This is a genomic window from Pseudohalioglobus sediminis (assembly GCF_008370495.1).
GTDB lineage: Bacteria > Pseudomonadota > Gammaproteobacteria > Pseudomonadales > Halieaceae > Halioglobus.
In genome coordinates this window covers 691,692-807,034 of the sequence record NZ_VTUX01000001.1, presented here as the reverse complement: position 1 = coordinate 807,034, position 115,343 = coordinate 691,692, and the positions used below count along the sequence as shown (strand labels likewise).

106 protein-coding genes and 1 other RNA gene (2 of these 107 cut by a window edge) are annotated in these 115,343 nt (G+C 60.9%); 74 read left to right on the top strand and 33 right to left on the bottom strand.

Annotation, left to right across the window (positions count from 1 at the left end):
* Both lpxB and rnhB read left to right on the top strand, forming a co-directional pair.
* A protein-coding gene (lpxB, locus tag F0M18_RS03500; protein ID WP_262500806.1) for a lipid-A-disaccharide synthase crosses the window boundary here: on the top strand, nt 1-359 show its 3' portion. It extends 811 nt beyond the left edge of the window; the window shows 359 of its 1,170 coding nt (coding positions 812-1,170); the start codon falls outside the window, past its left edge; it ends in the stop codon at nt 357-359.
* Nucleotides 352-954: a ribonuclease HII gene (rnhB, locus tag F0M18_RS03495; RefSeq protein WP_262500805.1), complete on the top strand. Its 603-nt coding sequence runs from the start codon at nt 352-354 to the stop codon at nt 952-954. The genes lpxB and rnhB overlap by 8 nt, the downstream gene beginning before the upstream one ends.
* Nucleotides 955-968: 14 nt before the next feature.
* On the opposite strand, the gene F0M18_RS03490 is transcribed toward rnhB, so the two are convergent.
* From F0M18_RS03490 to F0M18_RS03475, 4 genes are read right to left on the bottom strand one after another with little or no spacing between them, the layout of a single operon-like run.
* A complete protein-coding gene (locus F0M18_RS03490; RefSeq protein WP_149609972.1) occupies nt 969-1,547 on the bottom strand; it encodes a BON domain-containing protein in 579 nt (192 codons plus the stop codon).
* Nucleotides 1,548-1,552: 5 nt separating this feature from the next.
* Nucleotides 1,553-2,143: a D-sedoheptulose-7-phosphate isomerase gene (locus F0M18_RS03485; protein WP_149609971.1), complete on the bottom strand. Its 591-nt coding sequence runs from the start codon at nt 2,141-2,143 to the stop codon at nt 1,553-1,555.
* A gap of 17 nt (nt 2,144-2,160) precedes the next feature.
* Nucleotides 2,161-2,520, bottom strand: a complete 360-nt coding sequence (locus tag F0M18_RS03480; protein WP_149609970.1) for a YraN family protein — start codon at nt 2,518-2,520, stop codon at nt 2,161-2,163.
* 37 nt (nt 2,521-2,557) lie between these two features.
* The gene (locus F0M18_RS03475; RefSeq protein ID WP_149609969.1) at nt 2,558-4,360 is read right to left on the bottom strand and encodes a penicillin-binding protein activator; all 1,803 of its coding nucleotides are present in this window, start codon (nt 4,358-4,360) and stop codon (nt 2,558-2,560) included.
* 70 nt (nt 4,361-4,430) lie between these two features.
* On the opposite strand from F0M18_RS03475, the gene rsmI reads away from it, so the two are divergent.
* The 23 genes from rsmI (at nt 4,431) to mutT (ending at nt 30,831) form a co-directional block, all read left to right on the top strand.
* Complete coding sequence (rsmI, locus tag F0M18_RS03470) at nt 4,431-5,267, top strand: 16S rRNA (cytidine(1402)-2'-O)-methyltransferase (RefSeq protein ID WP_149609968.1); 837 nt, start codon at nt 4,431-4,433, stop codon at nt 5,265-5,267.
* 31 nt (nt 5,268-5,298) lie between these two features.
* Nucleotides 5,299-5,668, top strand: an RNA gene (gene rnpB / locus F0M18_RS03465) — RNase P RNA component class A.
* Between the two features lie 336 nt (nt 5,669-6,004).
* Nucleotides 6,005-6,460: a division/cell wall cluster transcriptional repressor MraZ gene (mraZ, locus tag F0M18_RS03460; protein ID WP_149609967.1), complete on the top strand. Its 456-nt coding sequence runs from the start codon at nt 6,005-6,007 to the stop codon at nt 6,458-6,460.
* 9 nt (nt 6,461-6,469) lie between these two features.
* Nucleotides 6,470-7,387 (top strand): 16S rRNA (cytosine(1402)-N(4))-methyltransferase RsmH, encoded by a 918-nt coding sequence (gene rsmH, locus F0M18_RS03455; protein ID WP_149609966.1) that lies wholly within the window; start codon nt 6,470-6,472, stop codon nt 7,385-7,387.
* Complete coding sequence (gene ftsL, locus F0M18_RS03450) at nt 7,384-7,716, top strand: cell division protein FtsL (protein WP_149609965.1); 333 nt, start codon at nt 7,384-7,386, stop codon at nt 7,714-7,716. Before rsmH ends, ftsL begins: the two co-directional genes overlap by 4 nt.
* Nucleotides 7,713-9,455 (top strand): peptidoglycan D,D-transpeptidase FtsI family protein, encoded by a 1,743-nt coding sequence (locus tag F0M18_RS03445; RefSeq protein WP_316838316.1) that lies wholly within the window; start codon nt 7,713-7,715, stop codon nt 9,453-9,455. The genes ftsL and F0M18_RS03445 overlap by 4 nt, the downstream gene beginning before the upstream one ends.
* A complete protein-coding gene (locus F0M18_RS03440; protein WP_223177892.1) occupies nt 9,455-10,921 on the top strand; it encodes a UDP-N-acetylmuramoyl-L-alanyl-D-glutamate--2,6-diaminopimelate ligase in 1,467 nt (488 codons plus the stop codon). The genes F0M18_RS03445 and F0M18_RS03440 overlap by 1 nt, the downstream gene beginning before the upstream one ends.
* Nucleotides 10,918-12,285, top strand: a complete 1,368-nt coding sequence (locus F0M18_RS03435) for a UDP-N-acetylmuramoyl-tripeptide--D-alanyl-D-alanine ligase (RefSeq protein ID WP_149609964.1) — start codon at nt 10,918-10,920, stop codon at nt 12,283-12,285. The genes F0M18_RS03440 and F0M18_RS03435 overlap by 4 nt, the downstream gene beginning before the upstream one ends.
* Before the next feature lies 1 nt (nt 12,286).
* Nucleotides 12,287-13,369 (top strand): phospho-N-acetylmuramoyl-pentapeptide-transferase, encoded by a 1,083-nt coding sequence (gene mraY, locus F0M18_RS03430; protein WP_149609963.1) that lies wholly within the window; start codon nt 12,287-12,289, stop codon nt 13,367-13,369.
* Nucleotides 13,370-13,397: 28 nt separating this feature from the next.
* Nucleotides 13,398-14,741, top strand: a complete 1,344-nt coding sequence (gene murD / locus F0M18_RS03425; RefSeq protein WP_316838314.1) for a UDP-N-acetylmuramoyl-L-alanine--D-glutamate ligase — start codon at nt 13,398-13,400, stop codon at nt 14,739-14,741.
* The gene (gene ftsW / locus F0M18_RS03420) at nt 14,738-15,880 is read left to right on the top strand and encodes a putative lipid II flippase FtsW (protein ID WP_188109571.1); all 1,143 of its coding nucleotides are present in this window, start codon (nt 14,738-14,740) and stop codon (nt 15,878-15,880) included. Before murD ends, ftsW begins: the two co-directional genes overlap by 4 nt.
* Complete coding sequence (murG, locus tag F0M18_RS03415; protein ID WP_149609961.1) at nt 15,877-16,977, top strand: undecaprenyldiphospho-muramoylpentapeptide beta-N-acetylglucosaminyltransferase; 1,101 nt, start codon at nt 15,877-15,879, stop codon at nt 16,975-16,977. The genes ftsW and murG overlap by 4 nt, the downstream gene beginning before the upstream one ends.
* Nucleotides 16,967-18,403, top strand: coding sequence for a UDP-N-acetylmuramate--L-alanine ligase (murC, locus tag F0M18_RS03410; RefSeq protein WP_149609960.1), 1,437 nt, complete (start codon nt 16,967-16,969; stop codon nt 18,401-18,403). The genes murG and murC overlap by 11 nt, the downstream gene beginning before the upstream one ends.
* Nucleotides 18,400-19,323, top strand: coding sequence for a D-alanine--D-alanine ligase (locus F0M18_RS03405; protein ID WP_149609959.1), 924 nt, complete (start codon nt 18,400-18,402; stop codon nt 19,321-19,323). Before murC ends, F0M18_RS03405 begins: the two co-directional genes overlap by 4 nt.
* Nucleotides 19,323-20,267 (top strand): cell division protein FtsQ/DivIB, encoded by a 945-nt coding sequence (locus F0M18_RS03400; RefSeq protein ID WP_149609958.1) that lies wholly within the window; start codon nt 19,323-19,325, stop codon nt 20,265-20,267. The genes F0M18_RS03405 and F0M18_RS03400 overlap by 1 nt, the downstream gene beginning before the upstream one ends.
* A 13-nt stretch (nt 20,268-20,280) precedes the next feature.
* The gene (ftsA, locus tag F0M18_RS03395; protein ID WP_149609957.1) at nt 20,281-21,519 is read left to right on the top strand and encodes a cell division protein FtsA; all 1,239 of its coding nucleotides are present in this window, start codon (nt 20,281-20,283) and stop codon (nt 21,517-21,519) included.
* Between the two features lie 55 nt (nt 21,520-21,574).
* A complete protein-coding gene (gene ftsZ, locus F0M18_RS03390; RefSeq protein ID WP_149609956.1) occupies nt 21,575-22,744 on the top strand; it encodes a cell division protein FtsZ in 1,170 nt (389 codons plus the stop codon).
* Between the two features lie 72 nt (nt 22,745-22,816).
* Complete coding sequence (lpxC, locus tag F0M18_RS03385; RefSeq protein WP_149609955.1) at nt 22,817-23,731, top strand: UDP-3-O-acyl-N-acetylglucosamine deacetylase; 915 nt, start codon at nt 22,817-22,819, stop codon at nt 23,729-23,731.
* Nucleotides 23,732-23,775: 44 nt separating this feature from the next.
* On the top strand, nt 23,776-25,290 hold the full coding sequence (locus F0M18_RS03380) for an FMN-binding glutamate synthase family protein (protein WP_149609954.1): 1,515 nt from the start codon (nt 23,776-23,778) through the stop codon (nt 25,288-25,290).
* Between the two features lie 148 nt (nt 25,291-25,438).
* Entirely contained in the window at nt 25,439-26,368 is a 930-nt protein-coding gene (locus F0M18_RS03375) for a M23 family metallopeptidase (RefSeq protein ID WP_149609953.1), read from the top strand.
* Between the two features lie 85 nt (nt 26,369-26,453).
* Complete coding sequence (secA, locus tag F0M18_RS03370; protein ID WP_149609952.1) at nt 26,454-29,165, top strand: preprotein translocase subunit SecA; 2,712 nt, start codon at nt 26,454-26,456, stop codon at nt 29,163-29,165.
* Between the two features lie 14 nt (nt 29,166-29,179).
* Nucleotides 29,180-30,406 carry a bifunctional glutamate N-acetyltransferase/amino-acid acetyltransferase ArgJ gene (gene argJ / locus F0M18_RS03365; protein ID WP_149609951.1) on the top strand — a complete coding sequence of 409 codons (1,227 nt, stop codon included), beginning with the start codon at nt 29,180-29,182 and terminating at the stop codon, nt 30,404-30,406.
* Nucleotides 30,403-30,831, top strand: coding sequence for an 8-oxo-dGTP diphosphatase MutT (mutT, locus tag F0M18_RS03360; RefSeq protein WP_149609950.1), 429 nt, complete (start codon nt 30,403-30,405; stop codon nt 30,829-30,831). Before argJ ends, mutT begins: the two co-directional genes overlap by 4 nt.
* A 26-nt stretch (nt 30,832-30,857) precedes the next feature.
* On the opposite strand, the gene coaE is transcribed toward mutT, so the two are convergent.
* The 4 genes from coaE to pilB are packed head-to-tail and all read right to left on the bottom strand — an operon-like array spanning nt 30,858 to nt 35,361.
* Nucleotides 30,858-31,475, bottom strand: a complete 618-nt coding sequence (gene coaE, locus F0M18_RS03355; protein ID WP_149609949.1) for a dephospho-CoA kinase — start codon at nt 31,473-31,475, stop codon at nt 30,858-30,860.
* Complete coding sequence (locus tag F0M18_RS03350; protein WP_149609948.1) at nt 31,475-32,341, bottom strand: prepilin peptidase; 867 nt, start codon at nt 32,339-32,341, stop codon at nt 31,475-31,477. Before F0M18_RS03350 ends, coaE begins: the two co-directional genes overlap by 1 nt.
* A 43-nt stretch (nt 32,342-32,384) precedes the next feature.
* Nucleotides 32,385-33,605: a type II secretion system F family protein gene (locus F0M18_RS03345; RefSeq protein WP_149609947.1), complete on the bottom strand. Its 1,221-nt coding sequence runs from the start codon at nt 33,603-33,605 to the stop codon at nt 32,385-32,387.
* Between the two features lie 40 nt (nt 33,606-33,645).
* Nucleotides 33,646-35,361 (bottom strand): type IV-A pilus assembly ATPase PilB, encoded by a 1,716-nt coding sequence (pilB, locus tag F0M18_RS03340; RefSeq protein WP_149609946.1) that lies wholly within the window; start codon nt 35,359-35,361, stop codon nt 33,646-33,648.
* 478 nt (nt 35,362-35,839) lie between these two features.
* Here pilB and F0M18_RS03335 point away from each other — a divergent pair, with 478 nt between their 5' ends.
* The 4 genes from F0M18_RS03335 to F0M18_RS03320 all read left to right on the top strand — a co-directional run bounded on the left by F0M18_RS03335 (nt 35,840) and on the right by F0M18_RS03320 (nt 41,130).
* Nucleotides 35,840-36,316 carry a pilin gene (locus tag F0M18_RS03335; RefSeq protein WP_149609945.1) on the top strand — a complete coding sequence of 159 codons (477 nt, stop codon included), beginning with the start codon at nt 35,840-35,842 and terminating at the stop codon, nt 36,314-36,316.
* Nucleotides 36,317-36,433: 117 nt separating this feature from the next.
* Nucleotides 36,434-38,353, top strand: coding sequence for a hypothetical protein (locus tag F0M18_RS03330; RefSeq protein WP_149609944.1), 1,920 nt, complete (start codon nt 36,434-36,436; stop codon nt 38,351-38,353).
* Nucleotides 38,350-40,260, top strand: coding sequence for a hypothetical protein (locus tag F0M18_RS03325; protein ID WP_149609943.1), 1,911 nt, complete (start codon nt 38,350-38,352; stop codon nt 40,258-40,260). The genes F0M18_RS03330 and F0M18_RS03325 overlap by 4 nt, the downstream gene beginning before the upstream one ends.
* Before the next feature lie 3 nt (nt 40,261-40,263).
* Nucleotides 40,264-41,130 (top strand): glycosyltransferase family 2 protein, encoded by an 867-nt coding sequence (locus tag F0M18_RS03320; protein ID WP_149609942.1) that lies wholly within the window; start codon nt 40,264-40,266, stop codon nt 41,128-41,130.
* Between the two features lie 39 nt (nt 41,131-41,169).
* On the opposite strand, the gene F0M18_RS03315 is transcribed toward F0M18_RS03320, so the two are convergent.
* Both F0M18_RS03315 and F0M18_RS03310 read right to left on the bottom strand, forming a co-directional pair.
* Nucleotides 41,170-43,353 carry a malate synthase G gene (locus tag F0M18_RS03315; RefSeq protein ID WP_149609941.1) on the bottom strand — a complete coding sequence of 728 codons (2,184 nt, stop codon included), beginning with the start codon at nt 43,351-43,353 and terminating at the stop codon, nt 41,170-41,172.
* A 123-nt stretch (nt 43,354-43,476) separates the two neighbouring features.
* On the bottom strand, nt 43,477-44,433 hold the full coding sequence (locus tag F0M18_RS03310) for a LysR family transcriptional regulator (protein ID WP_149609940.1): 957 nt from the start codon (nt 44,431-44,433) through the stop codon (nt 43,477-43,479).
* 162 nt (nt 44,434-44,595) lie between these two features.
* On the opposite strand from F0M18_RS03310, the gene F0M18_RS03305 reads away from it, so the two are divergent.
* Complete coding sequence (locus tag F0M18_RS03305) at nt 44,596-46,365, top strand: acyl-CoA dehydrogenase (protein ID WP_149609939.1); 1,770 nt, start codon at nt 44,596-44,598, stop codon at nt 46,363-46,365.
* A 3-nt stretch (nt 46,366-46,368) separates the two neighbouring features.
* A complete protein-coding gene (gene rraA, locus F0M18_RS03300) occupies nt 46,369-46,845 on the top strand; it encodes a ribonuclease E activity regulator RraA (RefSeq protein WP_149609938.1) in 477 nt (158 codons plus the stop codon).
* Here the strand turns inward: rraA and nadC are convergent.
* Nucleotides 46,840-47,688 carry a carboxylating nicotinate-nucleotide diphosphorylase gene (nadC, locus tag F0M18_RS03295; protein WP_149609937.1) on the bottom strand — a complete coding sequence of 283 codons (849 nt, stop codon included), beginning with the start codon at nt 47,686-47,688 and terminating at the stop codon, nt 46,840-46,842. The genes rraA and nadC overlap by 6 nt on opposite strands.
* 106 nt (nt 47,689-47,794) lie before the next feature.
* Here nadC and ampD point away from each other — a divergent pair, with 106 nt between their 5' ends.
* The 4 genes from ampD (at nt 47,795) to F0M18_RS03275 (ending at nt 52,237) form a co-directional block, all read left to right on the top strand.
* Nucleotides 47,795-48,379: a 1,6-anhydro-N-acetylmuramyl-L-alanine amidase AmpD gene (gene ampD, locus F0M18_RS03290; RefSeq protein WP_394349379.1), complete on the top strand. Its 585-nt coding sequence runs from the start codon at nt 47,795-47,797 to the stop codon at nt 48,377-48,379.
* Complete coding sequence (gene ampE / locus F0M18_RS03285; protein WP_149609935.1) at nt 48,376-49,215, top strand: regulatory signaling modulator protein AmpE; 840 nt, start codon at nt 48,376-48,378, stop codon at nt 49,213-49,215. The genes ampD and ampE overlap by 4 nt, the downstream gene beginning before the upstream one ends.
* A gap of 73 nt (nt 49,216-49,288) precedes the next feature.
* On the top strand, nt 49,289-50,830 hold the full coding sequence (locus F0M18_RS03280; RefSeq protein WP_149609934.1) for a sigma 54-interacting transcriptional regulator: 1,542 nt from the start codon (nt 49,289-49,291) through the stop codon (nt 50,828-50,830).
* 3 nt (nt 50,831-50,833) lie between these two features.
* Nucleotides 50,834-52,237 (top strand): serine/threonine protein kinase, encoded by a 1,404-nt coding sequence (locus tag F0M18_RS03275; RefSeq protein ID WP_149609933.1) that lies wholly within the window; start codon nt 50,834-50,836, stop codon nt 52,235-52,237.
* A gap of 1 nt (nt 52,238) precedes the next feature.
* Here F0M18_RS03275 and F0M18_RS03270 read toward each other — a convergent pair whose 3' ends face one another.
* Genes F0M18_RS03270 through F0M18_RS03255 form a run of 4 tightly spaced genes read right to left on the bottom strand, consistent with a single transcriptional unit; the run spans nt 52,239 to nt 54,975 of the window.
* The gene (locus F0M18_RS03270) at nt 52,239-52,904 is read right to left on the bottom strand and encodes a lysoplasmalogenase (protein WP_149609932.1); all 666 of its coding nucleotides are present in this window, start codon (nt 52,902-52,904) and stop codon (nt 52,239-52,241) included.
* Nucleotides 52,897-53,796 carry a ketopantoate reductase family protein gene (locus F0M18_RS03265; protein WP_188109570.1) on the bottom strand — a complete coding sequence of 300 codons (900 nt, stop codon included), beginning with the start codon at nt 53,794-53,796 and terminating at the stop codon, nt 52,897-52,899. Before F0M18_RS03265 ends, F0M18_RS03270 begins: the two co-directional genes overlap by 8 nt.
* Before the next feature lie 40 nt (nt 53,797-53,836).
* A complete protein-coding gene (locus tag F0M18_RS03260) occupies nt 53,837-54,724 on the bottom strand; it encodes a phosphotransferase (protein ID WP_188109569.1) in 888 nt (295 codons plus the stop codon).
* Entirely contained in the window at nt 54,721-54,975 is a 255-nt protein-coding gene (locus F0M18_RS03255) for a YkoF family thiamine/hydroxymethylpyrimidine-binding protein (RefSeq protein ID WP_149609929.1), read from the bottom strand. Before F0M18_RS03255 ends, F0M18_RS03260 begins: the two co-directional genes overlap by 4 nt.
* Nucleotides 54,976-55,124: 149 nt before the next feature.
* Here F0M18_RS03255 and F0M18_RS03250 point away from each other — a divergent pair, with 149 nt between their 5' ends.
* The 19 genes from F0M18_RS03250 (at nt 55,125) to F0M18_RS03160 (ending at nt 72,916) form a co-directional block, all read left to right on the top strand.
* Nucleotides 55,125-56,267, top strand: a complete 1,143-nt coding sequence (locus F0M18_RS03250) for a GGDEF domain-containing protein (protein ID WP_149609928.1) — start codon at nt 55,125-55,127, stop codon at nt 56,265-56,267.
* Nucleotides 56,268-56,280: 13 nt separating this feature from the next.
* On the top strand, nt 56,281-56,913 hold the full coding sequence (gene can / locus F0M18_RS03245; protein ID WP_223177905.1) for a carbonate dehydratase: 633 nt from the start codon (nt 56,281-56,283) through the stop codon (nt 56,911-56,913).
* 68 nt (nt 56,914-56,981) lie between these two features.
* The gene (gene trmH, locus F0M18_RS03240; RefSeq protein ID WP_149609926.1) at nt 56,982-57,683 is read left to right on the top strand and encodes a tRNA (guanosine(18)-2'-O)-methyltransferase TrmH; all 702 of its coding nucleotides are present in this window, start codon (nt 56,982-56,984) and stop codon (nt 57,681-57,683) included.
* On the top strand, nt 57,680-57,862 hold the full coding sequence (locus tag F0M18_RS03235; RefSeq protein ID WP_149609925.1) for a hypothetical protein: 183 nt from the start codon (nt 57,680-57,682) through the stop codon (nt 57,860-57,862). The genes trmH and F0M18_RS03235 overlap by 4 nt, the downstream gene beginning before the upstream one ends.
* A gap of 142 nt (nt 57,863-58,004) precedes the next feature.
* Nucleotides 58,005-59,051 carry a type II secretion system protein GspC gene (gene gspC, locus F0M18_RS03230; protein WP_262500804.1) on the top strand — a complete coding sequence of 349 codons (1,047 nt, stop codon included), beginning with the start codon at nt 58,005-58,007 and terminating at the stop codon, nt 59,049-59,051.
* Nucleotides 59,052-59,150: 99 nt separating this feature from the next.
* A complete protein-coding gene (gene gspD, locus F0M18_RS03225) occupies nt 59,151-61,118 on the top strand; it encodes a type II secretion system secretin GspD (protein ID WP_149610117.1) in 1,968 nt (655 codons plus the stop codon).
* Nucleotides 61,115-62,635 (top strand): type II secretion system ATPase GspE, encoded by a 1,521-nt coding sequence (gspE, locus tag F0M18_RS03220; protein ID WP_149609924.1) that lies wholly within the window; start codon nt 61,115-61,117, stop codon nt 62,633-62,635. The genes gspD and gspE overlap by 4 nt, the downstream gene beginning before the upstream one ends.
* Nucleotides 62,636-62,648: 13 nt before the next feature.
* The gene (gene gspF / locus F0M18_RS03215; RefSeq protein WP_149609923.1) at nt 62,649-63,869 is read left to right on the top strand and encodes a type II secretion system inner membrane protein GspF; all 1,221 of its coding nucleotides are present in this window, start codon (nt 62,649-62,651) and stop codon (nt 63,867-63,869) included.
* 4 nt (nt 63,870-63,873) lie between these two features.
* A complete protein-coding gene (gene gspG / locus F0M18_RS03210; RefSeq protein WP_149609922.1) occupies nt 63,874-64,311 on the top strand; it encodes a type II secretion system major pseudopilin GspG in 438 nt (145 codons plus the stop codon).
* Nucleotides 64,312-64,313: 2 nt separating this feature from the next.
* Complete coding sequence (locus tag F0M18_RS03205) at nt 64,314-64,880, top strand: GspH/FimT family pseudopilin (RefSeq protein ID WP_149609921.1); 567 nt, start codon at nt 64,314-64,316, stop codon at nt 64,878-64,880.
* Nucleotides 64,877-65,302 (top strand): type II secretion system minor pseudopilin GspI, encoded by a 426-nt coding sequence (gspI, locus tag F0M18_RS03200; RefSeq protein WP_149609920.1) that lies wholly within the window; start codon nt 64,877-64,879, stop codon nt 65,300-65,302. The genes F0M18_RS03205 and gspI overlap by 4 nt, the downstream gene beginning before the upstream one ends.
* A complete protein-coding gene (gene gspJ, locus F0M18_RS03195) occupies nt 65,292-65,945 on the top strand; it encodes a type II secretion system minor pseudopilin GspJ (RefSeq protein WP_262500803.1) in 654 nt (217 codons plus the stop codon). The genes gspI and gspJ overlap by 11 nt, the downstream gene beginning before the upstream one ends.
* Nucleotides 65,926-67,002: a type II secretion system minor pseudopilin GspK gene (gene gspK, locus F0M18_RS03190; RefSeq protein WP_188109568.1), complete on the top strand. Its 1,077-nt coding sequence runs from the start codon at nt 65,926-65,928 to the stop codon at nt 67,000-67,002. The genes gspJ and gspK overlap by 20 nt, the downstream gene beginning before the upstream one ends.
* Nucleotides 66,984-68,183, top strand: a complete 1,200-nt coding sequence (gene gspL, locus F0M18_RS03185) for a type II secretion system protein GspL (RefSeq protein ID WP_149609919.1) — start codon at nt 66,984-66,986, stop codon at nt 68,181-68,183. The genes gspK and gspL overlap by 19 nt, the downstream gene beginning before the upstream one ends.
* On the top strand, nt 68,180-68,656 hold the full coding sequence (gene gspM, locus F0M18_RS03180) for a type II secretion system protein GspM (protein WP_149609918.1): 477 nt from the start codon (nt 68,180-68,182) through the stop codon (nt 68,654-68,656). The genes gspL and gspM overlap by 4 nt, the downstream gene beginning before the upstream one ends.
* A complete protein-coding gene (locus F0M18_RS03175; RefSeq protein WP_149609917.1) occupies nt 68,656-69,402 on the top strand; it encodes a type II secretion system protein N in 747 nt (248 codons plus the stop codon). The genes gspM and F0M18_RS03175 overlap by 1 nt, the downstream gene beginning before the upstream one ends.
* Nucleotides 69,403-69,491: 89 nt before the next feature.
* Nucleotides 69,492-69,671, top strand: coding sequence for a rubredoxin (locus F0M18_RS03170; RefSeq protein ID WP_149609916.1), 180 nt, complete (start codon nt 69,492-69,494; stop codon nt 69,669-69,671).
* A 75-nt stretch (nt 69,672-69,746) separates the two neighbouring features.
* A complete protein-coding gene (locus F0M18_RS03165) occupies nt 69,747-71,528 on the top strand; it encodes an aminopeptidase P family protein (protein ID WP_149609915.1) in 1,782 nt (593 codons plus the stop codon).
* 38 nt (nt 71,529-71,566) lie between these two features.
* Entirely contained in the window at nt 71,567-72,916 is a 1,350-nt protein-coding gene (locus tag F0M18_RS03160) for a sodium-dependent transporter (protein ID WP_149609914.1), read from the top strand.
* Between the two features lie 5 nt (nt 72,917-72,921).
* Here the strand turns inward: F0M18_RS03160 and cls are convergent, their stop codons facing one another.
* Together cls and F0M18_RS03150 are read right to left on the bottom strand one after the other, a co-directional pair.
* The gene (cls, locus tag F0M18_RS03155; protein ID WP_149609913.1) at nt 72,922-74,361 is read right to left on the bottom strand and encodes a cardiolipin synthase; all 1,440 of its coding nucleotides are present in this window, start codon (nt 74,359-74,361) and stop codon (nt 72,922-72,924) included.
* Nucleotides 74,362-74,364: 3 nt separating this feature from the next.
* Nucleotides 74,365-75,264, bottom strand: coding sequence for a tyrosine-protein phosphatase (locus tag F0M18_RS03150; protein WP_188109567.1), 900 nt, complete (start codon nt 75,262-75,264; stop codon nt 74,365-74,367).
* Between the two features lie 124 nt (nt 75,265-75,388).
* On the opposite strand from F0M18_RS03150, the gene F0M18_RS03145 reads away from it, so the two are divergent.
* From F0M18_RS03145 to F0M18_RS03100, 10 genes are all read left to right on the top strand, one after another.
* The gene (locus F0M18_RS03145; RefSeq protein WP_188109566.1) at nt 75,389-77,950 is read left to right on the top strand and encodes a sigma 54-interacting transcriptional regulator; all 2,562 of its coding nucleotides are present in this window, start codon (nt 75,389-75,391) and stop codon (nt 77,948-77,950) included.
* Nucleotides 77,951-78,017: 67 nt separating this feature from the next.
* Entirely contained in the window at nt 78,018-78,593 is a 576-nt protein-coding gene (locus F0M18_RS03140; protein WP_149609910.1) for a hypothetical protein, read from the top strand.
* Between the two features lie 226 nt (nt 78,594-78,819).
* Nucleotides 78,820-79,230, top strand: a complete 411-nt coding sequence (locus F0M18_RS03135) for a response regulator (protein ID WP_076000463.1) — start codon at nt 78,820-78,822, stop codon at nt 79,228-79,230.
* Between the two features lie 4 nt (nt 79,231-79,234).
* Nucleotides 79,235-79,801: a chemotaxis protein CheW gene (locus tag F0M18_RS03130; protein ID WP_149609909.1), complete on the top strand. Its 567-nt coding sequence runs from the start codon at nt 79,235-79,237 to the stop codon at nt 79,799-79,801.
* Nucleotides 79,794-81,893: a methyl-accepting chemotaxis protein gene (locus F0M18_RS03125; RefSeq protein WP_188109565.1), complete on the top strand. Its 2,100-nt coding sequence runs from the start codon at nt 79,794-79,796 to the stop codon at nt 81,891-81,893. The genes F0M18_RS03130 and F0M18_RS03125 overlap by 8 nt, the downstream gene beginning before the upstream one ends.
* Before the next feature lie 62 nt (nt 81,894-81,955).
* Nucleotides 81,956-84,367, top strand: a complete 2,412-nt coding sequence (locus tag F0M18_RS03120; protein ID WP_149609907.1) for an Hpt domain-containing protein — start codon at nt 81,956-81,958, stop codon at nt 84,365-84,367.
* A 32-nt stretch (nt 84,368-84,399) separates the two neighbouring features.
* Nucleotides 84,400-88,956, top strand: a complete 4,557-nt coding sequence (locus tag F0M18_RS03115) for a hybrid sensor histidine kinase/response regulator (protein WP_149609906.1) — start codon at nt 84,400-84,402, stop codon at nt 88,954-88,956.
* A 4-nt stretch (nt 88,957-88,960) separates the two neighbouring features.
* Nucleotides 88,961-89,404 (top strand): hypothetical protein, encoded by a 444-nt coding sequence (locus F0M18_RS03110; protein ID WP_149609905.1) that lies wholly within the window; start codon nt 88,961-88,963, stop codon nt 89,402-89,404.
* Nucleotides 89,405-89,433: 29 nt separating this feature from the next.
* Nucleotides 89,434-89,835, top strand: coding sequence for a hypothetical protein (locus F0M18_RS03105; protein ID WP_149609904.1), 402 nt, complete (start codon nt 89,434-89,436; stop codon nt 89,833-89,835).
* 244 nt (nt 89,836-90,079) lie between these two features.
* Nucleotides 90,080-90,415: a hypothetical protein gene (locus F0M18_RS03100; protein WP_149609903.1), complete on the top strand. Its 336-nt coding sequence runs from the start codon at nt 90,080-90,082 to the stop codon at nt 90,413-90,415.
* Nucleotides 90,416-90,421: 6 nt separating this feature from the next.
* Here F0M18_RS03100 and F0M18_RS03095 read toward each other — a convergent pair whose 3' ends face one another.
* Nucleotides 90,422-90,949 carry a hypothetical protein gene (locus F0M18_RS03095; RefSeq protein WP_149609902.1) on the bottom strand — a complete coding sequence of 176 codons (528 nt, stop codon included), beginning with the start codon at nt 90,947-90,949 and terminating at the stop codon, nt 90,422-90,424.
* 174 nt (nt 90,950-91,123) lie between these two features.
* On the opposite strand from F0M18_RS03095, the gene F0M18_RS03090 reads away from it, so the two are divergent.
* Nucleotides 91,124-93,442: a putative bifunctional diguanylate cyclase/phosphodiesterase gene (locus F0M18_RS03090; protein ID WP_149609901.1), complete on the top strand. Its 2,319-nt coding sequence runs from the start codon at nt 91,124-91,126 to the stop codon at nt 93,440-93,442.
* A gap of 28 nt (nt 93,443-93,470) precedes the next feature.
* On the opposite strand, the gene F0M18_RS03085 is transcribed toward F0M18_RS03090, so the two are convergent.
* From F0M18_RS03085 to F0M18_RS03075, 3 genes are read right to left on the bottom strand one after another with little or no spacing between them, the layout of a single operon-like run.
* Nucleotides 93,471-93,809, bottom strand: coding sequence for a nuclear transport factor 2 family protein (locus F0M18_RS03085; protein WP_149609900.1), 339 nt, complete (start codon nt 93,807-93,809; stop codon nt 93,471-93,473).
* Between the two features lie 13 nt (nt 93,810-93,822).
* Nucleotides 93,823-94,962, bottom strand: a complete 1,140-nt coding sequence (locus tag F0M18_RS03080; protein WP_149609899.1) for an acyl-CoA dehydrogenase family protein — start codon at nt 94,960-94,962, stop codon at nt 93,823-93,825.
* A gap of 9 nt (nt 94,963-94,971) precedes the next feature.
* Nucleotides 94,972-96,186: an acyl-CoA dehydrogenase family protein gene (locus F0M18_RS03075; protein ID WP_223177891.1), complete on the bottom strand. Its 1,215-nt coding sequence runs from the start codon at nt 96,184-96,186 to the stop codon at nt 94,972-94,974.
* A 251-nt stretch (nt 96,187-96,437) separates the two neighbouring features.
* Between F0M18_RS03075 and F0M18_RS03070 the strand changes: the two genes are divergently transcribed.
* Nucleotides 96,438-97,187 (top strand): SDR family NAD(P)-dependent oxidoreductase, encoded by a 750-nt coding sequence (locus tag F0M18_RS03070; protein ID WP_149609898.1) that lies wholly within the window; start codon nt 96,438-96,440, stop codon nt 97,185-97,187.
* 12 nt (nt 97,188-97,199) lie between these two features.
* Here F0M18_RS03070 and F0M18_RS03065 read toward each other — a convergent pair whose 3' ends face one another.
* The gene (locus tag F0M18_RS03065; protein ID WP_149610113.1) at nt 97,200-98,204 is read right to left on the bottom strand and encodes a S1C family serine protease; all 1,005 of its coding nucleotides are present in this window, start codon (nt 98,202-98,204) and stop codon (nt 97,200-97,202) included.
* Nucleotides 98,205-98,262: 58 nt separating this feature from the next.
* Nucleotides 98,263-98,979, bottom strand: a complete 717-nt coding sequence (locus F0M18_RS03060) for a DUF1499 domain-containing protein (RefSeq protein WP_149609897.1) — start codon at nt 98,977-98,979, stop codon at nt 98,263-98,265.
* A gap of 130 nt (nt 98,980-99,109) precedes the next feature.
* On the opposite strand from F0M18_RS03060, the gene F0M18_RS03055 reads away from it, so the two are divergent.
* On the top strand, nt 99,110-99,823 hold the full coding sequence (locus F0M18_RS03055; protein ID WP_149609896.1) for an EthD domain-containing protein: 714 nt from the start codon (nt 99,110-99,112) through the stop codon (nt 99,821-99,823).
* On the opposite strand, the gene htpX is transcribed toward F0M18_RS03055, so the two are convergent.
* The 5 genes from htpX to F0M18_RS03030 form a co-directional block, all read right to left on the bottom strand.
* Nucleotides 99,824-100,705, bottom strand: coding sequence for a protease HtpX (gene htpX / locus F0M18_RS03050; protein ID WP_149609895.1), 882 nt, complete (start codon nt 100,703-100,705; stop codon nt 99,824-99,826).
* A 16-nt stretch (nt 100,706-100,721) separates the two neighbouring features.
* Nucleotides 100,722-101,030, bottom strand: coding sequence for a hypothetical protein (locus tag F0M18_RS03045; protein WP_149609894.1), 309 nt, complete (start codon nt 101,028-101,030; stop codon nt 100,722-100,724).
* A 72-nt stretch (nt 101,031-101,102) separates the two neighbouring features.
* Entirely contained in the window at nt 101,103-101,819 is a 717-nt protein-coding gene (locus F0M18_RS03040; protein WP_149609893.1) for a J domain-containing protein, read from the bottom strand.
* Nucleotides 101,820-101,827: 8 nt separating this feature from the next.
* Entirely contained in the window at nt 101,828-102,514 is a 687-nt protein-coding gene (locus F0M18_RS03035) for a VWA domain-containing protein (RefSeq protein WP_149609892.1), read from the bottom strand.
* Between the two features lie 33 nt (nt 102,515-102,547).
* Nucleotides 102,548-102,739 carry a hypothetical protein gene (locus F0M18_RS03030; RefSeq protein WP_149609891.1) on the bottom strand — a complete coding sequence of 64 codons (192 nt, stop codon included), beginning with the start codon at nt 102,737-102,739 and terminating at the stop codon, nt 102,548-102,550.
* A 206-nt stretch (nt 102,740-102,945) separates the two neighbouring features.
* On the opposite strand from F0M18_RS03030, the gene msrA reads away from it, so the two are divergent.
* Nucleotides 102,946-103,602, top strand: coding sequence for a peptide-methionine (S)-S-oxide reductase MsrA (gene msrA, locus F0M18_RS03025; protein WP_149609890.1), 657 nt, complete (start codon nt 102,946-102,948; stop codon nt 103,600-103,602).
* A 12-nt stretch (nt 103,603-103,614) separates the two neighbouring features.
* On the opposite strand, the gene F0M18_RS03020 is transcribed toward msrA, so the two are convergent.
* Nucleotides 103,615-104,088, bottom strand: a complete 474-nt coding sequence (locus F0M18_RS03020) for a CBS domain-containing protein (RefSeq protein WP_149609889.1) — start codon at nt 104,086-104,088, stop codon at nt 103,615-103,617.
* Nucleotides 104,089-104,279: 191 nt separating this feature from the next.
* Here F0M18_RS03020 and F0M18_RS03015 point away from each other — a divergent pair, with 191 nt between their 5' ends.
* Nucleotides 104,280-106,745, top strand: coding sequence for a TonB-dependent receptor (locus F0M18_RS03015; protein WP_149609888.1), 2,466 nt, complete (start codon nt 104,280-104,282; stop codon nt 106,743-106,745).
* Between the two features lie 61 nt (nt 106,746-106,806).
* Here F0M18_RS03015 and F0M18_RS03010 read toward each other — a convergent pair whose 3' ends face one another.
* Complete coding sequence (locus F0M18_RS03010; protein WP_149609887.1) at nt 106,807-107,514, bottom strand: 16S rRNA (uracil(1498)-N(3))-methyltransferase; 708 nt, start codon at nt 107,512-107,514, stop codon at nt 106,807-106,809.
* A 7-nt stretch (nt 107,515-107,521) separates the two neighbouring features.
* Nucleotides 107,522-108,847, bottom strand: a complete 1,326-nt coding sequence (gene rimO, locus F0M18_RS03005) for a 30S ribosomal protein S12 methylthiotransferase RimO (protein WP_149609886.1) — start codon at nt 108,845-108,847, stop codon at nt 107,522-107,524.
* A gap of 218 nt (nt 108,848-109,065) precedes the next feature.
* On the opposite strand from rimO, the gene F0M18_RS03000 reads away from it, so the two are divergent.
* Nucleotides 109,066-109,842 (top strand): crotonase/enoyl-CoA hydratase family protein, encoded by a 777-nt coding sequence (locus F0M18_RS03000; protein WP_149609885.1) that lies wholly within the window; start codon nt 109,066-109,068, stop codon nt 109,840-109,842.
* Nucleotides 109,843-109,862: 20 nt separating this feature from the next.
* On the opposite strand, the gene F0M18_RS02995 is transcribed toward F0M18_RS03000, so the two are convergent.
* Entirely contained in the window at nt 109,863-110,366 is a 504-nt protein-coding gene (locus F0M18_RS02995) for a DUF2244 domain-containing protein (RefSeq protein ID WP_149609884.1), read from the bottom strand.
* A 102-nt stretch (nt 110,367-110,468) separates the two neighbouring features.
* Here F0M18_RS02995 and F0M18_RS02990 point away from each other — a divergent pair, with 102 nt between their 5' ends.
* The 4 genes from F0M18_RS02990 to F0M18_RS02975 all read left to right on the top strand — a co-directional run bounded on the left by F0M18_RS02990 (nt 110,469) and on the right by F0M18_RS02975 (nt 114,711).
* Nucleotides 110,469-111,260 (top strand): sulfurtransferase, encoded by a 792-nt coding sequence (locus F0M18_RS02990; protein WP_149609883.1) that lies wholly within the window; start codon nt 110,469-110,471, stop codon nt 111,258-111,260.
* Between the two features lie 85 nt (nt 111,261-111,345).
* Nucleotides 111,346-112,444 (top strand): peptide chain release factor 2 gene (gene prfB / locus F0M18_RS02985; protein ID WP_149609882.1). Its coding sequence is split into 2 segments (ribosomal slippage): nt 111,346-111,420 and nt 111,422-112,444, totalling 1,098 coding nucleotides; the frame shifts between segments, so codons are not numbered across the junction.
* Nucleotides 112,445-112,546: 102 nt separating this feature from the next.
* Entirely contained in the window at nt 112,547-114,040 is a 1,494-nt protein-coding gene (gene lysS, locus F0M18_RS02980) for a lysine--tRNA ligase (protein WP_149609881.1), read from the top strand.
* Nucleotides 114,041-114,108: 68 nt separating this feature from the next.
* On the top strand, nt 114,109-114,711 hold the full coding sequence (locus F0M18_RS02975; RefSeq protein WP_149609880.1) for a hypothetical protein: 603 nt from the start codon (nt 114,109-114,111) through the stop codon (nt 114,709-114,711).
* Here the strand turns inward: F0M18_RS02975 and F0M18_RS02970 are convergent.
* On the bottom strand, nt 114,662-115,343 hold the 3' portion of the coding sequence (locus tag F0M18_RS02970) for a sensor histidine kinase (RefSeq protein WP_149609879.1). 848 nt of this gene lie beyond the right edge of the window; 682 of the gene's 1,530 nt are visible here — the last part of the coding sequence; its start codon lies beyond the right edge, outside the window; the stop codon is at nt 114,662-114,664. The genes F0M18_RS02975 and F0M18_RS02970 overlap by 50 nt on opposite strands.

The following is a 115,343-nucleotide window of genomic DNA, read 5'->3' as shown; positions in this document are numbered from 1 at the left end:
CCGTGCTGCTGGCATCCGGTACCGCCACGCTTGAGGCAGCGCTGCTGAAACGGCCGATGGTAGTCGCCTACCGGATGGGCGCGTTGTCCTGGTGGCTGATCACCCGCCTGGTGCACACGGAATACGCTGCCCTGCCCAATGTGCTCGCGGGTCGGGCGCTGGTGCCAGAATTGCTGCAGGATGCGGCCAGCCCGCAGGGACTGGCGGATGCCGTGGCACCCCTGCTCGGAGGCGGCAGCGACGCGGCTGAACAGCTGCAGGCTTTTGACGCCATGCACCGCGAGCTGGCGCGGGATTATGCCAGCATCTGCGCCGAGGCCTTGTTGGAGTTGCTCGGGAGTAGCGCCAACCGTGGATGATCTTTTCCAGCAGGCCTATGCCGGTGATGACATCGCCGGCGTCGATGAGGTAGGGCGCGGGCCGCTGGCAGGTGACGTGGTGGCCGCGGCCGTGATCCTCGATCCGCAACATCCGATTGCCGGTCTGCGCGACTCCAAGCGCCTTTCAGCGGCGCGGCGGGAGGAACTGGCGCTGGCCATTCGGGCACATGCGCTTGCCTGGTCGGTGGCGCGGGCAACGGTAGAGGAAATAGATCGCCTGAACATTCTGCAGGCGTCCCTGCTGGCGATGAAACGCGCGGTAGAGGCGCTGCAGCCACAACCAGGCTACGTGCTGGTTGATGGTAATCGCCTGCCGCAGTGGTCCTACGCGGCCGAGCCGGTGGTGAAAGGGGACAACCGGGTGCCGGCAATCGCAGCTGCATCGATACTGGCCAAGGTACAGCGGGACGCGGAACTGGTGGAACTTGAGGAGCGCTATCCCGGTTACGGTTTTGCTGCACACAAGGGTTACCCTACTGCAGCGCATCTGTCAGCACTGCGCGAGCTGGGTGTCACGCCGGCTCATCGCCGGAGTTTTGCCCCGGTGCGCGCGTTATTGGGTGAATCCGGCTAAAGCGTGCCTCTGCTTCACTGTTCGATCAGTTCAAACAGTTTCACGACTTTCTGCACGCCGGCGACATCCGCCGTCTCGGCGGCAATGCGATCCGCTTCCTCTCTTGTTGCCAGTCCCATCAGGTAGACGATACCGTTTTCAGTGAGGACCTTTACCCGGGTGCCTTCGATATCGAAGCTTCCCAGCAGCAGCGACTTGACCTTGGTGGTGATCCAGGTGTCGGATGTGCGCGTCATGGCCGAACTCGGCGCGGCAATTTCCAGTTCGTTGTAGATACGCCGCACCCCGCGGATCTCCTTGACGACCTGTGTTGCCTGCTGTTTGAGGGCTTCGCTGGATACCTGGCCCGCAAGCAGTACGTAGCCGTTGTAGCTCACCACGTTGAGATGGGCATTGTCGAAGGCCTCATTGGCGTCGTGAATGTTGACCATGGCTTTGGTCTCGATGTTCTCGTCCTCGATCATCCGACCCAGGGTGCGCTCACCCTGGTCTTCCTCGATGCTGTTCATTTCCATGGTGGCAAGCATGCTGCCGCAGCCACCGAGGCCGAACAGGCACAGGGCAAACAGTACAATTGAAAGACGTCGGAACATGGTGGTCAGTTCTCCTCGTGGTTGCCGAACAGCGTGTACTCAATAAGTTGTGCAAGCAGGTGTACGATCATGGTGTGCAGTTCCACCAGTGCCGGCCGGTTGTGGGCCGACACGGCAATATGCGCATCGCCCGCCCGCAGGCAAGCAGACAGTGCGCCGTCGGTCATATCCGTTACCGCGACCACGAGCATATCGCGTTCGCGGGCCGCGTTGACCGCTGCAGCCAGTGCGTGGCTGTCACCTCCGCTGTGAAGTACCAGCAGCAGGTCACCCTCCTGGCCCAGCGCCCGCAGTGGTCGGGCAAAAAGCTCCTGTGTGCCAGCCAGATCATCCAGGCCGTTGCTGTTGGCGCAAAGGTTGATGGCCGGCAGAGCCGGTCGATCCTGCTCCAGCTTGTCGAGCAGCGATGTGGTGAACAGCTGGCACAGGGCGGCATCAGGGCCACAGCCACAGCAGAAAATACGGCCCTCCTGCAGCAGCACCTGGGACATCAGCTCGCTGCCCTGGGCGATGGGATCGGCGACCGCGTCCACTGACATCGCTATGTCTTCCATGGTGCGCTGGAAGCGTCTGGCGATTATCTGGTAATGATCCACGGCGAGACCCCGGAAATTCAATTGATGAAGGCGCCGCGAATCCACTGCGGCGCATGTCTGGTTGCGGATTGTCGCGGCTGGAAGGTAACCACGTCAAATCGACAGGCCAGCTGTGCCAGCTGAGGGTGTTGCTGAAGGTAGTACTGCGCGGTGTTGACCAGTCGGCGACGTTTGCGCCGGTCAATGGACTCGGCAGCGGAGGCGAAGCCGGGGTGGCTGCGCGCGCGTACCTCAATGAATACCAGGTACGCCGCATCCCGGGCGATGATATCGAGTTCGCCGACACGACACCGGTAGTTGCGTTCGATGATGGTAAGGCCCTGGTCGCGTAACCAGGACGCGGCCTGTTCTTCGTAGTGATCGCCACGGGATTTCAAGGGCTGCGCTCCAGTGCATTGACTGGAGCGAGTTTAGCTACAGTGGCTTGAGCTGGTCGCCATCAAAAACCGCCGCCTGCGACTCTCTTTCGATCTGCAAGCGAGGATTCATGCTCAGCAGCCCTGTATTGCCGCGGATCAATGCATCCGGTCCGGCCTGCAGCTGCGCGAATCGCGACTGCAGCCGGTAGGCATCGGCGCCCAGTGCGTTGAGGCGGCGGTACTGAGTGCTGTTGCTGCTGGCCAGCGCCTGCTTTAGCTCGGCGTTGCTGCCGAGTAACCAGGGTAATTCGACGATGCGCGTGCCATCGAGGTCCCGGTCGCGCTTGTCATAGCGGCCACCGTACACACTTGATGTGGCGTACACGGGGAGCGCGCCCGCGTAGTGGAAGGCCAGCAGGGGTTTTAACGCCCGGGCTTCCTCCGGTGTGCGCCCCAGCATGAATATTGCATCGATGTCCTGGCGTCGCCGGGGTGTGAACTCGACATTGCTGGCCAGCATGTCACGTATGTCCCGGCGTCGCTGCTCGCTGGCATCGATGCCGAGCCCGGCTTTGACGCTCGCCGAGTATTCCTCCCTCGACGCGTAGCGGATGTTTCCGGCAATACTGCCACCCAGTGACTGCCAGCGGCTGACCAGCGCGCTCTCGATCTTGTCACCCCAGGCGCCGGCGGGCCGCAGGACCAGTGCGCGGCGGGCGCCCTGGCCAAACGCTGTCTCGGCCAGTTGCCGGGCTTCGTCCTCAGGCGCCAGCGACAGCTGGACCAGCGCTGTCTGTGCCGAGTTGGTAGCCTCGTCGATGCGGTTCAGGGCGATAACCGGTACCGGTCGCTGCGGCAGGATGGCGAGTTCAGTGGTGGAGGATTTGCTGAGCGGGCCGATGACCAGCCGAGCGCCCTGCGCTACAGCCTGATTGTAGGCCTCGCTGGCACTGCCAAAGCGATCGGAATCAATGACAATGACCTGGCTGGGGGCTTCTCCCGCACTGCGGGCGGCAAAGTAGCTGGCCAGGTAGCCCTCTCTCACGGCCTTGCCGGCGGGGGCCAGGCGCCCACTCAGCGGCAGCACCAGGGCGACAGTGTCGGGAGTCGGCGGTGGCGGTAACAGGTACTGCAGGCCGCCGGGCAGCGGTTGTGCTGCCGGGTGGTCAGGGAACTCGGCCTGCCAGCCGGCCAATTTCGCGCTCAGTGCAATGGTGCTGGTGTTATCGAGATGGGCCAGGGCCAGCCAGCCCCGCCAGGTTGCATCTTCCGCACTGGCCAGGGCCTGCTCAAGCTGCGCCGGGCTGCAGCGCTCCAGGTCGCGCCAGATACTGCGTTTTATCGCCGGTTTATCTGCCGTCATCGCCATGGCCATGACCTGCGTGCCCAGCCGGGCGCTTTCCAGGTACCTGCCCTCAATCTCCAGCAAGTGTCGCTGGAAGTTGCGCATGCGATAAATGACACCCGGGGTGAGACCAGTCGTGCCGACCGACGCCAGTCGCTGGTGGGCGGCGTCATGGTCGCCGCGCAGGTAATCAACGCGGGCGAGCATGTACTGCAGCATGGCCGCGTCGTCGGCATTGAGGTCCGCCTTTGCCATCGCTGACAGCGCGGTGAGTGCACTCATCCAGTCTCTGTCGGCGAGTGCGCTTTCGGCCGCGGCCAATTCCGCCTGGTAGGCCGAGGCGGGAAGCGCCAGGTTGGTAACGGACTCGACTATTTCCGGTTGTTCAGTCGCTATTGGTTCAACCGGGGCTGGTTTTTCAGTGGGTGCGCTGCCACAGGCCTGCAGCAACAGCAAGGCAAGCATGGCGGCCGGTATAGTGATGCCGTGTAAACGGTTTCGAATTGCCATCATGCTATGCTGCGTGCCTCATTTAATCGTTGCCATCCTCCGGACTGGAGGGTGCTCATTATAAAGGGAAATCTTGGACACAGGACTCTATATCGTCGCTACCCCTATCGGCAACCTGGGGGACATCACTGCACGTGCCGTCGAGGTGCTGGAACAGGTCGACCTGATCGCCGCCGAAGACACCCGGCACAGTCAAAGGCTGCTGCAGCACTTCGCTATTGATACGCGACTGGTTGCCTATCACGACCACAGCGATGCGCGCAGCCAGGAGCGCATTGCCAGCGTACTCGCAGAAGGCGGCAGTGTCGCCCTGATCTCTGACGCGGGTACGCCGCTCATTTCCGACCCGGGCTACCGCCTGGTCCGGGAGATGCAGTCCCGAGGATATGCTGTGCACCCGGTGCCAGGCCCCTGCGCTGCCGTGGCGGCGCTCAGTGTGTGTGGCCTGCCCACCGATCGCTTTCGCTTCGAGGGCTTTTTGCCGGCAAAACCCGGGGCGCGGAACGGGCGCCTGGTGGAACTGTCCGCCGAGACGGCGACCATGGTGTTCTACGAGGCTCCACACCGGATAGTAGATACCCTGGCGGCAATGACGGCAGCCTGGGGTGGGGATCGGGAGGCCGTGCTTGCGCGCGAAATCACCAAGACCTTTGAAACGATCAGGCGCGACAGCCTCGATGGTTTGCAGGCGTTTGTCGAGGCCGACACCAACCAGCGCAAGGGTGAAATTGTGTTGGTGGTGTCAGGCAGGTCGATAAGCGAGTCCGCGCTCGACGCAGATACCGCGCGGCTGCTGCGGCGCCTGGCCGAGGAACTGCCCGCCAAACGGGCCGCCGCGCTGGTGGCGGAGCACAGCGGCCTGCGCAAGAACACGCTGTACCAGTACCTGTTGTCAGTGAAAGAAGATTGAGCCCTTGCGCGCAGGCTGCTAGTCTTGCCCGCGAGTCGGTCAGGCGATCGCTCTTCGCCGCTTCTGGCTGCGAAGGGAGGAAAGTCCGGGCTCCACAGGGCAGGGTGCCAGGTAACGCCTGGGGGGCGAGAGCCCACGGAAAGTGCAACAGAAAGGAAACCGCCGCCACAGCGCTTGCTTGCAGGCCTCTGGCGGTAAGGGTGAAAAGGTGCGGTAAGAGCGCACCGCGCGGCTGGTAACAGGCGCGGCGATGGTAAACCCCACCCGGAGCAAGACCAAATAGGAACCCGTCAGCCGTGGCCCGCGGTGGGTTCGGGTAGGTCGCTTCAGGCAGCTGGCGACAGCTGTCGCAGATGAATGGTCGTCCACGACAGAACCCGGCTTATCGACCGACTCGACCTGAATACACCCTCAACCCCTGCCGGGGTTGGGGGTTTTCTTTGCCTCTTATTTCTTTTTTGACTAAAAAATCACCGCCTAAATGAAAATTTAGCCTGTAACTTAAAGTAAACCCTTAACAGATGGGGTTAGGGTTATGTTTTGTTGGGTTTTTTGGTTTGAAAAACTTGCCAAAACCCTGTCTAAAACCGCCGTAAAGGCCTGAATTTACAGTGTTTTTCCTAATCTGCGCCAGTTGACGCCCATGCTTGGCAGGCATATAGTGTCGAAAAGTGGGAATAAGTGGATAAATCTGTCTTTTTGTGGATTTCGAAGACAGGTGAGTGGGGATTTCTGGCGTGTTTCGCGGTGTACAGCACATCAATATGGATGCCAAAGGGCGGCTGGCGATACCAGCGCGCCAGCGCGAGCCATTGCTGTCACAGTGCGATGGGAAAATTGTCATAACCATTGATACCCAGTCGAAGTGCCTCTTAGTCTACCCCCTTCCCGAGTGGGAGCGTATCGAAAAGGATATCCAGGACCTGCCCGCGCTGGACCCTGCGATCAAGCGCTTCCAGCGGCTGGTTCTGGGTTATGCCACCGATATCGAGCTGGATGCGAACGGGCGCCTGTTGCTGCCCCAGTCGCAGCGGGATTACGCGCAGTTGGAGAAGAAGCTGGTCCTGGTAGGACAGGGCAAGAAGCTGGAAATCTGGTCAGAGGCCCTCTGGTTGGCCGAGCAGGAGCAGGCATTGTCGGACTCGGGATCCCATGCCGAGATGCCCCTCGAACTTCGCTCTCTCAAACTCTAGGTGACCGCCATGCACCAGACAGTACTATTACGAGAGGCAGTCGACGCTCTGGTAACGGCGCCCAGTGGGGTGTACGTGGACGGCACCTTCGGTCGCGGCGGCCACAGCAGGTTGATACTTGACTCCCTGGGGGCAGACGGTCGCCTGCTGGGTGTCGACAAGGATCCGGTGGCCGCTGCCCACGCCGGGGAGCTGGCGCGGGAGGATTCCCGTTTCACCTTCTATCACGGTTCTTTTGCCGATCTCCCCGCGCACCTGCAGCAGTCGGGTATCGGCCCTGTAGATGGCATCCTGCTGGACCTGGGCGTTTCCAGCCCCCAGCTTGACGAGGCCGGGCGTGGCTTCAGCTTCCAGCACGATGGCCCCCTGGATATGCGTATGGATACCACCCGCGGGGAGACCGCGGCGCAATGGTTGTCCCATGCCGATGAGAAAGATATCGCTGCGGTGCTCAAGGGCTATGGCGAGGAGCGCTTTGCCCGGCGTATTGCTGCGGCGATTGTCGCCGCCCGTGAGGAAGCGCCGCTGACCACAACGGCGCAGCTGGCAAAGGTCGTCAGCGAGGCCAATCCCCGGTGGGAGAAGCACAAGCACCCCGCGACCCGGGCCTTCCAGGCAATCCGCATCCAGGTGAACCGTGAGCTCGATGACCTGCGCGACCTGTTGCATGCCGCCCTGGACCTGTTGCGGGTGGGTGGGCGCCTGGTGGTGATCAGTTTCCATTCCCTGGAAGACCGTATGGTGAAGCGCTACATGCGCGACATGGCGCGTGGCGAGCAACTGCCTGCGGGTGTGCCGGTGACAGATGCCGCGCTCAATCGCCGGATGAAGCTGGTGGGCAAGCCGGTCAAGGCCTCCGCGGAAGAGCTTGGCAACAACGTGCGTGCGCGCAGCGCGGTAATGCGTGTGGCGGAGAAAATCGCATGAGCCGCCGCGCCGTGGCGGGCAAGACCATGGTGACTGCCGCAGTCAAGCCGGCTTCACCAGGCCGCACGCTGCTGTGGCTGAGCCTGTCGCTGCTGGTGACGGTGGTTGCATCGGCTTTTGCTGTCATTCATTCAACACATGCCTGCCGCGAGTTGTATGCGCAGTTGCAGGTGCTGGAGTCCATGCAGTGGAATCTGCAGGAGGACTATAGCCGTCTGTTGCTGGAAGAAAGTGTCTGGGCATCGCATCACCGCGTGGAAACCGTGGCGCGGCAGGAGCTGCTGATGTCGGAGCCAGACCTGGCGCGCTACCGGGTGGTGACACAGTGAAGGCGGTCTCTGCCCGGCAGAAAAAGAAACCGCAGGTGATGTGGCGCCTGTACCTGGTGGTGGGTCTGCTGCTGTCCATGCTGGCGCTGTTGGTGGGTCGCGTCCTGTCCCTGCAAATTCTGGAAACCGACCGGGGCTATTCGTTCCTGCAGGACCAGGGTGATGCGCGCTCACTGCGCAGTGCTGAAATCCCGGCTTACCGCGGCGTGATCACGGATCGGCGCGGTGAGCCCCTGGCGGTGAGTACGCCCGTTATTTCACTGTGGGCGGACCCCCGCCTGCTGGCTGATTCAGAGCGGCTGCCGGAGTTGGCCGACGCCCTCGAAATGCCCCGGTCCGAGCTTGAAGATCGCCTGCGCCGTTACCAGGGTAAGCGGTTCATGTATCTGCAGCGCCATCGCGTGCCGCACGAGGCGCGCGAGATCCTGGCCAGGCGCATCCCCGGTGTCTATGGCGAGCGGGAATACCGGCGTTTTTACCCCTCCGGCGAGGTCGCCGCGCAGTTGGTGGGTTTCACCAATGTCGACGACGAGGGTATTGATGGTATTGAGCTGGCCTATAACGACTGGCTCAAGGGCGTGCCCGGGAAAAAGCAGTACATCAAGAACCTCAAGGGCAAGATGGTGCGCGACATCGGAGTGGTGCAGCCCGCCCGCCCGGGCAAGGACCTGCGCCTGAGTATCGACCTGCGCCTGCAGACGTTGCAGCATCGCGAATTACGCAAGGCGGTGACGGCTGCCGGCGCCGCCTCGGGCAGCGTGGTCACGCTGGATGCAAAAACCGGTGAAGTGCTGGCGATGGTCAACTACCCGGTCTACAACCCGAACAGTCGCAAGGGGGTCAAGGCTTCACAGATGCGTAATCGCGCCATCACTGATACCTACGAGCCGGGTTCCACCATGAAAAGCCTGACCCTGGTGGCTGCGCTGGAAAGTGGGCGCTATACCACTGACACGCTTATCGATACGGCTCCGGGCTGGATCCGCGTGGGACCCAAGACCTACCCTGATCCGCGCAACTACGGAGAGATTACGCTGTCGCGGGTGATCGAGAAGTCCAGCCAGGTGGGTGTGACCAAGCTGGCGGTAGAGCTGGGGCATGAACCTATCTGGGAAGTATTTCGGCGTTTTGGTATCGGCCAGGCCATGAACACGGGCTTCCCGGGTGAGAGCAGTGGCATGCTGCCCAATCGCTCGCGCTGGTATTCGACCGAGCGTATAGCGCTGGCTTTCGGCTATGGCATTACCACCACGCCCTTGCAGCTGGCCAGGGCCTATGCCGTGTTCGCCAACGGTGGTGTGCAGCGCCCGGTTTCGCTGCTGGCGCTGGAAGATGAACTGCCCGAAGGCGTGCAGGTGGTGTCCCCGGACATTGCGGCGCAGGTTTTGGATGTGCTGCATGCGGTGACCGGTGAGCACGGCACCGCGAAAAAGGCCAGGGTCGATGGCTTCGATGTCGGTGGCAAGACCGGCACCGTGCACAAGGTGGGCCCGCAAGGTTATATCGAAGATTCTTACGTGGCACTGTTTGCCGGCGTGGCGCCGGTAGAGGATCCGCGCGTCGTCACCGTGGTGGTGATAAACGAACCCAAAGGTGAGGACTATGGCGGCGGCGCGGCGGCGGCGCCGGTGTTCTCCGCAGTGACCAGTGGCGCGCTGCGCCTGCTGGGTGTGACGCCCACCGAGTTTCCCGAGGAAGATGTGGCGCAAGCCGGGTCGTCGCAGGGAGGTGCTGCCTGATGGCTGCCATGAGGCTCGCAGACGTTCTGGCCATGCCCGATGTGGTGGCCGCCGACACGCTGGTCCACGGCATTCAGCTGGATAGCCGCAAGGTGTCCAGCGGCGACCTGTTCCTGGCTGTGCCTGGTGAGATTCACGACGGGCGCCAGTTTATAGAGCAGGCCGTGGCCAACGGTGCCGCCGCCGTGGCAGCCGAGCCCCCGGTAGACGGTTTCATCGATGCTGTTGCGGTGCCGGTGGTGGAATTGCCTGAATTGCAGCAGGAGGCGGGTTGGCTGGCGTCACGTTTTTACGGCGAGCCGAGTTCGGCACTGCACATGGTAGGCGTGACCGGTACCAACGGTAAGACCACCATCAGCCGCCTGCTGGCCCAACTGGTGCGCATGGGCGAGCGCTCCTGCGGCGTGATCGGAACGCTCGGCGCCACCCTGGAAGAAGATGTGCAGCAGGGCGGGAATACCACGCCTGATGCAGTGTCGCTGCAGCGAACCCTCGGGCGCTGGCGAGACCAGGGTGTATACGCCGTGAGCATGGAGGTGTCCTCTCATGCCCTGGTGCAGGGTCGTGTCAACGGTGTGCAGTTTGAAACCGCCGTGTTTTCCAACCTGTCGCACGATCACCTGGATTATCACGGCAGCATGGACGCCTACGGGCGTGCCAAGTTGCAATTGTTTGCGATGGAAGGCCTGCGCCACGTGCTGGTGAATGCTGATGACGCTTTTGCCGCGCAGGTGTGCGCGGTCGTGGAGCCGGGAGTGCAGGTGCTGACCTACTCCCTGCTGGACCCGGGTGCAGATATTTTCGTGGAGCGCGCGGAATTTGGCGCCGATGGCGTACAAGGCCTGTTGCGCACACCCTGGGGCACCGGTGCATTTAACAGCCCCCTGCCGGGTGACTTCAATCTCGCCAACCTGGCTGCGTCGGTGTCTGCGGCGGTGCTTTCGGGGCAGTCCCTGGACGAGGTGCTGGCCACCGTGCCGCGGCTGCGTTCGGTGCCGGGGCGTATGCAGTTGCTGCCAACTGATTGCGGGGTGCAAGTCATCATCGACTACGCCCACACGCCTGATGCGCTGGAGCAAGTGCTGGTATCCCTCAAGCCGCATGTAAGCGGGCGATTGATTGCGGTATTTGGCTGTGGCGGTGATCGTGATCGCAACAAGCGGCAGATTATGGGGCGGGTGGCGTGCCAGCTGGCTGATCACGTGGTGCTCACCAGCGACAACCCCCGCAGCGAGGATCCGCTGGCGATCCTGGCCGACATCGAAACCGGTTGCAGCGGCAGTTACGAGTTGCAGGTCGACAGGGCCGCCGCCATCGCCACGGCGGTGCAGGAAGCCCGCGTCGGTGACTGTGTGGTGATTGCAGGCAAGGGCCACGAGGACTACCAGGTGGTGGAGGGCGACTACCTCCACTTCAGTGATGAAGAACACGCCCGCGCCGCGCTGGCCGGGAGGGCGTCGTCATGATGCGCCCGATGCAACTCGGTGAGTTGGAGCAGGTCCTGCAGGGCACCCTGCATGGAGGGGATGCGGGCTTTGACAGGGTCTTCACCGACAGTCGCGATATGGCCCCGGGAGGGCTGTTTGTGGCCCTGGACGGCGAGCGCTTTGACGGCCATGACTATGTCGCCGACGTCGCCCGGGCCGGCGCTGCGGGAGCCCTGGTCAGCAGGGCGATAGATGTCGAGTTGCCGCAGCTGCGTGTCGCCGATACCGAAATAGCGCTGGGGAGGCTGGGTGCCTTTAATCGTAGTCTCTATGCAGGGCCGCTCGTCGCCATTACCGGCAGCTCCGGCAAGACCACGGTCAAGAACCTGATCAGCAGCGTACTGTCGCAGCGCGGCCAGACTCTGGCTACCCAGGGCAACCTGAATAACGAGATCGGCGTGCCGCTCACCCTGTTGCGCCTGAGCCAGCAGTGTGAATTCGCGGTGGTGGAAATGGGCGCGGGCAAGCCCGGGGATATCGCCTGGCTGTGTGAGCTCGCCAGGCCGGGAATTTCCGTGCTGCTGAATGTGATGCCAGCGCACCTGGAGCGCATGGGTAGCCTGCAGGGTATTGCAGACACCAAAGGGGCAATATTCGACGGTCTCGGGGCGGGTGATGTCGCGGTGATGAGTGCTGATGAGCCCTGGGCCGAGTCCTGGCGCTCGCGCGCGGGGGCGGCCCGCATTATCGATTTTTCCCTGCGTGGTGATGCGGTGGTGACGGCGGCGGATATTGTCAGTCGGGGCATCCTGGGTTCCGACTTTACCGCCCGGACGCCACTGGGGGAGACCCGGGTCGCGCTCAGGTTCCCCGGAGCGCATAACGTGGCCAATGCGCTGGCGGCTATCGCCGTGGGCATTGCCTGTGAGCTGAGCCTGGCTGAGATTACTGCCGGGTTAGAGGCGGCCGAGCCGGCGGCCGGTCGCCTGGCATTGGTAAAGAGTGAGCAGGGCGCGTTGCTGATTGACGATTGCTATAACGCCAACCCCGGTTCTGTGCGCGCCGCTATCGATACGCTGGCGGCAAGTGAGGGTCGGTGCACCCTGGTACTGGGCGCCATGCGTGAACTGGGCGAGGGCAGTGGTGCAATGCACGACGAGATTGGCAACTATGCGCGGGATGCGGGGCTCGACGCTTTCTGGGGCGTGGGCGAGGAACTGCGCGTTGCCGTGGCAAATTTTGGTGAAAACGGGCTCTGGTTCGCTGACTGTGACAGTGCTCTGCATGCGGCCAGGGGCGTCTTCACCAGCGCCGACATCGTGCTGGTTAAAGGCTCGCGGGGCGCCCGTATGGAGCGCTTCCTGAATGGGATGCGCGCAGACTCGACCGAGGGGGAGAGCTGATATGTTGCTGTTTCTCTCGGAATACCTGACCCAGTACATCGGTGCCTTCCAGGTTTTCCAGTATCTGACCCTGCGTGGCATCCTGGCCACAGGGACAGCACTGGCAATATCCCTGCTGGTCGGCCCCATGATGATTCGTCGGCTCAGCTTTCACCAGGTAGGCCAGTCCGTTCGCGATGACGGCCCCCAGAGCCACCTCAGCAAGGCGGGTACGCCGACCATGGGCGGTGCGCTGATCCTGGTGGCTATTGCTGTTTCTACCCTGCTGTGGGCGGATCTGCAGAATCCGTATATCTGGATAGTGCTGCTGGTGACAGCGGTGTTCGGCGCGGTGGGTTGGGTGGACGACTACCGCAAGGTGGTGGAAAAAGACTCTCGCGGCCTGCCTGCGCGCTGGAAATACCTGTGGCAGTCCCTGGCCGGCCTGGCTGCTGCCTGTTATCTCTACTTTGCCTTTGATACCCCGGTGACCACTGAACTTTACGTGCCGTTCTTCAAGGACTTTTCCTGGAGTATGGGGCCACTGTTCATCCTGCTTGCCTACTTCGTGATTGTCGGCTCCAGCAACGCGGTGAACCTTACCGATGGCCTCGATGGCCTGGCGATACTGCCGACGGTGATGGTGGGCGGTGCCCTGGGGATTTTTGCCTATCTCACCGGCCATGTGGATTTCGCCCGTTATCTGCATATTCCCTATGTGGCGGGCAGCGGTGAGTTGGTGGTGTTTTGCGGTGCAATCGGTGGCGCCGGCCTCGGCTTCCTCTGGTTCAACACCTACCCGGCCCAGGTGTTCATGGGAGACGTGGGTGCCCTGGCGCTCGGTGCGGCGCTGGGTACGGTAGCGGTGATCACCCGCCACGAGATCGTGTTCTTCATCATGGGCGGGATATTCGTCCTTGAAACCGTCTCGGTGATCCTGCAGGTCGCCTCATTCAAGCTGACCGGCAAGCGCATTTTCCGTATGGCGCCGATACACCATCACTATGAATTGAAAGGCTGGCCAGAGCCACGAGTCATCGTGCGCTTCTGGATAATCACGGTGATGCTGGTCCTGTTCGGGCTGGCCACCTTGAAGTTGCGTTGAGGAGATGAAGCAGGCTGTGGCACAGGACTTGATTGCAAGCAGTGTTAACCGGGTAGTCGTCGGTCTCGGCGTCACCGGTCTGTCCTGCGCGCGCCACCTGCATCGCCTGGGTCTGCCCTTTACCGTGGTGGATACCCGCGACCAGCCACCGGGCCTCGATGCGCTGCGCGCCGAGATGCCGGAGGTAACGGTATATGCGGGCGAGTACCCGGAAGCCGTGATTACTGAAGCAGCTGAACTCATTGTCAGTCCCGGCATTGCCATGGATGCACCGCTGGTGGCTACCGCGCGAGCGGCAGATGTGGCGGTAATCGGTGATATTGACCTGTTTGTGCGCGAGGCCAGGGCGCCGGTCATTGGTATTACCGGCTCCAACGCCAAGTCAACGGTGACCGAACTGGTCGGGGATATGGCCCGTCGAGCGCAATTACAGGTTGGCGTTGGCGGCAATCTGGGTACCCCGGCACTGGACCTGCTCTCAGACCAGCAGCAGCTCTACGTGCTGGAACTGTCCAGTTTCCAGTTGGAGCGTGCCGGTAAACTGGACCTGGCCGTGGCCACCGTGCTCAACATCAGCCCGGACCACCTTGATCGCCATGGCAATATGATTCATTACCACCAGGCCAAGCACCGCATCTTCCGCGGCTGCCGCAGTGCGGTGGTGCATACGGACGATCCCCTGACCATGCCCCTGCTGGAGGATCAGGTGCCGATCATCCCCTGGCGCCTCGGCGAGCCCGCACTCAATGGCTTCGGGCTGCGCAGGCAGGGAGACGGCGAATACATCGCGCATGGGCTTGAGCTGTTGATGCCGGTAGCGCATGTGCGCATGGCGGGTCGACATAATCTCGCCAATGCGCTGGCGGCATTGGCACTTGGCCACGCCGCGCAACTGCCCATGGAGCCGATGCTCGATGCCCTGCGCAGCTTTCCGGGTTTGCCGCATCGCTGTGAGGTGGTGGCAGATATCCGCGGCGTGCGCTACGTCAACGACTCCAAGGGCACCAACATTGGTGCCGCGCAGGCTGCGTTATCGGGCCTCGGCGGTGAGCGTGACATCGTGCTGATTGCCGGTGGCCAGGGTAAGGGTGCGGACTTTGTCGACTTGTTGCCCGCCGTCAAGCGCCACTGCCGCCACCTGGTGCTGATTGGCGAGGATGCCGATGCGTTGCAGCAGGCCCTGCACGGTGCTGCCCCCATTACCCGCGCCGATACCCTCGAAGACGCCGTGCTGCGTGCCACGGAAGCTGCCTCGGCTGGCGATACCGTGCTGTTATCGCCTGCCTGCGCCAGCTTCGACATGTTCTCCGGTTATGTGGCCAGGGGCGAGACTTTCGCCGCTTGCGTGCGTGCGCTGGAGGTGCAGCCATGAGCCGCGCTGCCGCCTTGCCCCCCACTGCATTGAAGCCGGATGCGATGCTGCTGACGCTGGCCTGCGCGCTGATACTCGTGGGCCTGCTGGCGATCAGTTCTGCATCCATCGAGTACGCGAAGATCAATTACAGCAACACCTGGTTTCATACCAGCCGGCATCTCATTTATATGCTTATTGCGGGCATTGGCGCGGTTGTGGTCTACCGCATGCCGCTGCGCTTTTGGGAAGACACCGGCTGGATCTGGCTGTTCCTCGCGCTCGGCCTGTTGATACTGGTGCTGGTGCCGGGCATAGGCCGTGAGGTCAATGGCAGCCAGCGCTGGTTGCCGCTGGGGCCGTTTACACTGCAGCCATCCGAATTCGCCAAGATGGCCATGATCATCTACCTGGCGGGTTACATGGTGCGCAGGGAGCACGAGGTACGCAACGAGTGGCAGGGCTTCCTGAAACCGATGGCGGTATTGTTCGCAGCCACCCTGTTATTGATGGTGGAGCCGGATTTCGGCGCCACGGTGATCGTTGCTGGCAGTGCGTTTGGCATGTTGTTTCTGGCCGGTGTGAAGCTCGGCCACTTCCTGCTGGTGCTGGCCGGTGCACTGGGCGCGCTGCTGGTGCTTGTGGTGAGTGAGCCTTACCGCGTGAAGCGGCTCACGGCCTACACAGACCCCTGGGCAGATCCCTACGACACCGGATTCCAGTTGACCCAGTCACTGATTGCCTTCGGCCGCGGCGAGTGGCTGGGGGTGGGGCTGGGCAACAGCGTGCAGAAGCTGTTTTACCTTCCCGAAGCGCATACCGATTTCGTGTTCTCCATCTGGGCGGAGGAAACAGGTTTCCTGGGGGCGCTTTGCGTCATCCTGCTGTACGCCGCCCTGATCGGCCGCATCTTCTGGGTGGGCCGGGCCGCACAACTGGCCGGCTATGCCTTCGGCGCCTATGTCTGTTACGGCGTGGCGCTGGTCTTTTCCGGGCAGGCATTTGTCAATATGGGTGTCAGCTCCGGGCTGCTGCCCACCAAGGGCCTGACCCTGCCTTTCGTCAGTTACGGTGGCACCAGTCTCATAGTCTGTTGCGCGATGCTGGCACTGGTATTGAAGATTGATGCGCAGGTACGCGCCCGGGGGTCGCGCCGATGAACAAGCCGCGACGGATTCTGGTGATGGCGGGTGGCACCGGTGGCCATGTCTATCCTGCGCTGGCTGTTGCCAGCGAACTGCGTGACCGTGGCTATCAGGTTGAATGGGTGGGCACGCGCAGGGGGCTTGAGCATCGTGTGGTGCCGGCGGCAGGGTTCCCGATCCATTACCTGTCTGTTCGCGGGGTGCGCGGCAAAGGCATCCTGGACCGGGTGCTGGGCGTTATCATGCTGCTGCTCGCGTCGCTGCAGGCACTGTGGTTGGTGATGCGTACCTGGCCGGCCTGTGTGGTTGGCATGGGCGGCTACGTGGCAGGCCCTGCGGGTATCGCGGCCTGGTTGTTGCGCCGTCCACTGCTGATACATGAGCAGAACGCGGTCGCCGGCACCACCAACCGGATGCTGTTGCCATTTGCCCGCAAAGTCGTCGCCGGCTTCCCGGGCGCCTTTGACAGTTCGGTAGAGGTCGAGGTCCTGGGTAATCCTGTTCGCGCCGACCTCGTACAGACAGCGGCTTCACTCCAGTACAGCTACGACGGCAGCCGCCCCCTTCGGCTGCTGATCCTCGGTGGCAGCCTCGGCGCTCGCCCAATCAATGAGCTGATGCCCGGTGTGGCCAGGCGCTGGTTGCGGGGTCCGGAAGGTGAGCACGGGGAGATCTGGCACCAGGCAGGAAATGATCATGCCCGGCTTGTCACCGAGCAGTACGGCGACTTGATAGGGGAAAAAGTTCGCGTCGCGCCTTTCATAGAAGATATGGCTGCCGCATATGCCTGGTCGGATCTGGTGATCTGCCGGGCTGGTGCCCTGACCGTATCTGAGTTGGCTGTGATGGGCCGGCCGGCGATACTGGTGCCGCTGCCTCACGCCATCGATGATCACCAGACTGCCAATGCACGCTGCCTTGCCGAAGCAGGGGGGGCGATGTTGTTGCGCCAGTCCGATATGAACGAGCAGGTCGTTCTTAACGCGCTGAACTCGTACACCACTTACCCGGGTCGTCTGCGCACCATGGCTGAAGCAGCACGTGACGTGGCGACACCGGATGCGGCACAGCAGGTGGCGGACCGGGTGGAGGAGCTGGCCAATGCAGCCTGACAAAAGCGTCTACTCCGTACCTGAAATGCGCCGTATCCGCCGTATCCACATGATCGGCGTAGGCGGCACGGGTATGAGCGGAATCGCCGAGGTGCTGGTAAACCTCGGCTATACGGTTTCCGGCTCTGACCTGCGCGCCTCTGCGGTAACTGCCCGCCTGCAACAGCGTGGTGTCGAAGTGCTCATCGGTCATCGCCAGGAGAATGTCGGAGATGCCGATGTGGTGGTGACCTCCAGTGCGGTTGACGACAGTAACCCGGAAGTTGCCGCCGCCCGCGCCGCGCGGGTGCCGGTGGTCCCGCGCGCAGAAATGCTGGCGGAGCTGATGCGTTACCGCCACGGTATAGCGGTAGCCGGCACTCACGGCAAAACCACAACCACCAGCCTGATCGCCGCCATTTTCGGGGAAGCGGGGCTGGATCCGACATTTGTTATCGGCGGCCTGGTGAACAGCGTGGGCAGTAACGCGCAGCTGGGCGCGAGCCGTTTCCTGATCGCGGAAGCGGACGAGAGCGATGCCTCCTTCCTGCATCTGCAGCCGATGGTTGCCGTGGTGACCAATATCGAAGCAGATCATATGGACACTTACGGCGGCGACTTCGCGGTACTGCGCCGGACCTTTGTCGAATTCCTGCACAACCTGCCGTTCTATGGTGTCGCCGTACTGTGCGTGGACGATCCGGTGGTTCGCGAGCTGTTGCCCGAAGCGGCTCGGCAGGTGATCACCTACGGTTTTGCGGAGGACGCTGATTACCGAATTACCGACATGCGCCGGCAGGGCCTGAAGACGGAGTTCACCGTTTGCCGGCCGCAGGCCGAGCCGCTCGAGGTGACCCTGAATATGCCGGGTGAGCACAATGTGCTCAACGCCACTGCCGCGGTTGCAGTCGCCGGCGACGAGGGCCTCGACGATGGCGCGGTGCAGCGTGGGCTGGCCGCTTTTGCCGGTGTTGGCAGGCGCTTCACGCGCATGGGAGCGCTGCAGCTTCCCGCGGGCGAGGCGGTGCTGGTTGATGACTACGGTCATCACCCCACCGAGGTGAGGGCGACACTGGATTCGGCGCGACAGGCGTGGCCCGAACGTCGCGTGGTGATGATCTATCAACCGCATCGCTATACCCGCACCCGGGATCTCTACGAGGATTTTGTTGCCGTGCTGTCGCGCTGTGATGTGCTGGTGTTGCTGGAAGTGTATGCCGCCGGCGAGGAGCCGATTGCCGGTGCGGATAGCCGCAGCCTGACGCGCAGTATCCGCCAGCGCGGTCAGCTGGAGCCGATCTTTGCCGAGCGCATAGAGGATGTGCCGCAAATTCTGCGTTCGGTGGCAGAACCGGGAGACGTAATTATCACCCAGGGGGCCGGTGACATTGGCGGCCTGGCCAGGGAACTGGCGGACATGGACTTAATGCAGGTGGCGACACGGTGAGCGCAGGATTATTGACACAGGGCATTGTCGCGGTGCTGCGGGGCGGTGATTCCGCCGAGCGTGAGGTGTCGCTCAAGAGCGGGCGCACGGTTGCCGACGCGTTGCAGGCCCAGGGGTACAGGGTGCGCGAAGTGGATCCGGCGGACGCCGGGTGGCTACAGCAGCTGGAGGGCGTCGCCTTTGCTTTCAATGCGCTGCATGGTCCCGGCGGAGAGGACGGCTGTATGCAGGGCTTGCTGCAGGCTCTGGATCTGCCTTACACCGGTTCAGGCGTGCTCGGTTCAGCCCTGGCGATGGACAAGCAGCGCAGCAAGCAGCTGTGGCGCGGCATCGGTGTTGCCACCGGCGGTTTTGAAATGCTGCACGACGGCAGTGACTGGCAGCAGGTGATAGACCGCCTGGGCAAGGTTTTTGTGAAGCCTGCCTGCGAGGGCTCTTCCATCGGCATGGCGCCGGCCGCGACAGCAGCGGAACTGGAGCAGGCCTACCGGACGGCTGCCGCCTACAGCGGTGGCGTGCTGGCCGAGCAGTTTATCGATGGCCCGGAGTACACCGTGGCGATACTGGGCGATCGCGCCCTGCCGTCCATTCGCCTGCAGACTGAAAACGAATTCTACGACTACGAGGCCAAGTACCTTTCTGACGACACCAGCTATCACTGCCCCAGCGGGCTTGACGAGGCCCTCGAGGAGGAACTCGCGGCGCTGGCGCTGGCTGCATTTACTTCACTGGGTTGCACAGGTTGGGGGCGCGTGGACGCGATGCGTGACAGCGATGGCCGCTTCTACGTGCTGGAGGTCAATACCATCCCCGGTATGACATCGCACAGCCTGGTGCCGATGGCGGCGCGTGCTGCCGGCATGGAGATCACCGACCTGGTGAGACAAATAATGCAGCTGGGCATGGAGGCGCAGCGCTGATGGGTGTCGCAATCAAATTTCGCTGGCCGGGTGCGCGTGACGAAGAGAAGGGGCACCGTAAGCGCAGGGTCCGTGCTTCCGCGGGCCAGAAAACGGCGCCAGCAAAACGGGCTCCGAAGCAGAAGCAGGCTGTCGAGGCGCGGCGCAAACCGCGGAGCCAGCAGGCCAAGGGTGCCACCCGTAAAGTGGAAGTCACCCGGCAGAAGCAGCCGAGGAACTTCCAGTGGCTGAATCGCATTCTGATCCTGGTCGGCGCGGGTGTGGTGCTGATCGCCGCCACCCAGGCATACATCACCCTGCAGGCGATTCCGGTCGAGCGCATCACCGTGAAGGGTGAACTGGAGCACACCCAGACGGAGGTGATACAGGACATGGTTTACCCGGCGCTCAGTGGTGGTTTCCTCTGGGCTGACCTGGCGCAGGTCCGCAGCCAGCTGGAAGCGCTGCCCTGGATTCACGAGGCGAGCGTGCGCCGGGTCTGGCCCAACGCGCTGGAAATTGACGTGGTGGAGCAGCTGCCAATCGCTCGCTGGGGCGAGGGCGCTTTTCTCAATCACGAGGGCGAGGTGTTTCGACCGCGCCAGAAGGAAGCCTGGCAAACACTGCCCAGGCTGAGTGGGCCTGAGGGTTCGGCGCAGTCGCTGATGCTGGCCTACCAGCGTCTGGTCGACCTGTTGAGCCCGCTCGGTCTCAGCCTGTCACAGCTGGTCATTGACGACCGCGGGCAGATGGAGGCGACGCTGGCGGGTGGGCAGAGACTGGTTATCGGTGGCGCCGATTTCCTTGAGCGCATGCAGCGCTTCAAGATCGTTTACCGCGCTGAACTGGCGGCGGACATGGACAGGGTGATGAGCATAGACCTGCGCTATGAGCGTGGGGTGGCGGTGGGCTTTGTAGAGCCTGTCGAACAAACAGCAGTAAGCAGCGAAAAGAAGCAGGCGTAAGGGAGACACTGCCATGGGCAGCGCGCAGGACAAACGAATGATCGTCGGATTGGATATCGGTACCTCCAAGGTGGTGGCGATCGTTGGTGAGGTAGGTCTGGACGGCGAGATTGAAATAGTCGGTATCGGCTCACATCCGTCCAAAGGGATGAAGAAGGGCGTGGTAGTGAATATCGAGTCCACGGTGCAATCGATACAGCGCGCAGTGGAGGAGGCGGAATTGATGGCGGGCTGCCAGATACATTCCGTCTACGTGGGTATCGCGGGTAGTCACATCCGCAGTCTCAATTCCCACGGCATTGTCGCCATCAAGGACAAAGAAGTATTCCACCACGACCTGGAGCGGGTAATCGATGCCGCACAGGCTGTAGCGATACCCGCGGACCAGAAGGTGCTGCACATCCTGCCCCAGGAGTACGTGATTGATAACCAGGAGGGGATCAAGGAGCCACTGGGAATGTCCGGCGTGCGCCTGGAGGCCAAGGTGCACCTGGTGACCTGCGCGGTGAATGCGTCCCAGAATATTGAAAAATGTATCCGCCGCTGTGGTCTGGAAGTAGAGGAGATCATCCTCGAGCAATTGGCCTCCAGTTATTCCATTCTCACTGAAGACGAGCGCGAACTGGGTGTCTGCCTCGTCGATATCGGTGGTGGCACCACGGACATCGCAATCTTCACCGAAGGCTCCATTCGCCATACCGGGGTCATTCCTATTGCCGGAGACCAGGTCACCAATGACATCGCCATGGCGCTGCGCACGCCGACGCAGCACGCGGAAGAAATCAAGATCAAGTACGCCTGCGCGCTCACCCAACTGGCGGGGGCAGACGAGACTATCAAGGTGCCCAGCGTCGGTGATCGCCCGCCGCGGGACCTGTCACGCCAATCCCTGGCCGAGGTTGTCGAGCCGCGCTATGACGAGCTGTTCACCCTGGTGCAGGCCGAGCTGCGTCGCTCCGGTTACGAGGACATGGTGCCCGCAGGCATCGTGCTCACCGGCGGTACCTCGAAGATGGAGGGGGTGGTGGAGCTGGCAGAGGAAATATTCCACATGCCGGTGCGAGTGGGCTACCCGCAAACAGTACAGGGACTCAACGATATTGTGCGCAACCCGATCTACGCCACCAGCGTGGGCCTGTTGCAGTACGGCGTGGACCATATGGAAGAAGCGGGCCAGGTGGCCTCGCGGCCTTCCGGCTCCACAGAGAATTGGTTAACCCGGGCCCGTGCCTGGATTTCCAGCAACTTTTAAGTGCTAAACCGTCGCACGCGTGTGCGGCTTTTTTATACAAAGGGGAGATACAACCATGTTTGAACTAATCGATAACGTACCATCCAACGCGGTGATCAAGGTGATCGGCATAGGCGGAGGCGGCGGCAACGCGGTCAAGCATATGATCGAAAACTCTGTGGAGGGCGTGGATTTCATTTGCGCCAATACCGACGCCCAGGCACTTTCGGACATCGAGTCCAAGACGGTGCTGCAGTTGGGCGGCGACATTACCAAGGGGCTCGGCGCCGGCGCCAACCCGGAGATCGGCCGTGCCGCCGCCATGGAGGATCGCGAACGCATAGCTGAATCCCTGCGTGGGGCGGACATGGTGTTCATCACCGCGGGTATGGGTGGCGGTACCGGTACCGGTGGCGCTCCGGTGGTCGCTGAAGTGGCGCGCGAGCTGGGCATTCTCACGGTTGCCGTGGTCACGCGGCCGTTCCCGTTTGAGGGCAAGAAACGGCTGAAAATCGCCCAGGAAGGCGTGGCCGAATTGCAGCAACATGTGGACTCGCTGATCACGATTCCGAACGAAAAATTGCTCGAAGTGCTAGGTAAAAATACCAGTCTGCTCGATGCCTTTAAGGAGGCAAATGATGTATTGTTGGGCGCAGTTCAGGGGATCGCCGATCTGATTATCCGTCCCGGCATGATCAACGTGGATTTCGCCGACGTGCGGACCGTGATGTCAGAGATGGGTATGGCGATGATGGGAACCGGCAGTTCCAAGGGTGAAGATCGTGCCCGTGAGGCTGCCGAGCGCGCTATCAACAGCCCCCTCCTGGACGACATTGATTTACAGGGTGCCCGCGGAATCCTGGTGAATATCACCGCCGGCCTTGATCTCGCTCTCGGTGAATTCGCCGAAGTTGGCGACACGATCGAGGAATTTGCATCCGAAGAAGCGACAGTTGTGGTAGGTACGGTTATTGATCCGGATATGACCGACGAGCTCAAGGTTACTGTAGTTGCCACCGGGCTGGGTGCCGAGGCTGCGAAAGCACCTCTGCAGGTAGTAGATACCGCTCCCAAACCGGCTGTAGCACAGACCGATAGCGACGAGGCGCCGGATTACCGTGACCTGGACCGCCCGGCGGTGCAGCGCAGGCAACGCGCAGCAGCAACCCAGGCAACCGCTGTCGCAGCCGACGCAGACGAGGAATATTTCGATATTCCCGCATTTCTGCGTCGTCAGGCGGACTAGCAGGCAGCGACGGGCAGTAAACCCGTCGGGCCCCGCAGCCGCAAGACACGACAGGCTACGGTTGGAGTGATTATGATTCGACAACGCACACTGAGAAACGCGATCAAGGCGACTGGCGTCGGCTTGCATACGGGCGAGAAGGTCTACCTGACCCTGGCCCCGGCGCCGGTCAATACCGGCATCGTCTTTCGCAGGGTTGATCTCGACCCGGTGGTGGAAATCCCCGGTCGGGCAGACAACGTTGCCGACACCACACTTTCAACCGGCCTGGTGGCAAACGGCGCCAAGGTCTCGACGGTAGAGCACCTCATGGCGGCAATGGCAGGCCTGGGCATTGACAATGCCTATGTCGATGTCAGCTCCCCTGAAGTGCCGATCATGGACGGCAGTGCGGCCCCATTCGTGTTTCTCATCCAGTCAGCTGGCATAGAGGAGCAGAATGCGGCCAAGAAATTTATTCGCGTCAAACGCAAGGTCACGGTCGAGGATGGCGACAAGGTAGCCAGCTTCCTCCCCTTTGATGGCTTCAAGGTCGCCTTCACCATTGATTTTGACCACCCCGTTTTTCGCGATCGCACTGCCCATGCCGATGTGGACTTTTCGACCACGTCGTTCGTCAAGGAGATCAGTCGCGCCCGCACCTTTGGCTTCATGCACGAAATCGAGTACCTGCGCTCCAAGGGCCTGGCCCGAGGCGGCAGCGTGGACAACGCCATCGTGGTGGATGAATACCGCATCCTCAACCAGGATGGCCTGCGCTACGACGACGAGTTCGTGCGTCACAAGGTGCTGGACGCGATTGGCGATCTCTACCTGTTGGGCAACAGCCTGATCGGTGAATTCCGCGCCTACAAATCCGGACATGCCCTGAACAACGCGACCCTGCGCGCCCTGATTGCGCAGCCGGATGCCTGGGAGGTGGTGACCTTTGAAGACGAGGCTACTGCACCCATTTCCTATTCCCTGAGTCCGGTGGCCGCCGCCTAGCCAGAGCGCATCGACCGACTCCCTCCTGACGGCGTGCATTAGCTATGCAGGAACTGGCCCAGTCCATTATCCAATGGGGCGCCATCACCATAGCCTGCCTGTTCGGCCTGGGCATTGTGGCCGTGCTGATCATGTATCTGGTGGACAAGACCCAGACTCGCCATACGATACGGCGCAACTATCCGGTCTTCGGGCGGTTTCGTTACCTGTTCGAACACCTCGGCGAGTTCTTTCGCCAGTATTTCTTTGCCATGGACCGCGAGGAACTGCCTTTCAACAGGGCTGAGCGGACCTGGGTTTACCGGGCGGCAAAAGACGCCGATACCACCGTTGCCTTTGGCTCCACACGCCCGCTCACCATAGATGGAGACGTCTATTTCCTGAACAGTGCATTTCCGACGCTGGACGAAGATGCGGTGAGCCCCCGACCGGTCACTCTCGGCGAGGGCTACTGCCGTTTTCCCTACACCACTGCCTCCATCCTGCATGTTTCCGCAATGAGTTTCGGCGCTATTTCTGAGCCGGCGGTCAGGGCCCTCTCTGCCGGGGCAAAAGCCGCCGGGATCTGGATGAATACCGGCGAGGGCGGTTTGTCGCCCTACCACCTTGAATCCGGTGCTGACCTGGTTTTCCAGATCGGTACCGCCAAGTACGGGGTGCGCGATGCCCAGGGCTTGCTCAGCGATGCCCGGCTCGAGGCGATCGCGGCGCACGAACAGGTGCGGATGTTTGAAATCAAGATGAGCCAGGGTGCCAAGCCCGGTAAAGGCGGTATTCTGCCCGGACGCAAGGTGACCGCGGAAGTGGCAGAAATCCGCGGTATCGACGAGGGGGTGGATTCGATCAGCCCGAATGGCCACCCGGATATTCACTGCGCCGATGACCTGCTGGATATGGTCGAGCGTGTGCGTCGGGTTACCGGCAAACCCGTGGGCTTCAAGATAGTGGTGGGGCAGGTCGGATTCTTCCACGACCTGTTCCGCGCCATCCATGCGCGTGGCCCCGCCTCGGCACCGGACTTCATTACCATAGATAGCGCCGATGGCGGCACCGGTGCAGCACCACAGCCGCTGATCGACTACATGGGCATGCCACTGCAGGAGAGCCTGCCGATGGTGGTGGACCTGTTGCAGGAGTATGGCCTGCGCGAAAGGATCAGGGTGATTGCCTCCGGGAAATTGATTGGCCCGGCCAAAGTCGCCTGGGCGCTGGCCGTCGGAGCAGATTTCTGCGTGTCGGCGCGAGGGTTTATGTTTGCGCTCGGCTGTGTGCAGGCCTTGCAGTGCAATCGCAATACCTGCCCCACGGGCATCACCACCCATGACCGGGATCTGCAGCGAGGGCTGGTGCCGGCGGAGAAAAGCCTGCGTGTCGCCGCCTACTCACGCCAGCTGGACTACAGCGTGGGTATCATTGCCCACTCCTGTGGCGTTAGCGAACCCCGGGGTCTGCAGCGCGAGCATGTGCGCGTGATTGAGTCCACCGGTGCCTCCCGCAGCATGGCTGAGCTACACCCTACGCCTTCGGTAAAGCCGGAATATTTGGGTTTTAACGAGTAACGGGTGCAGGGCCCGTGGCCCGCTATCCCCGCCATCCCCATCCGCCGAAGCTATTGACCGAAACTGGGTACTGTGTCACGCCCTGCGCGTGGCATTCCGCCGGTCTTTGTGGCATAGTTTGCGACCATTTTGCCTCGTGTCCGCGTGAATGAAAGTTATTCTCATTAACGGCAAGCATGGGGGCTCCCGCTCCATTGAACTGGGGCGCTTGTCTCTCGCCCTGCTTTCGCTGTGCTGCCTCGGCCTACCCCTCGGCCTGGTTGCCGGCGGCTACCTGCTGGGCCAGGAAAACGAAGCCAATTCCATGCGCGGCCTGGCACTGGATGGATTGCAGGAAGAACTGGAGCAACAGGAAGACGAGTTTTCTGAACTGCAGCAGCGCGCAGAACGCAAATTGCAGGCGATGACGGCCAGCCTGGCGCAGTTGCAGGCAAGAATGACCCGGCTCGATGCGCTGGGCCAGCACCTGACCGCCATGGCGGATCTCGAAGAGGGTGAGTTCGATTTCAGCCAGCCCCCGGCGATGGGTGGCCCCCTGGCTGGCGAGTTTAATGTGGAATACGACACCGGCGGCCTGGCCGCTGAGTTGGCGCTGTTCCAGGAGCAATTGAACGATCGCGAACAGCAGCTGGATATCCTCGAAACGCTGCTGACCAATCGCAAGCTGGAGGAGCAAAGCTGGCTCTCCGGGCACCCGGTGGAGAAGGGCTGGATATCCTCCCACTATGGCAAGCGAACTGATCCCTTTACCGGCAAGCCGGCATTCCACCACGGCATCGATTTCGCCGGCAAGGAAGGCTCCCGGGTTATTGCGGTCGCCTCCGGTGTAGTGACCTGGACAGGCAGCAAATCCGGCTATGGCGAGACCGTTGAAATCTCACACGGGGACGGCTTTGTTACCCGTTACTCGCACAACAAGGAAGCCCTGGTCAAAGCGGGCGACGTGGTGCGCAAGGGCCAGCCCATTGCCCTGATGGGCTCAACCGGCCGCTCTACCGGCGCCCACGTGCACTATGAAGTGTACAAACATGGGCGTTCTGTCGATCCCCTGAGTTACGTGCGCCGCACGCGCCGCTGAAGTCCCGCTCCCACTCCTGTAGAATGCCTCCCGCCCTGCCCACGGTTCGGCGGGCCTTTACGTATCCAGCACAAGTTGAAAACTGATGATAAGCAAATTCCTGAGAATGATGTTTGGTTCCCGCAACGACCGGGAACTGAAGCGCATGGGCAAAGTAGTCAAGAAGATCAATGCCCTGGCGGAGGAGACCGCAGCGCTGTCCGATGAGCAGTTGGCTGCCAAAACAGGTGAGTTCAGGCAGCGCCTGGCGGATGGACAAAGCCTTGACGATATTCTGCCCGAGGCCTTTGCAGTGGTGCGTGAAGCTGGCGAGCGAGTCCTGGGCATGCGCCACTTTGATGTGCAGTTGATAGGCGGCATGGCACTGCACGAGGGCAAGATCCCGGAGATGCGTACCGGTGAAGGTAAGACGCTGGTGGCCACGCTGCCTGCCTACCTCAATGCCCTGACCGGCAACGGGGTGCACCTGATTACGGTGAACGATTACCTGGCCAGTCGCGACGCTGCCTGGATGGGTCCGCTGTATGAGTTTCTCGGTATGTCGGTGGGGGTGATTCATTCCGGGCAGATGCAGGACCAGAAGCGAGAGGCCTACAGCTCAGATGTGATCTATGGCACCAACAACGAATTCGGCTTTGATTACCTGCGCGACAACATGGCGTTTACCCTCGAGGATCGCATGCAGGGCAAGCTGTCGTTTGCCATCGTCGACGAGGTGGATTCCATCCTTATCGACGAGGCGCGCACGCCGCTGATCATTTCCGGTGCGGCCGAGGACAGTTCCGAACTGTACAAGACCATCAACCGGCTGATCCCGTTATTGAAACCGGACCTTGAGGGCCAGCCAGGCCACTTTACGGTAGATGAAAAACAGCGCCAGGTTGAACTTACCGAGGAAGGCCACGAGTTTATCGAAGAAACCCTGATCCGGGAAAACCTGCTGGAGGAGGGCGATAGCCTGTACGCGGCCACCAATCTCAACCTGTTGCATCATGTTTACTCGGGCCTGCGTGCCCACGTGATGTTCAACAAGGACGTGGAGTACATTGTCCAGGACGGCCAGGTCGTGCTCATTGACGAGCACACCGGGCGCACCATGCCCGGGCGCCGCCTGTCAGAGGGCCTGCACCAGGCTATCGAGGCAAAGGAAGGGGTGGCCATCCAGAGTGAAAGCCAGACGCTGGCCTCCACCACCTTCCAGAACTACTTCCGCCTGTACGACAAGCTGGCCGGTATGACCGGCACCGCTGACACGGAAGCGTTCGAGTTCCGCCAGATTTACGGACTCGAGGTACTGGTGGTTCCCACCAACGTGCCGCAGAAACGCAAGGACCTCAATGACCTCGTCTACCTGACCCGGGAAGAGAAGTTCGATGCCATTGTCGCGGATGTGAAAGACTGCATGGAAAACAATGCCCCTGTGCTGGTGGGTACGGCGTCAGTGGAAACCTCGGAAGAACTGTCGGCACGCTTTCGCAAGGCGAAGATCCAGCACAAGGTGCTGAATGCCAAGTACCATGAGCAGGAGGCAGAAATTATTGCCCAGGCGGGTCGCCCCGGCGTGGTGACCATCGCCACCAATATGGCGGGCCGCGGAACCGACATTGTGCTCGGTGGCAACCTGGAAGCGGAGATAGCCGCTGCCGGTGAGATCAGCGCTGAACGCAAAGCTGAGCTCAAGGCCGCCTGGGAGCAGCGCCACCAGCAGGTAATCGAAGCCGGTGGTTTGCATATCCTGGGCACCGAACGGCATGAGTCCAGGCGTATCGACAACCAGCTGCGGGGTCGCGCAGGGCGCCAGGGTGACCCGGGGGTATCGCGGTTCTACCTGTCTCTTGAGGACAGCCTGATGCGGATTTTTGCCTCCGACAGGGTGAAAAACTTCATGCAGGCGCTGGGTATGGAGAAAGGCGAGGCCATAGAGCATCGCATGGTCACCAACGCGATCGAGAAAGCCCAGCGCAAGGTGGAAGGGCGCAACTTCGATATCCGCAAACAGCTGCTGGAGTACGATGATGTCGCCAATGACCAGCGCCAGATCATCTACCAGCAGCGTATGGACCTGCTGACCGAGTCGGATATATCCGAGACCATCAATGCGATTCGTCTTGACGTGGTCAATGAGGCCATCGACAGCTATATCCCGCCGATGAGTGTCGAGGAGCAGTGGGACGTGCCCGGGCTCGAGCGGGCACTGGAGGCGGAGTTTGCCGTCTCGCTGCCCCTCCAGCAATGGCTGGATGAGGATGACAAACTGCACGAGGAAGCGCTGCGTGAGCGTATTGCCGAGGCGGTGCAGTCAGCCTACGAAGCCAAGTGCGAGGCGGTTGGCCCTGATATGCGCAAGATTGAAAAGCAGATCATGCTGCAGGTGCTGGATACGCTGTGGAAGGAGCACCTGGCAACCATGGACCATTTGCGCCAGGGTATCCACCTGCGCGCCTACGCCCAGAAGAACCCCAAGCAGGAGTACAAGCGGGAGTCCTTTGAGCTGTTCCAGCAATTGCTGAGTAACCTCAAATCGGAAGTGGTCAAGTTCCTGAGCCACGTGCAGATTCAGCGCCAGGATGAGGCCGAGTTGATAGAGCAGCAGCGGCGTGAAGCAGCCGAGCGGGAAAAACTGGCATTCGAACATGCCCAGGCTTCGGCTATGGCACCACAGGCGGAAGCAGGGCAGGAAGCGGAACAGCCCGCGATACCCACGCCTTTCGTCAGGGATCAACCCAAGGTGGGCCGCAACGACCCCTGCCCCTGCGGCAGCGGCAAGAAGTACAAGCAGTGTCACGGCAAACTCTGAGCGGAGACTGGTAGATGGCTGTTGGGGCAGGGAAATTGCCGCCGCTGCAACCGGTGCCCGGCGTGCGCCTGGGCACCGCCTGTGCCGGCATCAAGAAACCGGGGCGCAAGGATCTGGTGCTGATGGAGCTGGCGCCGGGCAGTAACTGCGCAGGCGTGTTCACGCGCAACGCATTCTGCGCGGCTCCGGTCACGGTAGCCAGGGAGCACCTTGCCGCTTGTGAACATGCTCCGCGTTATTTGTTGATCAATACCGGGAATGCCAATGCCGGTACCGGTGAGCAGGGCTTGCGTGATGCGCGGTCCTGTTGCGATGCGGTGGCGTCAGCCACGGGTGTCGCTGCCGAGGCGGTGCTGCCATTCTCCACGGGTGTCATCGGTGAGCCGCTTCCCGTCGCCGTGATTGCCGAGGCCATACCCGCGGCCGCAGCGGCCCTGGACTCCTCTGGCTGGGCTGCAGCAGCAGAGGGAATTCTCACCACCGATACCCGTCCCAAGGGTGTCTCCGTCTCCTTTGAGGATGCGGGTCGCCGTTACGTGGTAACCGGCATCGCCAAGGGCGCGGGTATGATCCGGCCCAATATGGCGACCATGCTGGCCTACCTGGCAACAGATGCTGCGGTAGAGACAGCCGTTCTGCAGCGCATATTGAGCGATGCCGCAGATATGTCGTTCAATCGCATCACCGTGGATGGCGATACGTCCACCAATGATGCCTGTGTCCTGATTGCTACCGGCGCTGCGAACAACGAGCCTCTCAGCAACCCGCAGTCAGCCTTGTATGCGGCACTGGCGGACGCGGTGCAGGAGGTGTGTGTGACCCTGGCACAGGGCTTGGTTCGCGATGGTGAAGGCGCAAGCAAGTTCGTCACCATAGCCGTGGACGGCGGCAGGACAGAGCAGGAGTGTCTGGACGTTGGCTTTACCATCGCGCATTCGCCGCTGGTGAAGACCGCACTGTTTGCATCCGATCCCAACTGGGGGCGTTTGCTCGCGGCTATTGGCCGTGCTGGCCTGGATGAGCTGGACGTGAACCAGGTGTCTGTGTTCCTCAATGATGTGCTGATTGCCGAGCAGGGTTGCCGTGCCGCCACCTATACCGAGGAGCAGGGCGTGGCGGCGATGAGCCCCGAAGAGATTGTGATCCGGGTGGCGTTACACCGTGGTGACGCCAGCGCATCTGTCTGGACCACCGATTTTTCCTACGATTATGTGCGCATCAATGCGGAGTACCGTACTTGACCGTACATGTTGCGGTGGGCGTCATTGTCGATGCCGGACACCGGGTATTGCTGACACGCCGGCCCGAGCACGTGCACCAGGGCGGGCTCTGGGAATTTCCCGGCGGCAAGGTGGAAGCGGGAGAAACACTTGCCACAGCGCTGGCGCGTGAGCTGCAGGAGGAACTCGGCATCACACCGCTGCGCGTGTCACCGCTGCTGGAAATCAGTCACGACTACGGCGACAAACACGTTTTGCTCGACGTGCACATGGTCTGGGAATTTGCGGGTGAACCTTCTGCCCTGGAGGGGCAGCCCATGGCCTGGGTGGCGGCAGAGGCGCTTGGCGAATACGATTTTCCCGAGGCCAACGACCCCATTGTCGATGCGGTTGCAGTCTTGTTGCACGGGCAGTCGGCCCGGGGCGCCGTCCAGGCCAACGAGTAAGCGCAGCAGCAAGCGCCCGGTCAGCGCTAGTCGCCCTGGGGCGATACCATCTCCGCGCGCGCCAGGAACTCCCGGTGTAACTCGCTAACGGTGTCATCCAGTGCGGACAGTGGCCCGGTATTGTCGATGACGATATCTGCGCTGGCCAGGCGCTGGTCCCTTGGCATCTGTGCAGCCATGATGCGCCGTACCTGCGCCTCTTCATTGTCGTCCCGGGCCATGGTGCGCTCAAGCTGTATCGCTTCCGGCACGTCCACGACCACGACCACGTCTGCCAGTTCGACCTGGCTGGTTTCCAGCAACAGTGGTGAGGCGAGAATCACATACGGTGACGTTGCGGCTTCCAGCTGGCGACGTATCTCCTGGCCGATGAGCGGATGTGTGAGCTGCTCCAGCCAGCGACGTTCATCAGCGTCAGCAAAGACCTTCTGCCTGAGTGCAGCGCGATCGAGCTGGCCGTTGGCGAGCAGTATCTCCTGCCCGAAATGCGCGGCGATCGCATCCAGCGCCGGGCCGCCGGGTTCAACGACAACCCTGGCGGCGACGTCTGCATCCACGACTTCGATGCCGTGTTGTTGAAAGCGGCCGGTGACTGCAGACTTGCCGCTGCCTATGCCACCGGTCACACCGATTACCAGGCTCATCAGGGCAGGCCCACAGCGTTGAGGTAGAAACGGGTGATGGTATCGCCCCACATCATGGCAATCCAGCCGGCTGCCGCCAGGTAGGGGCCGAATGGTATGGGCACGTCTCGCCCCCTGCGCTGCAGCAGCATCAGCAGGCCGCCGATAACGGCACCAACCAGCGATGAGAGCAGGATGATCAGCGGCAAAGCCTGCCAGCCCAGCCAGGCGCCCAGTGCTGCCAGCAGCTTGAAATCGCCATAGCCCATGCCTTCTTTGCCGGTCAGCAGTTTGAACAGCCAGTAAATGCCCCACAGGAACAGATACCCGCACATGGCACCCAGTACTGCCTCAGAGAGGCTGACGTAGGTGGCATTGAGGTTGAGGGCCAGCCCCAGCCAGAGCAGGGGCAGGGTGATGTCATCCGGCAGTAACTGATGGTCCACGTCGATCATGGTCAGGGCAATCAGCGCCCAGGTGAATAGCATCGCGCCGAGCAGGGCCAGGGAGAAAGGAAATTGCCACATCAGAGCCAGGGTAAGCAGGCCTGTAGCCAGTTCCACCAGCGGGTAGCGCGGCGAAATCTTCGCTTTGCAATTGGCGCACTTGCCACCCAGCAGCAGGTAACTCACCACCGGAATGTTTTGCCAGGGGCGAATCGCCGCCTTGCAGTGAGGGCAATGGGAGTTGGGCGTGGACAGTGTCAGCCGATCGCCTTCTGGCTGTGTTTCCAGTTCCAGCAATTCACAGCAATCGCTGCGCCAGCGCGACTGCATCATGATGGGCAGGCGATGGATCACCACGTTGAGAAAACTGCCTACAATCAGGCCGAATGACAACAGGGCGATGGCCAGCAGCCAGCCATGCTGGTTAAACACTTCAGACATGTACAGCCTTCCGCCTTCGGGGACCCGATGGGCCGTTGCCGGCCTAGATCACCGATCCAAGCATGAATATCGGCAGGTACATGGCAATCATCAGCCCGCCTACCATGACGCCCAGAATGGACATGATCAAGGGTTCCAGCAGCGAGCTCAGGTTGTCCACGGCATCGTCCACCGCTGATTCGTAGTGATCCGCCACTTTACCCAGCATGTCGTCGAGTGCGCCCGACTCCTCACCGATGGAGACCATCTGCAGCAGCATGTTCGGGAACAGCCCCGTGGTCTTTATGGAATTGTAGAGCGTGGAGCCCGTCGTTACGTCGTCCTTGATCTGCCGGATCGCCTTGGCATAAACCGAGTTGCCGGCAGCGCCCGCGGTGGATTCCAGTGCATCAACCAGCGGCACCCCCGCCGCAAAGGTGGTGGACAGGGTGCGTGAGAAACGGGCGATGACCGCGTCGTGCACGATGCCGCCAACGATGGGGGTTTTCAGAAACGCCTTGTCCAGCCACTCCGAGAAACGTACCGAGCGGAACTTGGCCTCCCTGAAGGCAAAGATGATGGCAATGATGCCGACAATACAGACAAACCAGTACGACTGTACGAACTCCGACATGTTCAGGACCATCTGCGTGAATGCAGGCAGGTCGGAGCCGAAGCTCTGGAAAGTCTCGGCGAAAACGGGGATTACCTTGATCATCAGGATCAGGGTCACGATGACGCCAACCGCAATTACCGCCAGCGGATAGGTCATGGCCTTCTTGATCTTGGCTTTCAGGGCCTCGGTCTTCTCCTTGTACGTGGCCACGCGATCGAGCATCACTTCCAGGGTACCCGACTCCTCGCCGGAGGCGATCAGGCTGCAAAACAGTTCGTCGAAGTGTCGCGGATGCTTGGCCAGCGACGGCGCCAGGCCGGTGCCCGCTGCGACATCGTTCTTGATGTCGTTGACCAGTTGCCTCATGCGCGGTTTGTCCTGCCCGTCGGCAACAATTTCGAAGCTCTGTACCAGAGGTACGCCAGCCTTCATCATGGTTGCCATCTGGCGGGTGAATACCGCGATATCTGCCGGCTTGATCGCCTTGCCCTGGCCGGAACCGAATAAGGGCTTGGCCTTCTTCTTGACGGTGCGGGGGGATATCCCCTGTCGGCGCAACTGCGCCTTGGCCATGGCGCTGCTCGCAGCGGAGATCTCGCCCTTGGTGGCGCGGCCGTTCTTGTCCTTACCGCTCCAGGTAAATACGTCGTTACCGGTTGCTGTTGCCATAGTCTCTACCGCCCCTGTTTCCGTCCCTTATGGGTTGTTATCAATCTACTGTTATTCTGTTGGCTTCTTCCAGTGTGGTGACGCCCTGGGTCACCTTGCGCAGCGCCGATTTGCGCAGCGTACTGAAACCCTCTGCGTTGGCCGCTTCCTGAATCTGGATAGAGTTGCCTTCTTCCATGATCAGCGAGGCGATCTTCGGAGTGATCCTGACCACCTCGTAGACACCCACACGTCCTTTATAGCCTTCATTGCACAGGCTGCAGCCCACCGCTTTCATCAACTTGGCCCCTTCCAGCTGCTCATCGCTAAACCCTTCCTGTATCAGGGTTTCGTGAGGTATTTCAGCGGGTACCGCGCATTCCTTGCACAGCCTTCTTGCCAGTCGCTGGGCAATGATCAGGTCCACCGAGGTCGCCAGGTTGAAGGCAGGTACGCCCATGTTGAGCATGCGGGTGATGGTTTCCGCGGCGCTGTTGGTGTGCAGGGTGGACAAGACCAGGTGACCGGTCTGTGCCGCCTTGATGGCGATTTCGGCAGTCTCCAGGTCACGAATCTCACCCACCATGATCACGTCCGGGTCCTGGCGCAGGAATGAGCGCAGGGCCTCGGCAAAGTTGAGGCCGACCTTGGGGTTCACGTGTACCTGGTTGATACCGGCGAGGTTGATTTCTACCGGGTCCTCCGCGGTGGAAATATTGCGCTCGGGCGTGTTCAGTATATTCAGGCCGGTGTAAAGGGAGACCGTTTTACCGGAACCGGTCGGGCCCGTGACCAGGATCATGCCCTGGGGCTGGTTCAGGGCCTTCATGTACATCTCTTTCTGGTCTTCCTCGTAACCCAGGGCATCGATACCCAGTTGGGCACTGGTCGGGTCGAGAATACGCAGGACGATTTTCTCGCCGAACAGTGTTGGCAGAGTGTTGACACGAAAGTCGATGGCGCGGTTGCGCGAGAGCTTCATCTGTATGCGACCGTCCTGCGGCACACGGCGTTCGGAGATGTCCATCTGGGACATGACCTTCAGGCGCGCGGCGAGGCGGCTGGACAGGTTGCGTGGCGGCTTGACCATTTCCCGCAGCACACCGTCGGTGCGAAAACGCACGCGGTAGTCGTGCTCGTAGGGTTCGAAGTGGATGTCCGAGGCGCCCTGCTTGATAGCGTCAATCAGTACCTTGTTGACGAAGCGCACGATAGGCGTTTCGTCGATGGCGTCAGTGCCATCGTCGCTGTCCGTGGCTTCGCCAGTAGACACGTCGATACTTTCGAGGTCCTCTGAGTCCAGGTCGCCCAGGCCATCGCTGAGGTTATCCTGGTTGTCTACCCAGCTGGATATCATCGCCGCCAGCGCGCGCTCTTCGAGCAGTACCGCGTCCGTATTGACGCCGGTATGGAACTTTATCTCGTCAAGTGCGGCCAGGTTGGTGGGGTCCGATACCCCGATGAAGAGGCGGTTGCCGCGGCGGTACAGGGGCAGGGCGTGGTGCTTGATCACCAGCTCCACCTCGACCAACCCGTTGGGGATGTTACTGAGATCGAAACAGGACGCGTCAAACTGGGGAACACCGAATTCCTGCGACGCCACCGTGGCGAGACGGAGGCTGTCGACGTTCTTCTGGTTGACCAGATAGGTCACCAGGGGCGTCTGTTCCATAGACGCTTCGCGCTGGGCTTCCACGGCCGCTTCGGCGGAGATCAACCCCTCCGCCACCAAGCGGCCAGCGAGACCGCTCAGTTGACCTATTCCCTTATCATTCATCTCCGTTGATGCCCCGGTGCGGTGTCAGATTCGTAGCTTCTCTATATGCATCAGCATGTTGTCCAAGAAGTATAAACACTGTCTGCAGGGGGGCATAGCGTTTGCACAGTAGAGAATAGGGAAATGTGGAGTTTTTCCGTTCACAGCACTTGATCTAGCCTGCATGTATGCAGCACCAGGGGCTTCAAAGCCAGAAACGTTTGCGATGCGTCTTGCGCTGAAAAACAGATTCAGGACGCGCAGTCCAAAAGTGACAAAATTTGTCAGTATGCGACGCGTTGCTTGCCCCTGGGCTGTTGAGCGCGCGGCGCCAGGTCTCCCTGTTTATATCTATAAGTAATTGATAATTAAAGAGAATAAAATTATTTGCGAAAGTTGGCCCGCAATCTGCATTACTCAAGTGGCACATGGCAGGCTGTGCTACTAATCAGGTAGCGCAGCCCCAAAACAAGTAATCATTCTCAATGGAGTAGGGAATATGAACATTCAAAAAACAGCTCAAAAGGGTTTCACCCTGATCGAACTGATGATCGTTATCGCGATCGTCGGTATTCTGGCGGCTATTGCACTGCCCGCTTACCAGGACTACATCGTGCGTTCCAAGATGTCTGAGCCTGCTGCGGCGCTGGCGGAAGCCAAGACTTCGGTATCCGAGTTCTACGCCACCAACAACGCTATGCCTGAAGATGCGAACCAGGCTGGCATCCTGACCAACCCTGACAAGCCCATCGTGGTTTCCCTGCTGTACTCATCAACTGAAACAGCTGGACTGCCGCTGCTGACTGCTGTTGTGCGTGACGGTGTGATTCCTGGTGGTACTGACCCGCAGGGCTTCTCACTGTCTGGTGTGACTGGCGCTGGCAACACCCTGTCCTGGGTATGTAAAGGCACTGTGACTGTAGGTTCTGTAAACACTATCGAGTCCAAGTACCTGCCTTCAAACTGTCGTAACTAAGTCACGGCATTATCATCGAAGCCCGGTCCTTGACCGGGCTTTTTTTTGGTAGATTAGAACCTTCCTGACTGACAGAACGCGTTTATGCTCCGCCGTCCCAATCTGAGGCAGGCCTTATTGTTGCCTGGTCTGCTGGCTATTACAGCGGCGCTCTACTGGTCCGGCCTGTCCGGGCCATTCCTGTTTGATGATGGGCCCGCGCTTACCGGTAATGCGTACCTGACATTTGATGCCGGTGTCTTCGACCAGTGGCGCCTGGCCACATTCAGCTCCGATTCCGGCCCCCTGCAGCGCCCACTTGCCATGTGGAGCTTCGCTGTCAACAGTGTACTGGCAGGAGGCTGGGACGCGTTCCAGGTCAAACTGGGCAACCTGCTGATTCACCTCGCCTGCGGCTGCCTGGTTTACCTGTTTGCCGGGGTGGTTGTCTCTCGCGCCACCAATAATCTGGACCGGGCGGGCTGCAACAGGGTTGCGCTGTTGGCGGCGGCCCTCTGGTTACTCGCGCCCTTGCATGTGTCCACGGTTCTCTACGCGGTGCAGCGTATGGCGCAGCTGGCGACGCTGTTCACCCTCGCGGGACTGGTGTTGTTCGTGTTGCGACGGGAGCGTTGGGCGGAGCGCGGAGCGAGCACTGGCGAGCTGGTCGCCACCTCGATGTGGCTCGGCCTGTTGTTGTTACTGGCTGCCTTTTCAAAAGAGAACGGCGTACTGCTGCTATGGCTGCTGCCGGTTGTGGAGGTGACCCTGTATCGCGGCCGCTGGGCCGGCGGACACAGTCGCGTTGTGCACATGCTGGGCTGGGCTGGTGTGCTGGTCCCCGTTGTGTTGCTGGTGGCCGCCACCTGGCTGGTGCCGGAATTCGTACAGAACCGCTATGCCTGGCGCGAGTTTACTTTGCAGGAACGCCTGCTGACGCAGTTGCGGCTGCTATGGCAATACCTCTACTGGCTGGTGTTTCCTGATATCAACGCCATGGGCTTCCAGCACGACGACATAGCCCTGTCCCGGTCCTGGTCTGACCCGTGGACGACATGGCTCGCCGCTCTGGCCTGGTTGTGCGCTGCGCTGCTGGCTTGGCTGGCACGCCATCACTTTCCGCTGCTGGGTTTCGCGCTGCTGTTTTATCTCGTCGGGCACGCCATGGAGTCAAGTGTCTGGCCGCTGGAGATGGTCTACGAGCACAGAAGCTATCTGCCCAGTGTGGGTGTGTTTATTGCGCTTGCTGTCCTGTTGCACACACTGCTATCGAGGCAGCAGCTGGTGCGGCCAGGGCTGGTAAGTATTGTGGTGGTCTTGGTGGTTGCCACGCTGTTGTTCCTGCGTGTGCAGGTCTGGAGCGAGCCCTTGCGCTTGAGCGCCGTCAACGTGGCCAACCACCCGGACTCTTCACGCTCACGTTACTTCCTGGCGGAGTCTTACCTTAAACGCTACCGCAAGCTGTCTGCCAGTGAGCCGCCTGCAGAAGACGCCGGGCAATACCTGGTTGCGGCAAGGCACGAGTTTGAAGTGATGTACCAGAAAAACCCCCGGGACTTCGCCGCCCTGGTGATGCTGTACTACCTGGACAGCTATCATTTTCGGGAATTGCAGGCCTACAATGACTGGTTTTCCAAACTGCAGGATGTGGCAGCAACACGGGCGTTGCAGGCCTCTGATCGGGTGGCGTTGGATGTCTTGCTCGATTGTTTTGAGGAAAAAGCCTGTGACGCCAGCCCGCAGCAGGTAGGCTCGCTGCTCGATTTATTGCAGTCCCGCTATCCGGGTAATGTCGGCCTGACCTTGCTGCGTTATCGCTACCTGCGGTCTGTCGATGCCCCCGTTCAACAGCGCCAGACCCTGCTCAGCGATGCGCATAGAGCCAGGCCGGGTAATCTCGAAGTTTATCCCTACTATCTCGGCGAACTGGCCGCAGTGGGTGATGTCTCCGGCGTCTACGAGGGCATCAGGCAATGGTTGCAGTACGACCGCAAGCAGCGCCATCTCGGTGTGATCAGCGGTGTGTTCGCCGAGCCCGTCGGGGAGGCTTCGGAATGAGGGCCCAGGCGGTATGGCCAGGGCTCGCGCAGGGCTTGTTGCTGGTCGCGGTGCTGGGCCTTGTTTACTGGATCTACGCACCCGGCGCCGCCGGGCCGCTGCTACTGGATGACCGCTCCAGCCTCGGCAAGTTGGAAAACCTGGGCGGCAGCTCCGCGCAGGCGCTGGATTACGTTCTCGGTAATAATTCCGGGCCACTGGGTCGGCCGGTGTCGATGGCCAGTTTTGTGCTCGAAAAGCTCTACGGCGACGGCAGCGTCGCTACTGCCAAAACCGTGAACATCGCACTGCACTTGATTACCGGAGCCGTGGTCGCCTGGCTGTTCACGCTGTTGCTTCAGGCCGTGCGCGCGCCCCTGGCGGGCGCTGCTGGTGTGCTGTTCGCGGCGGTGTGGATGCTGGCGCCTATGCACGTCAGCACCGTGCTGTATGTGGTGCAGCGTATGGCGATGCTGGCCACCCTGTTTTCCCTGTTGGCTCTTGTTGGATATCTCTACTGGCGGCGCAGCGTTAGCGCCGGGCGGCCCCAGCACTGGCGCTTGCTGCCGGTTGTCGCGGCGATCGCGCTGGCGGTGTTTTCCAAGGAAAACGGTATTCTGGTCATCCCCCTGATACTGTTAACGGAAGTAATCTGGCTGCAATGCTGTGATGACAACGGCAGTGTGCTCAAGGGACTGCGCAAGTGGGCAGGGCTGGCCATCACGGCGGGCTTGGTGGCGACCCTGTTACTGCTCCTGGTGTATTGGGGGGCACTGGACGCGCGACACCATTTCCGTGAGTTCAACCTGGCGGAGCGCCTGTTCACCCAGTCCAGGGTGCTTTGGGATTATGTCAGCCAGTTTTACCTGCCCGATCCCCGCCACCTGGGCATTTATCACGATGACTTTGCTGTGTCACAGTCGCTGCTGCAGCCCGGGGCGACGCTCTATGCTGTACTGGGCTGGGCACTGGTGCTGGCTTTGCTGCCGCTACTCTGGCGCTGGCCCTGGTGGCGTCGTGTCATGCTCGGTCCGGTGTTCTTCCTGGCCGCGCATGCGATGGAGTCGACGGTGTGGCCACTGGAGCTCTATTTCGAGCACCGCAACTACCTGCCCAGCGTTGGCCTGGTGTTGTTGCCGCTGTCCGGCTTTGCGCTGCTGGCCAGCAGGTGGCCGCAGGTAGCCAGGCCACTGCTGGCGTGGTGCGGTGTAGCGATAGTCGTGTTGACTGTGCAGACCAGTCCTTTGGTAACGATCTGGTCAAGCGGGCCACTGTTGACCATGCATCATGTCAATGGTCACCCCGAGTCAGCGCGGGCGAACCGCGATTACGCCACGCTACTGGCCCGGGCTGGTGCTGCCGACGCTGCCCTGCGCTATTCCGAGGCAGCGTACCATTCGGCGCAGAAATATGCGGCTGCGAATGACGAGCACCACGGCGATTTCGTGCTGCGCAATATCGCGCTGGCGTGCATGGCCCGCGCGCCGCTAGCGCCGGCGGAGTACACGGAGCTGGGTAGCCAGAACCCCGATAGACCGCTGGGGCAGGTGTTTACCATGAGCACGGTGATCAAACTCCGGCAGCAGGACGCCTGCCCCGGATTCGACTGGGACGGGTTCATGGAGCATCTTGCCGGGCTATACCTGCAGCGATTCGATACCCGCCTGGCGTCCACCCACATGTTCGCTGCACTGGCGATGCTGGCCAACGCGCACGGACACTGGGAATATGCGCACGCCTATACGCAGCGTTACCTGGAGCGTGCTCCCGGCAGCGTGCGGGCAATGCTGATGCAACTGCACTTCGCCACCGCCCTGGGCAGGTCAGAAGAGGCGCAGGGCTATATTGATCGCTTGCAAGAACTGCAGCGAGCAGGGAAACTGAGCACCGACCAGCAATCCACACTGTCTTTGTACCTGGAGAACTAGAATTTGAAGCTGTCAATCGTCATACCCGCGAAGGATGAGGAACAGGGCTTGGCCCTGACCCTGCCCAAGCTCTCGGCGGCCTATCCGGAGGCCGAGATACTGGTGGTCAATGACGGCTCCAGCGATGGCACTGCCGAGGTCTGCAGGCAGCACGGGGTGCAGGTGGTGGAGCATCCCTACAGCAAGGGCAATGGCGCTGCCATCAAGTCCGGCGCCCGGGCCGCCAGCGGTGAGTACATTGTATTCATGGACGGAGACGGCCAGCACGACCCCGCCGACATAGCAAAACTGCTGTACAAGGTCGAGGAGGGCTATGACATGGTCGTCGGTGCCCGCAGCAGTCGCGATGACCAGGCCAGCCTGGCGCGCTGGAGTGCCAACAGCCTCTACAACTGGTTGGCCAGCTGGATGGTCAATCGCAAGATCGATGATCTCACCTCGGGTTTCCGCATCGTCAGGCGCAGCAAGTTTCTGAATTTTCTCTACCTGCTGCCCAACGGATTCAGTTACCCAACCACCTCCACCATGGCCTTTTTTCGCGCCGGCTATTCAGTGGGATTTGTGCCGATCAGCGTGTCCAAGCGCCTCGGCAAAAGCCATATCAACGTCCTGCGCGATGGCGTGCGTTTTTTCCTCATAATTTTCAAAATCGGCACCCTGTACTCACCACTGAAAGTGTATTTTCCCGTAGCGGTGATGGTGGCCGGGCTGGGCGTGGCGAATTACGTGATTGCCAATATCTCATCCGGCACCCTGCGTTTTACCAACATGAGTACGCTGTTAATCCTCAGCGGCATGATTATTTTCCTAATTGGCCTGCTCTCCGAGCAGCTGACCAATCTGCAGTACAAGGATTCGGAAGAAGAATAAAAAAGGCCGGCAATTGCCGGCCTTTTCGAGTGGGTTTGCCTACTGGCAACCATACCTCGCCTTGGCCTCACGGCGGCGGGCATGCAGCACGGGCTCGGTGTAACCGCTGGGCTGTTCCCGGCCGAGAAATACCAGGTCACATGCCGCCTGGAAAGCGACGCTTTCGTTGAAGTCGGGTGCCATGTTGCGATAGTCCGGGTCGCCCGCATTCTGTGCATCAACCACTACCGCCATGCGCTCCAGTGTTTCCCGAACCTGCGCTTCGGAACACACTCCGTGGTGCAGCCAGTTGGCCAGGTGCTGGCTGGAAATGCGCAGGGTGGCGCGGTCTTCCATCAGGCCGACATGGTTGATGTCGGGTACTTTCGAGCAGCCGACCCCGTGGTCGATCCAGCGCACCACGTAACCCAGGATTCCCTGTGCGTTGTTGTCGAGTTCGCGCTGGATGTCCTCTTCTGAAAGGCCTGCCGCACCCTTGAGGGGAATAGTCAGGATGTCATCCAGTGACGCGGTTTCCCGGCTCTTCAGCTGTTCCTGTCGCTCGGCAACGTTGACGTCGTGATAGTGCATCGCGTGCAGCGTGGCGGCGGTCGGGGAGGGTACCCATGCAGTGCTGGCGCCGGCCATTGGGTGTCCAATCTTGGTGGCGACCATCTCGGCCATCAGGTCGGGCATGGCCCACATGCCTTTGCCGATTTGTGCCTTGCCCTGCAGGCCGCAGGACAGGCCGACATCGACGTTCCAGTCCTCGTAGGCGTTGATCCATGGTTCCTGCTTCATTGCGCCCTTGGGCGTCATTGCGCCAGCTTCCATGCTGGTGGCGATTTCGTCGCCGGTGCGGTCGAGGAAGCCGGTGTTGATGAAAACCAATCGCTCCCGGGCTTCGCGGATACAGGCTTTCAGGTTCACCGTGGTACGGCGTTCTTCGTCCATAATGCCGACCTTGAGCGTGTGGCGCGCCAGTCCCAGCGCGTCCTCTATGCGGTCGAAGAGTTTGCAGGTGAATGCGACTTCATCCGGCCCGTGCATCTTGGGCTTCACAATGTAGACGCTGCCTTCTCGCGAATTGCGCGCTGCGTCAGCGCCCTTGTTGAGATCGTGTTTGGCGATCAGGGCGGTGAACATGCCATCCATGATGCCCTCGGGGATCTCATTGCCGTCGCTATCGAGGATCGCCTCGTTGGTCATCAGGTGACCCACGTTGCGCACGAACATCAGGCTGCGGCCCGGGAGCACGAGGCGCGAGCCATCGGCGGCGGTGAATTCACGGTCCGCGTGCAGCGTGCGTGTCGTGCGCTCGCCACCTTTGAGGAAACTGTCCTCGAGGTCACCACGCATCAGCCCCAGCCAGTTGCGGTACACGACGACCTTGTCTTCGGCATCCACTGCCGCGACTGAGTCCTCGCAGTCCTGGATAGTGGTCAGGGCGGCTTCCAGCACCAGGTCAGCTACGCCTGCCTTGTCCGTGGCGCCTACAGGGCTGGAGGGGTCGATCAGTATTTCGATGTGCAGGCCATTGTGGCGCAGCAGGATGCTGTCCGGGTTGTCGGCCTGGCCGCGATAGCCGACAAACTGCTCCGGCGTTGCCAGCGTGCTGGCCTGGCCGTCTTCCAGCGCCACCTGCAGTGCGCCATCGGCAACACGGTAAGCTGACGCCTGGGTGTGATCTCCCACGGCCAGTGGACAGTGCTTGTTGAGGAAGTCGCGGGCAAAGGCGATTACCTTGTCACCCCGCACGGGGTTGTAGGCGCCGGCGCGAGTGGCGCCGTCTTCTTCGGAAATCACGTCGGTGCCGTAAAGTGCGTCATAGAGGCTGCCCCAGCGCGCATTGGCGGCATTCAGTGCATAGCGCGCGTTCTTGACGGGCACTACCAATTGCGGTCCGGCCAGCGTTGCTACCTCGGGATCCACGTTCTCTGTCGTGATGGCAAAGTCTTCGCCTGCGGGCAACAGGTAGCCGATCTCCTCAAGGAAGGCCTTGTAGGCGGCGCGATCGTAATCTGCACCGGGGTTGGCCTGGTGCCAGGCACTGACTTTCTCCTGCATGTCTGCGCGGACCTGCAACAGCGCGCGGTTCTCAGGCGCCATCTCGGTGACGATTTCCTCCAATGCAGACCAGAACTCTGCCGGCTGGACGCCGGTGCCCGGCGCGATCTCGGTTTCGAGCAATTGGTGGAGAACGGTGGCGACCTGAAGGCCACCCTGCTGGATGCGATCTGTCATGGTGTCTTCCTTAATTTTGGCACGAGCTAGAGCTGTAACGCCCATTATCGGGACGATTCTAGGATCGGGGGTAAGATTTAGCTAATTTATAGTTTTTATCGCCGCCATTCCGGCGCTGAATCCTTAAAGCGTCGGTTCCAGGCCATCCAGTTCCCTTGCCGTATCTGCGATCAGCTTGCGCAGCCAGCGGTTGGCGGGATTGTGCTGCAGAAGGGGGCTCCAGGCCATTTTCAGCTCCAGCGGTGGAATCTCGAGCGGCGGGTCGCGCAGCACCACCCGGGGGTTGTCGCGCTTGAGCAGGGCGGCCCGGGTAGGCAGGGTGACGATCAGGTCGTTCTGCTCCGCGAGCGTCATCGCCGCCTGGTAATGCCGGGTAAAAACCCGTATCTGGCGTTTTTTGCCGAGTTTATTCAGCGCCACATCCACCCAGCCGAGGCGTTGTACATCATCCGGGTTGACTCCCACACCCACACCCATGCCGGTCTTGCTGACCCAGACGTGATCTGCATCGAGGTAGTTTTCCAGCGTAAAGTCCTCCAGCATGGGGTGTTCGACGTTGAGAATGCAGGAGAAGGTGTCGTCCCAGAGGTGAATCTGGTGAAAGGACTGTGGCATGGAGTCGAAACGGTTGATGACCATATCCACCTTGCCGCGCTCCACATCGAGAAAGCTCACGTCAGAGGGCGTCATGATATCGAGGGTAATACCGGGAGCCAGGTTGCGCAGTTTGGCCAGTACTGCCGGGAACAGGGTAGCCTCGGCGTAGTCGCTGGCCATGATGCGGAAGACCCGCTGTGCCTGGTCGGGTTCGAATTCGGCGCGTGGCTGTACCGCACGGTCAATAGTGGTCAGCACCTCCCGCACTACCGGTTCCAGTTCCAGCGCGCGTTCGGTTGGGGTCATGCCATCGCTGGTGCGCACCAGCAGGGGGTCGTCAAACAACTCCCTCAGCCGGCGCAGGCCGTTACTCATCGCGGGTTGGCTGAGATTGAGCTGGTTGGCCGCCTGGGTAACATTGCGCTCGCGCAGCAGCGCGTCCAGGTAGACCAGCAGGTTGAGGTCGATTCGATTGACGTTCACTGCGACTCCGCATTCACTTTGTGAATGTTGAAAATACCGGGCATTGCTTTGGGGAATTATACCCGCGGCGTTAAAATTACCAAAGCTTTTGCGACGCTGAATTCGTCACCGTTTGCTCTATACTCTGCCCACTTTTCTTCGCCTGAACAGCCAGGAGTCACCATGGATACCTATCGCGCCCCCGTTGAAGATATGCGCTTTCTCATTGATGAGGTGCTGGAAGCCGAGAACGTACTCGGTTCACTGCCTGACTTTGCCGAACTGGGGGTGGGCCCGGACCTGACCGTGGCCCTGCTCGACGAGGCGGCCAAGTTGGCTGGTGACGCCCTGGCGCCATTGCGCCGCGTCGGCGATGAACAACCGGCCACCTGCGAAGCCGGTGCTGTGACCTGTTCCCCGGGCCACGAGGATGCCCTGAACCAGATGGGCGCGGGCGGCTGGATCGGCATCTCCAGCGACCCCAACTACGGTGGCCAGGGCCTGCCCGAGATCTACAGCACTGTCGGCCACGAGATGTGGAATGGCGCCAACATGGCGCTCGCCCTGGCGCCCATGCTGAGCAGCGGCGCCGCCCTGGCGATTCATGCACACGGTACCGAGGAGCAGAAGCGCACCTACCTGGAGAAAATGCACACCGGTGAGTGGATGGGTACCATGAACCTGACCGAGTCTGGCGCCGGGTCCGACCTGGGTGTGATGAAAGCGCGGGCGGTGCCTGAAGGTGACCATTACCGAATTACCGGACAGAAGATTTTCATCACCTGGGGCGATCACGAGGCCACTGACAACATTGTCCACCTGGTGCTCGCGAAACTGCCCGGTGCACCGGAAGGCAGCCGCGGCATTTCGCTGTTCATCGTACCGAAGTTCCTGGTCAATGAAGACGGCAGTCTGGGCGAGCGTAACGATGTGTATCCCGTGTCGGTAGAGCACAAGCTCGGTATTCACGGCAGTCCCACCTGTGTGATGGCCTTTGGCGACAACGGCGGTGCCATTGGCTACCTGCTGGGTGAAGAGAACCGCGGCCTGGCCTGCATGTTCACCATGATGAACGAGGCCCGTCTCAAGGTCGGTATCCAGGGGCTTGGTGCGTCGGAAGGCGCGTTGCAGAAAGCCACTGCCTACGCGCGGGAGCGCGTGCAGGGCGGGGTGCCGATAATTGAGCACGCTGACGTCAAGCGCATGCTGTTGACCATGAAATCGCTGTGTGAAGCCATGCGTGCCCTGGCCTATGCCGAGGCCGTCACCATGGACCTCGCCCACCGTGGTCCACAGGACCAGCGCGGCCAGCAGCAGTCGCGTATCGACCTGATGATACCCGTGATCAAAGGCTGGATGACCGAGGTCGGCCAGGAGGTCACCTCACTGGGTGTGCAGGTACACGGCGGCATGGGCTATGTCGAGGAAACCGGCGCCGCGCAGTATTTCCGCGATGTGCGCATTACGCCAATCTACGAGGGTACCAACGGTATCCAGGCGGCGGATTTGGTATCGCGCAAACTCGGCCGTGATGGTGGCGCCGCCATGGAAAGTGTTCTGCAGGACATTCGCGCCACCTGCGAGGGTTTGGCCGCCTCCGGCGATGCGCGCCTGGCCGGAATTGGCAGTGCCATGGAAGGGGCTCTCGCGGAGCAGGAGGCGTCAACACAGTGGGTGCTGCAGGCGCTGAAACAGGACGCAGCCGCGGCCATGGGGGCCTCTTTCGAGTACATGATGCAAACCGGGTACCTGTTTGGCGGCTGGCATCTGGCGCGGGCGGCACAGGTCGCGTTCGAACGGCTGCAGGCGGGTAGTGACAATCCTTTCTACGAAGCGAAACTGGCCACAGCGTTGTACTATGCCGAGCAGATCCTGCCTCGCTGCGCCGCGCATGCCGGCGCCGTGGCCAGGGCGGATGGCGCCCTGCAATCCTATCCCCTGGAGTGGATTTAAGGCATGACAATTTCAACGCCGGACCTCACGGATGCAGCGCCGCAGGCGCGTGCCATAGAGTTGCAGTTCACCAATTATGGTGCGCTAAGCCAGTTTGCGGGTGCCGCGGTAACCATCAAGTGTCATGAGGACAACTCGCTGGTGAAGGCCTGTGTGGGCGAGCCTGGAGAGGGCAGGGTGATCGTGGTCGATGGCGGCGGCTCCTTACGCCGAGCGCTGCTTGGCGACATGCTGGCGGAGAAAGCGGTGGAAAATGGCTGGGCAGGCCTGGTCATCCACGGCGCGATTCGTGATGTCGACGAAATCGGCAAGACCCGTCTCGGTGTTCAGGCACTGGGCACCACACCCCTGAAAACCGAGAAGTTGGGTATGGGGCAGCGTGATGTGCCGGTGTCATTCGGTGGCGTTACCATTCACCCGGGGGACTATATCTATGCCGACAATAACGGCGTTATTGTGAGCGGCGAACCCCTGTTATAGCAGCCGCATTGACAGGTCGAGGGCTTTGCAGTCTTTGGTCAGTGCGCCGATGGAGATGTAATCCACGCCGGTTTCCGCGATAGGCCTCAGGGTCTTGTCGGTGACGTTGCCGGACGCTTCCAGTTCAGCCCGGCCCCCGGTCAGGGCAACGGCAGCGCGCATCGCTTCCAGTGAAAAATTATCCAGCATGACACGGTCCGCACCCGCGGACAGAGCCGCTTCCAGTTCGGCGCTGTTTTCCACTTCGACTTCCACCGGTTTTCCCGGTGCCCTGGCTTTGGCCGTGGCCACTGCGGCATCGATGCCACCGCAGGCCTTGATGTGATTCTCCTTTATGAGATACGCATCATAGAGCCCCACCCTGTGGTTATGGCAACCGCCACAGTGTACGGCGTATTTCTGGGCTATGCGTAATCCGGGAATGGTCTTGCGAGTATCCAGCAGTTTGACGCCGGTGTCGGCAACCAGCGCGGCGTAGCGCTGACACAGCGTTGCGGTGCCGGAGAGCAGTTGCAGGAAATTCAGCGCCGTGCGCTCGGCCGTCAGCAGTCCTCGCGCGGGGCCGCTGAAACTGAACAGTATGTCGTTTTCCTGTAGTGAATCGCCGTCGCGTTTGTGCCACTCGATTGCTATAGCGGCGTCCACTTCCCGGAATACGGCATCGACCCAGGCACTGCCGCATAGTACACCGGCCTCGCGGGTGATGACCCTGCCCTGGCCGGTTTCTGTCGAGGGGATGAGTCCTGCAGTGATATCGCCACTGCCGATATCTTCTTTCAGGGCGGCGACAACGTTTTCGTGAATCTGTTCCGGCGTCGGTTGAATCTTGGGAGGCTGATGCATGGCAAGGTTGCGGGAAAAATGAGCGCAGATTGTAGCAGGCGCCTCTGCTGCGGGCGACCACTTGCACGTTGAGGGTGGGCCCCGGCTACCTTATGATGCAGGGATGGTGGATTCAGCACGACAATATCAAGTGGTTTCAGGCTGGCTGTCTGGCGCGCGCCGGGTACCTTCAGCCAACTTTGAACCACGTCCCCCCGGTGCCGAGCCCGAATTACTGGTTATCCACAATATCTCCCTGCCCCCCGGCCAGTTCGATGGCGATTGTATAGAGCAGTTCTTCACCAATGAACTCAACTGGGATGCGCACCCGTTTTTCGACGAGATCCGCGGTGTTCGTGTATCCGCCCACTTGCTCATTCGCCGTGAGGGCGAGGTGGTGCAATTCGTCAGCTTTGAAGATCGTGCCTGGCACGCCGGGGTATCCAGCTATTGTGGAAGAGACAACTGCAACGATTTCAGTATCGGCATTGAGTTGGAGGGGACTGACCAGTTGCCCTACACCGATGATCAGTACGCGGTGCTGCAGCGCGTGACGGCAGCCTTGCTCGCAGCCTACCCGCGACTGTGTGCTGAACACATCGTTGGCCATTGCGACATTGCACCCGGGCGGAAAACCGACCCGGGCTCCGCATTCGATTGGCAGCGCTACCGCTCCGGTTTGAGCGCGTTCGCCGAGGACATGTCGGCATGACGTTCCTGGCCCTGATGCTGGCACTGGTGCTGGACCGGCTTTCCCGGCTGGAGGATTGGCTGCACCGGGATCGCTGGTTTCATGCCCTGTCGCGGCAGCTGGGGGCAGTAGGGCTTGGCGGCAGCGTTCTGGTTGCGGTCAGTGTGCTGATACCCTGTTTATTTGCTCACTGGGTCCTGCAGGGACTGCAGCCCGTGTTGTTTGGCCTTGCCTGGATAGCTGCATCGGTGGTGCTGCTGTTGTACGCGTTCGGTCGCGGCAGCCAGGGGGCAGACCAGGAACGCTATCGCAGCCAGTGCCGTCGGGACGACTTTGAGAGCGCGCTCAATGATGCGGCGACGCGCTATAACTGGTTGTCTGGTGAAGAAGAGCTGGATGCGCAGCGTACTCATGCTGTGATGCAAAGAGGGTTCCTGTATCTCGGCTACCAGCGCTGGTTTGCCGTGCTGTTTTACTTCCTGTTGCTGGGCCCCGTCGGTGCCCTGGCTTACCGACTGTTGCAGCTCGCCTGCGCCGAGCAGGACGCGGGCAGGCAATTGCTGTTCTATGCTGACTGGGTGCCCAGTCGTTGCCTTGCCGTCACCTTTACACTGGCCGGCAATTTTGTAGCCAGTGCGGACACGCTGTGGGACAGCTTGCGGTCGACTGCGTTGGCGCCGGATGCAATGCTCTATCAGGTAGCGGTGGCCGCCAGTGATGAGGCGCTGGTGGCACCTGCGGACGCGCCATTCACTGGCCAGCAGGCCGCATTGCAAAATGAGAGCCTGTCCGCGTTGATGCGTCGTGCGAGTGTGTGCTGGGTGGCCATTATTGCCCTGTTGGTGGTGCTCCTGTAAGCGGCAACTTTTGCAACAGCTGCTAAGCTTGGGGTAACCGGCGCCATCGGCGTCTTTGTGGCGGCTGCGGAACATGTCCCATACTCACTACAGCGAAACTACCCTGCCTACACTTGGCGATGCCGTCGCCGAGGCCGGCCTTGCCCCGTGTTTACACTGCACTATCCTCTTCCACCCGGATGTCGAGCGTATTGGTGAGCAGGCCGTGCTCGACAGCGCGGATTCGAGCTGGATGCTCGGCCGCCACGCACCGCTGTTTGCTGCCCCCGGCGCTGTGGAAGAAGCTGCGCTTGAAGATCCCTACCTCAGCCGGCGGGCACTGCGGTTGTCGGTGGAAGCGGGCGGCGTCAGGTTGTCCCGGCCGCAGCAGGCCAGCCGTTGCCGGGTGGGCGCCAGCGAAGTGGATGAGTTGTTTGTCACCGACGCTGAACTGCAGCAGGGCGTGCCGTTGTTGCTTGCGCATGCTGTTGTACTGTTGTTGCGCCGGTGCGTTCCCGTTACGCCCTCCAAGCAGGCCATTCCCGGTTTCGTTGGCGAAAGTCCGCTCATGCAGCACTTGCGGGGGCAGCTGGCACGGGCCGCCGCCAGCGATCAGGATGTGTTGATACGCGGTGAAACCGGGGTCGGTAAGGAAATGGCTGCGCGTGCAATATGCGCAGGTAGCGTTCGTGCAGGCGCCCCTATGGTCACGGTCAACATGGCGGCGATACCGGCTTCACTCGCCACCGCGCTGTTGTTCGGCAATACGCGAGGGGCGTTTTCCGGCGCCGACAGGGCGCGGCGCGGTTTTTTCCGGGAGGCGGACGGCGGCACGCTGTTTCTTGATGAGGTAGGGGACACCGCTGTCGAGGTCCAGCCACAGCTTCTGCGCGCCCTGCAGCAGAGGGAAGTGCAGGTGGTGGGTGGGGCAGTCGAAACAGTGGATGTGCGGGTCATCTCGGCGACCGATGCGGCGCTGGATGAGGGTGATTGCGACTTTAAATCGGCACTCAGGTATCGCCTGGGCGCGCTGGAAGTCGAGATCCCGCCGCTGCGTGAGCATCCCGAGGATATCGGCACCCTGCTGCTGCATTTCCTGCGTCACGCCTGCGAACGCGAACACCGGTCCGCGTTGCTGCCACAGCCGGACAGTTCGCCAATGCATCTCGCCCGCTGGGCCAGGCTATTCTTTGTGTTTGCCCGCTATGCGTGGCCTGGCAACGTCCGCCAGTTACAGAACTACGCCACGCAGGTGGTCGTCGCCAGTGAAACAGCGCCTGTTATACCCGCAGTGCTGCTGGAGGAGCCGGCCCCGGTCGAAGCAGACGCGCCGGCGAAGACTGCGCCACGCAGGATGCGCGAGATCAGCGAGGCCGAGTTCGCCGCCGCGATGACCCGGCATCGCTGGGAGATTACACCGGTAGCCGCCTTCCTCGGTGTCAGTCGCCAATCGGTGTACCGTCGTATTGATCAGTCGGAGCTTTACCGCCGTGCCCGCGACATCCCGGCGGCCACGCTGGAGGCAGCGCTGGCCCGTAATGGCGGTGATATTGACGCGGTATCGGCAGAGCTGCAAGTGTCCGCGTCCGCGCTCAGGGCGCGACTGCGCGCTGTCGGGCCTCACCACGGGAGCTGACCGGTGGCGGAGAATCGTATTGGCCCCTACACCATCGTACGGCTCATCAAGGAGGGCGGACAGGGCAAGGTATATCTTGGCTACGATAACCGCCTGCGACGCAAGGTCGCTATCAAGATTGACCGGCTCCCCGCCGGCGTTGCGGCGCGGCGACGAGCCCTCGCCGAGGCGCGCAAGGCGGCGCATATCAATTCGCCTTACGTGGTGCAGGTATATGACCTGATCAAGTCCGCCGGGCACATTGCCCTGGTGATGGAATACGTCCCCGGCGTTGATCTGGAATCCCTGTTGCAGCGTCGCAAGCTGAGTCTGTCCAGCATACTGGCCGTCGGGGCCGATTTGTCCGCGGCCCTGAGCGCGCTGCGGCAGCAGCGCCTGGTGCATGGCGATCTCAAGGCGGGCAATGTGTTAATAACCCTGGACGGTTCTGTGAAACTGACGGATTTTGGCGTTGCCAGGCACCTGCAGGATGATCAGCCCGGGACTTCGACGAGCACTGCCGCACTCACGCCGGAGCACCTGGCCGGTGTGCCGCTTGACCTGCGCAGTGACCTGTTTGCGCTGGGTGCCTTGCTGTACCGATTGCTCACGGGAGAGCACCTGCTTTTGCGCGAACTCAATGCAGATCCCGGCTCACTTACGCGGCGGGAGGTCGATATCCGGCCCCGGCTGCCGGTCGATACTGATGTGCCTGAGGCTCTGCTGGTATTGATCAACTCGCTGCTTCGGCTTGATCCGGGCCAGCGCCCACAAAACACCCATCCCGTGCGTGGCACATTGCGCACACTGCAGCGCCAGCAGCCCCTGCATTGCCTGCAGAGCCTGCAGCGCGAGGCGGCGCCCTATTTCCGCCCGGAGTCAGCTGTGGATGTGCCGTTGGACATCCCGCGTCCGTTGCGGCGCAGGGGCCGGTCGAGCCTGGAGTATTCAGTGGCTGGTCGTCTCTGGCAGCAACTGCGTCGTCTACGTGTATCAACGCGGTTCGCGCTAGCAGGCCTGGTTGTGGCCGGAGTCGGCGTACCGCTGGCATTGGCATTGGAGGAGCGGCCTGTGCGCGTGCACTTCGAAGCCGCGCAGGTGCGGCTGTTGTCGCATCAGGACATACCCGGCCAAATAGACAGCGAATGGTTGATGGATTTGGTCTATGCCGCGGTAGAGAGTGAGCTCGGGCCGTTACATGTCAGCGGTTCGGTGCGTCCTCGCGCCTATTACGCCTCTCTTGCCGGTGTGGAGCCAAGGCATGTCATAAACACCGCACTGCGCTGCGACGAGGTGATCTGTGCATTCTCTGTCACCCGGGACGGTACCGATGGCTTCGATTATCGTCAGGCCACCTTTGTGCCCGGGCTGCCAGAGAGCGCCTGGGCGGCCGTCGTCAGCGAGAACAGTCGCGATCTGTTTCGCTGAATCAGGCGGCGTAAAATGCCACTGACGCGGCCAGCAGCATCTGCGAGCCGAAATACAGCGGTGTGCCGAGCAGCTTGTTCCATGGGTCCGTGCTAACGAACTGGCGGCGTGCCACGAACAGGTCCGAGATCGCAAAACCCCATGCCCCGGTAATGATTAACCAGGTACCCGGCTGGCCCCAGCTGCCACCGGCAAGCACCAGCATCGTGCCGATCACGAAGATATAGGCAGGTACCGCAAAACGCATTGGGCCGAGCAGGTGCTTGCGCAACCAGAAATGGGTGCCGATAAGCAGCGTCAGCGCGGGTACCAGCGAGATGGCCAGTGCACTGGCGTGTTGTGGCAACTGGAGAAATGCCAGCGCGTACAGCACATGGCCGCATAAAAATGCGACCAGCCCTGACATGAAGGCCGCATTGGATTCAAACATCAGGAAGATGTCGCCTGCCGCGGCGAGCAGCAGTCCTACTAGCAGTAATTGCCCGTAGCTGCTGTCCATCGCCCCGAGTAGCAGCGCCAGCCAGATGAATGCCAGTGACGCCAGGGGTTTGCAAACGAAGCGCCCCGGCAGAATATCGTGATAGTCGCTGGCCATCAGGCCGGTGACGCTGACCAGGGCCAACAGCACCGGTGCGATGATAAAAGTGGTCGTGTTTATCTCAGCCATGCAGTGCACTTACCTCTGATAAAAGCTCGCGGTTGAGGGGCGTATTTACGCCCAGTCGTTTTGCCTCCCGGACCAGGTAGCCGGTAATGTAATCGATTTCCGTGACCCTGCCTGCGGCCACATCCTGCAGCATGGATGAGCGATTGTTCGCAGTTGCTGCGATAACCGCCTGAACCCTTGTGCGCAGGGCCTCCGCGGTTTCGCTTCGCCCACGGGCTATGCTGACCTCTGCTATTTCATCACAAAGCACTGCTACTTTACGGCGCAGTATCGGTGAGCTGCCGAGTTCGCCATTGCGGCACTGGTGCAGAGCTGTCAGTGGATTGATGGCGCAGTTCACGGTGAGTTTATCCCATGCGGCGATGTCGACGTGCGCATCCCACAGACATTGCTGCAGTTCTCCTCCCGGCCAGTCGGCAAACCATGATGGCTGTGCCAGTCCGTCGACGCTTCCCAGCCGCGTGACTCCGCGACCCGCATGGCAGACATGCAAGGGCGCCAGCCGGTGGGCGCCCTCAGTGGTGATGCAAAGGTACAGTCGCTTGCCTGGCAGCATGTCCTTTAATTGCTCGACAAAGCCCATGCCATTGGCCGCCAGGACAATATCTGTTTCTGCGTCGATACGATGCTCGATCGACGCCAGCGCGCCGGCGATATCGGGTGCCTTGGTGGCAACCAGAAGCTGCGCGGCGCGCCCCCGGTCGGCTCCCGGCGCAACGGCAACCTCGGCCTCCCGGGTGACGCCGTTTTCCTGTATCCGGATGCGGGCGCAGGGGCTCTGCGGTTGCCCTCTCGTCAACAGCGTCACGGCGCAGCCCGCCGAGGCGAGGTGTTGGCTGAACAGGCAGCCAATGGCACCTGCGCCGAGTACATGCCAGTGATGCTTACTCACCAACCGGATACCAGCGCGTCATTGTGAACAGGATCTGGCATTAAGGTGAGGGTACCTCTCCCTCGAATTGCGGCAGGCGCTGTTCCAGCAAAGACGCGGCCTCCTCGGGGTCAGTGACGAGATGCCAGACCAGTGACATGTAGGCCGCTAATGCCCCGTAGATGCGCAGCAGTTCGCTATCCTGTGGTGTTGGAGGCCGGCGTAGATAGCTCTCCAGTAACTGGTGCCGACCTTGTTCGTCCAGGCCCTGGCCGAAACTGGCCACTGCCAGGTCAAACCAGGGAGTGCCCATGCCGCAGTACTCCCAGTCCAGGGCCAGCCAGTTGCCGGATTGCCGGCAGCAAAGCAGGTTGGCGGGCAACAGGTCGTTGTGCGTGAGAACGGGCGCCGTCTGGTCAAGTTCCCGGCTTTGTGTCAGCAGCGCGTCCAGGCGCTTGCGGTGGTCGGCGGGCAGGCCGGGGGTGCCACCGCGCTGCACCTGGTGGAGGTAGTTTTGAAAGCGATCTCCCAGGTCGACACGGTGGCGCCGGGGTGGCAAGGCGTGAATATTGCGCAGCAGCCTGCTGAGCTCCTGCACAGAGGGTTCGCGGGCAAGCTCCGCTTCATGGAAGTCGGTTACCAGGGCGCCGAGCTCCGGATTGAAGTAGCGTGGCATCGGCGCGATGCCGGCACTGGCTGCGCTTTGCAGGGCAAGCCATTCCGCCTGCCTGCTGAGGCCATGGCTGGCGGGGTTCACGCCGTCCAGCCGGATAACCAGTTTCTGCGCCCCGGCTTGTACCAGATAGTTGTAGTTGCTGAGTCCTCCCTGCAGGGGGTGCAGCAGGTGGGGTGCCCCGGGCAGCGGTGGATCACAGCGCCATTGGCGCCACTGCGCCAGTGTTTGTTGCAGGCGTAAGCCCGTGTTTTGCTCTGTGTGAGATAAAATCATCCCTCGATGTCGAGTGCACCGGGAATGAATTTGCATACCAGCACCTGTTTGCCGAAACGATCAGCACTCGCCTGCAGCGTAGCGCTGACCGCGGAGAATACCGCGTCCCATTCACCGCGCAGCTGGGTACTCATCGCGTTGGTAATGACGGTAATATCGGCTTGCGCAGCTGCCTCCTCGATAAAGGCCTTGATAACGGGAATGTAGTCTTCCCGCAGTGGATACAGGCTCAATTCTGCTGTCAGCATCATGCTTGTCCCTCCAGTTGTGCGTGCTCGGGGCGGCGTGAGCCGGATCCGGGGTGTGTCGTTGCATCGGGATTATAGGGGGCTTACACTGACTGGCCAATAACAATGCGTTCGGGCTTTAAGTCCGGCTGTTCACGTGGTGCGGTGGATCGATGGTTGAAAATCAGGGTAATGGGGGTGTTCAGGGAGAGGAGATCCAGGGCGCGCCACCGGTTGCATCCCGGGCGGAATTGCGCGAGCGACGCCTGGTAGAGACCATCAAGCTCAATCGCTATCTCTATTTCCAGACCCAGCAGCTGGAACACATGCTGCTCGACGCAGAAGACCTGCATGCGCTGCTGGAAGTGCTTATCGTGAGCCTGCCGCGGCATTTCTCTTTCCGGGTGTCTGAACTCTGGCTGCACGATCCTGATGACGCGCTGTCGGGGCTTATAGTGGGCGGGGCAAGATACGGCCGCTACCTGCAATTACAGTCAGATGCGTTTGACATGCAGGAGCTCTATGGGGCGGAGCCCGATATCGAACTGATCGACGCGACGGATTCGCGCATGTTCGAGGTGCTGAAGTCCGAGCACGGTATCGACTATGCGCTGCTGTTGCCGTTGACCGATGCGGGCCGGCTTATCGGTAGCCTGCACGTCGGTATTGGCGAAGACAGCATTAACCTGGGTGACGCGGAAGAGGGCTTGCTGGCGCATTTGGCGGCGATAATCTCCCGTTGCCTGGTGCAGGCAATCGCGCACCAGCGGATATCCCAGCTAACCATGGTTGATGCACTCACGCATGCCAGTAATGCGCTTGGCTTTGAACGCGACATAGACCGTGAAATAGCGCGCGCCAGGCGGGCCAACAAACCGCTCAGTCTGCTGATGATGGAGATTGACGAGTACGCGGACCTGTTCAAGCACTACGGCGAGGAGCGTGGCCAACTGGTACTGAAAAAAGTCGCGCAACGCATATCCTCGGACCTGCGCGCCACGGACATGATGGCCCGGCTGGAGGAGGCGCATCTCGCGGTGCTGATACCGGGTAGCGATGAATCCCTTGGCAGTGATATCGCCGAGAGGATGCGGCGGGACATAGACGAGTTCTCAATTGATGATGGTCGCGGGGCGGTGTTGCAAACCACGATAAGTATTGGGCTGGTGACCTGGGAGCCGCGACAATACCCGGCCGTGGACATGAAGCAGTTGGCCGTGCAGATGCGCTCGGCAGGAACCAAGGCGCTGGAAGACGCCCGCGCCAGGGGCGGAAATACGATAGTGCTTTCTCGACTGGCGACGCTGTTGGTGTAAGGAAATAGCTTTGATTGATGACGTAAAAAAACTGTTCGACAACAACCGGTCATGGGCGGAACAAGTCAAGACCGAGGATCCCGGATTCTTCGAAAAACTGGCGGCGCAACAAAGCCCTGAGTACCTTTGGATTGGTTGCTCTGACAGCCGGGTACCCGCCAACCAGATCATCGGATTGCTGCCCGGCGAAGTGTTCGTGCACCGGAATGTCGCCAATATCGTGGTGCACACAGACCTGAACTGCCTTACCGTGCTGCAGTACGCGGTAGAGGTGCTGAAAGTGAAACACGTCATAGTGGTGGGGCACTATGGGTGTGGCGGCATCCGCGCTGCCTACGAGAATCGCGACAATGGCCTTGCAGACAACTGGTTGCGCAATATTCGTGACGTGCATCAGCAGTATCGTGAGGAACTGGACGCGATCCCCGACGAAGAGCAGCGATTGTCGCGCCTCTGTGAGTTGAACGTGATGACCCAGGTGGCGCATGTTTGCCACACCAGTATCACCCAGCAGGCCTGGGCGCGTGGCCAGGAGCTGGCGGTGCATGGCTGGGTGTACTCCCTGCGCGATGGGCTGGTGAAGGATCTTGAGTGTTCTGTCAGCAGTCTCGACCAGTTGCCCGAGGCGTACCTGGTTGTGGGCTGACTGGGCATGGCTCTGCCGTGTTCATCGATTGCGACTGCAAACCTGGCGCTGAAACAGGCTGATTTATTGTGACCCCGCAGCGTATTGCGAAATTGCGCAGCGTGCTGGACCGTCGCCAGCCCGATCTCACTGTGGTAACCGACTTCGTCAACAAGCAACGCAATCTGTCCGCCATTGTGCGCAGCTGCGATGCCGTTGGGGTGCAGGACCTGCACGCGGTGATTGGAGACGAGGACTACGTCGCTTTTCGCGGTACCGCCATGGGCTCTCATGACTGGGTCACCGTGCGCAATTACCGCCAGCCGGCCCAGGCACTGACTCCACTGCAGCAGCGCGGGTTCCAGCTACTGGCTGCCCACCTCGAACCTGGCGCCATGGATTACCGAGACGTGGATTACACCTTGCCAACCGCGATTGTCCTGGGGGCTGAGCGTCGCGGTATCAGTGCCGGGGTGCTAGCCCATGTCGATCAATGCATTACCATTCCGATGATGGGTATGGTCGCCTCCTACAATGTCTCGGTGGCGGCTGGCATTATTCTCGCCGAGGCCCAGAGCCAGCGCGAGCGCGCGGGTTATTATGAGCGGCCACGGCTGGATGCTGCTGCCTACGAGCGGCTGCTGTTTGAGTGGGGGCACCCCGCAGTGAGGGATTTTTGCAGGCAGCGCGGGCTCGCCTATCCGCCGCTCAATGCGCAGGGGGAGATCGATAACCCTTCGCGCTGGTATGAACAGGTCAGGCGCGGTCAGGCGCCCATGGAGACGAAATGAGCAACCTCGTGATGGTATTGATTGCCATTTTTGGTGGTCTCGCGCTGCTGGTGGTGATTCTGGAGCGCACTGCAAAGCCAATGGAGCCAGAGCAAATGCAGCGTATAAGCCGCTGGATCCTGCCCCTGGTGGGGCTGTCACTGCTGCTGGGCGCATTGCGCCACTTCTGGCAGGGCTGAGGGCCTCCGAAACTCGTTTGCGGAATGTGTAATATAGCGCCGCAGCGCGGTTTTAACTTTGAACTTCCCCCCCTATAATCAAGTCACAAGAACATACCGGCGACTGTCCGGCCCATTTTTCCCGTAAACGAGTGAGAATCCCTTGCCAGCCCAATGGCTCAGTCAGTCTGGAGATGTCGGTGCACGCGCGAGCGCCTCGCTGGAGTCAGCGCTGCGCGGCCTGGCGCAGCCCGAGCGCGCGCGACGGCTGCGCCAGGTGCTGATGGCGCTGCTGGGGCTGTGGCTGGTGGTCTCTGCGGTGCAACTGGTCTGGGCGCTGCTGCCGGCAAAAGAATCGACGGTACCTGAGCGAATGCAGATCATGAATCCGCTCACCGAGGCGCCAAAGGGTGCTGACCGGCCGCCGGTCGATATAGAGCAATTACGTGGCAGGCACCTGTTTGGCGAAGCCGTCTCGGCCGAGGCATTGCCTGCGGTCGCGGAAGCGGAGCCGGCGTCGGATGAGTCCCGGGACGGCATCGAGAAGAATGCCCGCGAGACCCGCCTGCAACTGGTGCTGCGTGGTGTGATCGCTTCCACCGAGGATGGCCTTGGCCATGCCATTATCGAACATCGCAAGAAACAGGCCGTTTATGCCGTTGACGACAGCCTGCCAGTCTCCGGCAACGTGGTGCTGGCCAAGGTGATGCCCCGCCAGGTGGTGCTGGATAACAATGGCAACTACGAGTTGTTGACACTATTCGAGGACACGGAGCTTGCTGTCGAGGCAGAGCGGCAGCCGCGCACGCCTGTGCGCACCAATATCAATGCACCGGCAAATCGTGGCGCCCCCGATGTTATCGACAAGCGCGACGAGCAGGCGGCGACGGATCTGGCTCGCGGCTACCGCGACAGGCTTTATGAAAACCCGCAGTCGCTGGCCGATGTGGTGAACATCAGCGCCGTACGCGAGGGCGACGCGTTGATGGGGTATCGCATCGCCCCGGGCCGGGACCAGGAGCAGTTTACGCGGCTCGGGTTCAAGCCGGGTGACCTGGTTACCCGTGTCAATGGCATAGCCCTGAACGACCCCGCCAATACCATGCGTCTCTACCAGACCATGCGCAGTGCCACCGAGGCGGTCTTTGAGCTGCAGCGCGGCGGCCAGGAAGTTTCCGTTAGCGTCAGTCTCGCGGCGGAGGGGGAATAGGCCGTGGCCGCACCTGATTTTTACAGAGGAAACACATTAGTGAACGCATTCCAGCGCCGCGCACGCGCCACCTGCCTTGTCACGCTACTGGCGCTGGCGATGCCATCGGCTCCCCTGTTCGCGCAGGATTACACCGTCAACCTGAAAGAGACCGATATTCAGGAGCTGATCCAGTTTGTCTCCGAGGTGACCGGAACCACCATCGTTGTCGACCCGGCTGTGAAGGGCAAGGTCAAGGTGGTATCCAGCAAGCCGGTCTCGAAAGACGAGCTATACGACCTGTTCCTCTCAATTCTGGATGTGCACGGCTATGCAGCCGTGCGCTCTGGCGGCGTGGTGCGGGTAATCCAGAGCAAGGACGCGCGCTCTGCACCGGTGTCGGTGGCGGACGAAAACCAGCGCTCCAGCGATGAATACGTGACCCAGGTCATACGCCTGGAAAATATCTCCGCTGCCAAGCTCATCCCGGTGTTGCGGCCCCTGGTGCCGCAGCAGGCGCACATGGCCGCCTATGCGCCCAGCAACGCCATCATCATTTCCGATGTGGCAGCCAACATCGAGCGTATCCGCGAGATCATCGAGCGCATGGACCAGTCCGCGGTGCAGAAGACCGATATCATCCGCCTGCGCTACGCGGTGGCCGAAGACGTGGTGGGCATGCTGGACCAACTCAAGAAATCCGAGGCCAAGCAGAGCGGTGGCGCCGAACCCGAGGTGCTGCTGGTGCCAGATTCGCGCACCAACAGTGTCCTGGTCAGTGGCGACGAGATGGAACGCGCGCGCATGGCCAAGCTGATTCGCCACCTCGATACGCCCCTGGAGCAGAGCGGTAACGTCAAGGTGGTCTACCTCGAGTATGCCCAGGCCAAGGAAATCGCCGAGGTGTTGACCAAGGTGATGCAGAATATGGAGCGCCTGGAGAGTGCGGAGGGCAAGAAGGTAGCGCGTTCATCCTCCAATACCTCGACTATCGAGGCCGATGAAGGTACCAACGCACTGATTATCACCGCCGATGCCGACGAGATGGCGGCAATCGAAGCCGTGATTCATCGCCTGGACATCCGTCGCGCACAGGTGCTGGTGGAAGCCATTATCGTGGAAATGACCGCCGGAGACGCCCAGGAGCTCGGCCTGCAATGGCTGTTTGCCAATGACGAGGGTTTCTACGGTAGCAATATCAACAGCCAGAGCACCGCCGAGCGGCTTGCCGGGGCTATCGGGCCGCCGGATGACGATGATGACGGTGACAATGACGGTGAGTTCGGCGCCCAGGAGCTCGCTGGCGCACTGGCCGGCATTCCCGGGCTCTCGCTGGGCTGGGGCAGTGTCGACGATGACCTGACCATGACCGTGATTCTCAACGCGCTGAAGACCCAGGGTAACGCCAATATCCTGTCCACACCCAGCCTGCTCACGCTGGACAATCAGGAGGCCTACATCACCGTGGGCCAGAATGTCCCGTTCATCACGGGTTCGTTCACCAATACGGGATCGAGTGAGGGTGCGACCAACCCCTTCCAGACCATAGAACGCGAGAATGTAGGCATAACGCTCGCAGTAACGCCGCGGATCAACGAGGGTGATTCCGTGGTGCTGGAGATCGAGCAGGAGGTATCCAATGTCATCGTCGGCGCGTCACAGATATCTGACGCCGCCGACCTGATTACCAGCGAGCGCAAGATCCAGACCAAGGTGCTGGCACAGGACAACCAGGTAGTCGTACTCGGTGGCCTCATAGAGGACCAGGTCCAGGATGGCCAGCAGAAAGTGCCCATTCTCGGTGACATCCCCTTCCTGGGGCGCCTGTTCCGCAGCGACAGTGTCGAGGTGAATAAAACCAACCTGCTGATTTTTATCCGTCCTACCATTATCCGCGACAGCCAGGAGCTCGACGGCGCGACCGCTGATAAATACCGGTATATCCGCGAGCAGCAGCTGTTGCGTCGCGAACGCGGGCTGCAGTTCCTGGACGACGGTAACCTGCCGGTACTGCCGGAGTGGGAAGATCAGGTGCAGCAGCTTGAGGAGATAAAGCAGGATGCCGAAACCGGGGCGGCGCCTCAGTGACGCCGGTTGAAGAAATCGTCGCGCCGCCACTGGAAGACCAGCCAGTGGGGCGGCGCAGTCTGCCCTTCGCGTTTGCGCAGCAAAAGGGTGTGCTGTTGCTGGATAGCAGCGATGGACCCAGAGTGTTGTCACAGGGGCAGCCTGACCTGCAGGTGCTGCTTGAGTTACGGCGCTTCCTCGGCGACGCCTTTGCCCTGGAAGAGGTCGATGCGAACGAGTTTCAGCGTCGCCTGACCCTGGCTTACCAGCGCGACAACAACGAGGCAGTGCAGATGGCAGAAGACATCGGCGCCGATGTCGACCTGTCCCGGCTGGCCGAGGAAATTCCCGCATCCGGTGACCTCATGGAAGCGGAAGATGACGCGCCCATAATTCGCCTGATCAACGCCATCATCTCCCAGGCGGTGCGGGAGCAGGCCTCCGACATACACATAGAAACTTTCGAAGACCGCCTCAGTGTCCGCTATCGCATCGATGGCGTGCTCGCCGAGGTGCTGTCTCCCAAGCGCGCGCTGGCGCCGCTGCTGGTGTCCCGCCTGAAAGTGATGGCCAAGTTGGACATTGCGGAAAAACGGGTGCCGCAGGACGGCCGCATCTCAGTGCGTATTGCCGGCCACTCCGTGGATATCCGCATGTCCACGATTCCCTCGGCGCACGGCGAGCGCGTGGTGTTGCGCCTTCTGGATACCGCTGCGGGGCAATTGAAGCTGCAGCAGCTGAACATGAACGAACAGGTTCTCGAGGCCTATCAGCGCCACCTGCACAGCCCGCACGGTATCATCCTGGTTACCGGTCCTACCGGTTCGGGTAAAACCACCACCCTGTACGCCGGCCTCGCCCACATCAACCAGACCTCACGCAATATCCTCACCATTGAGGATCCGGTGGAGTATATGTTGCCCGGGGTGGGGCAGACCCAGGTCAATGCCAAGGTCGACATGACCTTTGCGCGCGGCCTGCGCGCCATCTTGCGCCAGGACCCGGACGTGGTCATGGTCGGTGAGATCCGCGACCTGGAAACCGGTGAGATCGCGGTGCAGGCGTCGTTAACCGGTCACCTGGTGCTGTCGACGCTGCATACCAACACCGCGATCGGCGCCATCACCCGCCTGAAGGATATGGGCATCGAGCCTTTCCTTGTCTCTTCCAGCCTGCTTGCGGTGATGTCACAGCGACTGGTGCGCCTGCTGTGCCAGGAATGCCGTGAAGGCGAGGTGGCCACGGAAGCGGAGCGGGAACTGTTGCAGGTGGACGCCGGCGGCGAGGCGATCACCCTGTACCAAGCCAAGGGCTGCAAACGCTGCAATTACACGGGCTATCGCGGGCGTACCGGCATCTATGAGCTGATTGAAGTGGATGACACACTGCGCACCCTGATCTACGAGGGCGCCAGCGAGCAGGACATGCTGGCTCACGCCCGGCAGCTCTACCCCTCCATTCAGGCCGACGGGCGTCGACGCATACTCGCGGGTGAAACCAGCCTTGCTGAAGTGATGCGCGTGACCTCGGTGAGCTGATCGGAGTCAGGCCGTGACCGCTTATCGCTATCGTGCACTCGATACCCGGGGCAAACTGGTCAAGGGTTTTCTCGAGGGTGACTCCGAGCGCCAGGTTCGCGGGCAGTTGCGGTCCCGTCAGCTGCGCCCGGTGGAAGTATCGGAGGCCAATCGCAGCGCCGCCAACAGCCCGGCATGGCGGCCCCGCTTCCTGCAGCCGCGTATTTCCGTCAGCGACCTGGCGATGGTGACACGGCAATTGTCGACGCTGGTGCAGTCCAACCTGCCTTTGGACGAGGCGCTGCAGGCCGCGGCGCAGCAGAATCGCAGCGCCCGAATCAAGGCGTTATTACTGCAGGTGCGCTCGCGTGTTTCCGAGGGCTACACGCTCGCTTACGCCATGGCGGAGTTCCCGCAGGTGTTCAACGAAATGTATCGTGCCATGGTCACCGCGGGTGAGCATGCGGGCTTCCTCGGTCCGGTGCTCGAGCAGTTGGCTGACTACACCGAGCAGCGCCAGTACACCAGCCAGAAGCTGAAGATGGCGATGATTTACCCCTTCATACTCGTTGGCGTGGCGATCGCCGTGGTAGTAGCGCTGATGATCTTTGTAGTCCCTGAACTGGTGGGTATTTTCGCGCACTCCAGTCGGGAGCTGCCATGGTTGACGCGGGTGCTGATTGCCAGCAGCGACTTTTTCCGCGCCTGGGGTGGTTGGGTGTTGCTCGGCCTGGTGGCCTCCCTGCTTTTGGCACGCCGCTACCTGCGGAAAGAGTCCCGGCGCCGCCGATGGCACCGCTTTCTGCTGAAGGTGCCCGGGCTGTCGCGATTGATTATTGCCCTGGATACGGCCCGTTTTGCTTCCACGCTGAGTATCCTGATGGCCAGTGGCGTGCCCCTGCTGGATGCATTGCGTATTGCCGGGCAGGTGTTGACCAACCTGGTGTTGCGCGATGACAGTATTGCCGTGGCGGAACTTGTCGCCGAGGGCAGTAGTCTCAACCGGGCGCTGCAACAAAGCGGGCGCTTCCCGCCGATGATGGTGCACATGGTTGCCAGCGGGGAGGCCAGCGGTGACCTCGAGACCATGCTGGAACGCTCGGCGAGCAACCAGGAACGTGAATTGGAAATGACCCTGGGCACGATGATGGCCCTGTTTGAGCCACTGATGGTGGTGGTGATGGGAGGAATGGTCCTGCTGATTGTGCTGGCGATTCTCCTGCCTATATTTGATCTGAATACAATGGTGAATTAACGATATGAAAGCTTACAGGAATGGTGGCTTCTCGCTGGTGGAAATCCTCGTGGTGCTGGTCATCATGGGGCTGCTCATCAGCGTGGTGGCGCCCACGGTGCTCAACCGGGCCGATGAGGCACGAGTGCAGAAAGTTCAGGCGGATTTCAAGCAGATAGAGACGGCGCTGAAGATCTACCGTCTCGATAACTACGTCTATCCGACTACCGAGCAGGGCCTGGAAGCGCTGGTGGAGCCCAGTTCGCTGGATCCGGTGCCGCGCAATTTCAAGAAGGGTGGTTACCTTCCGGAAGTGCCCCTGGATCCCTGGGGCAGGCCTTACCTCTACCTCAGCCCGGGGGAAAACGGCGAGGTGGATATCTACAGTCTCGGTGCTGACGGTCTGTCCGGCGGCGAGGACCAGAATGCCGATATCGGTAACTGGAAAAATACGGAACAGTAAGCGTGCGTTGCCGCCGGCAGCAGGGTTTCAGCCTGCTGGAATTGCTGGTTACCCTGTTCGTAATCGTGATGGTTACCTCACTGGTCACGCTTAATATCGGTTCCGGCGACCGCGACATACTGCTCAAGGCGGCGGTTGAGGGGCTGGCAGACAGCGCCAATTACGCACTTGATGAAGCCCAGTTTACCGGCATCAACCACGGTCTCCGGCTGCGCATGGAGGACGAGGCCGGCGAGTGGCGCTATCACGCCGACTGGTATGCCGAGGGGCCGACCGGATGGCGTAGCCCCGACGATGGCAGGGAAGTGTTCGCATCATCCACGTTGCCGCCCGGATTGGAAGTTCAACTTGAGATCGATGGCGTGATCCAGGAGCCGGAGTCCCTGGTCCCGGTCTCGGAAAACCCCACCCCGCAGATAGTGTTCTATTCCAGTGGCGAAACCGTTCCCGGCATCTTGGATATTCGCGATGCGCAAACCGGTGAGTTGCTGTGGCGCATGGAGTGGGACCTGCTTGGCAATTTCCGGCTGTTGCGTCGCGGCCAGCTGGATGACGAGGTGCTGCCGTGAGTGGGCGTAAAACTGCAGGCTTCACCCTGGTTGAAGTGATGGTGGCACTGGCCATTGTGGCCCTGGCGCTGCCCGCGCTGATGGTGGCGCTCAGCCGCCAGGTGGATGCCACCGGGTATCTGCGTGACAAGTCCATGGCGCACGCCGTGGCGGCCAATAAACTCGCCGAACTCCGCATCCTGGCCTACGCGCGCCGGGACCTGCTGCGCGGCCGCGACAGCGGTGTCGCAAGCATGGCTGAGCGGGACTGGTACTGGTGGGTGGAGAGCTCCCTCACCGAGGTGCCACTTTTCTACCGCGTGGAAATCGACGTCGCCCTGGATGAGGGCGATGCGGAGCAGCCACTGTATACACTGGTTGCCTTCCTGCCCGCCGACCTGAAGGTGGAGTCTGCAACGGAGGCGGCCCCGGATGATGGTTGATACGGAAAAAGGCTTCACGCTGGTAGAGGTGCTGATTGCCCTGGCGATCACCGCAGTAGTCTCGACGATTGCCTATACCAGTTTCACCACCGTGCTCAACGGCGTGGAAAATACCCAGGCCACGGCGGAGCGGGTGTATGAGATCAATCGGGCATGGATGATGATTTCCCGGGATCTTGACCAGTTTGTGCCGCGGCCTGTGCGCGACGAATTCGGCGACGTGGAACCCGCGTTGCAGGGCGGTATGGCAGCGCGGTTCCCGCTCAGCCTGACCCGCGCCGGCTGGCACAACCCGCTCGGGCATGCCCGCCCGGAGTTGCAGCGTGTCAACTATCGCCTGGAAGAGGAGACACTGTGGCGCGACAGTTACCCGGTGCTGGACCGCGCCGGGGAGACCGAGCCGCTTTCTGCGGAGCTGTTGCAAGGGGTGGAGGAAATCCGGGTGTTGTTTCTGGACAGCCCGGAAAATGCGCGCAGTCTCGGTACCGGCACCGAGCTGGATACCCGCAACTGGCCGGAGAACTGGGTAGCCGACAGCTCCCGCCCCGGCGCCGGTGTCAGCGCGCCCATGGCGGTGGAGGTCAGGTTGGTGCTCAGCGACTGGGGTGAGATGAGGCGTATCTATGCGTTACCCCCGCTCTAGCAGTCGCGGCAGGCAGCAGGGCGCAGCGCTGGTCGCCGCCATGCTCATCTTTGCGCTCTGTGCGGCACTGGTGGTGGCCATGGAGAGCGACTTCTCCCGCCTCTACCAGCGCGGTTCAAACCTGTTTATCGCCGAGCAGTCCCGGGCCTATCTGCGCGGCGCCGAGGGTCTTGCCACCCTGGCCCTGCTCGCAGATTACGACGCTGATGCCAAGGCCGATGCGCCGCAGGATACGCTGCAGGACGTGTGGGCTCGGGAAGAGGTGCCGTACCCGCTGGAAGAGGGCGGCTGGCTGGCTGGCGAACTTGAGGACCTGCAGGGTCGCTTCAACCTGAACCTGCTGGCAGAGCCGCGGGAAGGTGGCTCGGGCGCGCCCCGTTTCACTGTAGCCCAGGCCCAGTTTATTCGACTGTTACAGGCGGTTGCCGGCCCGGAAATTGACCAGCAGCAGGCCATTGCCATTACCCAGGCCGTGAGCGACTGGGTGGATGCCGACACGCAACCACGTCAGGAAGGTGCCGAAGACGACATCTACGCCGGCCTGACCCCCGCCTACCGGGTAGCCAATCGTCCCATGTCCAGTATCAGTGAATTGCGCGCCGTGCAGGGTATGACTGAAGAACTCTACCAGGCCCTGCAGCCCTGGGTGACGGTTTGGCCACAGTCGGGCGGGAAGCTCAATATCCATACTGCGCCATCTGTGGTGTTACGCTCCATCGCGCCGCGGGACGAACTGGCCCCCCTGAGTGTGGACCAGGGCCTGGCGCTGGTCGATTACCGCTGTGAGAATGGTTTTGCCGATCTGGATGATTTCCTTTCCCATCCGGTGCTGGCCGACAACAAAGAGGCGCTGCAGACGCAGATGGCCGGACTTCTGGGCCAGCAATCGGCGTATTTTTTGCTGCGGGCACGGGTTGAAGTTGCCGGCAGGAACCAGCGCTTGTACAGTGTGCTGCAGCGCAAGGACCGGCAGGTAAGCGTGCTCAGTCGTATCGCCGACGCGCGTGTGTCGCTCCCCCAACCGAAGAGAGAAGAAGCTTGCGAGAAGTCGCTGTAATCCGTTTGCTGCAAGGGCGCCTGGCCTGGTATCCACCGGGCGCCAGTGACGGCCCCCAGTGGCTGGATAGCGAACAGGCAAGGGAGTCGCTGCGCAACCAACTGGCGCAGCGCAGCCTGCAGCCCGTGTTTGCCGTTCCGGCGGCAGAAGTGCGGCTGTTATCGTTGCAGATCGCCCCGGAAGAGCGCCGCCACCTCGATAAATCCCTCCCCTTCACCCTGGAAGAAGAACTGGCTGAAGATATTGGCGAGCTGCACTTTGCCCATTGTGCGCTCGGTGAACTGGACTACGCCGTGGCGGTGTGCAGGCAGGCCTCCATGGAGGCTTTTACAGCGAAGCTTGCGCCTTACCAGGGTGTCAACCAGTGGCTGCCGGAGCCGTTGCTGTTGCCCTGGCAGCCTGGCGAATGGTGTGTCGTGCTCGAGGATCACAACGCCATTGTGCGCAGCGGTCCCTGCGCCGGCTTTGGCGCCGAGCGCGAGATGATGCCGCTGTTGCTGCAGGCGCTGGAACAGGCCGGCCCGGCTCCGGAAAAAATCGTGCTGTATGGCCAGGACCAGCAGGCGGACACGCAACTGCTGCCAGCAGACTTGCGGGATCGCGTGCAGTGGCGCCGCGGGGACCTCTACGCCGCCATGCTCATTGCCGAACTGCCCGAGCCGACGCTGAACCTGCGCCAGGGTGACTGGGCGGTGCGACTGCCACTGCGGCGCTGGTGGCAGGACTGGCGCAAGGTGGCGGTGTTGTTCGCGGTCGCTGTGGGCGTGCACATGTTGTCCACCTACATGGAGTACCGACAGCTGCGGGCAGAGAACCTGGCCTTGCGTACGGCGGTACAGGAAACCTATCGCAAGGCCATGCCCCGGGGAGCGGTGGTCGATGCGGAGAAACAGCTTCGCCGACAACTCGACACGCTGAGCGGCAGCTCGGGTAGCAGTGGTTTTGTCAGTATGATGGCGCGCGTGGGCAATGTCGTTGCCGAGGGCAAGGGCAGCATTGTGAGTATCAACTATAACGACAAGGCACAGGAGATGCGCCTGAATCTGCTGGCCGCCAATTACGAATCAGTGGAGCGCATCCGCGCAGGTTTCGCTGCCAACGGCTTGCAGGCGACGCTGGAGAACAGCAGCGCCCAGGGCGATCAGGTGCGTGCGCGCCTGCGTGTGGGGGAGGGCTCATGAAACAGTGGTTTGCCGGCCTGACCCAGCGAGAACAGCTGAGCCTGCTGCTGATGGCGTTGGCGGTTGGCGTATATCTATTGTTCATGGTGCTGGTGGCGCCATTGGACAGGGCAAAAGACCAGATGGCGCAGCAGAACCAGGGTGTAGCCGAGTCGCTGCAGCGCGTGGATATGCTGGTTTCACAGATACTGCAGGCGCGCGAAACAGGCGCCGGCAGTGGCGCAGCCCGACGTAACCTGACCAGCCTGATAAACCGCTCCACCGGCAGCTTCAGCCTGCAGGTCAACCGATTACAGCCCAACAGTCGAGGTGAAGTGCAGGTGCGCCTAGAAAATGCCGCCTTTGATGACCTGGTCGCCTGGTTGCACCAGATGGAGTACCGTGAGGGCCTGCTTGTTCGCGAGGCGTCCATCACCCAGGCCGGGAGCCCCGGCCGTGTAAACGCCACTGTCCGTCTGGCACAGGCAGGCTGATGGTTTCACGGCGTTGGTATTGGCTGCTGGTCGGCCTGGCATTGGTTGTCGTGTTGCTGGCTACAGCGCCGGCCAGGCTGGTGTTGCAGGTGCTGCCCGCTGATCGGGTGTTGTTGCAGGGCGTCAGCGGCACGCTGTGGCGGGGTACGGCGGCTCGCGCCCTGGTTGCCTCAGGCGACGAGTGGCTGCACCTGGGGCAGCTGCACTGGCAGCTGTCGCCAATGTCCCTGTTCGTCTTCAGTCCCCGCCTGACGCTGGACAGCCAGTGGGGTCGGCAAACCCTGCGCGCCCGGGTGACGCTCAGTGGTGCCGAGGATGTAACACTCGAAGACGTCGATGCGGTTTTTGACGCCGGTGTGCTGCGCCGCTACCTGCCGGTTTCGCTGGCCGGATCTGTGAATTTGCAGTTGCCTTTGCTGGTGATCCGACAGGGTCTGCCTGAGGAAGCGGATGGTCGAGTGGTCTGGCAGAATGCTGGTTGGTTGACCCCGCAGGGGCGCCGACCGCTGGGAAGCTATGCCGCGGACTTGAGTACACCGGAGGCGGGGCTCCTCAATGCCGGCATTATCACGCTATCGGGCGATGTGCAGGCCGAGGGGGCGGCTTCACTGGATGGAGCCGAATACCGGCTCGATATGCAGCTGTCTGGCCCCGGGCTCGATGACCCGCAGTTGCGCCAGGCCCTGCAACTGCTTGCGCGACCGGATGGCGATAACTACAGGCTGCAGCTCGAAGGCAGTCTTTGAGCCCTGCCGCATCCGGCCCGTATTACTGGAAGGCGCGAGCGGTATGGCATGGCCGGTAAACCGGTTTTTTTTACATGGAGAGGCATTGAATGAGTGACGGCGATTTTAAGAAGTATGAATGTGTCATCTGTGGCTTTATCTATGACGAAGCCGAGGGACTGCCTGAAGATGGCATCGCTCCCGGGACACGCTGGGAGGATATCCCGGAGGATTGGGAATGCCCGGACTGCGGTATTTCCAAAGCCGACTTCGATCTCTACGAGGAGTGAACACCACTCGACACGCTGCCGGAACCGGCAATTTCGGGTAGAATCTGGCGCTTCTTCGCTTTTGGATACGCCCATATGAACACTATTGCCGAGCGTCTTGCGGCTGTGCGTGCGCTGATGGCCGACGCAGGCTATGCCGCCCTCATCGTGCCGCGTGCCGATGAATACCTGGGGGAGTATATCCCTGCCCACAACGAACGCTTGCGCTGGATCTCGGGTTTCACCGGCTCCGCCGGTGCCGTTGTCGTGCTGCCGGATCGCGCCGCCATCTTCGTCGATGGTCGCTACACCGTGCAGGTGCGTAACGAGGTCTCTGCGGAACTGTTCGAATACCACCACCTGATTCAGGAACCCTACGCCCGCTGGCTGACACAGCAGTTGCAGGATGGTGACAGGGTGGTCTGTGATCCGCGCATGCACAGCCTCAGTTGGTTCAGGGAGACCGGAAGCACGCTGGAATCCGCAGGACTGTCGCTGGTGCCCGACACCGACAACCTGGTAGACAGGTGCTGGCATGACCGTCCCGAACCCCTGGTGCAGCCAGCCCTGCTGCTTGGTGAAGCCTTCAGTGGCAGCAATTCCGCGGCGAAGCGCGCGCAAATTGCTGCGAGTATCAGCGAGCAGGGTGCTGACGCGGCCCTGGTTTTTGCACCGGATTCCGTGAGTTGGCTGCTGGATGTGCGCGGCACCGATATTCCCTGTCTGCCGATCCTGCAGAGCTTTGCCCTGCTGGAATGCAATGGCGATGTGACCGTGTTTGTTGATCCCGGTCGTATCCCCCCGGGATTTGACCGGCACGTCGGTGAGGGTGTTCGCTTGCTGCCGGAAAGCGCGGCTGAGGACACGCTCAGGAGTTATTCAGGCAAACGCGTGCTGGCGGATGCAGAAGCTGCGAACGCCTGGACGCAACTGACCCTGCAGGCCGGTGGCGCCACCCTGGTGGCGGGTACGGACCCCGTGTTGCTGCCCAAGGCGTGCAAGAATGCGACCGAGGTCGAGGGTGCGCGTCAGGCGCATCGCCGCGACGCGGCGGCGGAAATTCGCTTCCTCGCCTGGCTGGACGCAGAGGTCGACGCAGGTCGGCTGCACGATGAAGCGGCGTTGTCGGATCAATTGGCGCGCTTCCGCGAAGGCGGCGAACACTACCAGGGCCCCTCTTTTGACACCATCTCCGCTGCCGGCGGCAACGCGGCGATGTGTCACTACAACCACCGCAATGTGCCGCAGCCCGGCCAACTGACGCTGGGCTCGGTGTACCTGGTCGACAGCGGTGGCCAGTATCTCGACGGCACCACCGATATTACCCGCACCGTGGCGATCGGCGACCCGGGAGAGGAAGTCAGGCGCATGTTTACCCTGGTGCTGAAAGGGCACATCGCACTGGATCAGGCCCGTTTTCCCGAGGGCACCACGGGAACGCAACTGGATGCGCTCGCGAGGCAGTTCCTGTGGCAGCAGGGCTACGACTACGACCATGGCACGGGTCACGGTGTCGGCGCTTTTCTCAGCGTGCACGAAGGTCCGCAACGTATCGCCAAGGCTGGTAACGCCTGGGCCTTGCAGCCGGGAATGATCGTGAGCAATGAGCCGGGCTATTACAAAGATGACTGTTACGGTATTCGTTGTGAAAACCTGGTGGTAGTGCGGGAGTCTGCGGTTGAGGGCGACGTGCCGGTGTATGAGTTCGAAGCGCTGACGCTGGTGCCTTTCGACCGGCGCTTGCTGGATACCTCGCTGCTCACTGATGCGGAGACCGCGTGGCTCAACGGCTATCACCAGCGGGTGCTGGAGGAAATCGGGCCGTTGCTCCCCGAGGCGGACCGCCACTGGCTGGAACAGGCCACCCGTCCCCTGTAGACTCCGCCCCATAACAATCACAACAGGAGAGAATCGCCATGGCTGCACCGGGCGCTGAGCACTGGTCCTCCCGCTTTGCATTTTTGATGGCCTCGGTCGGCTTCGCCGTTGGTCTGGGTAATATCTGGCGTTTTCCCTACGTGGCCGGGGAAAACGGCGGTGCGGCCTTTGTCATCATCTACCTGGCCTGCGCGTTTTTCATCGGTGTGCCGATCCTCATGGCAGAGTTGATGATCGGACGCCGGGGGCAGGGCAGCCCGCCTAACGCCATGGCCGCGGTCGCGCGTGAAAACCAGCGCTCCGAGGGCTGGAAGATCGTCGGCGGCATGGGCCTGCTTGCCGCGTACACTATCGAGGTCGTTTATGCCGGGGTGGTAGGCTGGGTGCTCTGGTACCTCTACAAAGCCATTACAACCGGGTTTGTCGGTGTTGACGCGCAGGCGGCCGAGGTCGCGTTTGGCGGCGTGTTGCAGGATAACCTTGGCATGTTGTTCTGGACGCTGGTGGGCCTGGCCATTACCGGGTTGATCATTTACTCCGGCGTCAAGGACGGCATCGAGCGCGCAGTGCGGGTGATGATGCCGGCGATGTTCCTGCTGTTGATTGGCCTGGCGACCTACAACGTTTTTGCCGGTGGCTTCAGTGAGGCGATCGCCTGGCTGTTTACGCCGGACTTCAGCAAGATAGGCCCGACCACAGTGCTCGCCGCGATCGGCCAGGCTTTCTTTTCCATCGGTGTGGCGATGGGCGGGATGATGACCTACGGCTCTTACCTGCCCCGCAGCATCTCCATTTCACAATCGGTATTGATCATCGTTGTCGCTGACACCGCAGTGGCACTGCTGGCCGGGTTGGTGATTTTTCCGGCCGTATTCAACTACGGCCTGGACCCGGCGGCCGGCGCCGGCCTGATTTTCCAGACGCTGCCCGTGGCCTTCGCGCAGATGCCCGGTGGTTGGGTGTTCAGTGTGCTCTTCTTTGTCATGCTCTCCGTTGCCGGGATTACTTCAATGGTAGGCCTGGTGGAGTCGGTGAACGCCTGGGTGGAGGAACGTTTTGGCATCGCCCGTCACAAGAGCGCACTGCTCGTAGTCGGTTCTGTCGGCGTGCTCAGTATTATCAGCCTGATGTCTTACAACGTTATCGGCGATCTCGGTATGGGTGGGCGCAATTTCAACGACATCATGGATTACTTCTCCAACCAGATACTGTTGCCGCTCGGTGGTTTGTTTATCGCGGTATTTGCCGGCTGGATGATGAGCCGTGAATCATCGCGTGACGAACTGCCTACGCTGGGCGCGGCAGGCCACAGTCTCTGGTATTTCCTTATCCGGTTTGTGGTGCCACCGGCGCTGTTGGTTATCTTTGTGGTCGGGGTGACCGGGTAGAGGAATCAGAGCACCGGTGCAAACAGGCGTGCGATGGCCATTCCCAATGGAAACCAGACCGGTTTGCTGTCGAATTCTTCCAGCCCTACCTGGCGGCTGCGTTGGAGATCCTGCTCCAGCATGGTTTCTACCTGAGCCGCGAATGTCGGGTCATTCACCAGCAGCGTGATTTCAAAATTGAGACGGAAGGACCGGTTGTCGAAATTGGCGGTGCCCACGCCGGCGAGCTGGTCATCCATCAATAACACTTTCTGGTGCATGAACCCCCCCTGGTAACGGTAAACCTTGCCGCCACACGCCAGTAGCTCCCGGGTAAAGGCCCAGTTGGCCAGTGCCACCACCGGGCCATCCGGTTCATCGGGAATCATGATCCGCACGTCCACGCCGCGCAGGGCAGCCAGTTGCAGTGCCGACATGATGCCGCGGTCCGGCACGAAATAGGGGCTGGCAATCCAGATACGCTCGGTCGCGGCGACAATGCTCTGGTGAAACATCAGTCCGGCTTCCTCGTACTCGCTGGCGGGGTCCGAGGGGAACACCAGAACGGTGCTGTCCCCCGGAGCGCCGCGACTGAAGTTCCAGTCCACCTGCATGTGGCTGCGTGTCGCCCACAGCCAGTCTGTGGCGAAGGCGAGCTCCGCCCCGAGTACCGCTGGCCCTTCCACGCGCGCGTGGGTGTCGCGCCAGTGCCCGATGCGCTTGTTCATACCGAGGTATTCATCCCCCACGTTGTGGCCGCCGATCCAGGCCTGCTTGCCGTCCACGACGACAACCTTGCGGTGGTTTCTGAAATTCAGCTGGAAACGATTGCGCCGTCCCTGCCGGGTATTAAACGGTGCAACCTCGACGCCGGCAGTGCGCAGCTGTTTCAACAACCGCGATTTTTCGAACTGGCGACTGCCGATCTCGTCGTAAAGCAGGTATACCTTGATGCCGTCGCGCGCCTTGTCGGCCAGGACGCGGCCCAGTCGCCTGCCAAGCTGGTCGTCGCGGATGATATAGAACTGAAACAGTATGTAGCGCTGCGCTGCCCGCATTCCGCGAGCAATGTCATCGAAGGTAGCCTCGCCATCTATCAGCAACTGCAGGCGATTGCCCCTCGTGGCGGGCATACGCGCGAGGTTGAACAAGCTGGCATACATGGGACTGTCCGCATTGACTGGTACCAGGTGTTCCTCGATATTGTCGCTGGTGCGCTGGATCAGGCGCAGTGATTCACGCTCTATCTCGTTGCGCTTTTCCAGATAACCGTCGAAGCGGTTGCGCCCGAAAATCAGGTACATCGGCAGTGCGACCAGCGGGAAGGTCAGCAGTGATATAGTCCATGCAATCGCACCCTGGGGAGTCCGGGCCTTCAGTATGGCCTCGAGCGCGCTGATCACTGCAGCGGCATACATGACCAGCAGGCCGATACCCACCGCTTGTGCGATCAGTTCGAGATTCATGGCTTATTCCAGTAAGTGCGCTCTCAGGGTGGCCACGTCCGCTGTGCTCAATTGCAGGCCCGCAGAGACGTAGCTGTCAAAGTCACCCCAGCGTGCGTCGATTTCATCGAAAGCGGCCTGCAGCCAGGCCTCTTCGACGCCCAGCAGCGTGGAAACCTTTTCGGCGACTGCATCGCCCTTGAACAACTTCAGCAGCATCAGTTCACGCCGGTGTGATTGCAGGCTGTAGTCCCTGCTTAAAACGTAGTCCTGCAGCACCAACTCCTGTGGTACGCCAAGGACACGCAGCAGAATGGCCGCCGCGAAGCCGGCGCGATCCTTGCCGGCTGTGCAATGCCATAAGACGGGTTCCCCTCGCGCCTGCACCACGATCTGCATGAACTCGGTAAACTGGGGGGTGAATTCATCAGCAAACTGCCGGTTAGCTGCCAGCATAAACCCCTCGGCGTCGAAAGCTTCGATGGTTCCATCTTCTATGCGCGCGGTGATTTCGTCCGCAAGGCCCTCGGCGCCGCCGTCCAGTACCGGTATCTCCACGACCTTGAAGCCTGTCGGCTGCGGCAGCCTGTCAGGTTCCTCTGTGCGTTCCGCCTGCGAGCGCAGGTCAACCAGCGCATGCAGGTCCATGTCCGCAAGTACCTGCAGGTCGGCGCGACTGGCCTCGCTGAGATTGGCGGAGCGATAGAGACTGCCCCATTTCACCTGTTTGCCATCGGCCGTGCGATAGCCGCCGAGATCGCGAAAGTTATGGATACCCTCGAATGCCAGCAGGCGATTTGCCGCCCGCTGTTCCGGCGGCAACTGCGCGGGTATGTGCACCGGCGCTGAGGGGATAAACTGGATCAGAGCCATTGCCGTGACGACCAGCACAAACAGCGTCCAGTAAACTGCCTTTTTGTTCAAAATTACCTCCAATTGCAGCAGGTCATGCTTTAGCCTTGAGGACACGAGCATAGCACCGCCGGCGTTGCGACGCATGGCGGCTAACCGTGTAACACCATTGCGATACTTAACCTATACTGGCGCAGTGAATACTCTGGAACAACACTACCGCAGCATTGGCAGCTGCCTCCTGGTTATCTCCCGCGATAGCGGCACGGTATTGTGCAGCTATGGCGAGCTGCCCTTTGTCACGCCGGAGGGTCTGGAGGGGCGCGACTGGCGTGATGCGCTGGCAGTGGCCGGGGACAGTACCGCGGTAGTAGACCGCGCGCTTGCCGCCGGGGTGGCGGCTTTTCTGCCGCCACTCGTGGTTGGGGCCGGTGCCGACGGGGATTACCTGATGGGTGGCATGATGGTGCCGCAACAGTGGGGCGGTGTTCCTGCCGGGCTCCTGTTTCTGCGACCGCTATCGTTGCCATGGGGTTTGTCGGTGGATGAGCATATTGGCTATGACGACGTGGTCGCGGTGCTCGGTGTCGACCGTCTGGAGTTCAGCCCTACCTGGGGCATGCCGGAGATGGAAGGCCTGATGATGGAGTTGCGCTGTGGCCTGGAACAGTTGCTCCGGGAGGGCGACTGGCTGGGGCTGCCGGAAGGCGCGACACTGACGGTAATCCTGCGCGGGCTTGAGCCCGAGGCCGCGCTGGACGTGTGCAGGGCACTGCTGTCACACCTGCACCAGGGGCTTGCCGGACTGGAGGGCGGCGCGCAATGCGCCCGGGCCTGTATCGGGTTGTCACAGCGCCTGCGTGAGCAGCCCGCCCTCACTGCCCTGGTTGGCGCCAACACCGCGTTGCTGCAGGCCCAGGCGGGAGGTGATGAACGCATACGTTTTTCCAGCCCCTGGGATCCCCTGGGCCAGGCTGCGCGCGCACTGACTGCAACCGGCGTATTTCGCGATGCCGAAGTCGATGCGGGCGCGCGCCGCTACCTTACCGAACTGCTCACCCTGCAGGACAGTATCCGCCGGCTGGAAGAGTACAGCGAGCGTGCGCTGGAGTTGACCCTGTCCCAGGGCGGCCTGGCGCTGGCGGCCTTACTGCGCGTGGGCAGTGGCGATAGCCTCGATTTACTGTGTGCGGTTGCGGTCGACGACGGCGGCACCAGTGTGCTGGCGGAGAGACGTTTGCCAAAAGACCTCAAGGCAGCCCTGCGGGCACTGCAGACGTCCGCACTGGACGGGCGTGAACGGCCCCTGGGCGAAAATTGCGTGGCCTTGCCACTGCGCAGCAGGGGCCGGTTACAGGGCTGCCTGGTTTTGCAGGACAGCCAGAACACAGGCCCCGGGTTTCGGCCCGGGACCAGTGCCCTGCAGCAATTGGGCGAAAAAATCGCCGCCACCCGGCACAGCGGTGGCCCGCTGGCCGAGCCAGGCCCGGTGATGCCCGTGGCGCGCGAAATGGAGAAAGGCATTGAAGGCTACGTGCTGGATAACATGGAAGGAGCGATCGACCAGGCCGTGTTCCTGTCGCGGGTTGATCTGCCGGTTGCGGTAGTGGGGGAGCGCGGCACCGGGAAGATGTACGTGGCGCAGGTGATCCATTCGGAGGCCGGTGGTGCGCCCGATGACATGGTGCGCCTCGATTGCCGCAGTTTCCGCAATCGGCGCGAGGCGTGGTCGCGAATCAGCAAGGAGCTGCATCGCGGTAGCGGACGCACGCTGGTGTTTAAATCACCGCAGCTCCTGCACCCTGAAATCCAGGCCAGGCTCGCCCGGCAGTTGGCTTCACGCACCGCCACGGAAGAGGGTGAAAGCCGCTACCTGGCGCCGAATCGTTATGTGGCGTTGTTGCCGGAGAGCCCGCAGCGACTGGCCGCTAAGGGCGATCTGGATGCGCGTTTGGCGAGCGTATTCGCCGGATATCCGATTCCGGTGCCTCCCCTGCGGGAGCGGCCACGCGCAGTATTGCGCTGGGCGCACAAAATTCTCGAGCAGGAAAGCGCGCAGTCGGACCGGCGCGTGCTGGGCTTCACGCCGGACGCGGAGCAGGCGCTGCTCAAGCACAAGTGGCCCGGCAATATCAGCGAGATGCGCACCGTGATCCAGGAGGCGCTGGCACGCACGGATAAAGACTGGGTGACACCGGTGGATCTCGGCCTGTTCGTCGGTATTTCCGCTGACGGGCAGGCGCTGGCGCGCACCGACCGTTCCTTCCTGGAAGCGCGCAGTGAGACCACCGAGGTCGAAACTGAATACCTGCCATCAGCCGAGGAAGCGCTGCGACTGGCGCTCGGCCAGGCTCTGGCGGCAATGCTGGAAACCGAGGCATTGCGACCAATCGGTAGCTGGCTGGATGATGAAATTATTGAAGCCGCGCTCGAGCGCAGTGGCGGCGATGCGCGCGGGGCGGCGGAATTCCTGCAGACGCGCACACGCAACATCGGTCGCTGGCTGCCCAAGATCAGGGAGCGCGATGCAGAGCGCGAAACCAGCCTGCTGTGGCAGTCGGCTCGCGAACTGGTCAGCCAATGGGTTATGGAACTGGCGCCTGGCGAAAGCCCGCCGCAGCAGATCGCCGAATCCATGCTGATGACACTGATCGCGCAGCAGTGTTCGGGCCTGACCATGGCAGAAAAGGCCAGGGTTATGGGGGTGTCTACACCGACATTCCAGAAACGCCTCAAGCAACAGTTGCAGGAAAGCTAGCGCGTGTCCACACTATGCGCGAATGCTGCCCTTCGCGTGCAGCCGGGACCCGGGAGTCACAGTGACCATGGCTGAAGACAGGAACAGCAAGAATCTCGAGGATTGCGCGCAGGAATATGCTGCGCTGGCGGAAGACAAACTGCCGCCCAGCCTCGGTTTCTCGGCGCGCCTCAACATGCTCTGGGACCTGGCCGGCGTGGCACCCTCGCAATTTGAGGGGCGCGTTCTGGGAGTGTTGGCGATCAACAGCGGTTGGCGCGAGGCCGATATTCGCAAATGGCTGCAGAAAGATGTGCTGCCGCCACGGGAGGACCTGCGCAATATGGTGCGCTTCCTGGTTGCGCAGCTGGATGAAGGCCAGGACGTGGAGCGCTGGGAGGCGTTCCTGATTTATGGGTCGCCTGTCGTGTCTTCGCCGGTCAACCACGCCATGTATCGCAAGGACCAGGCCAGGCGTGAAATTGCCTCGCTGATCTTTGCCCAGGTAACAGAAGAGTACGGTATCCCCCCTTCGAGCTACGATGCAGACAAGGCCTTCCAGCGCTGCCTAGGCCTGATGCACAAATTCAATATCTACGAGGCCCAGGACTTCCAGCCGGGCCATCTGGAACCCTTCAGGAACTACATGTTCCCCAGCGATTGAGCGGCTTTTTGCCGCTTTTCCTGGCCCCCGCCAACCGGCGAAAACACCTGAATTATTCACAAGTTGCGCGTTCCGGGCGCCTTTTTGTGGCGTACGTCACGAAAAGCCGGCGCTTTCTGGAGAAAACTCCAGTTTTTGGTTGCTGAGGCTACCCAGTCATCGAAATACTGTGCTGGCAATAACCCATGTGACCTGACTCACAATACTGACTCGAAGTGAGGGCAAAATGAACGAACAACTCGAAGAGATGGACATCAGCGGCGTAAAGATAGCCATCGTTGACGACGCCAAGACCATCAGGATGATGATGTCGCACACGCTCAAAGGCATGGGCTGCGAAGTCGAATGTGCCGAGGATGGCTACAAGGCGCTGGGCATGCTCCGCCGCTTCAAGCCCGACCTGATATTCCTGGATATCACCATGCCGGAACTCGACGGCTACCAGACCTGCACCCTGATCCGTAATGCTGAAGATACGCGTGATACCCCGGTGGTGATGCTTTCGTCTTCGGACGGCATCTTTGATATCGCCAAAGGGCAGGCCCGCGGTGCCACTGCCCACGTGACCAAGATTCCGCCCGAGAGCGTCCTGCGCCAGTTGATTTTCAATCACACCAAGCAGCGTCGGGCTGCCTGATTCGATGGCTAACCTCGCCCTACAGGCTCTTGACCAGCTCGAGCTTCGCTATCGCAACGAGGCGGTGGAAGCGCCGGTGAAACTGCTCGACAGCATGCAGTGGTTTGGCACCTGCCTGAGCATCGCCGGCGTGCCGCTGCTGATCGGCGAGGGCGAGCTCGAAGAGATTATTGAAACACCCAACGTTATGGCGATTCCGGGCACCAAGCCCTGGGTACTGGGTGTCGGCTCGCACATGGGCGGCCTGATTCCGATTATCAGTGGCGACGTCTTTTTTCGACAGCGCCCCTACTCCGGGCGAGCCCGGGATTACTGCATGGTGCTGCGCCGCCCCGGATTCTACTTTGGTATCACCCTGAGTGGGCTCGAGCGCGACATGAAGTTCCCGGTTGAGCAACGCGACATGGCTATCCCGGTGGATCCCGATTTTGCCGAGTACACGCTCGGCGGATTTGCCGACCAGGATCGATTCCTGGCGGTACTTGATATTGACAAACTGATTGCGGACGAAGACCTGTCAAACGCCGCAGCTAATGACCCTTATTCACGCGAGGAACAAAGCAATGATTAAGAGCGACAGATTAAGCGCCGGTAAAATGCGCACCCTGTTGATGGGGGTCGGCATAGTGGCCTGCCTGTGTGGGGTAGCCTACAGCTTCTTCGTCATCCAGAAGGAGTCGGGTAAAGAAGGGCAATATACCGCGGCGGCCGATGAGCTGGCCACGTTGGCCCGGCAGGTTGCAATCAGCGCACAGGATACGCGGTCCGGTCAGGAGCAGGCATTTGCACGGCTGTCTGAGCGAGTGGCCCAGTTTGAAACGCAATTGGCCGTGTTTGATGCGCCTGAGCTGAACGACGAAATCAGCATGGTGGATCTCAGCTGGCAGCCCATCAAGCGGGCTTCCCAGACGCTGGTGGATGCTTCCCCCAGGGTCGTGTTTGTCCAGGGTGTGGCCACAGAGCTGGAGAAAAATGTCAAACCCATGCAGCGGGAACTGACCTCGGTGGTGACGGTATTGCAGCGACAGAATGTGTCCACCGAGACACTGATAGCCGCGCAAAAAGCGCCCTGGTTGCTTGAACGCATGCTCAGGAACGTGGATCGTACGCTTGAAGGTGGCAGCAACAGCCAGGTGGCAGCCGACGAGTTCAGCTCCGATGCGGCAGATTTCTTCCGCATCATCGAGGGCCTGACCCGGGGCGACGAACTGATTGGTATCAACAAGGTGACCAACACCTCTGCCATCGAGGCACTGAGCAACGCATTCCGTATGTTCTCTGGCGTATCCACTTCGGTCGACCGCATTACCGGCGCGTCTACTGAGCTGCGCCAGGCAGCACTGGCACGGCAAGCCATTGCCGAAAACAGTATCGCACTCAACGATGCAATTGCGGCACTGCAGCCGGCAGTGTCCAACCTGGCAGTTGGCCGGCTCTACGGCGCCGGTAACCTGCTGGTACTGTTCGTAGCGCCGGGGCTGCTGGCACTTGGTCTGCTGATCGTACTGTTGGTTGGCCAGCGTCGTCGCGAAGTTTATACCGCGCGTGGCGTCGCTGAAGTGAATACCGTACTCGAGCAGGTCTCCAAGGGTGACCTCACGGTGACTGCGACAGAACAAAACTCGGTCACCAGTGGTATTGCCCAGGGCCTGAACAAGGCTGTGCAAAACCAGTGCGCGCTGATCCGCGACATCCGCATGCCTTTCGAGGCCGCCGTGGATGCGATTGACAGTATTGGCGCCAGCGCGCAGGCACAGGTCGAGAAGGGGCGTGAGCTGACCCGTTCAGTTGTGGAGTCCACGGAAACTGCCACTGAGATGGTGCGCACCAGTGAAGAGATCAAGCAGTCGACAGCGGAAGCATCCGAGACTTCGGAGCGCAACTGTAAGACCGTTGCACGCGGCTATGAACTCACGCAGGACATGTCCAAGGCCTCAGCGGACGTGCGGGAGTCAGTGCAGGAGACGTCCAAGTCTGCCAAGCGCCAGGGTGAACTGATTCAGTCCGTTACCGCCGCCGCGGAATATATCCAGGCCCTGAACACCAAGATATCGGTTGTTGCGATCAATACCCGTATCGAGGCGGAGAAGGCAGGCGAATATGGCCGTCCTTTCCTGGGCATTGCCGAGTCTATTGCAGACCTGCTGCGCGAAGCCGAGGAAGAGGGTCGCAAGATTATTTCCGAGGTGCGCATGCTGCAGAACATGTCTGCCGATAACCTCGCGAGTATGGAAAACACGGTGGGTACGGTTGTCACCATTCTCGAGTATATCGACCGTCTCGATACCTCCCTTGAGGAAATCAACGCCGGCTCGGACGCCATCAGCGAGATTATCCGCAACGTGGATGATGCCGCCGGACAGTCTGCGGTGAACGCGCTGCATATGAGCAGTTCCATGGCAGAGATCCGTGAGCGTAACCTGGAAATCAGCGAGCTCAACGAAACAGCGCAAAAAGGCGTCAATTCGCTGCAGCGTTCAATGCGTGAAGCGGCACAGAATCTTGGCCAGTTCCGCATCGATGGTAACAGTGCGTACCAGGCAGCGGTCGAGTCTGAAGGGGATGTGAACGAACTGGAGAGCATACGCGCTGCGACCCAGGTCTATCGCGAAGAAGAAATGAGTGCGCTTGAAAGCGCCGAGAAAGCACGAGCTTCTCTATAAGAGCTGGGGATTGATCGGGTCCATGCCCCGTCCCTGTGCATACTAGAACCGGAGGTTTAGTAGTGGCCAGTAAAACTGACATCGTCGCCCTGAAATGGGTAGTGGGACTGATGAACCGGCAGGCCGAAAATGCCGAGGCATCACTGGTGGAATACAGTAATGATCCCAACCAGAAGCGCCCGCTCCTGCAATGCATGTGGGCCGTACACCAGATCACCTCGACCCTCAGGGCCCTGGGTATGCGCAAGGGTGAGATGCTCACCCTGGAAATGGAGCGCAGCCTCAACTACCTGTACAAGGACAAGGTGGTTGGCGAACGCCGCAAATTGACCATGGGTGGCCTGATGCAGGCACTGAAGGTGCTCCCGGCTTACCTGGCGCATGCGCAGAATGCGCGCGCAGATACCGGACAGGGCCTTGAGCAGCATGTGAATGACCTGCGTCGCTGGATAGGTGAGAGGCCGCGTCCGCGTGCGTTCTTCTTCCACATGGATATCCCGGAGGGTCAGGGCATAACGGCCGGTGCCGCGCCTGCGGATGACGAGGAAGTACGCAATCGCGCGAATGTGATGCTGGCGTTGTACCTGGAAATGGCCAAGATGGGCCTGCGCCGCAAGAACATGGTCGAGAGCATGAAAACAGTGGCCCGTATCTCGCGCCGGATGCAGACCATGTTCTCTGGCACACAGCCCGAGCGCTTCTGGTTCACCATGGTCGGTATCTGCGAAGGTATGGCGGGTGGCCTGATTGTGCCTGACGAGTGTATCGCGCAGATATTCAAGTCGGGCGCCTTCATGATCAAGTACGCGCGAGAGAATGGTGCGCGTGTCGATGAATCGGTTGACTACGACAGCCTGCAGCAACAGATGCTGTTTTATATAGCCAGTTGCAAAGCCAAGCCCCTGCACATCTCGAAAATACGCGAGGTGTTTGCGGTCGATGACAGCACGCTGGAAGAGGCTAATCGCGGCCTGATCCACGTGGATGCCCTGGTCACTGCCCTGAGCTCGGCTCTGGATCAACTCAATGGCGTGGTGGATTACCTTAATTCGCAGGACCTGGCAGCAGCGGCACGCACCGGTGACGTGGCTATGGCCGCGCAGGCGCTGGATGGCATCGAGGCCACCGGCTACCGCCTGGAAGCCGCTGGCCAGATGGCGCACGCGGATTCGCTGCAATCGGTAGCCAGCCGGCTGGAGAAGCTTTACCGCGGTGTGTACAACGAGTCGCCGATGCAGTTGAACCAGATGATTAACGAAATCATTCGCGGCATTGTCGACGTTAAGCTGGATATCGAGCACAAACTCGAGCATGGCTTGTCCAGTTCTTTTTCCAGTCGCGACTTTGAATTGCGTGAAAGCGTGGTCAACGCCACCTTCAGTCACATGGGCCTGGTTGAGAACTACATGCACCAGATCCTGCGCCGCAAGGAACTTGCCAGCGCATTGGCCCGCAAGCCCAATGATGAGCAGAGCACACTGCGCCTGACGGTGGCGCTGAATCGCTACCTGAATAAAACCGACCAGGGCCATGAAGACCTGCGCAGCGCCGTACGCGATGCTGATGCGGGCAAGCCTGACCTGGATCACCTCTTCGATCTCGCCAAAGTTTTCCTGAACGAGCAGGAGACCATCGCTGATCGCAAGGCGATCGATATGTCCCTGGAGCTGCTCGCGGAAATATCCGGCGCGCTGGGCTTTGCCGGAATGGAACGTGAAGCGCAGATTATCGAGCATTGCCAGCGCTGGCTGTCCGCCGCCAGCAAAGCGGGTGAGGTACGCGAGGATGATGCGTTCCGCTGCTTCGCCGAGGCCTTCGCGCAGTTGGAGCTGCACCTGCAGCGTTCTGTGATCGACCCGCTGGATGACACCTCGCACATGCTCGCCATTGCCGAGCAACGCGCAGCCGAGCTGGATGAATACGCCAGCGGCCTGTCTGCCGGCGCCGAGGTGTCGACAGCAAGCTGGACCGAGCCTAAGCACTATGTCGAGGATGCCGAGGTACCGGCAGAGTTTCGCGAGGTGTTCTTCGAAGAGTCAGAAGAGATCGTCGACGAAATCAGCCGCCTGACTCCGGCCTGGCTCGAGGATATTGAAAACAACCAGCTGCTGCGTGACATTCGTCGCCACTTCCACACCTTCAAGGGTAATGGCCGCGCTGTTGGCGCCAATATCCTTGGTGAGCTTGGCTGGGCGATGCAGGACCTGTTGGACAGGGTTCTGGATGGTGACCTGGAAGCATCCGGCGCCGTGCAGGCTTTGCTACAGGACGTGGTGCGAGAGTTACCCGCACTGATCGCATCCTACAAAGATGCAGGTAGCTGGGATGCTGCGCCGGTGCGCACGCTCACAGATCGCGCTTTCCGCATGGCGGAAGGTGCCGGCGAGGATCTCGCCGACGGCATGCCCGAAGTGGATGACCAAGTACACGGTGGCGCGGCTGGTGCGCCTGTCTCCGAAAACCTGGGCCAGTAAGCGACCCAGACAAAAAATAATGGAGAGCAAACGTGCATTCTGACAAAGAAAATCCCGTAACTTCGGCAGAACCGTTGGCCGATACACTCGAGAGCTCCAAAGAGAGCACGCTCACGTGGTTGATGGAAATGGACCGCGACGAGCCCGAAGAGAACCTGTTCAAAATCGACGGCAAGGTCACTGAAACAACGCTCAGTGCCTATGAAGCCGAAGTGGCCGCAAGACCCATGACCCGGGGCAGGGCCGGTGCAGATGACCTCGATACATATATTGCCGAGGAAATTGTGCTGTCAGAGGAAGGCGACAGCAGCGCGCCAGGTGCCGGCGCTGATGCAGAGGATGAACAGGCCGCTTTCGACGGTCTGATGGCCATCGAGTTTTCCCGTCATACGGATGAAAACGGAGAACCGGCCATCGCGGCCGTGGATGACGGTAGCGACATACTTGGCTTGGCCGACGAAGATGATATCGGTGATGCCTATCTGGTCGTCAAGCGCGTGGTGCGAGAGGAACCCGTTGCGGCGGCACCCGAGTCAGGGCCCGACCTGGCGCCCACGACAGAAGAGACGGCTTCCGTATCAGAGACTGTCGAGCACACAGAGGCTGTTGCCACCGGAGCAGATGAGAGCGAAGAGGAGGCACCACTGGAGCCTGATGCGCTGGTTGCGGCAGCTGATGAGCCGATGCTGCCGATACAGGATGCCGGCACGGAAGAGGCGGAAAATGACGACCTGTTCGCCCAGGCGGCCAGGCTTTCTGCTAGCGCTCAGGAAGAGAGTGCGCAGGAAGAGATGGCGCAGGAGCTGGATCAGCTGGTGGCAGAAGACGCTGTCGCGGCCTATCCGCAGGAGCCTGAGGCGGCAGCGCTGGACGACGATGCCCTGTCGTTGAGTTGCGAAGACAGTATCGAGATCGAATCCGGCCTTGAGCAGCCGGGTGACAGCGAAGACCGGGAGATTGCAGCCATTGAGCAACCCCTGGCCGATGACGAACTGCTGGCCGACCTGCCGGTTGCAGACGTGCAGTCATACGTCGCCAGCGTGGACGCGCCTCAGGGCGAAGAGGCCTTCGATGACTACCTGATCGCCGGCAGCGATCTGGCAGCGGGCGACCTGGAACTGGAAGAGTTGTCGCTTGAACTGGAGGCACCGGTATTCTCGGTCGATCCTGAACTGGAGAGCGATCTCGACCTCCACGAAGACTTCGTTGCCATGGAGGGCTTCGACGACGACCTGATGGTTGCGATCACGCCACGTGTGACGAATTTCATGGAAGAAGTAAATGCGGCAGTCAGTGCCCGCCTGGTGTCTCTGGGTCGCCCCGGTAACGCCGTTGTGGCAGACGTATCGATCGCCACAGACAGCGATACACGCGCGGCGGCCGCTGCACAGGGTTATGAGCCCGTGGTTGCCATCTGCGGCAGCATACCGGCCGCGCTCGAAGGCTTGGACACGGCCCAGCTGGACGCGGTGATGCTGCGCCTGGCTGATGCCGAGACTGGTGAGACCTGTAATCGCCTGTTCCTCGATGAGCCCGTTACAGAAGCTGATTCAGCTTCCACGCCGCCGGTGCTCAGCGTGGTTGAACCCGCTGGTTTCGGCGAGGATATTTTCGGGGAAGATCTGGACGTCGCTTCGACAGCGGAAGCCTGGTCGCCTGAGAATGATGAAATAGACGCCATTTTCGATGATTTCGGCAGCGACGACTTTGCTGTGGAACTTGAAGACGTGCTTGTGGATGAAGGCGCAATCAGCTTCGACACCGACACATCGCTGGAGACACTGGAAGTCGTCAGCAGCGCGGACGAACTGGTGCTGCCGGTTGACGAGTTATCTCTGGATGAGCAGGCGGCAGGGGATCTGCCACTGGCTGCCGCAGCTACGGATGCCGCGGATACGAGCGCAGAGGACGACAGTGTTCTGCTGCAGGTATTCGAGGAGGATATCTTCGAAGCAGAGCTTTCCGAAGAGGAAGAGTTGCAGGGTGCTTCTGCTGAGGATATCGACAAACTGATTGAGGACCTCGGTTCTGAGGTTGAGTTGCCGGGTGAGATATGTGGCGTTGAAGTTGAAGCCTTTGTCGATACATCCGCCAACGAAGAGCTGGTTGCTGCAGAAGCAGAAAGCACAGAGCCGGCAGACGTTGCCATACCGAAAGTCGCCGAGACCGCTGAAGATATGTCCTGGTGTATTCCGCAGGGTATTGAGTTCCACTACAGCAGCCCCGGTAGCGGCGAGATATTCGCGGAATTCCTTGACGCTTTCATAGAGGAGGGCTCCTCTGAACTTGAGAAGCTGGAAGATGCTGTCAGTGCCTGGGAAGCCAGCCCGGCCGATGAGCAGAGTTACACGCAGGTAACGCGCATCCTGCATACCATCAAGGGAATCGCCAAAGGTGTCGGATTGCACTTCTACGGCACCCTCATCCACAACTTCGAGACCTTGCTGGAGCGCATGCCGCGTGCCGCATCCGGTGAGGAGCACAACTACTTCCGCATCGTTAATGCATGGCTTGATGCCGCGGTACGCGGCATGGACTTCGTACAGGACCAGCGTAGGGATATCCTCAGTGAGTTCCCCGGCCATGAAGCGGAAGTGCCGGCGCAGGAAGATGACATTCAGGAAGCGGATGCTGCGGCCGAGGTGACTTCTGCCGAGGCGGCGCAGCCCGAACCCGCGCCGGTACAGCCGGCTCCTGTGGCCCGCCCGGAAAAGGATCAGCGGCGCAGGGAAGAAGACAAGCGCCTGGCGGACGAAGGTGCCAGGGCACTGGCTGCACAGCAGTCGGTTCGCATCACCTCGGAAAAACTGGATCTGTTGCTGAACCTCAGCAACCAGGCCCAGCAACTGGGTGTGCGCACTGCGCAAAGCACCAATCGCAACAAGCGCGCGACCGCAGAGTTGATGGGGCGCCTTTCTTCTGTGCGCGCCCACATTGCCGATATCGCCGATCGTACGCTGTTCAACGCCGGGGCCAAGGGCGCTTCCCGGGCCAGCGATCTGGATGCACTGGAGATGGATCAGTACTCCGAACTCCAGGAAGCGGCCAATATCCTGCGCGAGGGTGTCGAGGATCTCGCCGATCTGATCGAAGTGGCGAGCCGACACAATGCCCAGGCGGAGGCGCTGCTCAAGCAGCAGTCCTCGGTTATCGGCTCGATAGGCTCTACCATCCGCGCCGCACGAGTGGTGCCGGTATCGCGACTGATGCCGGGGCTTCGACGCCTGGTGCGCACCGTGAGTAATGATCTGGGTAAGGATGTTGCCTTCCGTGTGGCCAACGAGGTCGGTACCCTGGACCGCGATGACTATGCACGCTGCCAAACCATACTGGAGCACATGGTACGTAACGCCCTGGACCATGGTATTGAAACAACAGAGGAGCGCACTGCGCAGGGTAAACCTTCGGTGGGGCAGATTACCGTGGACGTGCGCATGTCCGGCGCTGACTCGGTTATCGTGCTCTCGGACGACGGCCGCGGCATCGACCCCGATGCCATGCGCGAGTCTGCCATTCGCAAGGGGCTGGATGTGGACGCCTACTCACTGAGCGACGACGAGGCGCGCAACCTGATTTTCCACAAGGGTTTCTCCACTGCGCAGACCTTGAGCCAGATATCCGGGCGCGGAGTCGGAATGGATATCGTTATGAGCGAGTTGCAGCAAATGGGCGGCGACATACGCATCGAATCCGAGGTCGGCAAGGGCACCTCCTTCCATATCCGAGTCCCGGCCAACGTCACCGTCAATGGTGCGCTGCTGGTAACTGCCAGTGACAACTCCTATGCCATTCCCCTGGGCGGGCTGGTAGCGGTGGATGAAGTATCCGTCGATGACTTTTTCAACGCCGTCGAGAACGGTGACAAGCTGCTCATGTCTGGCATGGAATGTGAGCCCGCATACCTGGGCACGCTGTGCCAGAGTGGCAACCTGCCGGACCGCGCCTCCTGGCGTCACAATGTGCCGGTCATCATTGCCGGCTCGGACGCGCGCTACATGGCAATTGCCATTGACGACGTAGAGGAAGCACTGGAACTGGTTATCCGTTCGCTTGGCGCACAGTTCGCCTCTGTTCCTGGCGTCGCCGGTGCTGCCACCACCGCAGATGGTGAGGCGGTTGTCGCCTTGGACCTGAACGTGCTGGTGAGTTGTTTCGCTGACGGCCAGGGCACCCTGGTGGCTGTCGATCAGCCCGAGGAAGAGAAGTTCCTCGCGCTGGTGGTCGATGATTCGCGCACCCAGCGCATGGTGGCGACCAGCCAGTTGGAAACAGTGGGTATAGAGACCGCTACGGCCGAGAACGGGGCGGTGGCGATCGATTGGCTCAATACCACGGAGCATCTGCCCGATGTAATCCTGCTCGACGTTGAGATGCCGGTGAAAGATGGCATTCAGACCCTGCGCGAGATCCGCAAGTCGGCGCGCTACAGCCACATTCCGGTGATCATGGTGACCTCGCGCACCGGGATCAAGCACCGTACTATGGCTGAAGAGGCGGGCTGCAATGGATACATGGGCAAGCCCTTCAATTTCCGCATGCTGATTGGCCAGATCAACGAATTGACTGGCCATCGGCTGGAACTGAGCTAGGGTCATGAAAGAACGTATGTGTGTGTTGTTGCCCTGCGCGCCCAACAGGCGTTGGGCGATTCCGCAGAACTGCCTGGGTGAAATCCTGACCCTGCCTGCCGATGGCGGCAAGCCCCCGGGCGAGGTCAGGTGGCGTGATGTTGATATCCCTGTGCTGGACTTCGGCGCTGACGGCGAGGCACCCTGGGTGGACGCCCAGAGCGGTACCGGGCTGGTAGCTGTGATCCTTGGTGTCAGTGGGCCGGGCTACGACTACTGGGGTGTGGCCCTGCGCGGTCGCGGTCTGGCCATGCGTGACCTGCAGGAATCAGACTGCCAGGACCGGCCGGACGCCGTCCAGGAGCATTGCCTGGCAGCATTTGAACTCGAAGGCCAGACCTACCAGGTGCCGGATCTACCGGCACTGCAACGTCTGGCTGTTAATATTGATAGCGCCGCGTCAGCCTGAGTCGCGCCGATCCTCCGGGAGTAAAATACTTGAGACTGGATAAACTGGTAGAACAGATCGATACCGCATTTGGTGAAACACCGCCTTTCACTTCTGTGGATCTCGACGAAAACGATCGGGATGTGCTGATGCGTGTGTTCGGGGACGATGGCTACCAGGTGTATCTCCAGGACCAGGTCAATCGCCAGATCATCCGGGATTACCTGACCAACGCGGTCATGCTGGGCTACCTGCCCCAGCAGGATGTGTCAGGATTTGTCGAGATGCTCGGTAGCCGTGAAGCCAGGGCGTCGCTCTCGCTGCATATGTTGATGAGTTCCGTGGAGCAGGCCGCCGAGTTACTCGCCAGCGGTGTGCCCGCGCGCCTCAAATTGCTGGAGCCCAGCGCCGATTCCCCTCCCCATATCCACATTATCAGTAGCCAAAGCTAACAAAATTTGGCACAGCGGCGGCGATTTCGCCGCTAATTTCCCTGCGTCTTAAAAAAATATGGCCATTTTTTGCCTTGTTTCTATCATTGGTTAAAAATTTGGCCGATATGCCGTTGTCGCACCCCTGATTCCCCCTTATAACTGATCACACACGAGGCAAATGCCTCAGTGAGGTGGGTTCAGGCTTCGCGCCAGGGGACGCCCACATTTAGAGGGAATGGGATAAAAAGTCAGGGAGTCAGCCATGTTGACAATTACACCTACAGCAGTCTTGGAACAAAGCACCGATGGTGAACTGGAAGTGTTCGCCGTTATCGACGGTAAGAAAGTCTACCTACCTGAAGATGCCAACTACATCATGCAGGACCGACGCGGCCTGTGGTACTACAGCTCGCGCAAGCCGCGCCCGAAAGAGGGTGACTGGACCCCCAACAAGACCAGCATTTCCTGCAAGGGTGAAGGCGGTTTTGTACGTGCATTGAAAACAGATACCGTCATGCCGTGGCTGGATACCTGCCAGCGTACCGTGCGTATGGTAACGGGTAAGTCGGCAGCGGAGCGCCGCCCGGCTGATTCCTGAGTTCGCTTATACGGCGACGGCGTGGTCGATTTCCGGCTCCGCCGTTGCCAGCCAGGTATCGATCGCTTCAACTTCTTCGCTCAGCACGTCCACCATCGCCTGCTCCAGCTGGCGGTAGCTTTCCTGCCAGGTCTCAACGTTCATCAGCATGCTGCAGCGCTGGCGCAGGGGCATGCTGGCAGGCAGGTGAAGCGGATCCAGCTGGCGATTGCGGAAACCGGCATTCAGCACTTCCGCCACCACTTCATTGTCGCGATTGTCGCGCAACTCACCCTCGAAGCGTCGCAGGTGCATCAGCATCCGCTGGCGGCCGGGGAATCCATGATCTGTAATGACATTGTGCACCCAGATAGGGAGTTGTCGTGCGAACTGTGCGCGCAACTCGGCCTGGTCCATATGCTGCATCAGCACTGCACCGGGCTCGGGCAGCGCACGGCGCATGGTCAGCTCACTGCGGCTGTGGAAGCCCAGTGGTTGAAAGCTCTGGATGCGCGCACCAACCAGGGCCACATGTGTCATCTGGAATTCTGACATGTGTCTAACACGCCTTGTTTTTCTGTTGACGATGATTGAATCACAGGGTGTTTTACGCAACCAGCAATATTGGGCAAAAAGTGCAGTTATGCAGGCTTGGGGTTTTATGCCCAATCGCTGATACTGTGCTCTGGGACGTGACAAGAACAGCAAACGAGGTTGCCGGGAATTGTGGTGACGATAGCTGCAAAAATAAATGCACTGGTCATTGCCATCGTGATCAGTATGAGCCTCTTGGTAAGTGGTTTCGCCAGCATTCGGGAGTATCGCCTGGAGCGCGATCGCCTGCTCACGCAACTGGTAGACGAGGCAACCGGCAGGCCGGATGTCGCCCTGTACCTGTTTTTCGACGCACGGGATGCGCTGGCTTCCTCGCTCGGCGGCCTGCTCGAGCATCCCGCGGTCCATTACGGTCTGGTCTATAACACAGAGGGCGAAATCCTGGTGTCCCGACCACCCGGGCCAGCGGATTCTGTGCTGCCACTCTCCCGCCTGCGCGAAGGTCTGTCGTTGGCCGACGTGGGGCTGTCCAGTCTTGATGGCGCCGGCAGACCGGTTAGCGAGGGCCTGCTTGGCGCGGTGCTCGGCTCCGACCGGTACTTTCAGCTGACGGTGCCCGTGATATCGGCCATCAACCCCCTGTTGCGCGAAACCAGCCAGGAGGACTTCCTGCTTGCCGCCTCCCGGCCTGCAGCGGAAAAAGCCCGCCACGTGATTGGCTACCTGCAGCTGGCAGTGAACCAGCGCGACCTGCTATGGCAGGTATTACCCGGCCTGTTACTGGTAGTGGGAGCCTGCCTTCTGTTCGCGCTGATCTGCCTGGCCCTGAGTCTTGCCTTTACACGACGCATCACTGCCCCCATTTCCCATCTCGCGCGGGTTGCCGATGGCATCTCCTCGGGCAACCTCGAAGACCCTGTGCGTGTCAGCGGTAGTGGCGAGATCAGGGATATCGCCAATATTATCAATCGGGTTATCGCCGACGTCAGCTCTTACAAGCGGGAGCGGGACGTGGATCACCAGCTGCTGTCGATGAAAGTAGAGGAGCGCACCGAACAGCTGTCCCGGCGCAACCAGGAGCTCAACCGGGCGGTCAAGCAGGTGACCAAGACCAAGAACCGCCTGCGGCAAATGGCCTACTATGATGCCCTGACATCGCTGCCGAATCGTCGACTGTTTACTGAGCAATTGTCTTTGTTGCTGAAGCTGGCCAAGCGTAATTCCCAGATGCTCGCCCTGCTGTTTCTCGATCTTGATAATTTCAAGCGTATCAATGACTCCCTCGGGCACAGCGCTGGTGATTTGCTGTTGCGCGAGGTCGGCCTGCGCCTGTCCGGCTGTGTGCGCGAGAGTGACGTGGTAGCACACTATGTGGATAACACGGCGAAAATCGACGTATCCAGGCTGGGTGGCGATGAGTTCACCGTGGTGCTCAACCAGATAGACAAGGCGGAGTCTGCAGCAGCGGTAGCAGAGCGCCTGATGTCTGCCCTCACCGAGCCGATGCTGATTGAGGGCCACGAGCTGGTGGTAACACCCAGTATTGGTATTGCACTGGCGCCAGACCATGCCGATGACGTTGAGGGGTTGTTGCGTTGTGCCGATACCGCGATGTATCACGCCAAGGCAGCGGGCAAGGCCGCATTCCTGTTTTATGACTCGACCATGGAAGATGCCGGGCTTGAGCGCCTGGCCCTGGAAAATGACCTGCGCAAGGCGCTGGAACACGATGAACTGGTGCTGTTTTACCAACCGCAGGTGGATACGCAGAGTGGCAAGGTGGTGGGTGCAGAGGCGCTGTTGCGCTGGCAGCATCCTGAGCAGGGCCTGATCCCGCCATTTCGTTTCATTCCCCTGGCAGAGGAGATGGGGCTGATTGCGGAGATAGGCGAATGGACGATTCGCGAGGCCTGTAACCAGATCAAGCGCTTCGCCAAAGACGGCGTGCTACTCCCCAAGGTGGCGGTCAACGTTTCTGCGCTGCAGTTCACGCCCAGTTTCAGCCGCAAGGTGAGGACCATTTTGCAGGAGACCGGCGTCGACCCGGGGGTGCTGGAACTGGAGTTGACCGAGGGCGTCGTCATGGGCGACACCAGCACTTCGGTGCAGGCGCTGGCGGAACTGCGAGAGTTGGGTGTCAGCCTGTCGATTGACGACTTCGGAACCGGTTACTCTTCATTGAGTTACCTGAGTCGGTTCCCGCTGGACGAGTTGAAGATTGACCGCAGTTTTGTAGTCGACGCCATAGAGAGTGAGCAGGGGGCCAGCCTGGTGCGCGCCATTATTGCCATGGCCCAGGGCCTGGGGCTGAAGCTGGTGGCCGAGGGCGTGGAGACAATGGAGCAGTATGACTTCATGACTGCGAGCGGTGCGACGGTGATACAGGGCTACCTGTTCAGCCCACCGGTGCCGGCCAACAAGCTCGCGGTACTGTTGTCGCCCTGGCATTTCCAGGAGCAGATACAGGGTCTGGAAGGCAATATCCAGCGCTGAGCATGCAGCTCGCCCGCTGGCGGGGTGGTTAACCCCAGTACGCTTTCATCGATTGCACTTTTCCCTCGTCGTTGAACTCAAATACGTCGATGGGCGCAATCTCCATGCCGGGCATGATGACTTTGAAAGGGAAGGCTGCTGCGTTGCCCGCGCAGCGCACCTCGCCGGTCAGTTCCAGCTTGGCTCCGGCCGCCAGTGCGCCTTCGTAGAACGCGACAATCGCATCAATGCCGACATGGGGCTCGCTGCCGACCGGGTCTTCCACCACCGCGTCTGGTGCATACATGTCGCGGATGATGCTGATGTCGGACTTTTCAAAGGCTTCCACGTAGCGGTGGACGGTGGCGATTTTGGCGGTGTTATCCATTGTTGTTTACCTGTCAGTAGCCACAGAGCGTGGCGTATCTGTCCTTGTGAAAGCCGGTATCGCCAAAGATCTGCATGGCAACCCGTGCGCGTTTGAGGAAAAAGCCGATTTCCAGGTCATCGGTGACGCCGATGCCACCGTGCATCTGCACGGCTTCATTGGTCACCAGTTTCACCAGTTGATTGAGTCTGGCCTTGGCCAGGCTGGCCATCAAGGGCACCTGCTCCGGGGTGTCATCAACGGCTGACAATGCCTGCAGGACCACCGAGCGGCTCAGTTCGAGCTGTGTCTGCATGTGCGCCGCGCGATGCTGCAGCGCCTGGAAACTGCCGATCAATACGCCGAATTGCTCCCGCTCCTTGAGGTACTCGACTGTGCGGTCAAATGTCTCCAGGGCAATTCCAAGCATCTCAGCGGACAGCGCGATGCGCCCCCGGTCGAGTACCGGCTCGAGCACCTGCCAGCCATGGTCAAGCTCGCCAACCAGGTCCTCGGCACTCACCCTGACCTGCTCCAGGGTGATGTTGGCTGCATTGCGGCTGTCGGCCATGATGGTGCGTTGTATGCTGACACCCGCAGCGTCACGCGGCACCAGGAACAGGCTCAGGCCATCGGCCCCATTGCTGTCGCCACTGCTGCGGGCGACGACCAGCAGTTGATCGGCACTGTGGCCGTCCACCACGAAAGTCTTGCAGCCGTTGAGCAGGAAGCCATCGCCGTCGGCGGTGGCGCTGGTGGCAATGCGGGTGGGTCGGTGATGCGGTGATTCTTCCAGCGCCAGGGCCAGCGTGAGTTCACCTGCGGCCACCTGCGATAACAGGTTTTGCTTGTGCGTCTCGCTGCCGCCCAGGAGGAGGGCAGAGGCTCCGACCACAGCAGAAGCAAACAGTGGCGAGGCGGTCAGTGTGCGGCCGGCTTCCTCCATGACCAGGCCCAGCCCGGTGAAGCCAAAGTCCAGCCCTCCGTATTCTTCGGGCAGGATAATGCTGGCCCAGCCCAGCTCTGCCATCTGTTGCCAAAGCTGTGAGGAGTAACCCAGGGGGTCCCTGCTGTCGCGCAGTGCACGTAACGACGCCACCGGTGCGTTATCACCGAGAAACTCGCGCGCGCTTTGCTGCAGGAAACGCTGTTCTTCATTCAGTACCAGAGCCATAAATACCTCCTATGACTGGGGCAATTGCAGGACGTTCTTTGCAATAACATTCAGCTGCACTTCTGATGAGCCGCCGGCGATGGTCATCGCCTTCGACATGGCCCAGAGCCGCAGCGTGTCGAGCTCGGCAGTGGAGAAGCCCTCACCTTCCCAGCCCAGGCCCTGTGAGCCGAGGATAGCCAGTAGCAGCTCACTCTTGGTTTTTTCCGCTTCCGTGCCTACGTACTTCATCACCAGGGGGGCAGCGCTGCGCTCCCCGGCGATTTTCTCCTCAAAAGTGCGGAAGTGCGTCAGGCCGATGGCATGCATTTCCATGTCGTAGTCGACCAGGTCCATGCGCAGCTGCGCATCGGCGACCTTGCCGTCTACCATCTCCAGGTATTCACGTGCCGCTGCGTTGGGCGCCAGGACTTCCCGGGGTGAATCGCTGCCCAGTTCGGACATGAGCTTGCGCTCGTGCACCAGCAGGGCCTTGGCCACGCTCCAGCCCTGGTTGAGTCCGCCGACCAGGTTTTCCTTGGGGACTTTCACGTTGTCGAAGAAGGTCTGGCAGAACTCGGATTCACCGCTGATCAGCTCAATGGGCGTGGTGCTGACGCCCGGATCGGCCATATCGATCAACAGGAAGGAAATACCCTCCTGTTTCTTTACGTCGGGGTTGGTGCGTACCAGGCAGAATATCCAGTCGCTCTTGTCTGCACCGGTGGTCCATATCTTGCTGCCATTGACGAGGAAGTGATCGCCCTGGTCCTCGGCCCGGCACTGCAGGCTGGCCAGGTCCGAACCGGCACCCGGCTCGGAATAGCCCTGGCACCAGCGCACCTCGGCGTTAATTATCGCGGGGATATGCTGTTGTTTCTGCTCCTCGCTGCCGAACTCCAGCAGCGCGGGTCCGAGCATCCAGATGCCGATACTGTAAAGTGGCGTGCGGGCGCGAATGGCCTTCATCTCTTCCTTGATGATCTTGGCGTGCTGCGGGCTGAGGCCGCCACCGCCGTACTCTGCCGGCCACTCCGGGCAGATCCAGCCGCGATCGCGCATGCGTTCAAACCACAGGCGGGCGTCCTCGCTGGGGAAACGGGCATTGCGTCCGCCGTAGAACTGTTCCTCCGGCGTGATCGGTTGGCGCTGCGATTCCGGGCAATTGTCCTGTAGCCACTGGCGGGCTTCTATTCGAAACTGCTCGAGGTCCTGCACACTTTCTCTCCTGATAGCGGCGGTCATAGTATCTCCGGGTGAATGCCTGGACAGGCAGCGCTAGTGTAATGCTACTGGCTGCCCGCTTGAAGAGAGCTCAGGGTACTGGTGTGCCATCGAATGGCAATGGCTTAATAAGTCAGCCCGGATGACAATATGGGACAGGCCCTGTGGCGGGAGAGTTTAGGTGCGTCAGGTTCACTGCCGCATACCACCGGGTTTGACCGCGGCGGGGCCGCTCGGCATATTCAAGCGTCTGATAATAAAGGGGAAAGCGGATGCAGCGTCTGGCAGGCAAGGTCGTATTGGTAACGGGTGCAGGCAATGGAATCGGGCGTGCCTGCGCGCTGCGGGCAGGGGCCGAGGGCGCTGCAGTCTACGCCCTCGACAGGGACGAAGAGGCCCTGCAAAGCCTGCTTGCAGAGTTGCGCGAGACCGGCGCAGAGGCCGCTGGCGGGGCCTGCGATATCAGCGCAGAGGACGCAGTCCGCAGCAGCGTGGCGGCGTGTGTTGAGGAGCTGGGCGCCGTGGATGCGCTGGTCAATATGGCCGGTGTGCTGCGTTTCGAAGATACACAGCAGATGACGCTGGCGCAGTGGCAGACCATCATCGATGTCAACCTGACCGGTACCATGTTGCTGACACGCGAGGTGTTGCCGCATCTCATGGAAAGCAGTGGCAGCATCGTCAACGCCGCCTCCACCGCTGCACTGTCGGGCTTGCCCTGCGGCGCTGCCTATGCGGCGAGCAAGGGCGGCGTACTCGCCTTCACGCGCAGCATTGCCGTGGAATATGCCAAGCGTGGCGTACGCGCCAATTGCGTCTGCCCGGGTGACATCAAGACAGGTATGGTCGATGGACTGCAATTTCCCAAGACCATGGATTACAGTCTCATGCCCAGAATCTCCTCGCTGTGTGGCCCGATGGGTCCAGAGGTGGTGGCGGGTGTGGTGATGATGCTGATTTCGGCAGATGGCGCGCATATCAATGGCGAGGATATCCGCGTGGACGGCGGCACACTGTCGTAGTGCCGCGTCGCGCTATTGCGATTCGGTGAGCTTCACCTCGAAGCTGAGCTCGCGGTCCTTGCGTCGGGTATGAATGGTAACGGTATCGCCGGGCTTATGGCTTTCCAGCGCATCCAGGTAATCATCGTTTGAGCGAATCTCCCGGTCGTCGATGCCGGTGATAATGTCACCCAGTTGCACCTCGAGGCGCGAGATACGGCGAGCGCCCACCATCCCCGCGCTGGCTGCAGGCAAGCCAGGATAAACGTGAACCACCGGGACGCCCTCAATACGATAGCGGCGTATCCAGCTGTCGCTCGCCAGTTCCACGCCGATGATGGGTCGCAGCACCTTGCCATAGGCAATGAGCTGGGGCACCACATCCTTCACGGTGTTTACCGGGATGGCGAAGCCAATACCGGCGCTGGCCCCGCTGGGGCTATATATTGCAGTGTTTACCCCGACCAATTGCCCCAGCGAATTGAGCAGCGGGCCGCCGGAATTGCCTGGATTGATGGCCGCATCAGTCTGGATGACGCCGCGTATCGTGCGCCCGCCGGGCGCCTGGATCTCGCGCCCGAGGGCGCTGACAATACCCGTGGTGAGCGTGGTATCCAGACCGAATGGGTTACCGATGGCCAGCACCTTGCGGCCCACGGACAGCTCCGAGGAGTCGCCCAGTGGCAGGCTCTGCAGATTGTCCGGCGGCTCCTTGATGCGCAGCACCGCGAGATCCTTTTCCGGCGCGACACCGATGACCTCTGCTGCGTACTCGCGCTGGTCATTCAGGGTGACGATCAACCTGTGGGCGCCGGCGATGACGTGGTAATTGGTGACCACCAGTCCGCTCTTGTCCCAGACAAAACCCGTACCGGAGCCGCGCGGAATCTCCTGCACGTTGAGGGAAAACAGGTCCCGGCGCAGGGCGGTATTGGTGACGTAGACAACAGAAGGGCTGGCCTTGCTGAAAACTTCCGTGGTGTTGGCTTCGTCTTCGGTAGCGAAGCTCAGGTAGTCGAGCGGCGCAGCGATGGCCATTAACGGGCACAGCAGCAGTAGAGCCAGGATAAGTTGGCGGCAGCTCACAGCGGGGCTCCTAGTCTCTGAAAGCGTTCTGGAACTTGCGTATGCGCTCGGCATTTGCGCCGAGGTCACTGACGCCCACGCGGGATACCGAGCGCAGGTCTACCAGGGTGCCCTGTGCATTGGTGCGCAGGCGGATGACGATATCATCCTTGAAACCCATTATCGCGGTGGTGTCTACCGCCTCAATCACGCCCGCATTGATGTCCTCGTGATAGATATCCCAGCCCAGCTCCAGGGCGGTCTCGCGAGTGCGGTTAAAGGCGCTTTCGATTGCCAGTTCGGTTACCAGCGTTTCCAGGTCCGGATAGGCCGCCTGCTGTGCCTCCAGTGTTTCCGGGGCTGTCTCCAGGCTGTTACTGCCTTTGCCTCGCTGCTGCTCGGCGGTAACGAACTGCGGCGGATCCTGGGTGTTGGTGGTGATATCGTGAATAGGCGGATGATCGCCCCCTCCGAGCAGGGAAAGCAGCAACACGGTGCCGGGCAAGGCGAACAGTGCCCGCGATGCCAGCGCCCTGCGCCATGGGGCAAACTTTGGCAGCAGCATCAGGATGACGGACAGCAGTAGCAGCACCGCTGCGCCCAGGCAGCTCAGCGCATACAGCATCAGGCCTTGTTGCCAGACGCCGGCGCGCACGGTAATCACGGCTAGCGGCAGCGCCAACAGCAGCGTCAAGGCGAGGTAGCCGATCCAGTTAACCAGCCTGGGTGTTGATTCTTGCGCAGTCATATCCACATCCTTTTCCAGTTGAGGTATAAGAATACTACCCCCATTGAGGTGGTGCGAGGCTATTGATTGAGCCGTTTCGCGCTATCTGCTTTACTTGCGGGCAGCAGCAATAAAATCAAGGACCTGCCCGGTGGAAAAACTGATTTACCCGCTCTGGAAGCGTGACACGCTCGACGCTGACGATTTCCGTGACCGCCTGCTTGGCAGCGCTGACACCCTGGTGAGTGTCGCCGGCGTGCGCGGAGCGCGACTGGCGGTCGCCGACAGTGCTGTGGCAGCGGGAGCATCGCGCCGCATGGCGGCAACGGACCCACTGCCGGACGCCATGGTGTCGGTGTGGTTGGATGCGGCGGCGCAGCAACGCGGCGCCGTGGAGGAGGTGCTGGCCCGTGAGTCGGCGCGGCACAGCTGTTACCTGGTGACGGAATCCGAACCCATCGCCAACACTGCGCACCCGGCCGAGGTTGGTGAGCGGCTCCATGGCATGTGTCACGTGGTGTTTCTGCAGCGCCCGCCAAGGCTCACGGAGGCGGAATGGTTGGTGAACTGGCAGCAACGGCATACGCCTGTGGCCATTGCAACGCAGTCGACTTTCGGCTATCGCCAGAACGTCATCGTTCGCGGCCTGAGCTATGCCGCCCCCGGGCTGGACGCCATGATTGAGGAGTATTTCCCGCCCGAAGCCATGGCGTCTGACTACGCTTTTTATGCGGTGGATGAAGGCGATGATGCCGGACTGGCAGAACGCTCTACCGCAATGATAGAGAGCTGTGCCCGGTTCATCGACTTCGATCGCATCGATGTTATCCCCATGAGCGAGTACCTGCTGAAGCCGCTGGCCTGATCAGGCTGCCTGCAACGCGCGGATACGATCTTCCAGGGGAGGGTGAGAGCGCAACAGGCCCGCGAACCCCTGTTTGATCTGTTCACTGATGCCAAAAGCAGTGAGTTCCCCGGGCAGGTCCTGGGGCATGCCTTGCTCTTCACGCAGTCGCTGCAGCGCGGCGATCATGTGCGTGTTGGTGGTCAGCGCCGCGCCCGCTGCATCGGCACGGTATTCTCGCCAGCGCGAAAACCAGAACACGATCATGCTGGCCAGGAAGCCCAGCACCAGCTCGGTCACAATGGTTACCGCATAGTAGCCAATGCCGTATCCGCGCTCGGTCTTGAATACCACCCGGTCGACTGTGTGGCCGATAACCCGGGCGAGGAACATGACGAAAGTATTGATCACGCCCTGTATCAGGCTGAGGGTCACCATGTCGCCATTGGCAACGTGGCCGATTTCATGGGCCATGACTGCGCGCACTTCCTCGGGACGAAAGCGCTGCAACAACCCTGCGCTGACCGCTACCAGTGCGTCATTGCGATTCCAGCCCGTGGCGAATGCGTTGGCCGCCTGCGAGGGGAATATCCCCACTTCCGGCATGCCGATGCCGGCTTCTGCTGCGAGCTCGCGCACGGTGTCCACAAGCCATTGTTCGTCGCGGTTGCGCGGCTGTTCAATGATGTAGGTGCCCGTGCCCCGTTTTGCCATCCACTTGGACAGGAACAGGGAAATCAGCGAGCCACCAAAGCCGAACAGTGCGCAGAAAATCAGCAATCCCTGCAGGTTCAGGTCGACCCCGTTGGCAGCGAGAATGCCTTCCAGTCCCAGTAAATTGAACACGGTGCTGACCAGTACCAGCACCGCCATGTTGGTGGCAAGAAAAAGTAGAATCCGCATGTTGTCAATCAGCCTCTCACGTGTCTTTGGGCATCGGTTCGACCGTGTCCGTTGCCTCCGGTTCCGCTACCTCGGCGGCGGTTTCATCGGGCGGCAGGGGGACCTCGCTGGGCTCGATGACCGGTTCGCCGCGTTCCGACAATGGCGCACTGATAATCTCCCCGCGCAGTTCCACGTCTTTGGCGGACAGTTCGAACAGCGTATTGAGTGCTTCATCCTCGTGCCTGACGCGCAACACGGCTTTCGGCTCGGCGCCGGTTACCCAGGCTTTGCTCTTGCCCCAGTAGTGGCCCAGTTGGTTGCGGATTACATACACATCAGTCATCGACTACAGGTCCTCTGCAAATTTCGCGTGGAGTGTAAGCGCTAGGGTACGGCCCTGCCAAGCAGTCCGTTATCAGCCCAGTAGCAGATCCTTGGCCTGGTTGATCTTGGCTGCGAGATAATCGTTGCCGCCGCGATCCGGATGTATCTTCTGCATCAGTTTACGGTGTGCCTGGATCACATCTTCCTCGCTGGCGGTCTCGTCCAGCCCCAGGATTGCCAGCGCCTCCTTTCTGGTCATGCCGCTCTGGTCCTCGGGCGGGGGCTGCTTCGCGTCGAACTCGGTTTCGCCTGGAAAGCGCTGTTGCAAGTAGCTTTCCAGCAGCTGCACCGAGTCCACGTCTTCCTGCCTGCAGTAGGCCAGCAACTCTTCCAGCTGAGTCCGGTCCATATCCTGCAGTCGCCAGCCCTCGTAGCGCCCCTGCAGTACTTCGCCGGACAGATCGCCGCTGTCGTGGTCAAGTTGCATGCGCAGTATCGCCGTGGCCACGGTGGAGCTTTGCCCGGCCCCTGTAGCGCCCTGTGCCTGGCCAAACTTGGCTGCCAGCATGGGGGACAGCCTGATCAAGGTGGGTGCCAGTGAGCGCAGTGCCACCAGGGCGCCGGTTAATGCCACGCCAATCCAGTGCATCTTGCCCGCCAGTGCCAGCAAGATGACACCAACCACGGCGATGCCCAGGCCCAGCTTGATGTATTCGCCGCGCCGCTTGTGGGGCGGCGCCGCCTGTGCGCGCTTGAACAGTATGTACAGGACAACGGCGATTGCCGCCAGTAGTAGAAGTCTCGGCACAATGGCCCTCAGTTTTTCAGTTGTTCAAGCAGCAGTTTAGCACCACGGGAGGTCTGGTTTTCAAGTGCCGCCAAGCCGCCGGCAGCAAAGCTGGCAACCGCGCCGAGAAGCGCCGCCAGGGTCTCGGCGCTGCTGTTGTCAAAACTCGCCCAGGCACCTTTACTCAGCCTGGCCATGCTGCGAAAGCATTGTTGTGCCTCGGCCAGCTGCCCTTCCTGGAAAATAAAGATAGGCAGGCCACGCATGCCGCACTCGCCGGCCAGCTGGCACAGGGTGTCGGGGTTTTCTTCCATGGCGTCGCCGATGAAGACCATGGCTTTTATCGGGTCTTTATGATGCTCCGCCAGTGCGTGGCGCAGTAGCCGCTGGATCTGGGTGTGCCCACCCTCGCAGTAAACACGGCCCATTTCCTGTGCCAGCTGTTTTGAGTCGCTGGTCCAGGGGCCGGCATGAAAATCATGGAAGCCGCGGAAGAAACACAGTTGCACTCTCAGGCTGCTGCTGGCGCTGGCGGCGACGAACATTTCACGTTGCAGGTGGCAGGCGCGATCCCAGGTGGGCTGGCGGCTGGCGGTTGCATCCATGCCGAACAGCAAGCGGGGCTGGCGTCGGCGCACGGTGCTGATGACATCGCGCTTGCGCAGGAACGCGCTGATTTCTGATGAGGTGGCGGTGCGGGAGGGTAGTTTGGCCATCTCTGCGTGTCGCTGCCATTCAGCGCGGCCCGATCAGGCGTTGTGGACAGATTCTCCCAGTTTACCGATACGGGACAATTCTTCCAGGTAGTGCCTGCGGTTGGCCAGTTCAGCTACTGCCTGCTCCAACTGGCATTCGTTGATTGCGCTGTCGCATTCATCATTTATCATTTGCCAGAGTTTGCGGCTGCAAAACTCCCTGGCGTTAAATTCTTCGTATTGCACGGTATTCTCACTCTTTGTCTGTTTGTATGTCACCGGGCCCTTGCGATGGTTTTCGCTTGCGCCTGAGTTCAGGCTAATCCGTATTTATGACACAGATATGAAACGCGAGGGGTGGCGAAAAGCCCGGTGACTTGAATTTATCGTCGCGGAGAGGGTCTACTGTATCCCATGTTTTCCTAATTGCAAGTAAAGCGGGAGCGCTTCTTATGTCTTTGTTCGATATTCGTCGCAAGCACAGCATGCCGACTGCCCAGAGTGCTTTGCCCGGGCGCGATGAGCCCATCGCCGTCCCCGATACCCACTTCGTGAACGGTAACCCGATGCGGGAACCGTTTCCGCAGGGCCTGCAAATGGCGATGTTTGGTATGGGTTGCTTCTGGGGCGTGGAGCGCATGTTCTGGCAGCAGCCCGGTGTTTTCACCACGGCCGCCGGCTACGCGGCCGGGTATACACCCAACCCCACTTACCAGGAAGTGTGCACGGGCAAGACCGGCCACAACGAAGTGGTGCGCGTGGTTTTCGACCCTGAACAAGTGAGCTATGCGGAGTTGCTGCGGGTGTTCTGGGAAGGGCATGACCCGACCCAGGGGATGCGCCAGGGCAATGACCTTGGCACGCAGTACCGTTCGGGTATCTACGCCTATGACGACGAGCAGGCCCGGCAGGCGGAAGCCTCGCGTGAGCAGTTCCAGCAATCACTTGCGTCGGCGGGCTACGGTGATATTACAACCGAGATCCTGCCTGCCCCCACTTTCTATTTTGCCGAGGAGTATCACCAGCAGTACCTGGCGAAAAACCCCGGCGGTTATTGTGGGCTTGGTGGCACCGGGGTCAGCTGCCCCGAGGGTCTGGCCCGGGCCTGATCGCTACCGGGGTTATATCTCCCCGTCGTTGAAACCTTCGTCGAAGTCGTAGAGATCCGGTTCGGCCTGTTCCAGTTGTTCCATCAGGTTGATGGCGATGCTGATAAAGTCGGTATCGGTGATAATGCCCACGAGCTTGCCCGACCGCGTCACCGGCATGCACCCCGTGCGGCTCTGCAGCAGCTGCAGGGCCGTTCCGCGCAGGCTGGCATTTTCTTCAACAGTTTGCACCGGTGAAGTCATGATGGCAGACAGCGCCACGTAGCGCTCTTCCTCAAGGTGGGCTTCGGTGTCGGGCAGGACACTGGAATCAGCGGCTGCGAGTACGTCGCGCTGCGATACGATGCCGACGAGCGCGCCCGCGTCGTCTACAACAGGGATGTGGCGTATATGCTTCTCTGACATCAGGCGGCGCGCTGTCGACAGGCTCTCGTCGGGCCCCAGCGTGAAGGGGTTGGGGGTCATGATTTCAGCCACACTAAACATTCGAATTCCTTAACATTGGCGGATTGATTAAATCTGGGTCCAACAGTATCCGTGACGATACCGGAACGCCTTGATCACCATCAAAAAACCCTTGAGCGCCGGGAGGCTAACGCGTATAAATTTGTAAGCGGTGTGTTAGTTGCGCGTCGCGTAAGTGGTTACAACGATAATACTAAATACTCGAGGTGCTCATGTCTGCAACTAGCTGTTGGCGCAGGACTATTCTGGCCAGTGTTATTCCCGTCGTCGCTATTCCCTTCACCGGTTCCACTGCAATCGCCCAGGATCTGGTGCTGGAAGAAATTATTGTCACCGCGCGTAAGCGCGTCGAAAGCCTGCAGGAGACGCCTGTGGCGGTCACCGCGCTGAGTTCCGAGGCCCTGCGTGAGCAGGGTGTGAGAAACCTGGCGGATATCAACACCGTGGTGCCCAATATCGAAGTGGCGGCAGGCAACGGTAATGCGGGCCTGGCCAATATCTACATTCGCGGTGTGGGGCAGCGCAACTCGGGCGCCAACATTGATTCCGGTGTCGGTATCTACATCGATGGCGTATACGTGGGCCGGCCCGACGGGGCGCTGCTGGACATCAATGACATCCAGTCGGTGCAGGTGCTGCGAGGCCCCCAGGGTACCCTTTTCGGCAAGAACACGACGGGTGGCGCCCTGGTGTTCACCAGTAACCGACCACAGGATGAATTCGAGGGCATGGTCGGGCTGCGGGTCGGCAATTACGACCGGCTCGACGCTGACCTGGTCCTCAATGTGCCGCTGACCGACAGCATCTTCACCCGCCTCTCGGCCACGCATCGTTCGCGTGACGGCTACGTTGAGAACCTCTTCGATGGCGACGACTACATCGACGAAGACCGCCAAAGCGTGATGTGGCAGACGCGATGGCTGGCGAGCGAAGACCTCACACTGGATCTCAACCTCAACTGGGGCCAGACCCAGCAGACCGCGCGCCCGCAGAAGTGCGTCAAGGTCCCTGGATATCTTGGCTGGCAGGAAGCACTGTTTGACGTCCTCGCGGTGGTACCGTCAACAGGTCGCAATTACGCGGACTTCTGTGCTGACTCGGCCAATGCCGGCGGCGGCGATCCGCGCAAGGTTATTTCCGACCTGGGCTCTGTCTATGAGGCAGAAAACATGGGCGCGGCGCTGACTGCGGAGTGGGCGCTGAATGATGACATGACGCTCAAGAGTATCAGCGCCTGGCGCTATACCGAGGCAGAGCAGAACGATGATCTCGATAACACGGCCATCCCCTTCCTGCACCGCACCAATTCAATTCACCCGTTCAGCACTCCCGCTGAAACTGACCAGTACAGCCAGGAATTTCAGCTGGTCGGCAGCGCCTTTGATGATCGCCTGCAATACGTTGGCGGCCTGTACTGGTTCAAGGAAGAGACGGACAACAGGCGTGCTGTGACGCTGCTGGGGCCTTACGACCCCGCCATCAGCAATCTGTTGTTCATCAGCGCGGAAGCGAACCTGAAAATCGCGGAGAATGAGGCCTGGGCGGTATTCAGCCAGGTCGAGTGGGAATTCAATGATCACTGGCGCGCCACCCTCGGTGTGCGCTACACCGATGAAGACCGCACTTTTACCCGGGAACTGTTCGCGCCCGTTGCCGGCACGCTTGACGCAAATGGCGGGCCGGTTATCCCGGTGGGTGGCGGCCTCTACGTGGTAGATCGCCCGGACTTCGTCTACAACCCCAACTTTGACTTTGTGTCTGTCGATGAGCCCACCAAGTCGGTGTCCAACAGTGATGTGACGCCGATGGCCAGCTTGCAATACCTGTTCGGTGAAGGTGACGTCATTGATTACGGCTCCCTTTACCTGACTTACAGTGAGGGTTTTCTTTCCGGCGGTCTTTCCGAGGCACCTGGCGGGGACCTCGAGGAATTCGAGCCCGAGGAAGTGGAGAACATCGAGTTCGGTTTCAAGCTTGATATGCTGGATCGCAGGCTGCGGGTGAATGGTGCCATCTTCCACACGGACTACACCAACCGCCAGCTCACTACACTGGTGGTGAACCCGGGTACGGGCTCACCCGCGCCGGCCACCATCAATGCAAAATCGTCAACCATTCAGGGTATCGAACTGGAGACCACCTGGCTGGCGGCTGAAAACTGGTTGGTGACCTTCAACGCGGCCATCAACGACGGTGATATCGAGGAATTCGATGACGTGCAACTGACTGTCGGCGACACGCCGGAGACGCCAGCGGGCTGCTCGCGGTCGGACCTCACGGTGATACAGGTCGATGAATGTCCCAATGATCGCTCTGACGAAAACCTGCCCAGGCTGCCGGAAGAAAGCTATATGCTGGCGGTGCAGTACAGCTGGCAGACCTCGTGGGGCCTGGTTGAGCCGCGTTTGCAGGCCAGCTGGAAGTTCGACATCGACTACTGTTTCGATTCCGCCAGTTGCCGCAGTGGCCTGTGGCTTGAGGACAAGCAGTACGATCTCAGCGCACGCGTCACCTGGTTCTCACCGGACGGCAACTGGACGGCCGCCCTGTGGGGCAGCAACCTGACTGAAGAGGACTACATCATCGGCGGTGGCGCGCTGGTCGAGTCCCAGGGCAACGGTGGCATTGTCGCCAATCCGCCGCGGATGTATGGCGCCGAGGTGCAGTACCGTTTCTAGGTAAGCCAACGCGGGCCCTGCGGGCGGCTTTTGCCGCCCCGAGTCCGCCGCGCCTGCGGGGCTAGAACAGTCTTGCCACCAGTGCCGTGACCGCGGTTTCCACACGCAAAATGCGCGGGCCCAGGCTGACGGTCTCGCAGCCGGCCTGTTGCAGTTTCTCCACCTCATAGGGAATGAAACCACCCTCCGGGCCGATTACCAGCACGGTGGGCGCAGCGATGCCGCGCGGGCAGGGAGGGTGGTCACCGGGGTGCGCCAGCAACGCGCGCCGGCCCCGGGTGAGCCCCGGCAGGGTATCCTCCACGAAGGGCTTGAAGCGGCGCTCGCAGGACACCCTGGGCAAAATGGTGTCACGGGATTGCTGCAGGCCCTGGAGCAGGTATTCACGAATGGTGGCCTCTTTCAGCACGGGTGTCTGCCAGTAGCTCTTCTCCACGCGGTAGCTGTGTAGCAGGCGGATCTCCGCGACGCCCTGCTCAGCGGCCGAGCGCAGGACCCGGCGCAGCATCTTGGGGCGCGGCAGCGCCACCACCAGTATCAGCGGGAGTTTCCCCGGTGGCGAGGTGTGCAGGGAAGGGCGCAGCAGGGCCTCGTTCTCGCTGAGCGAGACGATTTCCGCATCACCCATCAGCCCGCCCAGTTCGCCTGCGCGCACGCGTTCGCCGGGTTTCTTGCCATGTACCTCGCGCAGGTGTTGCAGCCGGCGGTCGCCAACGGCAACGGTGCCGTCCGGGCGCCGCTCCTCCGGTGTAAATAGCAGCAGGTTCACCTGTGCCTCAGCCCGCCCAGAGGTCGTATTCGTCCGCGGCCGTGACCTCGGCCTCGACAAAGTCGCCGGGTTGCAGGTCAGTTGCACCGTCGAGGAATACCCTGCCGTCAATTTCCGGGGCGTCACCGGCCGAGCGCCCCACGGCACCCTGGTCGTCCACCTCGTCAATCAGGATCTCGATAGTCGAGCCAATCTTCTCGCGCAGTTTACTGGCGCTGATTTCCTGTTGCATGGCCATGAAACGCTCCCAGCGTTCCTGTTTGAGCTCCTCGGGGACGTGGTCGGGCAGGGCATTGGCCCTGGCACCAGCGACGGGTGAATACTGGAAGCAGCCGACCCGGTCGAGCCTGGCTTCGCGCAGGAAATCGAGCAGGATTTCAAAGTCGGCGTCGGTCTCCCCGGGAAAGCCGACGATAAACGTGCTGCGCAGGGTGATATCCGGGCAGATGTTGCGCCAGGCCGCGATACGTTCCAGCGACTTCTCGGCCGCCGCAGGCCGCTTCATGCGTTTGAGGACTTCAGGGCTACCATGCTGCAGTGGCACATCCAGGTAGGGCAGAATCCTGCCTTCGGCCATCAGCGGAATCACCTTGTCCACGTGGGGGTAGGGGTAGACGTAGTGCAGGCGTACCCAGACGCCGAATTCGCCCAGCGCCTCGCAGAGTTCCTGCATGCGCGTTTTGAGCGGACGCCCCTGCCAGAAGCCGGTGCGAAATTTGGTGTCGACACCGTAGGCGCTGGTGTCCTGCGAGATCACCAGCAGTTCGCGAACGCCGGCGCGCACCAGTCGTTCCGCCTCGTCCATGACATCTCCCACCGGGCGACTGACCAGGTCACCGCGCATATCGGGAATGATGCAGAAGCTGCAACGGTGGTTGCAGCCCTCGGAAATCTTCAGGTAGGCGTAGTGTCGCGGCGTCAGCTTGACGCCCTGCGGCGGCACCAGGTCTGTGTACGGATCATGCCGCGTGGATGGCGGCACGTATTGATGCACCGCGCCCACTACCTCCTCGTAGGCGGCCGGGCCGCTGACGCTGAGCACTTTGGGGTGCAGTTCCTGGATTCTCCTGGCGTCCTCGCCCTTGCCCATGCAGCCGGTAACGATCACCTTGCCGTTTTCACTGATCGCCTCGCTGATTGCGTCCAGCGATTCCTGTTTGGCGCTGTCGATAAAGCCACAGGTGTTGACGACCACCAGCTCGGCATCTTCATAGCTGGGTACGATATCGTAACCGTCGATTTTCAGCTGGGTGAGAATACGCTCGGAGTCGACCAGGGCCTTGGGACAGCCTAGACTGACAAAGCCGATCGTCTTTTTGTCGGAATGGGTCATGTTCTACTCTGTGTGCTGGTGGGCTGCTGAATGCAGTAAACAAAAACGGCGCATGAGGCTTGCGCGGTGCAGCGCTGGTTACGGATGCCTACGATTCTACCCGATACCCTGGCAATAAGCATTGACGGCAGGGGGGGCGGCAGTAGCGGCCCGGCCATGCACCATCACCCGGCCACTGGCGGGTTTTACGTTTGCCACAGTAACGAGGAGCGCAATATATGACGGTAACCAGCACCAGGCATGGCACGATCACGGTTGTCACCCTGGACAGGCGCGAGGTGCGCAATGCGGTAGATGGGGCCACTGCCGCAGCGCTGGCGGCGGCTTTCCGGGAATTTGATGCCGACGACAGCAGCGAAGTGGCGGTGTTTCATGGTGCTCATGGCACTTTCTGCGCAGGCGCTGACCTGAAAGCGGTGGCGGCAGAGTCCGGCTCCAACCCTTTGGAGGCGAGCGGTGACGGGCCCATGGGTCCATCGCGGATGCTGCTGTCTAAGCCGGTGGTGGCGGCGATATCCGGTCACGCCGTGGCCGGCGGTCTCGAACTGGCCCTGTGGTGTGACCTCAGGGTCGTGGAGGAAAGCGCGGTGATGGGGGTGTTCTGCCGGCGCTGGGGGGTGCCATTAATAGATGGTGGTACCGTGAGACTGCCGCGCCTGATTGGTCACAGTCGCGCGCTGGACCTGATTCTGACCGGCAGGCCTGTGTCCGCGCCGGAGGCCCAGGCTATGGGGCTGGCCAATCGCGTGGTGGCGGATGGCAGCGCGCTGGAGCATGCCCTGGCGCTGGCCGAACAACTGGCGAGCTTTCCGCAAAACTGCCTGCGCTCAGATCGCATGAGCGCTTACGAGCAGTGGGACCTGGATTTCCCTGCCGCGATGGCTAATGAATTCAGGCGCGGCATGCAGGTGATTGATTCCAGGGAAACGGTGCGCGGGGCTGCGCGGTTTGCCAGTGGCAAGGGACGTCACGGTGACTTTGGGGATATCGATTGAGAGGCGGAAGCCGGCAGGCACTAGAAGTGCCTGTCACCGGTGGCGCTGTAGCTGTCCACACGGATTTCCTTGCGCAGTAATTCCAACAGGGCCAGGGCATCATCGCGATTCAGGAATTCACCCACGCTGACGCGTTGTTGCCGGTCGTGAACCGTCAGGGCGGGACTCTCCCAGGGGTGTTTTTCGGGAATAACAGACAGCCCGGTGACCTGGCGGCGAAACTGCCAGCTCTGCCGGGGATGGTAGTGCCCCTTGTCGATACGGATGCTGTCTTCGCTCAGCGTAATCACGTGGCGATACTGCAGCTTCCAGTTTACGTAGTACAGGGCGGCAGCCAGAGCCAGCAACTCGAGGCCGGCAAACGGGAGTATGGGCCATGCCCCCATGGCGGTGAAACCGATGGCGGCGCCAAGCGAAGGTACCGATATCGCCAGCAGGACATACAGGTTACTGCGCCATGAGGCCGACTGGTTGGGTCGGGCGACGATCATCAACCTGCCTGCTGAGCGTGTGCTGGTAACCACGGTGTGTTCTCCCTGATGGGGCTAGTCTAGTGAAATTTACGCGGCTAGCCTACTATCGTATCTGCTGGCCGCGGTAATGGAGAACGAAGGGTGCGCGAGGACATGCTGATAAGTGCTGAGGCGCTCGCCGCGGGTGTGCCGCCGGTTATTGTTGACTGCCGGTTTTCACTGGCGGACCCCGCCGAGGGCCGCCGCCTCTATGCGGCGGGGCACATACCGGGCGCGCAGTATCTCGATCTCGATCACGACCTGTCGGGCCCGCCCGGCGCCCACGGCGGGCGCCACCCGCTGCCCGACGCCGCGGCGTTGCAGTTGACCCTTGCTCGCTGCGGCATCGGGCCGGAGACCGAGGTGGTCGCCTACGACGCATCACGTTTTGCCTTTGCCGCTCGCCTGTGGTGGCTGATGCGCAGCCTGGGTTGCCGGCCGCCGCGCCTGCTCGATGGCGGTTTTCAGGCCTGGGAGACCATGGGTGGCCCGCTGCAGACCGAATCGCCGCCAGCGCGCAGCACCGACTGGGCACCGGCAGCCTATACCGCATGCTGTGACATTGACGCCGTGCGGGATCGACAGGCCGCTGGCGCCTTACTGGTGGATTCCCGTGAGGCTGTGCGCTATGCCGGCCTGGAGGAGCCGATCGACCCGGTGGCGGGGCACATACCGGGCGCTATCAATCACCCCTGGCAGGCAGTGACCGATGACAATGGCTTTGTCCGCGATGAACAGGCGCTGCGTCGTTTATGGGGTGCAAGCCTGGATGCCGACGATCTGGTGGTGTATTGCGGCTCCGGGGTGACCGCCTGCGTCAACCTTTTCGCCCTGGCTCTGCTGGGCCGTGACGATGCCTGTCTGTACGCCGGCAGCTGGAGTGATTGGTGCAGTTACCTGTCCTAGCGCCCCGCAGCCAATATTCGGGCTAGGCCCGGGACGACGCCTACGGTAAAATGCCCGGCCTTTTTTGACCGAACCGGGCCAGACAATGCTAGAGATCAACCCCCTGCTGCAAAAACTGAAAGATATCGAGGCGCGCACCGACGTGCTGAGGGGGTATCTTTGACTTCGCCAATCGGAAGGAGAGGCTGGCAGAAGTAGAGCTCGAGCTGTCCGAGCCCAGTGTCTGGGATGATCCCGCGCGCGCCCAGGAACTGGGCCGCGAGCGCTCTTCACTCGAGGGGATTGTGCATACGATCGAGACGCTGGAGGCCGGGGCCGGTGACGCGTCCGACCTGCTGGAAATGGCGGCGGCCGAGGATGACGAGGACACGGTTGCCGAGATAGAAGCCGATGTCGCCAGCCTGGAAAAACAGCTGGAGCAGCTGGAATTCCGGCGCATGTTCAGCGGTGAGATGGACGCCAATAATGCCTTTCTCGATATCCAGGCTGGCTCCGGTGGCACCGAGGCCCAGGACTGGGCCGAGATGCTGTTGCGCATGTACCTGCGCTGGGGTGAGGCCAACGGCTTCAAGACAGAACTGATAGAAGTGTCGGCCGGTGACGTGGCCGGCATCAAGAGCGCCACCATCAAGTTCGAGGGTGAGTACGCTTTTGGCTGGTTGCGCACCGAAACCGGCGTGCACCGCCTGGTACGCAAATCGCCGTTCGATTCCGGGAACCGCCGCCACACCTCGTTTTCTTCGGTCTTCGTTGCCCCCGAAATCGACGACAACATCGAGATCGAGATCAACCCTGCTGACCTGCGTGTCGATACCTACCGCGCCTCGGGTGCCGGTGGCCAGCACGTCAACAAGACGGATTCGGCAGTGCGGCTTACCCATAACCCCTCCGGCATCGTCGTGCAGTGCCAGACCGAGCGCTCCCAGCACCAGAACAAGGACAACGCCATGAAGTTGCTGCGTGCCAAGCTCTATGAAATGGAGATGCTCAAACGCAGTGAGGAAAAGCAGGCAATGGAGGACGGCAAGGCCGACATTGGCTGGGGTAGCCAGATCCGCTCCTATGTGCTCGATGACTCGCGGGTGAAGGACCTGCGCACCGGCGTGGAAACCAGTAACACCCAGGCCGTGCTGGACGGTTCGATCAATCAGTTTATAGAAGCTTCGCTGAAAAGCGGGCTGTAGCCCTCAGCCACACCCGGGTCCAGCGGGTAGGTGCAGGGCGTTTTGATGTCCCCGAAGCTTTTGGCAACCGGGGCCGTACACAGACAATGAGAAGTGATCCGTATGAGTAAAGAGCAGGAAGCACCCGCGCAGCAGGACGAGAACAAGCTGATAGCGGAGCGCCGGGGCAAACTGGACGAAATTCGCCAACAGCGCAATGCCTTTCCCAATGATTTTCGCCGCACGGCCGAAGCCGGGCAGCTGCAACGCGAGTATGGCGAATCATCCAAGGCCGAGCTTGAGGCGCTGGACAAGCACTATGCCGTGGCCGGCCGCCTGGTGCGTAATCGCGGGGCGTTCCTGTTGATTCAGGACGGGACGGACCAGATACAGCTGTATATCGATCGCAAGGGCCTGGACGAGGCGACCCTGGATGAGATCAAGTCCTGGGATCTCGGCGACATTATTGGCGCCAGCGGCAGCATCCAGAAATCCGGCAAGGGTGACCTCTATATCAACATGGAACAGGCGCGGCTGCTGACCAAGGCCTTGCGCCCGCTGCCCGACAAGTACCATGGCCTGGCGGACCAGGAAATGCGTTATCGCCAGCGCTATGTGGACCTTATCGTCAATGCCCGCTCGCGTGAGGTTTTCCGCACCCGCTCCAGGATCATCGCCTTTATTCGCGACTACATGATGGAGCGCGGATTCATGGAAGTGGAAACCCCGATGATGCAGGTGATACCCGGCGGCGCCACGGCGCGACCTTTCGTCACGCACCACAACGCCCTCGACCAGGATATGTATCTGCGCATCGCACCGGAACTGTACCTGAAACGGCTTACGGTGGGAGGTTTCGAGCGCGTATTTGAAATCAACCGCAGCTTCCGCAACGAAGGGCTGTCTACCCGGCACAACCCCGAATTCACCATGCTGGAATACTACTGGGCCTACGCGGCCTATGAAGACGCCATGGACCTTACCGAGGATATGCTGCGCAAGCTGGCCCTGGAGGTGCTGGGCAGTACCACGATTGAGTACCAGGGCGAGCAATACGACTTTTCGCAGCCCTTCGCCCGTCTTTCCGTGTTCGACGCGATACTGCAATATAACCCGGATGTCTCTGCCTCCGACCTGGCGGACGATGCCGCTGCGCGGGCCCTCGCCGAGGGCCTGGGGATCGAGGTCAAGCCGGGCTGGGGATTGGGCAAGGTGCAGATCGAGATTTTCGAGAAGACTGTGGAGCATCGGCTGGACCAGCCCACCTTTATTACCCGTTATCCGACGGAAGTGTCGCCGTTGTCACGCCGCAACGACGACGACCCGTTTGTCACCGACCGCTTCGAGTTCTTTGTCGCCGGCCGCGAACTCGCCAACGGTTTTTCCGAGCTCAACGACCCTGAAGACCAGGCGGAGCGCTTCCTGGCACAGGTCGCCGAGAAGGAGGCGGGAGACGACGAGGCCATGCACTTTGACGCGGACTATATCCGCGCCCTGGAGTATGGATTGCCGCCCACGGTGGGCGAGGGTATCGGTATCGACCGACTGGTCATGTTCCTGACCGACTCCCCGTCTATCCGGGATGTGCTCTTGTTCCCACATATGCGACCTGAGTAGCATCTCAGGGTGCTCAGCGCGACGCGAATAGGCTACACTCCCAACCAGCCGAGAATGGAGACTACCGCTTGCGCACCAGTGATTTGACGCGACTAGGAATGGCGATTGCCCTGGTTATCGTGCAGGGTTGTGCCCAGGCCCCGGTAGAGCCGGCGCCCGAGCAGGAACAGCAGCCCGTGGAAGCAGCCCCTGAAATTACCCTCAACCTGCCCGCAGAGACCGACTGTGTCTGCGATGCAGTGGGCGAGGACGGCAGCGAGGCAGATTACACCTTTCTGGAGAAAGGGTATGCGGCACTGGCCGTTGCCGATTACGCGGAAGCGCAATCCTATTTCGAGCGCTATCGTCGGCTGGAGTCCTCTGCCGTGGCAGACTGGGAGGCGGATATCGCGCTTGCCCTGATGCTGACCCTGCCCGAGAGCCCGATCTACGACCCCAAGGAGGCGCGCAAGCGCTTCCGTGACCTGAACGAACAGGATTGGCGCGCCATGGCGCTGCATCAGCAGACCCTGCTCGCCCGTCAGTCGCTGGACGGCTTCCTGGTCATGTCGCGCCGGGTGCGTGAGTTGCGGGAAAGCAACGAGGCGTTAAAGGAAGACCTGCAAAAACGCGAGGAAGCCATCAAGCGGCTTCGAGAGCTAACTCTGGGTCAGACGGGAGCAGCACAGTAAACTTCGAGCCCTCTCCCGGGGCACTTTCCACCTGTATGTTGCCCCCCATCAGTTCGCAATAGTCACGGCAGATCGACAGCCCCAGGCCAGTGCCACCGTAATTGGCACTGGTGGAAGAGTCGGCCTGGACAAAGGCTTCGAATACCAGCTGCTGTTGCTCCTCGTTCATGCCGATTCCGGTATCCCGGACTGACACTTCTACCCACCCGGGATGCTCTGCAGGCTCCCTCGCGGTAACGGTGATCTGGCCATTCTCGGTAAACTTGCAGGCGTTGCTGAGCAGGTTGGTGAAAATCTGCCGAAACTTGGTGGCGTCGTTGTAAAGGGTTGGCAGTTCACCCGTATCGGGGCGATGCAGCGTGTTGTTGCGCTCGCGCAGCTGCGGCCGGATGGCATCGCAGGCCTGTTCCAGCAGGTCACCCGGCTGGAAGGTTTCGCAGTAGAGCATCATCTTGCCGGTTTCAATCTTGGACAGGTCCAGAATATCGTTTATCAGGGTCAGCAACTGGCGTCCGGAGCGGATGATTTTCTCCAGATCCTGCTGGAATTGCTGGCGGTCCAGCGCATTCTCGTCTGAAAGCTCATCGTGCAGCATTTCCGAATAGCCGATGATGGCGTTCAGGGGTGTGCGC

Excerpts from the sequence above, each read along its gene's own strand:
- F0M18_RS03255 (WP_149609929.1), bottom strand. The coding sequence starts at position 54,975 with ATGATGCTGACAGCAGAATTGAGCCTGTATCCACTGCGGGAAGACTAC.
- gspJ (WP_262500803.1), top strand. The coding sequence starts at position 65,292 with ATGATGGTTGATACGGAAAAAGGCTTCACGCTGGTAGAGGTGCTGATT.
- F0M18_RS03060 (WP_149609897.1), bottom strand. The coding sequence starts at position 98,979 with ATGACTGCGCAAGAATCAACACCCAGGCTGGTTAACTGGATCGGCTAC.
- ftsL (WP_149609965.1), top strand. The coding sequence starts at position 7,384 with ATGAGCCGCCGCGCCGTGGCGGGCAAGACCATGGTGACTGCCGCAGTC.
- msrA (WP_149609890.1), top strand. The coding sequence starts at position 102,946 with ATGTCTTTGTTCGATATTCGTCGCAAGCACAGCATGCCGACTGCCCAG.
- F0M18_RS03170 (WP_149609916.1), top strand. The coding sequence starts at position 69,492 with ATGAGTGACGGCGATTTTAAGAAGTATGAATGTGTCATCTGTGGCTTT.
- F0M18_RS02990 (WP_149609883.1), top strand. The coding sequence starts at position 110,469 with ATGCTGATAAGTGCTGAGGCGCTCGCCGCGGGTGTGCCGCCGGTTATT.
- cls (WP_149609913.1), bottom strand. The coding sequence starts at position 74,361 with ATGAATCTCGAACTGATCGCACAAGCGGTGGGTATCGGCCTGCTGGTC.
- gspG (WP_149609922.1), top strand. The coding sequence starts at position 63,874 with ATGAAAGCTTACAGGAATGGTGGCTTCTCGCTGGTGGAAATCCTCGTG.
- F0M18_RS03305 (WP_149609939.1), top strand. The coding sequence starts at position 44,596 with ATGGATACCTATCGCGCCCCCGTTGAAGATATGCGCTTTCTCATTGAT.
- F0M18_RS03315 (WP_149609941.1), bottom strand. The coding sequence starts at position 43,353 with ATGACAGATCGCATCCAGCAGGGTGGCCTTCAGGTCGCCACCGTTCTC.
- F0M18_RS03085 (WP_149609900.1), bottom strand. The coding sequence starts at position 93,809 with ATGGATAACACCGCCAAAATCGCCACCGTCCACCGCTACGTGGAAGCC.
- F0M18_RS03175 (WP_149609917.1), top strand. The coding sequence starts at position 68,656 with ATGGTTTCACGGCGTTGGTATTGGCTGCTGGTCGGCCTGGCATTGGTT.
- F0M18_RS03325 (WP_149609943.1), top strand. The coding sequence starts at position 38,350 with ATGAGGGCCCAGGCGGTATGGCCAGGGCTCGCGCAGGGCTTGTTGCTG.
- F0M18_RS03435 (WP_149609964.1), top strand. The coding sequence starts at position 10,918 with ATGATGCGCCCGATGCAACTCGGTGAGTTGGAGCAGGTCCTGCAGGGC.
- F0M18_RS03335 (WP_149609945.1), top strand. The coding sequence starts at position 35,840 with ATGAACATTCAAAAAACAGCTCAAAAGGGTTTCACCCTGATCGAACTG.
- ftsA (WP_149609957.1), top strand. The coding sequence starts at position 20,281 with ATGGGCAGCGCGCAGGACAAACGAATGATCGTCGGATTGGATATCGGT.
- gspM (WP_149609918.1), top strand. The coding sequence starts at position 68,180 with ATGAAACAGTGGTTTGCCGGCCTGACCCAGCGAGAACAGCTGAGCCTG.
- htpX (WP_149609895.1), bottom strand. The coding sequence starts at position 100,705 with ATGCGGATTCTACTTTTTCTTGCCACCAACATGGCGGTGCTGGTACTG.
- F0M18_RS03280 (WP_149609934.1), top strand. The coding sequence starts at position 49,289 with ATGTCCCATACTCACTACAGCGAAACTACCCTGCCTACACTTGGCGAT.
- coaE (WP_149609949.1), bottom strand. The coding sequence starts at position 31,475 with ATGAGCCTGGTAATCGGTGTGACCGGTGGCATAGGCAGCGGCAAGTCT.
- F0M18_RS03475 (WP_149609969.1), bottom strand. The coding sequence starts at position 4,360 with ATGATGGCAATTCGAAACCGTTTACACGGCATCACTATACCGGCCGCC.
- mraY (WP_149609963.1), top strand. The coding sequence starts at position 12,287 with ATGTTGCTGTTTCTCTCGGAATACCTGACCCAGTACATCGGTGCCTTC.
- F0M18_RS03345 (WP_149609947.1), bottom strand. The coding sequence starts at position 33,605 with ATGGCAACAGCAACCGGTAACGACGTATTTACCTGGAGCGGTAAGGAC.
- F0M18_RS03020 (WP_149609889.1), bottom strand. The coding sequence starts at position 104,088 with ATGTTTAGTGTGGCTGAAATCATGACCCCCAACCCCTTCACGCTGGGG.
- ftsW (WP_188109571.1), top strand. The coding sequence starts at position 14,738 with ATGAGCCGCGCTGCCGCCTTGCCCCCCACTGCATTGAAGCCGGATGCG.
- F0M18_RS03165 (WP_149609915.1), top strand. The coding sequence starts at position 69,747 with ATGAACACTATTGCCGAGCGTCTTGCGGCTGTGCGTGCGCTGATGGCC.
- F0M18_RS03350 (WP_149609948.1), bottom strand. The coding sequence starts at position 32,341 with ATGTCTGAAGTGTTTAACCAGCATGGCTGGCTGCTGGCCATCGCCCTG.
- F0M18_RS03160 (WP_149609914.1), top strand. The coding sequence starts at position 71,567 with ATGGCTGCACCGGGCGCTGAGCACTGGTCCTCCCGCTTTGCATTTTTG.
- pilB (WP_149609946.1), bottom strand. The coding sequence starts at position 35,361 with ATGAATGATAAGGGAATAGGTCAACTGAGCGGTCTCGCTGGCCGCTTG.
- F0M18_RS03270 (WP_149609932.1), bottom strand. The coding sequence starts at position 52,904 with ATGGCTGAGATAAACACGACCACTTTTATCATCGCACCGGTGCTGTTG.
- F0M18_RS03440 (WP_223177892.1), top strand. The coding sequence starts at position 9,455 with ATGGCTGCCATGAGGCTCGCAGACGTTCTGGCCATGCCCGATGTGGTG.
- ampE (WP_149609935.1), top strand. The coding sequence starts at position 48,376 with ATGACGTTCCTGGCCCTGATGCTGGCACTGGTGCTGGACCGGCTTTCC.
- F0M18_RS03400 (WP_149609958.1), top strand. The coding sequence starts at position 19,323 with ATGGGTGTCGCAATCAAATTTCGCTGGCCGGGTGCGCGTGACGAAGAG.
- rimO (WP_149609886.1), bottom strand. The coding sequence starts at position 108,847 with ATGACCCATTCCGACAAAAAGACGATCGGCTTTGTCAGTCTAGGCTGT.
- F0M18_RS03110 (WP_149609905.1), top strand. The coding sequence starts at position 88,961 with ATGAAAGAACGTATGTGTGTGTTGTTGCCCTGCGCGCCCAACAGGCGT.
- F0M18_RS03015 (WP_149609888.1), top strand. The coding sequence starts at position 104,280 with ATGTCTGCAACTAGCTGTTGGCGCAGGACTATTCTGGCCAGTGTTATT.
- F0M18_RS03375 (WP_149609953.1), top strand. The coding sequence starts at position 25,439 with ATGAAAGTTATTCTCATTAACGGCAAGCATGGGGGCTCCCGCTCCATT.
- lpxC (WP_149609955.1), top strand. The coding sequence starts at position 22,817 with ATGATTCGACAACGCACACTGAGAAACGCGATCAAGGCGACTGGCGTC.
- F0M18_RS03135 (WP_076000463.1), top strand. The coding sequence starts at position 78,820 with ATGAACGAACAACTCGAAGAGATGGACATCAGCGGCGTAAAGATAGCC.
- murC (WP_149609960.1), top strand. The coding sequence starts at position 16,967 with ATGCAGCCTGACAAAAGCGTCTACTCCGTACCTGAAATGCGCCGTATC.
- F0M18_RS03130 (WP_149609909.1), top strand. The coding sequence starts at position 79,235 with ATGGCTAACCTCGCCCTACAGGCTCTTGACCAGCTCGAGCTTCGCTAT.
- lysS (WP_149609881.1), top strand. The coding sequence starts at position 112,547 with ATGAGTAAAGAGCAGGAAGCACCCGCGCAGCAGGACGAGAACAAGCTG.
- nadC (WP_149609937.1), bottom strand. The coding sequence starts at position 47,688 with ATGCATCAGCCTCCCAAGATTCAACCGACGCCGGAACAGATTCACGAA.
- F0M18_RS03095 (WP_149609902.1), bottom strand. The coding sequence starts at position 90,949 with ATGTCAGAATTCCAGATGACACATGTGGCCCTGGTTGGTGCGCGCATC.
- gspK (WP_188109568.1), top strand. The coding sequence starts at position 65,926 with ATGCGTTACCCCCGCTCTAGCAGTCGCGGCAGGCAGCAGGGCGCAGCG.
- F0M18_RS03000 (WP_149609885.1), top strand. The coding sequence starts at position 109,066 with ATGACGGTAACCAGCACCAGGCATGGCACGATCACGGTTGTCACCCTG.
- F0M18_RS03125 (WP_188109565.1), top strand. The coding sequence starts at position 79,794 with ATGATTAAGAGCGACAGATTAAGCGCCGGTAAAATGCGCACCCTGTTG.
- F0M18_RS03380 (WP_149609954.1), top strand. The coding sequence starts at position 23,776 with ATGCAGGAACTGGCCCAGTCCATTATCCAATGGGGCGCCATCACCATA.
- F0M18_RS03260 (WP_188109569.1), bottom strand. The coding sequence starts at position 54,724 with ATGATTTTATCTCACACAGAGCAAAACACGGGCTTACGCCTGCAACAA.
- F0M18_RS03080 (WP_149609899.1), bottom strand. The coding sequence starts at position 94,962 with ATGGCTCTGGTACTGAATGAAGAACAGCGTTTCCTGCAGCAAAGCGCG.
- F0M18_RS03045 (WP_149609894.1), bottom strand. The coding sequence starts at position 101,030 with ATGACTGATGTGTATGTAATCCGCAACCAACTGGGCCACTACTGGGGC.
- F0M18_RS03035 (WP_149609892.1), bottom strand. The coding sequence starts at position 102,514 with ATGGCCAAACTACCCTCCCGCACCGCCACCTCATCAGAAATCAGCGCG.
- F0M18_RS03070 (WP_149609898.1), top strand. The coding sequence starts at position 96,438 with ATGCAGCGTCTGGCAGGCAAGGTCGTATTGGTAACGGGTGCAGGCAAT.
- ftsZ (WP_149609956.1), top strand. The coding sequence starts at position 21,575 with ATGTTTGAACTAATCGATAACGTACCATCCAACGCGGTGATCAAGGTG.
- rsmH (WP_149609966.1), top strand. The coding sequence starts at position 6,470 with ATGCACCAGACAGTACTATTACGAGAGGCAGTCGACGCTCTGGTAACG.
- argJ (WP_149609951.1), top strand. The coding sequence starts at position 29,180 with ATGGCTGTTGGGGCAGGGAAATTGCCGCCGCTGCAACCGGTGCCCGGC.
- F0M18_RS03250 (WP_149609928.1), top strand. The coding sequence starts at position 55,125 with ATGGTTGAAAATCAGGGTAATGGGGGTGTTCAGGGAGAGGAGATCCAG.
- gspD (WP_149610117.1), top strand. The coding sequence starts at position 59,151 with ATGCCATCGGCTCCCCTGTTCGCGCAGGATTACACCGTCAACCTGAAA.
- murG (WP_149609961.1), top strand. The coding sequence starts at position 15,877 with ATGAACAAGCCGCGACGGATTCTGGTGATGGCGGGTGGCACCGGTGGC.
- F0M18_RS03065 (WP_149610113.1), bottom strand. The coding sequence starts at position 98,204 with ATGGCCATCGCTGCGCCGCTCGACTACCTGAGCTTCGCTACCGAAGAC.
- F0M18_RS03235 (WP_149609925.1), top strand. The coding sequence starts at position 57,680 with ATGAGCAACCTCGTGATGGTATTGATTGCCATTTTTGGTGGTCTCGCG.
- F0M18_RS03100 (WP_149609903.1), top strand. The coding sequence starts at position 90,080 with ATGTTGACAATTACACCTACAGCAGTCTTGGAACAAAGCACCGATGGT.
- F0M18_RS03490 (WP_149609972.1), bottom strand. The coding sequence starts at position 1,547 with ATGTTCCGACGTCTTTCAATTGTACTGTTTGCCCTGTGCCTGTTCGGC.
- F0M18_RS03075 (WP_223177891.1), bottom strand. The coding sequence starts at position 96,186 with ATGACCGCCGCTATCAGGAGAGAAAGTGTGCAGGACCTCGAGCAGTTT.
- rraA (WP_149609938.1), top strand. The coding sequence starts at position 46,369 with ATGACAATTTCAACGCCGGACCTCACGGATGCAGCGCCGCAGGCGCGT.
- F0M18_RS03140 (WP_149609910.1), top strand. The coding sequence starts at position 78,018 with ATGGCTGAAGACAGGAACAGCAAGAATCTCGAGGATTGCGCGCAGGAA.
- secA (WP_149609952.1), top strand. The coding sequence starts at position 26,454 with ATGATAAGCAAATTCCTGAGAATGATGTTTGGTTCCCGCAACGACCGG.